The sequence below is a fragment of the Acetobacteroides hydrogenigenes genome (assembly GCF_004340205.1).
GTDB classification, from domain to species: domain Bacteria; phylum Bacteroidota; class Bacteroidia; order Bacteroidales; family ZOR0009; genus Acetobacteroides; species Acetobacteroides hydrogenigenes.
In genome coordinates, this window is the sequence record NZ_SLWB01000003.1 from 1 (window position 1) to 115343 (window position 115343).

91 protein-coding genes and 6 tRNA genes are annotated in these 115343 nt (G+C 48.2%); 32 read left to right on the forward strand and 65 right to left on the reverse strand.

Annotation, left to right across the window (positions count from 1 at the left end):
• Positions 1–139 precede the first annotated feature (139 nt).
• Positions 140–457, forward strand: coding sequence for a hypothetical protein (locus CLV25_RS04045; protein ID WP_131838363.1), 318 nt, complete (start codon positions 140–142; stop codon positions 455–457).
• A gap of 21 nt (positions 458–478) precedes the next feature.
• Here the strand turns inward: CLV25_RS04045 and CLV25_RS04050 are convergent, their stop codons facing one another.
• Positions 479–3439 (reverse strand): DEAD/DEAH box helicase, encoded by a 2961-nt coding sequence (locus CLV25_RS04050; protein ID WP_131838364.1) that lies wholly within the window; start codon positions 3437–3439, stop codon positions 479–481.
• Between the two features lie 168 nt (positions 3440–3607).
• On the opposite strand from CLV25_RS04050, the gene CLV25_RS04055 reads away from it, so the two are divergent.
• The 3 genes from CLV25_RS04055 to CLV25_RS04065 all read left to right on the forward strand — a co-directional run bounded on the left by CLV25_RS04055 (position 3608) and on the right by CLV25_RS04065 (position 7864).
• Entirely contained in the window at positions 3608–5419 is a 1812-nt protein-coding gene (locus tag CLV25_RS04055) for an amino acid ABC transporter substrate-binding protein (protein WP_131838365.1), read from the forward strand.
• Between the two features lie 541 nt (positions 5420–5960).
• A complete protein-coding gene (locus tag CLV25_RS04060; RefSeq protein WP_131838608.1) occupies positions 5961–7280 on the forward strand; it encodes an MATE family efflux transporter in 1320 nt (439 codons plus the stop codon).
• 74 nt (positions 7281–7354) lie between these two features.
• Complete coding sequence (locus CLV25_RS04065) at positions 7355–7864, forward strand: nitroreductase family protein (RefSeq protein WP_131838366.1); 510 nt, start codon at positions 7355–7357, stop codon at positions 7862–7864.
• Between the two features lie 356 nt (positions 7865–8220).
• On the opposite strand, the gene CLV25_RS04070 is transcribed toward CLV25_RS04065, so the two are convergent.
• A complete protein-coding gene (locus CLV25_RS04070; protein ID WP_131838367.1) occupies positions 8221–8967 on the reverse strand; it encodes a Mut7-C RNAse domain-containing protein in 747 nt (248 codons plus the stop codon).
• Positions 8968–9194: 227 nt separating this feature from the next.
• Here CLV25_RS04070 and CLV25_RS04075 point away from each other — a divergent pair, with 227 nt between their 5' ends.
• Positions 9195–10337 carry a DUF6600 domain-containing protein gene (locus CLV25_RS04075; protein ID WP_131838368.1) on the forward strand — a complete coding sequence of 381 codons (1143 nt, stop codon included), beginning with the start codon at positions 9195–9197 and terminating at the stop codon, positions 10335–10337.
• Positions 10338–10644: 307 nt separating this feature from the next.
• Here CLV25_RS04075 and dinB read toward each other — a convergent pair whose 3' ends face one another.
• Both dinB and CLV25_RS04085 read right to left on the reverse strand, forming a co-directional pair.
• Complete coding sequence (dinB, locus tag CLV25_RS04080) at positions 10645–11715, reverse strand: DNA polymerase IV (protein WP_131838369.1); 1071 nt, start codon at positions 11713–11715, stop codon at positions 10645–10647.
• 119 nt (positions 11716–11834) lie between these two features.
• Positions 11835–12560, reverse strand: a complete 726-nt coding sequence (locus CLV25_RS04085) for a phosphorylase family protein (RefSeq protein ID WP_131838370.1) — start codon at positions 12558–12560, stop codon at positions 11835–11837.
• Positions 12561–12675: 115 nt separating this feature from the next.
• Here CLV25_RS04085 and CLV25_RS04090 point away from each other — a divergent pair, with 115 nt between their 5' ends.
• Positions 12676–13851 (forward strand): hypothetical protein, encoded by a 1176-nt coding sequence (locus tag CLV25_RS04090; protein ID WP_131838371.1) that lies wholly within the window; start codon positions 12676–12678, stop codon positions 13849–13851.
• Positions 13852–14076: 225 nt separating this feature from the next.
• On the opposite strand, the gene prmA is transcribed toward CLV25_RS04090, so the two are convergent.
• The 3 genes from prmA to CLV25_RS04105 form a co-directional block, all read right to left on the reverse strand.
• Positions 14077–15015 (reverse strand): 50S ribosomal protein L11 methyltransferase, encoded by a 939-nt coding sequence (prmA, locus tag CLV25_RS04095; protein WP_207895584.1) that lies wholly within the window; start codon positions 15013–15015, stop codon positions 14077–14079.
• Between the two features lie 330 nt (positions 15016–15345).
• A complete protein-coding gene (tpiA, locus tag CLV25_RS04100; protein WP_131838372.1) occupies positions 15346–16098 on the reverse strand; it encodes a triose-phosphate isomerase in 753 nt (250 codons plus the stop codon).
• Positions 16099–16133: 35 nt separating this feature from the next.
• A complete protein-coding gene (locus CLV25_RS04105) occupies positions 16134–17210 on the reverse strand; it encodes an ABC transporter permease (protein WP_131838373.1) in 1077 nt (358 codons plus the stop codon).
• A gap of 221 nt (positions 17211–17431) precedes the next feature.
• Here CLV25_RS04105 and CLV25_RS04110 point away from each other — a divergent pair.
• Positions 17432–17505, forward strand: a tRNA-Arg gene (locus tag CLV25_RS04110).
• Positions 17506–17625: 120 nt separating this feature from the next.
• Here the strand turns inward: CLV25_RS04110 and CLV25_RS04115 are convergent.
• The 12 genes from CLV25_RS04115 to CLV25_RS04170 form a co-directional block, all read right to left on the reverse strand.
• Positions 17626–18666: a beta-ketoacyl synthase chain length factor gene (locus CLV25_RS04115; protein WP_131838374.1), complete on the reverse strand. Its 1041-nt coding sequence runs from the start codon at positions 18664–18666 to the stop codon at positions 17626–17628.
• A gap of 3 nt (positions 18667–18669) precedes the next feature.
• Positions 18670–19869 carry a beta-ketoacyl-[acyl-carrier-protein] synthase family protein gene (locus CLV25_RS04120; protein WP_131838375.1) on the reverse strand — a complete coding sequence of 400 codons (1200 nt, stop codon included), beginning with the start codon at positions 19867–19869 and terminating at the stop codon, positions 18670–18672.
• A gap of 4 nt (positions 19870–19873) precedes the next feature.
• Positions 19874–20137 carry a phosphopantetheine-binding protein gene (locus tag CLV25_RS04125; RefSeq protein ID WP_131838376.1) on the reverse strand — a complete coding sequence of 88 codons (264 nt, stop codon included), beginning with the start codon at positions 20135–20137 and terminating at the stop codon, positions 19874–19876.
• A 10-nt stretch (positions 20138–20147) separates the two neighbouring features.
• Complete coding sequence (locus CLV25_RS04130) at positions 20148–21425, reverse strand: ABC transporter permease (protein WP_131838377.1); 1278 nt, start codon at positions 21423–21425, stop codon at positions 20148–20150.
• The gene (locus tag CLV25_RS04135) at positions 21418–22170 is read right to left on the reverse strand and encodes an ABC transporter ATP-binding protein (RefSeq protein WP_131838378.1); all 753 of its coding nucleotides are present in this window, start codon (positions 22168–22170) and stop codon (positions 21418–21420) included. The genes CLV25_RS04130 and CLV25_RS04135 overlap by 8 nt, the downstream gene beginning before the upstream one ends.
• Positions 22171–22172: 2 nt before the next feature.
• Positions 22173–23183 (reverse strand): BtrH N-terminal domain-containing protein, encoded by a 1011-nt coding sequence (locus tag CLV25_RS04140; protein ID WP_131838379.1) that lies wholly within the window; start codon positions 23181–23183, stop codon positions 22173–22175.
• Positions 23184–23582 carry a hypothetical protein gene (locus CLV25_RS04145; RefSeq protein WP_131838380.1) on the reverse strand — a complete coding sequence of 133 codons (399 nt, stop codon included), beginning with the start codon at positions 23580–23582 and terminating at the stop codon, positions 23184–23186.
• Positions 23582–24724 carry a beta-ketoacyl-ACP synthase III gene (locus CLV25_RS04150; protein ID WP_131838381.1) on the reverse strand — a complete coding sequence of 381 codons (1143 nt, stop codon included), beginning with the start codon at positions 24722–24724 and terminating at the stop codon, positions 23582–23584. Before CLV25_RS04150 ends, CLV25_RS04145 begins: the two co-directional genes overlap by 1 nt.
• On the reverse strand, positions 24693–25640 hold the full coding sequence (locus CLV25_RS04155; RefSeq protein WP_131838382.1) for an NADPH-dependent FMN reductase family protein: 948 nt from the start codon (positions 25638–25640) through the stop codon (positions 24693–24695). Before CLV25_RS04155 ends, CLV25_RS04150 begins: the two co-directional genes overlap by 32 nt.
• A gap of 29 nt (positions 25641–25669) precedes the next feature.
• On the reverse strand, positions 25670–26167 hold the full coding sequence (locus CLV25_RS04160; RefSeq protein WP_131838383.1) for a hypothetical protein: 498 nt from the start codon (positions 26165–26167) through the stop codon (positions 25670–25672).
• 203 nt (positions 26168–26370) lie between these two features.
• Positions 26371–27192 (reverse strand): phosphate ABC transporter substrate-binding protein, encoded by an 822-nt coding sequence (locus CLV25_RS04165; protein ID WP_131838384.1) that lies wholly within the window; start codon positions 27190–27192, stop codon positions 26371–26373.
• 37 nt (positions 27193–27229) lie between these two features.
• Positions 27230–28501 carry a porin family protein gene (locus CLV25_RS04170; protein WP_131838385.1) on the reverse strand — a complete coding sequence of 424 codons (1272 nt, stop codon included), beginning with the start codon at positions 28499–28501 and terminating at the stop codon, positions 27230–27232.
• A gap of 665 nt (positions 28502–29166) precedes the next feature.
• On the opposite strand from CLV25_RS04170, the gene CLV25_RS04175 reads away from it, so the two are divergent.
• The gene (locus tag CLV25_RS04175; RefSeq protein ID WP_131838386.1) at positions 29167–31086 is read left to right on the forward strand and encodes a DUF4914 family protein; all 1920 of its coding nucleotides are present in this window, start codon (positions 29167–29169) and stop codon (positions 31084–31086) included.
• A gap of 392 nt (positions 31087–31478) precedes the next feature.
• Here the strand turns inward: CLV25_RS04175 and CLV25_RS04180 are convergent, their stop codons facing one another.
• A complete protein-coding gene (locus tag CLV25_RS04180) occupies positions 31479–33416 on the reverse strand; it encodes an LTA synthase family protein (RefSeq protein ID WP_131838387.1) in 1938 nt (645 codons plus the stop codon).
• 950 nt (positions 33417–34366) lie between these two features.
• On the opposite strand from CLV25_RS04180, the gene CLV25_RS04185 reads away from it, so the two are divergent.
• Complete coding sequence (locus tag CLV25_RS04185) at positions 34367–35122, forward strand: DUF6261 family protein (protein WP_131838388.1); 756 nt, start codon at positions 34367–34369, stop codon at positions 35120–35122.
• Positions 35123–35267: 145 nt separating this feature from the next.
• Here the strand turns inward: CLV25_RS04185 and surE are convergent, their stop codons facing one another.
• The 12 genes from surE to CLV25_RS04245 all read right to left on the reverse strand — a co-directional run bounded on the left by surE (position 35268) and on the right by CLV25_RS04245 (position 49025).
• A complete protein-coding gene (gene surE / locus CLV25_RS04190; protein ID WP_207895585.1) occupies positions 35268–36071 on the reverse strand; it encodes a 5'/3'-nucleotidase SurE in 804 nt (267 codons plus the stop codon).
• Between the two features lie 86 nt (positions 36072–36157).
• Positions 36158–38005 carry an LTA synthase family protein gene (locus tag CLV25_RS04195; RefSeq protein WP_131838389.1) on the reverse strand — a complete coding sequence of 616 codons (1848 nt, stop codon included), beginning with the start codon at positions 38003–38005 and terminating at the stop codon, positions 36158–36160.
• 141 nt (positions 38006–38146) lie between these two features.
• The gene (locus CLV25_RS04200; RefSeq protein ID WP_131838390.1) at positions 38147–39322 is read right to left on the reverse strand and encodes a glycosyltransferase family 4 protein; all 1176 of its coding nucleotides are present in this window, start codon (positions 39320–39322) and stop codon (positions 38147–38149) included.
• A 145-nt stretch (positions 39323–39467) separates the two neighbouring features.
• On the reverse strand, positions 39468–39989 hold the full coding sequence (gene rfbC / locus CLV25_RS04205) for a dTDP-4-dehydrorhamnose 3,5-epimerase (RefSeq protein WP_131838391.1): 522 nt from the start codon (positions 39987–39989) through the stop codon (positions 39468–39470).
• Positions 39990–40012: 23 nt separating this feature from the next.
• Positions 40013–40891, reverse strand: coding sequence for a glucose-1-phosphate thymidylyltransferase RfbA (gene rfbA, locus CLV25_RS04210; RefSeq protein ID WP_131838392.1), 879 nt, complete (start codon positions 40889–40891; stop codon positions 40013–40015).
• 197 nt (positions 40892–41088) lie between these two features.
• Positions 41089–41745, reverse strand: a complete 657-nt coding sequence (fsa, locus tag CLV25_RS04215; RefSeq protein WP_131838393.1) for a fructose-6-phosphate aldolase — start codon at positions 41743–41745, stop codon at positions 41089–41091.
• 170 nt (positions 41746–41915) lie between these two features.
• The gene (locus CLV25_RS04220) at positions 41916–42734 is read right to left on the reverse strand and encodes a nitroreductase family protein (RefSeq protein WP_131838394.1); all 819 of its coding nucleotides are present in this window, start codon (positions 42732–42734) and stop codon (positions 41916–41918) included.
• Between the two features lie 539 nt (positions 42735–43273).
• Positions 43274–44098 (reverse strand): 1,4-dihydroxy-2-naphthoyl-CoA synthase, encoded by an 825-nt coding sequence (gene menB, locus CLV25_RS04225; RefSeq protein ID WP_131838395.1) that lies wholly within the window; start codon positions 44096–44098, stop codon positions 43274–43276.
• 11 nt (positions 44099–44109) lie between these two features.
• Positions 44110–45774 (reverse strand): 2-succinyl-5-enolpyruvyl-6-hydroxy-3-cyclohexene-1-carboxylic-acid synthase, encoded by a 1665-nt coding sequence (menD, locus tag CLV25_RS04230; RefSeq protein ID WP_131838396.1) that lies wholly within the window; start codon positions 45772–45774, stop codon positions 44110–44112.
• Positions 45775–46869: an isochorismate synthase gene (locus CLV25_RS04235; protein WP_131838397.1), complete on the reverse strand. Its 1095-nt coding sequence runs from the start codon at positions 46867–46869 to the stop codon at positions 45775–45777.
• Positions 46870–46871: 2 nt separating this feature from the next.
• Positions 46872–47294 carry a PaaI family thioesterase gene (locus tag CLV25_RS04240; RefSeq protein ID WP_165876980.1) on the reverse strand — a complete coding sequence of 141 codons (423 nt, stop codon included), beginning with the start codon at positions 47292–47294 and terminating at the stop codon, positions 46872–46874.
• 444 nt (positions 47295–47738) lie between these two features.
• On the reverse strand, positions 47739–49025 hold the full coding sequence (locus CLV25_RS04245; protein WP_131838399.1) for a M64 family metallopeptidase: 1287 nt from the start codon (positions 49023–49025) through the stop codon (positions 47739–47741).
• A gap of 127 nt (positions 49026–49152) precedes the next feature.
• Here CLV25_RS04245 and CLV25_RS04250 point away from each other — a divergent pair, with 127 nt between their 5' ends.
• From CLV25_RS04250 to CLV25_RS04260, 3 genes are all read left to right on the forward strand, one after another.
• The gene (locus CLV25_RS04250; protein WP_165876981.1) at positions 49153–50457 is read left to right on the forward strand and encodes a mechanosensitive ion channel family protein; all 1305 of its coding nucleotides are present in this window, start codon (positions 49153–49155) and stop codon (positions 50455–50457) included.
• A 516-nt stretch (positions 50458–50973) separates the two neighbouring features.
• A complete protein-coding gene (lpxB, locus tag CLV25_RS04255; RefSeq protein ID WP_131838401.1) occupies positions 50974–52095 on the forward strand; it encodes a lipid-A-disaccharide synthase in 1122 nt (373 codons plus the stop codon).
• A 41-nt stretch (positions 52096–52136) separates the two neighbouring features.
• Positions 52137–53402, forward strand: a complete 1266-nt coding sequence (locus CLV25_RS04260) for a SpoIID/LytB domain-containing protein (protein ID WP_131838402.1) — start codon at positions 52137–52139, stop codon at positions 53400–53402.
• A gap of 77 nt (positions 53403–53479) precedes the next feature.
• On the opposite strand, the gene lysA is transcribed toward CLV25_RS04260, so the two are convergent.
• Both lysA and CLV25_RS04270 read right to left on the reverse strand, forming a co-directional pair.
• The gene (gene lysA, locus CLV25_RS04265; protein ID WP_131838403.1) at positions 53480–54694 is read right to left on the reverse strand and encodes a diaminopimelate decarboxylase; all 1215 of its coding nucleotides are present in this window, start codon (positions 54692–54694) and stop codon (positions 53480–53482) included.
• Complete coding sequence (locus tag CLV25_RS04270) at positions 54695–56014, reverse strand: aspartate kinase (protein WP_131838611.1); 1320 nt, start codon at positions 56012–56014, stop codon at positions 54695–54697.
• A 498-nt stretch (positions 56015–56512) separates the two neighbouring features.
• On the opposite strand from CLV25_RS04270, the gene CLV25_RS04275 reads away from it, so the two are divergent.
• The 6 genes from CLV25_RS04275 to CLV25_RS04300 all read left to right on the forward strand — a co-directional run bounded on the left by CLV25_RS04275 (position 56513) and on the right by CLV25_RS04300 (position 65703).
• Complete coding sequence (locus CLV25_RS04275) at positions 56513–58105, forward strand: S41 family peptidase (RefSeq protein WP_243649595.1); 1593 nt, start codon at positions 56513–56515, stop codon at positions 58103–58105.
• 377 nt (positions 58106–58482) lie between these two features.
• The gene (locus CLV25_RS04280; protein ID WP_131838404.1) at positions 58483–60261 is read left to right on the forward strand and encodes a DEAD/DEAH box helicase; all 1779 of its coding nucleotides are present in this window, start codon (positions 58483–58485) and stop codon (positions 60259–60261) included.
• 81 nt (positions 60262–60342) lie between these two features.
• Complete coding sequence (locus tag CLV25_RS04285) at positions 60343–61209, forward strand: metalloprotease family protein (RefSeq protein ID WP_131838405.1); 867 nt, start codon at positions 60343–60345, stop codon at positions 61207–61209.
• 188 nt (positions 61210–61397) lie between these two features.
• Positions 61398–61763, forward strand: a complete 366-nt coding sequence (locus CLV25_RS04290; protein ID WP_131838406.1) for a DUF1987 domain-containing protein — start codon at positions 61398–61400, stop codon at positions 61761–61763.
• Positions 61764–61995: 232 nt separating this feature from the next.
• Positions 61996–64119, forward strand: coding sequence for a S9 family peptidase (locus CLV25_RS04295; RefSeq protein ID WP_131838407.1), 2124 nt, complete (start codon positions 61996–61998; stop codon positions 64117–64119).
• A 414-nt stretch (positions 64120–64533) separates the two neighbouring features.
• Complete coding sequence (locus CLV25_RS04300; RefSeq protein ID WP_131838408.1) at positions 64534–65703, forward strand: adenylate kinase; 1170 nt, start codon at positions 64534–64536, stop codon at positions 65701–65703.
• A gap of 95 nt (positions 65704–65798) precedes the next feature.
• Here the strand turns inward: CLV25_RS04300 and CLV25_RS04305 are convergent, their stop codons facing one another.
• On the reverse strand, positions 65799–66383 hold the full coding sequence (locus CLV25_RS04305; protein WP_131838409.1) for a hypothetical protein: 585 nt from the start codon (positions 66381–66383) through the stop codon (positions 65799–65801).
• Between the two features lie 1012 nt (positions 66384–67395).
• Between CLV25_RS04305 and CLV25_RS04310 the strand changes: the two genes are divergently transcribed.
• Complete coding sequence (locus CLV25_RS04310; RefSeq protein ID WP_131838410.1) at positions 67396–68148, forward strand: DUF6261 family protein; 753 nt, start codon at positions 67396–67398, stop codon at positions 68146–68148.
• A 51-nt stretch (positions 68149–68199) separates the two neighbouring features.
• On the opposite strand, the gene CLV25_RS04315 is transcribed toward CLV25_RS04310, so the two are convergent.
• The 11 genes from CLV25_RS04315 to corA form a co-directional block, all read right to left on the reverse strand.
• Positions 68200–68613 (reverse strand): hypothetical protein, encoded by a 414-nt coding sequence (locus CLV25_RS04315; protein WP_131838411.1) that lies wholly within the window; start codon positions 68611–68613, stop codon positions 68200–68202.
• Positions 68614–68863: 250 nt separating this feature from the next.
• Positions 68864–70048, reverse strand: coding sequence for a hypothetical protein (locus tag CLV25_RS04320; protein WP_131838412.1), 1185 nt, complete (start codon positions 70046–70048; stop codon positions 68864–68866).
• Positions 70049–70075: 27 nt separating this feature from the next.
• Positions 70076–71407, reverse strand: a complete 1332-nt coding sequence (locus CLV25_RS04325) for an MATE family efflux transporter (RefSeq protein WP_131838413.1) — start codon at positions 71405–71407, stop codon at positions 70076–70078.
• A gap of 195 nt (positions 71408–71602) precedes the next feature.
• On the reverse strand, positions 71603–73582 hold the full coding sequence (locus tag CLV25_RS04330) for a tetratricopeptide repeat protein (protein ID WP_131838414.1): 1980 nt from the start codon (positions 73580–73582) through the stop codon (positions 71603–71605).
• A 41-nt stretch (positions 73583–73623) separates the two neighbouring features.
• Positions 73624–74322 (reverse strand): monofunctional biosynthetic peptidoglycan transglycosylase, encoded by a 699-nt coding sequence (mtgA, locus tag CLV25_RS04335; RefSeq protein WP_131838415.1) that lies wholly within the window; start codon positions 74320–74322, stop codon positions 73624–73626.
• Positions 74323–74648: 326 nt separating this feature from the next.
• Complete coding sequence (locus tag CLV25_RS04340; protein WP_131838416.1) at positions 74649–76466, reverse strand: (Fe-S)-binding protein; 1818 nt, start codon at positions 76464–76466, stop codon at positions 74649–74651.
• Complete coding sequence (locus tag CLV25_RS04345) at positions 76459–76794, reverse strand: 4Fe-4S dicluster domain-containing protein (RefSeq protein ID WP_131838417.1); 336 nt, start codon at positions 76792–76794, stop codon at positions 76459–76461. Before CLV25_RS04345 ends, CLV25_RS04340 begins: the two co-directional genes overlap by 8 nt.
• 2 nt (positions 76795–76796) lie before the next feature.
• Positions 76797–77840, reverse strand: a complete 1044-nt coding sequence (locus CLV25_RS04350) for an FAD-dependent oxidoreductase (RefSeq protein ID WP_131838418.1) — start codon at positions 77838–77840, stop codon at positions 76797–76799.
• A 29-nt stretch (positions 77841–77869) separates the two neighbouring features.
• On the reverse strand, positions 77870–78937 hold the full coding sequence (locus CLV25_RS04355) for a heterodisulfide reductase-related iron-sulfur binding cluster (RefSeq protein WP_131838419.1): 1068 nt from the start codon (positions 78935–78937) through the stop codon (positions 77870–77872).
• 12 nt (positions 78938–78949) lie between these two features.
• Positions 78950–79657: a 4Fe-4S dicluster domain-containing protein gene (locus tag CLV25_RS04360; RefSeq protein WP_131838420.1), complete on the reverse strand. Its 708-nt coding sequence runs from the start codon at positions 79655–79657 to the stop codon at positions 78950–78952.
• Positions 79658–79879: 222 nt separating this feature from the next.
• Positions 79880–80830: a magnesium/cobalt transporter CorA gene (gene corA, locus CLV25_RS04365; protein ID WP_131838421.1), complete on the reverse strand. Its 951-nt coding sequence runs from the start codon at positions 80828–80830 to the stop codon at positions 79880–79882.
• A 502-nt stretch (positions 80831–81332) separates the two neighbouring features.
• On the opposite strand from corA, the gene purB reads away from it, so the two are divergent.
• The 5 genes from purB (at position 81333) to CLV25_RS04390 (ending at position 87268) form a co-directional block, all read left to right on the forward strand.
• Positions 81333–82679 carry an adenylosuccinate lyase gene (purB, locus tag CLV25_RS04370; RefSeq protein ID WP_131838422.1) on the forward strand — a complete coding sequence of 449 codons (1347 nt, stop codon included), beginning with the start codon at positions 81333–81335 and terminating at the stop codon, positions 82677–82679.
• Between the two features lie 144 nt (positions 82680–82823).
• The gene (locus CLV25_RS04375) at positions 82824–84638 is read left to right on the forward strand and encodes an ABC transporter ATP-binding protein (protein ID WP_131838423.1); all 1815 of its coding nucleotides are present in this window, start codon (positions 82824–82826) and stop codon (positions 84636–84638) included.
• A 211-nt stretch (positions 84639–84849) separates the two neighbouring features.
• The gene (locus tag CLV25_RS04380; RefSeq protein ID WP_131838424.1) at positions 84850–85242 is read left to right on the forward strand and encodes a hypothetical protein; all 393 of its coding nucleotides are present in this window, start codon (positions 84850–84852) and stop codon (positions 85240–85242) included.
• 573 nt (positions 85243–85815) lie between these two features.
• A complete protein-coding gene (locus CLV25_RS04385; RefSeq protein WP_131838425.1) occupies positions 85816–86733 on the forward strand; it encodes an alpha/beta hydrolase in 918 nt (305 codons plus the stop codon).
• 28 nt (positions 86734–86761) lie between these two features.
• On the forward strand, positions 86762–87268 hold the full coding sequence (locus tag CLV25_RS04390) for a methyltransferase family protein (protein ID WP_131838426.1): 507 nt from the start codon (positions 86762–86764) through the stop codon (positions 87266–87268).
• A 65-nt stretch (positions 87269–87333) separates the two neighbouring features.
• On the opposite strand, the gene CLV25_RS04395 is transcribed toward CLV25_RS04390, so the two are convergent.
• The 3 genes from CLV25_RS04395 to CLV25_RS04405 form a co-directional block, all read right to left on the reverse strand.
• The gene (locus tag CLV25_RS04395) at positions 87334–87738 is read right to left on the reverse strand and encodes a VOC family protein (RefSeq protein ID WP_131838427.1); all 405 of its coding nucleotides are present in this window, start codon (positions 87736–87738) and stop codon (positions 87334–87336) included.
• Positions 87739–87882: 144 nt separating this feature from the next.
• A complete protein-coding gene (locus CLV25_RS04400) occupies positions 87883–90018 on the reverse strand; it encodes a Tex family protein (protein ID WP_131838428.1) in 2136 nt (711 codons plus the stop codon).
• Positions 90019–90128: 110 nt separating this feature from the next.
• Entirely contained in the window at positions 90129–91451 is a 1323-nt protein-coding gene (locus tag CLV25_RS04405) for an anaerobic C4-dicarboxylate transporter family protein (protein ID WP_131838429.1), read from the reverse strand.
• A 154-nt stretch (positions 91452–91605) separates the two neighbouring features.
• Between CLV25_RS04405 and CLV25_RS04410 the strand changes: the two genes are divergently transcribed.
• Positions 91606–91695, forward strand: a tRNA-Ser gene (locus tag CLV25_RS04410).
• A gap of 136 nt (positions 91696–91831) precedes the next feature.
• On the opposite strand, the gene CLV25_RS04415 is transcribed toward CLV25_RS04410, so the two are convergent.
• The 4 genes from CLV25_RS04415 to CLV25_RS04430 all read right to left on the reverse strand — a co-directional run bounded on the left by CLV25_RS04415 (position 91832) and on the right by CLV25_RS04430 (position 96855).
• Positions 91832–92596, reverse strand: a complete 765-nt coding sequence (locus CLV25_RS04415; RefSeq protein ID WP_131838430.1) for a LytR/AlgR family response regulator transcription factor — start codon at positions 92594–92596, stop codon at positions 91832–91834.
• A 226-nt stretch (positions 92597–92822) separates the two neighbouring features.
• The gene (locus tag CLV25_RS04420) at positions 92823–93860 is read right to left on the reverse strand and encodes a sensor histidine kinase (RefSeq protein WP_207895586.1); all 1038 of its coding nucleotides are present in this window, start codon (positions 93858–93860) and stop codon (positions 92823–92825) included.
• Between the two features lie 119 nt (positions 93861–93979).
• Entirely contained in the window at positions 93980–94618 is a 639-nt protein-coding gene (locus CLV25_RS04425) for a hypothetical protein (protein WP_131838432.1), read from the reverse strand.
• Positions 94619–94719: 101 nt separating this feature from the next.
• Positions 94720–96855 (reverse strand): TonB-dependent receptor, encoded by a 2136-nt coding sequence (locus tag CLV25_RS04430; RefSeq protein WP_131838433.1) that lies wholly within the window; start codon positions 96853–96855, stop codon positions 94720–94722.
• Between the two features lie 807 nt (positions 96856–97662).
• On the opposite strand from CLV25_RS04430, the gene CLV25_RS15900 reads away from it, so the two are divergent.
• Positions 97663–98073, forward strand: a complete 411-nt coding sequence (locus tag CLV25_RS15900; RefSeq protein ID WP_165876978.1) for a hypothetical protein — start codon at positions 97663–97665, stop codon at positions 98071–98073.
• 183 nt (positions 98074–98256) lie between these two features.
• The gene (locus CLV25_RS04440; protein WP_131838434.1) at positions 98257–100656 is read left to right on the forward strand and encodes a TIM-barrel domain-containing protein; all 2400 of its coding nucleotides are present in this window, start codon (positions 98257–98259) and stop codon (positions 100654–100656) included.
• Positions 100657–100793: 137 nt separating this feature from the next.
• Here the strand turns inward: CLV25_RS04440 and CLV25_RS04445 are convergent, their stop codons facing one another.
• On the reverse strand, positions 100794–101543 hold the full coding sequence (locus CLV25_RS04445) for a dihydrodipicolinate reductase C-terminal domain-containing protein (protein WP_131838435.1): 750 nt from the start codon (positions 101541–101543) through the stop codon (positions 100794–100796).
• An 82-nt stretch (positions 101544–101625) separates the two neighbouring features.
• Positions 101626–102024 carry an HsmA family protein gene (locus tag CLV25_RS04450; RefSeq protein WP_131838436.1) on the reverse strand — a complete coding sequence of 133 codons (399 nt, stop codon included), beginning with the start codon at positions 102022–102024 and terminating at the stop codon, positions 101626–101628.
• A 193-nt stretch (positions 102025–102217) separates the two neighbouring features.
• On the opposite strand from CLV25_RS04450, the gene CLV25_RS04455 reads away from it, so the two are divergent.
• The 4 genes from CLV25_RS04455 to CLV25_RS04470 all read left to right on the forward strand — a co-directional run bounded on the left by CLV25_RS04455 (position 102218) and on the right by CLV25_RS04470 (position 108500).
• Positions 102218–103384, forward strand: coding sequence for a DUF418 domain-containing protein (locus CLV25_RS04455; protein ID WP_131838437.1), 1167 nt, complete (start codon positions 102218–102220; stop codon positions 103382–103384).
• 524 nt (positions 103385–103908) lie between these two features.
• On the forward strand, positions 103909–104556 hold the full coding sequence (locus CLV25_RS04460) for a hypothetical protein (protein WP_131838438.1): 648 nt from the start codon (positions 103909–103911) through the stop codon (positions 104554–104556).
• Between the two features lie 420 nt (positions 104557–104976).
• The gene (locus tag CLV25_RS04465) at positions 104977–106455 is read left to right on the forward strand and encodes an alpha-L-fucosidase (protein ID WP_131838439.1); all 1479 of its coding nucleotides are present in this window, start codon (positions 104977–104979) and stop codon (positions 106453–106455) included.
• 164 nt (positions 106456–106619) lie between these two features.
• Entirely contained in the window at positions 106620–108500 is a 1881-nt protein-coding gene (locus tag CLV25_RS04470; RefSeq protein ID WP_131838440.1) for an ABC transporter ATP-binding protein, read from the forward strand.
• A gap of 10 nt (positions 108501–108510) precedes the next feature.
• Here CLV25_RS04470 and CLV25_RS04475 read toward each other — a convergent pair whose 3' ends face one another.
• From CLV25_RS04475 to CLV25_RS04515, 9 genes are all read right to left on the reverse strand, one after another.
• Positions 108511–109518, reverse strand: a complete 1008-nt coding sequence (locus CLV25_RS04475) for a lipid A-modifier LpxR family protein (RefSeq protein ID WP_131838441.1) — start codon at positions 109516–109518, stop codon at positions 108511–108513.
• 91 nt (positions 109519–109609) lie between these two features.
• The gene (gene rluF, locus CLV25_RS04480; protein WP_131838442.1) at positions 109610–110509 is read right to left on the reverse strand and encodes a 23S rRNA pseudouridine(2604) synthase RluF; all 900 of its coding nucleotides are present in this window, start codon (positions 110507–110509) and stop codon (positions 109610–109612) included.
• Positions 110510–110717: 208 nt separating this feature from the next.
• Positions 110718–110791, reverse strand: a tRNA-Asp gene (locus CLV25_RS04485).
• A gap of 42 nt (positions 110792–110833) precedes the next feature.
• A tRNA-Asp gene (locus CLV25_RS04490) sits at positions 110834–110907 on the reverse strand.
• Positions 110908–110945: 38 nt separating this feature from the next.
• Positions 110946–111019 (reverse strand) — tRNA-Asp (locus tag CLV25_RS04495).
• 41 nt (positions 111020–111060) lie between these two features.
• A tRNA-Asp gene (locus CLV25_RS04500) sits at positions 111061–111134 on the reverse strand.
• A 98-nt stretch (positions 111135–111232) separates the two neighbouring features.
• Positions 111233–111772, reverse strand: coding sequence for an RsmD family RNA methyltransferase (locus CLV25_RS04505; RefSeq protein WP_131838443.1), 540 nt, complete (start codon positions 111770–111772; stop codon positions 111233–111235).
• Positions 111763–112617 (reverse strand): DUF3822 family protein, encoded by an 855-nt coding sequence (locus tag CLV25_RS04510; RefSeq protein WP_165876983.1) that lies wholly within the window; start codon positions 112615–112617, stop codon positions 111763–111765. The genes CLV25_RS04505 and CLV25_RS04510 overlap by 10 nt, the downstream gene beginning before the upstream one ends.
• A 4-nt stretch (positions 112618–112621) precedes the next feature.
• Positions 112622–113245 carry a hypothetical protein gene (locus tag CLV25_RS04515; RefSeq protein ID WP_131838445.1) on the reverse strand — a complete coding sequence of 208 codons (624 nt, stop codon included), beginning with the start codon at positions 113243–113245 and terminating at the stop codon, positions 112622–112624.
• Between the two features lie 72 nt (positions 113246–113317).
• On the opposite strand from CLV25_RS04515, the gene CLV25_RS04520 reads away from it, so the two are divergent.
• Entirely contained in the window at positions 113318–114730 is a 1413-nt protein-coding gene (locus tag CLV25_RS04520; RefSeq protein ID WP_131838446.1) for an ATP-dependent DNA helicase, read from the forward strand.
• A 2-nt stretch (positions 114731–114732) separates the two neighbouring features.
• Here the strand turns inward: CLV25_RS04520 and CLV25_RS04525 are convergent, their stop codons facing one another.
• Positions 114733–115194, reverse strand: a complete 462-nt coding sequence (locus CLV25_RS04525) for a secondary thiamine-phosphate synthase enzyme YjbQ (protein ID WP_243649596.1) — start codon at positions 115192–115194, stop codon at positions 114733–114735.
• Positions 115195–115343: the final 149 nt, after the last annotated feature.

Here is a 115343-nt window from a genome sequence, read left to right on the forward strand (position 1 = left end):
CAAAGGAAGGCTAGGCCTCTTATCGGAGCAAGGGTATACAAGTGGCTCCGTTCCCTCGCCACCCTTGCTCCGATAAGAGGCCTAACCTAAAAGGCAGGTGTAATTCCTGCTTCCGAGAAAATATGGTAGACACAGTTCCGTGAATACTCCCCCCTCTGTACGATTCAACATCACCGATGTTTGTCTCAACATCGGCGTTGTTCGATTCAACATCACCGATGTTCGCCTCAACATCGGCGTTGTACGATTCAACATTACCGATGTTTGTCTCAACATCGGCGTTGTTCGATTCAACATCACCGATGTTCGCCTCAACATCGGCGTTGTACGATTCAACATTACCGATGTTCGCCTCAACATCGGCGTTGTACGATTCAACATTACCGATGTTCGCCTCAACATCGGCGATGTACGATTCAACATTACCGATGTTCGTCTCAACATCGGGCAGCCGTAGCGTTCTGTTGCCTTGTTAATTCTAGAAGAGCTGCAGCAGGATATCCTCCGAAATCTTGCTGAGCGGGTTGTTGGAGTTGACAAAGATATCGGCCAGCTCCGACTTCTGCCGCTGCAGGTCCATGATGCGCTCCTCGATGGAGTCGGTGGTGATGAAGCGGTAGGCGAATACCCTATTCGCCTGCCCAATGCGGTGCGAGCGGCTGATGGCCTGGTTTTCGGCTGCCGGATTCCACCACGGATCGATGATAAAGACGTAGTCGGCCTCGGTGAGGTTGAGCCCCACACCTCCAGCTTTAAGCGATATGAGGAACACCTTTACCTCCTCCTTCTTCTTAAACTCTTCTACCACCTGCTGACGGTTGGTAGTACCTCCGGTAAGGATATTGTACTGGATGCCGGAATCGTCGAGGTAGGCGGCCACCAGGTTTAGGTGCTGCACGAACGACGAGAAGACGAGCACCTTGTGCCCCTCGTTGATCACGCTCTCGATGTTGCGGGTGATCTCCTCGAACTTGCCCGACTCGTTGTACCCCTCAAATCCGGCTAGCGAAGGATGGTTGGCCAGCTGGCGCAGCTTGGTGAGCAGCTGCAGGAAAACGAAGCGCGAGCGCTTGTTGTTGCCTTCCTTTAGCTCGGCGAGCATCCTTTCGCGGGCAAGGCGCTTTTCTTCCTCGTAGAGGTCGCGCTGCTTGTCGGTCATCTCGCAGAAAATCTCTAGTTCGGTTACTTCGGGAAGCTCCGAGGCCACCTTCTCCTTCGTTCGGCGAAGGATGAAGGGCTCAATTAGGTTTTTCAGCTTCTCCTGGCGTCCCTGATGGTTGTACTTCTCGATGGGGATAACGTACTGCTCCTTGAAGAGCGATAGGTTGCCCAGCAGCCCCTTGTTCAGGAAGTTCATCTGCGCCCAGAGGTCGGTTAGACCGTTTTCAATCGGCGTGCCCGATAGCGAGAGCCTGTACATGGTTTTTACCTGCATGCAGGCCTTGTAGGTGGCCGAGTCGGGGTTTTTTATAGTTTGGCTTTCGTCGAGGATCAGGTAGAAGAACTTAAACTTGCTCATCATATCTATGTCGTTACGCACCGTTCCGTAGGTGGTGATAATGACATCGTATGGCGCAAAGGTCGATGGGCTTTTAGCCCTCGATGCCCCCGTATGCTCGTGTATTTTGATGGATGGGGCAAACTTTCGTAGCTCGTTTCGCCAGTTGTGCACCAGCGAGGTGGGCAGCACAATAAGGCTTACCGGATGGCTGGTGGTGGTAGGTTCTGTATTGTTCGCCTCGGCAGCGCTAAACAGGTCGAGCGGCACTGTAGGCTTTACCGATGCCTCGCGCTCGTAGGTGAAGCTATCCTTGCAGTACTGGAGCAGCGATATGGTTTGAAGCGTCTTACCCAAACCCATGTCGTCGGCAAGGCAGCCGCCAAAGCTGTTCATGTGAAGGTACTTTAGCCACGCAACCCCCAGCTTCTGGTAGTCGCGTAGGGTAGCGTTTACCCCCTTAACAGTATTGGCCGATTGCACTAGGTTCGACTCGGAGTACTGCTTTAGCGATTCGATCTCCGATGGATCGATACCCTCAAGCCCTTCAACCAACGAGAAGTGCTGCTTTTGAAGATGCAGCGTACCATCGGTTTCTCTACCGAAGACCAGCAGCTGGCGGTGCTCCTTAAACCAGTGCTGGGGGATGATGGCCTGTCGGCCGCTATCGAGATCGACCAGCTTTTGTCCCTTGATAACGCACTTCCTAATCTGGTGAAGCGACACAAAATCGTTCCCAAAACGAATACCGCCCTTTACGATGAATCCCGAAGGATCGCTCTGCGCCATAAGCATCGACTGGCAGCTGCCGATATGCAGCTGTGGCCCATCTATCTTTTGTCCAACTTGTATTCCTAGGTTGGATAGCACCTGTGCGTTTTCGTTGAGCCACTCAACCGTTCTGTACATCGAGTGCTCGGGCTCGAACTCCTCATTTTTAGGAATGATGTAGGTTGCACCGGTATGGTGTATCAATCCTATGGAGCAAAGCTTCTTTTCGATGCGCTCCTCAGTCTTAGTATCCCTCTCGTACTTGGTAAAAACAAATCGCTTTTGGTCGGCACGGAAGGTTACCAGCGGCTCGGTTTTCGATCCCGAGTAGAAGTCGCGGTTCTCGTAGCTGAACTTGAGCGAAAGGGTTGCCCGTCCGTCCAATCCCTTCTCGAACGTAAGTACCGGTTTGGCAGTAACCTTTGGTTCTACGATATCGAACCCGCTGGCCTTTACCACTTGACTCTTGATGGTGTTAAGCACGAACGACTCCATGTACTTGCGTACGGTGGCCGTACCGATGGTGATAAACGGCTTGGTGAAAAACGGCGTTAGCTTCTTGCTGTCTATGCCCTCGAAGCGGTAAAGGGTGCTATTTACCATGATTAGCGCGGGTATGTTGGCAATTGCCTCCACGTGCTGGCTGGTTAGCGATATGCTCTTCTGGCCAACTTCCGCATCGATGTGGTACTTGAGCCCATCTACCGAAAGCGCAAAGTTGAAGATAGGGGTTGCCACGTGTGGCTCTACCGCTATCCTGTTATCCTCGTAAACGTTGTTGTACTTCTTATCCTTAAAGTACAACTTAATATCCTGGTTGGCGGCCAAAAGGTTGGCCACCTTCGCCATTCGTAGCTCTATGTAGGGGCGAATATGCTCTTCGAACTTTACAACCTCCATCTTTTCAATAAACTCCTTGGTATTTTGCGTCTTGGCAAACTTGCTGGCCAAAACCTTTTCGGAGTACTCGTTGCAAAGCTTAAGGATTTCCTGCTCTGTGCTGGTTAGATCGAAGCTCTCAGGCTTCTTCCCATGGAGGTTCTCGGCAATGGTGTATATCTTTTCGGCAATGGTGTTGATGAAAATTGGTATAAAGATGTTTCCCAAAACCCTATGCTGGGTAAGGGCTACAACGAAGCTAGTTTTTGAATTGCTATTTAGCGGCGACATTTACTGATACTCCTTTAAGCAGGCAAACATACGGAAAAAACCAAATGCGAGTGCTTACCTTTTAGCCCCGAAATTGTTTTTAGCATTTATTTAAGGTAACCTGCTGTAATGCTTCGATTATCGGTTTTACTTTTATAATTTTGTTGCTATCTAATATTTGCGTGTAATATGAGATACTTGTTTACATTTCTATTGGTTAATGCTTTATTTATCAACACCCCTGTTGTTGGGCAAAGCGACTCTGTGCAGGTAAAGGTGTCGAAGGATAAGGTTAAGATATCGGGCAAACTCTACTATATTCATACCGTTAGATCGGGTGAAACGCTCTACAATATTGCTAGAGCCTATCAAGTTGCACAAGCCGCTATCATCGAAAACAACCCAGAGCTATATCAGGGCGTAAAAGCTGGTAATACAATAAAGATCCCGGTTGTACAGGAGCTTAAAAATTCGAATAAGAACAAAGGGGTTTTCCATATCGTAAAGAAGGGCGAAACGCTGTACGGTATTTCAAAGCAGTACAACATTCCTACCGAAACTTTGGCAAAGATCAACCTTCTTACCGATTACAACGTTAAAGAGAATCAAAGCTTGTTCATCTCCAACGATGAAACTATTCGGAAGAACCATAAGGCCGCCGATGCACTTGCGGCTAGTAACGAAACCCGACTAACGTCATCTGACGCTGGCCATGAGGTTTTGCCAAAGGAAACGCTAACGTCTATCTCGAAAAAATATGCAATTACCATAGATGAGCTGGTTGATGCCAACCCATTCTTAAAGGATGAAGGATTAAAGATTGGGCAAAAGCTTACGATTCCTGCACCTTCAGCACAAAACCGGGGGGGCGAGGCTGCTCAAATAGGCGAAAAGCATAGTAAGGATTGTCCATCGTATACCTACAAGGCATCTACCGCTTTCAATGTGGTGATGATGCTCCCTTTTGGAGGCGAGGCTAGCGTGGATACCTCTGCTAAAAGCGCTGCATCAGGTCGCTTTGAGGATATCCTTCAGTACTACGAGGGAGCTCTAATTGCCATAGACTCGCTCAAGAACAAAGGGGTTTCGGTGAATCTAACGGTGATTGACACTAAATCGGACAAGGAGCCAAATGCTATTGCTCAGGCTCTAAAGAATCCAGCGCTAAAAGAGGCTAACCTTATTATTGGTCCGGTTTACCCTGAGGCCATTCCGATGGTGGCCAAGTATGCCGATAGCCATAAAATTCCGATGGTATCACCGCTCGCTACAACCGAATCGTTGGTTAGAAACAACGATTACCTGATACAGATTGCAACCGAAGCCGATGTGCTTACAAAGCTATCGGTAGAGTATGCAAAAAAGGACGAGGGTAAAACGATCCTAGTCGTTCCTTCGGATGGCTCGGATGCCAAACTGGTAAAGGAGTTTAAGGCTATGTTTAAGGAGAAGCTTCCAGAGCTAAGCTACCGTCAGGGGAATAACGCAGCTTCGCAGCGTGAGGCGTTGAGGGGGAAACTGGCCGAGGGCAAGAAGAATCGCTTTGTGGTGCTTTCGAACAACGAGGTGTTCGTGCTCGATTTTCTGCAAAACCTAACGACCGCTTCCAAAGGGTACGATGTAGAGGTGCTCGGAACGCAAAGATGGCTAAAGTTTAACAGCATAGATATGGCGTACCTTCATGGATCGAATGTGCAGATGTACGTTCATAACTACGTTGACTACAACGTAGAAAGTACCAAGTCTTTTGTTCGTAGCTTTAGGCGCTACTACAAGGCGGACCCGAACAACTATGCTTTTCGTGGTTTCGACGTGGCCTACTTCTTTATAGAGGCGTTACGTAAGCACGGTCCCGATTTCATTGGCTGTTTGCCTAAGCTTAGCGGTAAGAACATTCACACTCCGTTCCGATTCGCTAAGGAAGGCGATGGCGGGTATCTGAATACCGATGCGGCTCTAATAAAGCATATCGAAGGGTACAAGGTGGTAAGGTTGAAGTAGCAAAATAGTAACTCTAGAATAGAAGCCCGAGCCAACAAATCGCTGCTCGGGCTTTTTGTCTTATAGCGTTTGCTGTTAGGATAGTTTTTCCCCGTCGATGGTGCAAGTTTACTGCAACGATGATGTCTAACGCTAACCCTATACCTAGGAGCGCAGCTGCAGAGGCATAGGCGTCAAGCTAAGGCTTCAACCGACAGATGGGAGTGGATTAAAGCGCTACAAAGTAGCGCCACTTGAGTAACCGTGGGTGTAAGCCCACGGTCATTTGACAGAAAACAATCAGCCCCGAAGGGGTTGCCCTCAATGCTGCTCGTTCGTCAAAAGGGCCAGCCCCATTCGGGGCTGATAAAAAGGGAAGGGCTTGCATCCACGGATTTCATCCGCGGTTATTAAGGGGTCGCTACTTTGTAGCATGCCCCCGTTTAGCTTGACGGATATGGCTGCCGAGGCTAGGGAAGCTATGGATGAGAATTTTTAATGTTAATACTAAATAGAACGTATCGTTTTGAATCGAATTAAAGATTTTACGAAAGGTCCGATTATGTCTCCATTGGTAAAGCTGGCGCTCCCTATTATGGGAACCTCCTTTATCCAGATGACATATACCATGGTGGATATTGCCTGGCTAGGGCGCTTAGGTAGCGCTGCTGTGGCAGCAGCTGGTGCAGCCAGCTTTTTTGTGTGGCTTGGGAATGCCCTTGCACTAAACACTAAGATTGGTGCAGAGGTAGGGGTGTCGCAGTCAATTGGTGCGGGGTTAATCGATAAGGCACGCACGTTTGCATCTACAAGCCTTACGGTTGCGCTTGCGCTTGCGCTGGTTTACGGGGTGTTCCTTTTTGCCGCTGCTCCTTTGCTTATAGGCTTCTTTGGGCTAAACGCAGCCATTACGCACGAGGGGGTTACCTTCCTTCGCATCATCGCCTTTAGCGCGCCGTTTATTCTGCTCAACGCAACCTTTACGAGCATCTACAACGCTACGGGGCAGAGCAAGATTCCGTTTTTCATAAACCTTACCGGGCTAGCGGTTAACATGGTGCTCGATCCCTTTCTGATTTTCGGAATTGGTTTTCCCAAGATGGGGGTTGCCGGGGCTGCACTGGCAACAACGCTTTCGCAGGGGGTGGTAACCTCGCTGTTTATCTACGAAATTACGGGGCCTAGAAAGCTTTTTAAGCACTTTCAGCTATTCGTAAAACCCCAGTGGTACTACGTAAAGATGATTCTGAAGAGGGGCTTCCCGGCCAGCTTGCAGAACTCCCTTTTTGCCTTCTTCTCGATGAACTTGGCCCGAATTGCCGCCGAGTGGGGCTATCTTGGGGTTACGGCCCAAAGCGTGGGCGCGCAGATTGAGGCTATCTCGTGGAATACCGCACAGGGATTTTCGACGGCGCTGAGCGCCTTTGTTGGCCAGAACTACGGGGCTAGGATGTATGGGCGTATACGGAATGCCTACTTCAACACCATGGGGGTAATGGCTATCTGGGGAACGCTGATTGGGGGGCTCTTCATCGTTTTTGGTGGCGAGATCTTTGGGCTGTTTGTTCCAGAGCCGGAGGCCATCAAGGAGGGTGCCATTTACCTACGAATCTTGGGCTTTTCGCAGCTGTTTATGGTATTCGAGATAACCTCTACGGGTGCTTTTACCGGCATCGGGCGGACGCTACCTCCTTCTATCCTGGGTATAACGCTGACGGGATCGCGTATCCCGCTGGCAATAGCGCTTACGGCAACCTCGCTGCAGCTGTCGGGGGTGTGGTGGTCCATCACCATTTCGAGCATTCTTAAGGGAATAATTCTTCCGCTGATGTTTATCTACGTGCTGCATCGAATAGTACAGCTGCACCGTAAATGCGAGTAGCGGACTTGGTGATGCGCGATCTTCAATCGTAAATTGTGCCTTAAATTCGGATGAACCATTTAAACCCTTACAAGATGAACTTTTTGGAATTGGTTAAGCACCGAGCTTCGGTGCGCTCCTTCTCGGAGAGGGCGGTGGAGGCCAAAACGCTGGAGTATATCTTAGAGTGCGCCCGCCTGGCGCCATCGGCGGTAAACTACCAGCCTTGGCGATTCTTTGTTGTCAGCAGCGCCGAGGCAAAGAAGGCGCTGCAGCGGTGCTACAACCGCGAGTGGTTTACCTCGGCGCCGCTCTACATCCTGGCCTGTGGCGATAGCGGTAAGTCGTGGAAGCGGGGCAGCGACGGTAAGGATCACCTCGATATCGATGTGGCCATTGCCGTGGAGCACATCTGCCTTGCCGCTGCCGAGCAGGGGTTGGGCACCTGCTGGGTGTGCAACTTCGATGCTGCGCTATGCAGCCAAGAGCTACGCCTGCCCGAGAACCTTATCCCGGTTGCCATAATTCCGCTGGGGTATCCCGCAGGTGAGGTTGAGAGAAGGGGAAGCCGAAAAGACATCGAAGAAATTGTTGCGGAGCTGTAGGCTTTTGCGAAAAGCATGTCCACATAAGCTATTTGAAGGCGTTATTTTACTGAAAACATACTCTCGCAAATTACGAGTGGCAATTTTTTTCCAAAAACATGCTCCCGTAAATTACGGGAGGCAATTTTCCCCGATAAACATGTTCTCGCAAATTACGAGTGGCGATTTTTTTCCAAAAACGTGCTCCCGTAAATTGCAGGAGGTGATTTCTCCCGAAAAATGTGCTCTCGTAAATTACGGGAGGCGATTCTTCTCGAAAAACGTGCTCTCGTAAATTACGAGCGGCGATTTCTCCCCAAAAATAAGCTCCAGCAAATTGCGCGAGGCGATTTTGGGTGCAAGAGCTCGTTTGCGCTTTACCTTTCCTCTAAAGTCTTAATAAGATGTAGCATGCGCTCGTAGTGCGATCCCTCCCAGTAGATGTTGCCACAGCCTTGGCACCGGTAAAATTTGTTGAAGCACTTTATGGTTAGCGGTTCGAGCCGATCGAGGATGCTCGCTTTGGGAACCTCCATCAGCATGCCGTTGCAGCGGATGCATCGGTTAAAGGGGTCGATCTGGCGGTAGAGCTCGAAGCGGGCCATAACCTCCCTAACCTGCTCGCGCGGCTTTTGGCTGCGCACCCAGTAGCCGTGCGTTACCGTCTTTACCATTAGCAGCCCCACGTCGTGGGTTAGGATGATGCGGTGCTGGGCGAGCGCGATGCGGATAATCTCCTCATCGCCGTAGTCGTTGCGGTAAAGGGTATCGAAGCCGAGCATCCGCAGGTACTTGGCCAGCTTGCCTAGGTGTACATCTAGGATGAACCGGGTATGGCGCAGCGGCCTTTCGCGCAGGAGCGTTATGCCCGATATGTCCAGCGTTTCGAACGTTGGGTACACCGACACGTAGTCGCCGTGCTGAAGCCGGTAGGCAAAATCGACCGATTGCCCGTTTACCAGAATCAGATCCACCTCCACATGCGGCACGCCAAGGGCCTCTACGGCATCCTTTACCGAAGGGCTGCCGTTAAACGGGTAGGCAAAAGCCACCTTCACCTTTGCGTGCGGAAGGAAGTCGTTCAGCTCCTCGTAGAATCGGAATGTGGCCTGCTTGCGGTACATGGGTGATGATATTGAATCTTAAAGGTACGTCAGTTCTGGCTAAGCCTCAAATTTGGGAGAAGGTTCACACTTGTCGAAGGCTACTGCCTAATGTCGTCAGCTTAAGCAAATCGTGAATAGCGGTTGCTACTCTTAGCTAGTGCTTAGAACTGTTATAATCTAATTCTACCTCTTTACACCTCCACTACATCGGTGTAATTTGTACTGATTTACTAAAATGCCTAGGTATGAAAGCAGGAGCGTTGTTCATTTTGCTACTAGTAGGAATTACGGGCTCTTCGTGTGCTACAATGACGGTTGCTTCTCAGCCGCAACCCTACGAGAGCATCTCGCAAAGCCAGTTCTACGACGATTTAGCGCCCTACGGACGATGGGTTCAGCTAAACCACTATGGGCTGGTATGGCAGCCTTGGGATTTACCCTACGGTTGGCGCCCTTACTCCGATGGCTACTGGGTGTACACCGACTACGGATGGACCTTCGAGTCGGATGTTCCCTATGGCTGGGCGGTTTACCACTATGGTCGGTGGGCGTTCGATAGCCGCTTTGGATGGGTTTGGGTGCCCGGCTACGAGTGGGGCCCTGCCTGGGTTGCCTGGAGGTATGGCGATGGCTATGTTGGCTGGGCTCCGCTGGCGCCAGAGGTTGTATGGTCGGCACATGGCGGCTTCGGTAGGGGAGGTGTCGATATCGAAATTGGTATAGGAGGCTTTGCCTGGTGCTTTGTTAACGAGCTGCACTTCTGCAATAGGCACATTCGAGATTACCTCGAAGTGCCAGCCCGTAACGTTACCATCATCCGAAGATCCCGAAATGTTACCCATTACCATGTGGTTGATAACCGGATAATGAACAGCAGCATTTCGCGCGAGGATGCCGAACGGTTTACCCGTCAACGGGTGGAGCGGTACCGGGTTTCGGAGGCTCGCTCGCGTAGCGAGGCAGGCCTCTCGCCTAAGAATGATGAGCTGCGTATCTACCAGCCCCGAGTTCAGCCGCTACCTTCGAGGGGTGATGTTCGGAGGTCGATTCCTAACGGAAGGGTGGTAAACTCATCTCAGTCGCGCGTTGCTAGGGAAACTCCCGAACAAACGCAGCAGCGGCACAACGAGGAGGCAAAGCAGTTTAACTCTCAGGTGGAGAATCAGCGAAGGAGGCTCGACAATGTCCATCAGGAGCAGCTAAATCAGCCGAAGGCGAAGGAGGAACGGCAGCCCATTGTTCGCCAGCAACGAACCGAGGTGAAAACGTTTAACCAAAATCGTTCTAGGGAAACAAGGGTTCTAGACCAGCGGCAAAAGATGGAAAACCGCGAGGTTCGCCAGCAGCCACGCCAGGAGAAATCACAACCCGAAAGGAAGGGGAGGTAAACCTGCTGTTATGCCAAGGTCCAGCCCATAGCCGTCAAGCTAAGGATTTTGTTCAACGCTCAAATGCATAATCAAGGCAGTTTATCCTCCCGCCCAAGCGGGAGGCAGGGGTGGGTTAAGGACGCTAAATGAAGCGAAAATGTTGGTATAAACGAACCAACCCACCCCCCTCCCGCCTAAGCGGGAGGATAACGTGCGGCTATTGGGCGCTTATTCTTTAGATTTAGGCTTAGCTTGACGGCTGTGGGGCTAGCCTCATCCGAACGAGGATTCTTTAACTTCTTTGACTTCTCTATTCTTGCTGCTCCTAGAACTTCAGCGTCAGCTGTATGCCATCCTTGCCCTCCTCCTCGGCGTTGGAGATGGAGAGGCCCAGCAGGCGTACCTTGGTATCGTCGAGGTAGGTTTGCAGCAGCAGCTCCTTGGCGTACTTATGTATGGTGTCGAAGCTGGTAAACCACCCGTTGATGGTTTTGCTGCGGGTAATCTGCTCAAAGTTGTGGAACTTTACCTTTAGGGTGATGGTCTTCCCCTTAAAGTTGGCCTCCTTAACGCGCTCGAACACCTCCTGCTCAATCTTGTAGAGCTCGGCAATGCGCTCGAACTTGGTGGTGAGGTCCTTCTCGAAGGTGATTTCGGCGCCCACCGACTTGCGGATGTGCGAGCTCTTCACCTCGCGCTCGTCGATGGCACGGGCCATGCTGTAGAAGAAGAGCCCGCTCTTGCCGAATAGGCGGGTTAGCTCGTGCAGCTCGCGCAGCTTAAGGTCCTTGCCCGTATGGATGCCGTAGCGGTGCATCTTCTCGGCCGTTACCTTGCCGATACCGTAGAACTTCTCGATGGGCAGCTTCTCTACGAATGCCTCCGCCTCCTCGGGGCGCACCACGGTTATGCCGTTGGGCTTTTGCATGTCGGAGGCAATCTTTGCCAGAAACTTGTTGAACGACACCCCTGCCGAAGCCGTTAGTCCTGTCTCGTCTAAAATTCGCTTTTTGATGAGCTTGGCAATCTCGGTGGCCGATGTCTGCTGCACCAGATTTTCGGTAACATCCAAAAAGGCCTCATCTATGGATAGGGGCTCAATTTTATCGGTAAACTCGCGGAAGATACTCATGATTTGGTGCGAAACCGCCTCATAAACGTCGAAGTGGGGACGAACAAAGATGAGATCGGGGCAAAGGCGCTTGGCCACCACGCTGCTCATGGCTGAGTGAACACCAAACTTACGCGCCTCGTAGCTGCACGTGGCCACCACCCCGCGCTCCGACGAGCTGCCAACGGCAATAGCCTTGCCCTGCAGCTCGGGGTTGTCGCGCTGCTCGATGGAGGCAAAAAAGGCATCCATATCGATGTGGATTATCTTACGCTGGGTGGTCATTCTTTTGCAGTATCACGTATCACGACTTAATTTTCAAAACGGAGGCTCAGAGATACAGAGTTCACGGAGTTCTTCCTTTAACTTCGTCTAACTTCTGAAATAACTTCTTCTAACTCCTCTTAGATGTCGTTCCCTTCTGCAATATAGTCGATAATGGTAAAACAGGCATCCTTTAGGGCTTCGGAGGCTGCATGAAGGTTCTCGAGGAACTCCTCCTGCGTGGTCTTCTCGGAATCCATCAGGTCGGTTATCGACTTAACGCTGAAGAAAGGTACTTCGTGTAGCGAGGCTACCCAGGCAAGCGCTGCGGCCTCCATATCCTTTACCTGTCCACCTATCTGGTTAATGGTTTGCTCATCGATAGCGGGCATGTCCAGCGAGTTTCCGGTGGTTATGATTCCCTGCTTGTAGCCAAGGGCATTGGCTAGTGCGGTTGTATCGTACGATGGGTAGCGGCCAATGCCGTAGGTATCCCATCCGGGGATAGGAATGCGGCGGTCGTGGAATACGAAGTGCTGGTGGCTGAGGTACACATCGCCAATGCGCGAGCCGTTACGGGCAAAGGCCCCTGCCGTTCCGGCGTTGATAATCAAATCGGGGTTAAACCGCTCGATGGCTACCTGCGCGGCGAGCGTTGCGGGTTGGGTTCCCACCAAATCGACATGATGCTGTGGGTCTTGACCGTTTACCACCACCAATATCTCGATATTCCTATAATGTCCTGTGTAGGCAAGGGGAGGTAGCTTTCCGAAGTAGCCATCCTGCTGTACTAGGTTGAAATGCTGGATTAAAGGTTTTGCCTCGGCTGGCATGGCAACCAGCAGGCAGAGCTTTGATACGTTCATCTCTTCTTTTTCCTCAAAGTAACATCAAAAAAATTGATGAAAAATGAGTGGCAAGTGTTGCAAATGTGAATTAAGGTAAACATCTTTAAAACTTTCAAAGAAAGTTAAGGGAATAATGAGAAAGGTTGTTGTTTATTTAATCGTGGGGTTTACTGTAACCTCATGTGTCACTACGACTAAAGTCTACAGGAATCCAAACTACAAGATGAGTAAGAAGGATACTGTATACATCGAAAAGTCGGCCAATTCGTACATCTATTCGGATGCCCAACTTCAGAATGAGGGCAATATTGTAACGGCGGTCCCCGACAAGCAGGTGGCCTCGCTATACCGGGTGGATAGCTCTCTTTATAATGAGCTAAAGGCATTACGGTATAAGCCGGTAATCGTCGAAAAAGGGTGGAGAAATCCGAAGAAAGGGCTGGTGATCTCCTACAAGGATTACTGGGTGAACGAGAAGGATCCGGCTTTCTTCCGCTTTTGGTTAAAGGGGATGTCGTTGAAGGACTCATCGGTATCGATGGTGTACGAGGGCGCTCCAATCCCATCTACCGATGTTAAGCCCTCGCCCGAGAAGGAGATTAAGCGCTCGATCTTAGAACTGATAACTCCAGGAATTGAGCAGGAACCCGACGAAAACGATTTCTACATAAAGGAGGATGAAACGCTGCTTCCGAAATCGAAGTACTATGCTTCGGTTAACTTTGGCATGGGTAAAACCTTTGGGAATAGCTACAACAACATCCTTCCTTCCGAGAAGGACTATAAGGAGAGCTTGCGCAAGGGAACCATTGTCTCGGGCGATTTGGGCTACTTCTTTGCACCTTACTATGGGGTGGGGCTGTCGGTATCAAGCTTTACATCGGCAAAGAAGTCGGCAACCTTAACCAGCGAGAATCCCGATATTGCACCTCGCTACCTATCAGATCAAATCCGTATTCTTTATGTTGGTCCTACATTCTATGCTCGAACGCTAATGTTTAAGGGCCGTTTTGCATCCATCATGTCAGTTTCTGGAGGCTACCTAAAGTATACCGACGACCAGAAGGCGTTTACTTCTGGAACCTTTGAAACTGGTGTGTCGAACACAATCTCGGCAAGCGGATTGGGAGCAAGACTCGGTTTAAGTGTCGAATACAAGATTATTAAAAACCTTGGAGTTGGCCTTAGTGGAGGGTTAAACATGGGGCGCTTAGAGGTGACCGATAAGATGGCTCCTACCGACGAGCAAACCCAAAAGCTGTGGATGAACCACTTTACGCTGGGCGCAGGGGTGAGGTTCTACTACTAGTGGGTAGAAGTTAAACGGGAGTTAGTTGGAAATTATACTGAAGCTAAACGGAAGTGGAGCGTAGCGACATCCCGCCTAAGCGGGAGCTGGTAGAGCCGCAATGCTTGCGGCTCGGCATCGAATAAATAAGTAAACCTGACAGGTCTTTAAGACCTGTCAGGTTTATATGCAAAGCAAAAGGAGTAGCCGCAGCTACTCCTTTTGCTTTATTAGGTATGGCATCTTTTATTTTTCGAAGGCTAGAAACGCCCATTTGTTCCTTCGGTTCTCGCCAACTTTCTTAAGGCGAAGGGCTGCCGCCGATACCTCGATGGCGGGGATATCCTCCAAAAGAATACCGCTAAAGAAGATGGTGGCCCCCGGCTTCATGCTGCGGTAGTAGGTGGGCATATCGTTGATTAGGATGTTGCGGTTGATGTTGGCCAGCACCAGATCGTACTTCTCGGGGGTGGTGAGCAGCGCGGCATTGCCGCAGAAGACGTTGGTGCGGTCGGCGACCCCGTTAAAGGCGGCGTTCTCCAGCGCGCTCTCGTACGACCAGGTATCGATATCTATGGCATCAACCTCCTTGGCCCCTTTCATGGCGGCAAGAATACCCAGCACGCCGGTGCCGGTTCCCATGTCGAGCACGGTTTTACCCGCGCAGTTGTGCTTAAGGATGCCCGATGCCATCAGGTAGGTGGTCTCGTGGTGGCCGGTGCCGAAGGCCATCTTAGGCTCCATTACGATGCGGTACTTGTAGGGCTTGTCCACGTTGTGGAAGTGGGCCAGCAGGATGCACTCGTCGTCCACCACAATAGGCTCGAAGTTCGACTCCCAAACGGCGTTCCAGTTCTGCGAAACGATCTTGCTGTGCGCTACCGCTGCCGTTGCGCCAAAGTCTTGGGCAACCTGCCTTACGGTGTTGGCAATATCATCCTTAAAAAGATTCTCTTGAATGTAGCCGTTAAAGCCATTCTCGATGTCGTCGAAGCTCTCGAATCCGGCATCGGCCAGCTCGGCAACAAGAACGTCTGCCAGCTCCTGGCTGTAGGGGGTAAGGCTTACCTTTAGTTCGATGTAATCCATGGTATAGTGCTGTAAATAGATGGCAAAGGTAGGATTTGGATGGCGAACGGCAAAACCGATTGCGCCTGTTCGCCCATATTTGGATGAATAGGCCATTTTTGCCGGTGGCTATGTCCACCTCCGCCGCTGGCACAGCCCACCTCCGGCGCTGGGTATATCCACCGTCGATGCAGGCTATGGCCACCTCCGATGCAGGGTATGTCCACCGTTGTCGCTGGCATGATCCACCGTCGTCGCTGGCATAGTCCACCGTCGTTGCTGGCTATACCCACCCCCGACAGTGGCTATATCCACCGTCGTCGATAGGTTGGTCTATCGTCGTCGATAGGTTTACCTATCATCTTTAATATCCTCCGAAGGGGTATGAATAAGAAAAGGCGTGAGAGAACCCACGCCTTTCGGTATTTTGGTGTAATCCAATCCGGATTAGAACGATTTTGCGATGGCAATAAAGTCTGCAGCCACCAGCGATGCGCCACCGATCAAACCGCCGTCAACATCAGGTTGAGCGAAGATTTCGTTGGCGTTCGAAGGCTTGCAGCTACCACCGTAAAGGATGGCAACCTCTTCAGCCTGCTTTCCGAACTTAGCGGCAAGTACGCTGCGGATGAAGGCGTGCATCTCCTGAGCCTGTGCGCTGGTAGCGGTCTTTCCGGTACCGATAGCCCAAACGGGCTCGTAGGCAAGCACCACCTTGGCTAGCTCTTCGCTGCTTAGCTGGCAAACAACGGCCTCGATTTGGGTTTTAACCACGTCGAAGTGGATGTTCGACTCGCGCTCTTCCAGCTTCTCGCCGATGCAGAAGATAGGAGCAAGGTTATGCTTAAGTGCAAGCTTAGTCTTTTCGAGAAGAAGCGCATCGGTTTCGCCGTAGTACTCTCTACGCTCCGAGTGGCCAAGAATTACGTAAGTAGCGCCAGTAGCTGCAACCATCGCAGGAGCAACCTCGCCGGTGTAGGCGCCGCTCTCGTGGTTTGCGCAGTTTTGGGCAGCTAGGGCAACGCCGCTGTTAGCAAGCTGCTCGGCTGCTGGAATAAGGTGGGTAAATGGAGTCGATACGATTAGCTCAACGCCTGCTGGCACCTCGCCAACCTTTGCAAGTACGTCTGCAATTAGCGCCTTTCCCTCTGCTGGTGTGGTATTCATCTTCCAGTTACCAGCAACGATTTTTCTTCTCATGCTCTATGTAATTATGTTGATTCTCTAATAATGCTTTATCCGTTTAGACGAACGCGCGGATCGAGTAATCCGTAGCAGATGTCCGTTAGCAGATTAACGACCACAAAGATAATAGAAAAGGTAACGACACACCCCATAACAATGGGTAAATCGTACCCCGATAGCGCCTGAACCATTACAAAGCCAAGCCCTTTCCACCCAAAGATGTACTCTACGAACACCACGCCGGCCATCATGGAGGCAAACCAGCCCGATATGGCGCCCACCACCGGGTTCAGCGAGTTCTTTAGCGCGTGGCGCATAATTACCTTTCGGGTTGATAGCCCCTTGGCCTTGGCCGTGCGGATGTAGTCCTGCGTGAACACCTCCAGCAGCGAGTTGCGGGTAAGCTGCACCACCACCGACAGCGGGCGGAGGGCCAGCGTTATCACTGGGAGTATCATATTTTTAAGCATTAGCGTAATGCCGTTGCCGTAAGGGTCTACCTCGAAGAGATTACCTGTAAGGTTTAGTCCAGTGATATCACCCAACACGTAAGCGAAGAGCCATCCAATAAGCACCGCAGCAAAGAACGATGGTAGCGACATCCCCATGGAGCACAGCGCAAGGCTTGCTTTGTCAATCCACGTTCCTTTCTTTAGGGCGATAAAAATTCCAATGCCGATGCCCAGCACCGATGCCAGCGCCATCGACAGTACCGCAAGTATGAAGGTGTTTGGAAGGGTTTCCCTGATGGTTTCGCCCACCGGCTTCTGGGTAAGGTACGAGCGGCGAAGGTAGGGAACCTTTACGGCCAGCACCTTCTTGCCGATGGTTACCCCAGCAGCCGAGGTGTACTTCTCCCTATCGAAGTAGAAGAAAGAGGAGGTGTCGGTAGAGTGTACGGATACGGGCGATAGGTCGTTGAGGTAGCTCAGGTACTGAACCGAGAGCGGTTTGTTGAGGCCCAAATCCTTTCTTATAATTTGCAGAGACTTCTCGTCCGATCGCTGGCCCATCATCATTTGGGCTGGGTCGCCGGGAAGGGCGTTAAATATCATAAATATTAGCGTTATCACGCCAAATACGATGAGGATGCTGTAGCCGATTCGCTTGAGTAGGTAGCTGACCAACGGAGTGTGCTTGTTTGATTTCCTACAAAAATAGCTATCCGAAAGGTTTAGGCAACCCTATTTCTCTAAAAGAATTTACTACAAAGAGCACGGAAGATGACGCTAAGGGCGCAAAGATTCATCGTTGTTGTGCGTCTTGAATCTTAAATCTTGCGTCTTTTTGAAGGACGGGCTTGCATTGTCTCGAAATATTTCTACCTTTGCAGCCGTTAAAACAGAACGGTCCGGTAGCTCAGTTGGATAGAGCAACAGCCTTCTAAGCTGTGGGTCATTGGTTCGAATCCAATCCGGATCACTTAGTTAACAACAAAGCGCTAATCATTTTTGATTGGCGCTTTTCTTTTATAGGTTTTTATCTTCCTCTAAAAGAGGTAAAAAAGAAAACCCATCAAGTTGCTCGATGGGGTCTATTCCTTTATATCTTTCTAACCAGTATAAATCCATGCTCAAGTCCTATGTAGTGGTTGTAGATGAGCGCTGTCTTGATTTCCCTGCTTCCCTTTTGCATTAGAACTTGTGCCGGGATCTGTTTCCCCGATATTGCTTCGGTGGCCATCCATAGCGCAAATGCCGATGCCGTCGGGTATTCTCCACATAGATTTTTGTAGGAGTAAACCGATACATCGTCAAACAACTCCTTGAAGTGGTCATAGTAGTGGTCGGTACGGCAATCTCCGTTGAAGCCAAGGAGTAGGGTGTCTATATCAGAATGCAGCAGGTTGTTCCTCCTGAGGAATTGCTCTAGCTTTTGGCTGATATCGCCATTTTCGGGATGGTGTAGCTGATCGGTATCGATGATTTCAGCAAGGGCATTCTCCTTTGCTGCCTGAACTATAAACATAGTTGCACTCTCGCCACAAACCGTTCCTGGAGTATTGCTGCCAATAAGTTGGGCAGAGTTGGTTTCTTCGGTCTTAAAGAAGCCCGCCTTTTCGTCGATGTTATAGTTAAAGCTCGATATCTCTTCGATGTTGCCAACGAGTACAGATTTAGCCTGATCTTGTTCCATTAGCAGGGATGCATCGAGTAGGGCATTCTCGAAGGCAAGACCCCGTTGTACGTGGGTGTTGCTGTAGCAGTGGTTCTTGGTGGTTATGGCCAGATAGCCGGTTACTGCGTTTGGCGTGCTTTGCACGAAGTTGGTGGGGGTAAGCGTTCCCTCTTCGTAGTCTATAATTTGGTTTAGGAAGCTGATGCAATCCTCCAGTCCACCATTGGCAGAACCAATAATCATCCCATCAACCTTAGGGTTATTCTTGAGCAAGGGCAATCCTGCTCCAATCCCCATGCGCACAGCTTTACCGATACGGCGTAGCTGTCCTGCAGGTATTAGCTCGTTGTACTTGGGCTCTATGGCAAAGTATTTTGTGCCGCTATGCTCAACGATACCTTCACTTTCGATGCCGTTGGTATAGGTTGGCTGAGGTGAAATACACTTGCTATCTCTGATATACATTGCTTAAACTTTTGAGATGACTAACGAGGTGCAGCTTCCGCTAAATCCGTACGAGTTGGAGAGCACGTTGCGGATCTCAACATCATTTTGGTAGCACCTAATGGGGGCTAGACCGTATGGCTCTTCGATCGGGGTTTCAAAGTTGAGCGATGGATACAGTTCTCCGTACTTAATGCTGAAGATGCTATAGATTGCTTCCAGCCCACCAGATGCACCAAGCGTATGTCCTGTGTACGATTTGGTAGAGTTGAACGGAGGAATCTTCGAACCAAATATTGTGGAGAAGCCAACCACTTCTGCCTTATCGTTATTCCCAGTTCCTGTACCGTGTGCGTTGATGTAGTGGATATCGTTGGGCGATAGACCTGAGCTATTCAATGCTTGCCTGATTGCATACACAACACCGTCGGCATCGTCGGAGATGGAGGAGGTGTGGTAGGCGTCACTGGCATTGCCGTATCCTTTTATCTCTGCATATACCTGTTTTCCATCAACCTCATCAAGTGCTTCTAGAACAAGGTATGCTGCACCTTCGCCAAGCGAGAGTCCGATTCTGTTTAAGTCGAACGGTTTTGTAGCGGCAGGCGATAGGATGCCTAATGAATTAAAGCCATTTACGGTGTACTTGGCAAGACTATCCACCCCGCCAACAATCACCCGTTTTGCTCTTCCAGACTTAATAAGCCTCGATCCAATCATAATGGCATTGGCCGAGGATGAGCATGCCGTATTCAGCGTGTCGACAATGCCCTTAATGCCGTAGCGTTTGGCTAAGTAAGAGGTGTGCGCGCTTGCCGAATATGATCGGATAAACTCTGAAGCCTTCGATGCGGTGTTCGCATCCTGGTAGAGCTGATCGGTAAGGCACATTCCCCCAACGGTGCTGGCCGAGATTAGCGCAGTATCAAAAGATGAAAGCGCATCCTCGTCTAAACCAGCATCGGTTATAGCCTCCCGAAAGGCTTTAAAGGCAAGAAGGTCGCTTCGTGTTAGGCCCTTCTCGTCTTTAACTTCGAGCATCAGGCGCAGCTCATCGTCGCTGGCTTTAACCTCGCCAAGAGCATGAGTCTGGGCATATTTCGAAACAAAAAACTTGCTTTGCCCAATTCCTCCGATTCCGTTTCTTAGGCTGTTCAGGTTTCCCTGTACATCTAGTCCAATGCTCGAAATTGCACCAATCCCTGTTACTACAACACGTTTCAAATGCCTAGTTTTTTCTGTTTTCAAGAATGTATTGAGCCATAGTGTTGATGTTTACCAGCACCTTACGAGCTTCAGTTGGGTTGTTCAACTTCAAGCCGTACTCGCGTTCAATCATAACGGTCATCTCTAGCGAGTCGATAGAGTCAAGGTCTAGACTACCAGCAAAAAAAGGCTCATCATCCTTAATCATTTCGGGCTCGATCTCTTGAAGATTTAGATAGTTGATTAGGTGTACTTTTAACTCCTGTTTTAATGCTTCTAGTTCCATTGTTCTTTATTTAAATGATTTTACTTCGTTTTAAGCTGCCGAATACTACGAGCAGGCATGCTCCAGTAAACGATAGAAGAAATAGCGCCACCTTAAGTAGCTCGTTCCAACTGCCGCCTTTTAGGAATACCGTGTAGAATCCTTCGAGGCACCAATATAGTGGTGAAAATTGGCTTATTGTTTTAAGGTAGCCGGGCATAACGAACACCGGAACCCAAATGCCGCCAAGCGCTGCAAAAATTATGATGGAAACAGCTCCAAAACCGTTGGCTTGCTCCTGTGTTTTTGCTAGCGATCCAACTAGCAGTGCATACGACACTGCTGCTAATCCACTAAGTAAAACAACCGTAGAAAGTCCCATCAAATCATTAGGAAGGGTCAGCGGAGTTAGTTTGATTAGTGGAAAAAGCCATTTGCCAACCGAAAAAATAAGCACTACCTGAAGGATAGCAGCAAAGAGATATACCCCCATTTTGCTGCTAAGCACCATCCAGAAGTTGGTGGGCATAGTTTTTAGCCGTATAAAGCTGCCGTTGTTTCGTTCAGCAACAATGTTGCTTCCCAACGAAACTACCATAAAGAACATGGCGAATACGGTCCACGCTGGTACGTTATGCTGGGTTGCATTGGGCATTATATCGAAGTTGGCATTGGTGGCGGCTGTTTTGGTTATGGCAACCTGATTTTGGGAGAGCACATTCTTTAGGCTTGCAGGTGTTTTTCCATCTCCCATTTCGGTGTACATATTCTCCACCATCAGGTTGTTTTCGATTAGCTGCAGGTACGACTGAACCACCCCAATAATTGAGTAGCAGTAGTTATCCTGAAGTACAGGGTCGTGGAAAAAATCAATGGCGGTTAGCTTCACCGGTTTGCTCTTGCTAGCCGAATCCTTAACTCCTAAATCGGTTAAAAATAGGGTCCCTATTTCAGAGGCCTTTTGGCGTAGGTTGTCGCTGAAGTTTTCTGGAATGTAAAGCGCCACGTTTCTATTCTGCTTAAGCAACTCCGATTTAATGGAGGCCTTTGCAATGGTGCTATCTGTGGTGATGGTAAACATGCCAGAGTGGGCCAGCATCTCGGTAAGCTTTTTACCTTGAGCACCAGCATCTCGGTTTACAACTAACATCGAGATCTTATTTTCCTTAACCAGCTTAAATGTGCTATCCTGGATTAGCGTAATAATAACCACGAGCAAAAGCGGCATAGCAAACATGATGAGCAAACCAACCTTGTCGTTGATTAGCTGCAAGACCTCTTTCTTTATGGATATATATAACTTATACATTCGAATCGCGGTATTCTTCGCCTGTAAGTTCGAGGAAAACCTCTTTAAGGCTGTTTGTTTGATGCTCTTTTAGGAGCGATGCCATTGTTTGGGAGAGGATGATCTTGCCCATGTCTATTAGTGCAATTTCGTTGCAGAACTCCTGCGCCTCCGCAAGGTGGTGCGATGTGTAGATGATGGTTGTGCCATTGGCATTCAGTTCGTCGAGCAGCTTCATAATAGCGTTTTTGCTTTGCACATCTACGCCAACGGTTGGCTCATCAAGAATTAGAATTTGTGGTTGATGTATTATACCAATGGCAAGGTTAACCCTTCGCTTCATGCCGCCTGAAAAGGTGCAAACCTGCTTGTCGGCTACGGCTGCAAGCCCTAACTTATTGAGTAAATAGTCAGTTTGGCTGGCAATTTGCTTCCGGTTAAGGTTGTAAAGCGCTCCAAAGTATTCGAGATTTTGCTTTGAGGTGAGTTCTTGGAATAGGGCGTAATCTTGCGGAACAAACCCCAGTTTTTTCCTGAATTCTTTATATTCAATTTCTCCTTTATCGCTATGGCAAAAGATATTGCCTTCCGTTTTTTCAATTATTCCACAGATAATTGATATAAGGGTTGTTTTTCCGGCACCGTTAGGTCCGAGAATGCCAAACTTGCTTCCCGGATTTATGGTGAGGCTAACCCCATCTAAACTATTCTTGGTAGCCGATGGATATCGTTTGGTGATATGCTGTATGTCTATGCCTATTCCCATAATCAAAATTTAATTTTTGACAGCTTGGTGAATGCCATTTTCTCGGTTTCTGATATTTCTACAAGCATATCGGCGATTTTATCATATGCTTCCTGTCCTACAAGACGATTTTTGTAAACCCCAGCCATTTCTACAGCTGCCGCGCGCCAGAGGTCGCCTGCTCGGGTGAAGTCGTCAGACGAATGCATTAGCTTATCCATTTGAAGATGCTGGGCGGCCTGCTCTAAAAAAGCTGCATATATAAAGCGGAAACCGCCTCCACCTGTACCAATCTCTTCCTGCATTCGAATAATTTGTCCCATGTAAAGGGCTGCTCTACGGTCGCCAAGTTTAGTGGGCCACTTCCTGATCTGGTTTGCTGTGAACTTAATTCCCTTTACCCCAGCAATTCCTCCAGGTACGTAAAGCATGTCGCGGGTGTTGCGCTTAATTCCCTTTACAATTCCTTTGCGCAGCAGTTCTATGTTGGGCTTTGGGATATTTACGGGATAGTATACATGTCCTTTAGGTGCAAAGGCTCCTTTGGCAAACCTTACCCGCTGCAGTTCCTCTTCGGTAAGCGATGTTACCGTTTCCATTACAGGATCGCTGATGGAGTAGCTATCGCCATCCTTCCCGTAAACAATAAGGTTATGAGCGTTGAAGTGAAATCGGTATTCAACCGGGAAGTAGGTTAAGTTGAATACTCCAACTTGGCATCCTACAGGATTCCCAATCTCTATCTGGTTGTCAAGATATTGCTTTGCTTTCGCTGCATCGCTAAATTTTTTATGCTCAACCGGAATTCCCAGCGATTTGCAGGTTCTCTTAAAAATAGCGCCTGGCATGGTTCTAAAAGAAACAGCCGGACCGTTACTGATGCTGATAAACGGAATATGAATATAGAATAGTCCCGATCCTAAGCCGAAGGCCAACGGTTCGGTAATAAAGTCGTAGCCATGGAATCGGAGAAGGTTGGTTGTAACCCCATTCTCGCAATGTGCCGACTGTATATGCTTAAAGTCTATATTCATCTATCCTCTGAAATTTTTTAGTTCTTGCACGCTGATTTCAAATACATCAGCATAAATGGCCAGCTTCTTTTCGCTTAGTTTTTCGAATACGCTTGGCTTAAAGTGCCTGCGCACGGTAATCTTCCAAAAGCCGGTGTAGGCCGCAAGCAGCGCAATGTCCATTAACTTGCGTTGCATGAAGTAGTATACTGGGCTTTTAGTTCCTGCAACGACCTCCTTTCGGGCTTCCTCGGTAAGGCGATCAATCTCGGTCCATGCATTTTCGAGGGCTTCGGCTTTTATGCTCCACCCAGTACTAAGAGCCGTGTTGTAGCAGCCTTCGTCTTCTTTGGCATAACATACCTCTCGGGTAACGTTTGCGAGCGAACTCTTATCCTGTGGAACTTCCGACTTTTTCATTAAGCAACTGTAAGTAGACAGAAAACGTATGAGAATCGTGAACTTTCAGGTACGGCAAATAGTATCGTCTCTCCCTTTTTCAGTTTCCCACTATTGAATAGCTCTTCGCACATGATGTAAATAGAACCCGAACCAATATTCCCTTTTGTCCTTAGGTTGGTAAACCACTTTTCCTTAGGAATGGATATCCCATTTTCATCAAGTATTCTTGCAATTTTATCCTCAAAGAAGTAGCTCGAGATGTGAGGCAAGAAGTGGTTGATGTCATTTACATCAAAGTTTCTTTTGGCAAGTATATCCTTAAGCTTAGAAAATCCAAGCTTAACAATATATTCGCTGAGTAACTTTACATCTTGCTTAATGCTTAGCAGCGATTTGTCAAGTATATCGGAGGGATAGTGATCCATGTAGCTTTTAAGTGTGCCGTCTTCGTTTTTTTCGGCAGCCATGTACATGCACGATTCCATCGTATTTGCGTACGAGATGGCCTCAATCCACTCCACCTTTAGCGATATGCCGTTTTCGCTTTTTTTGTTTTCGAGGAGAAAAGCTCCGGCACCATCAGAGAGCATCCAACGAAGAAAATCTTTTTCGAAGGCAATGTATGGATCGTTGTTGAGCTGCTCAATTTTTTCAGCCTCAGCATCAAAGGTGTCGGCTTTAAGGAGACGTGATACGCGTTCCGATCCTGTACATACAGCCTTACTTTTGTCGCCAGAGAGCACCGATAGATATGCATACTTAAAGGCGTGCATACCCGAGCAGCAAACGCCCGATGGAGAAACAACTTCGATGCTGTTAGATTCGGGAAGGTACCCATGCACCATTACTGCATGCGAGGGCATCATCTGATCGGGAGTAGAAGTCCCACAGCAGAGCAGCTCTACCGATTTTATATTTTCAGGGCATTCTGTAAAAAGTTCCTTAACGGCCAATGCTACCATTTGAGCGTTGGTGTGGGTTGTTTGCCCTTCTTTGGTGAGGGCGTAGTAGCGTCCTTGTATTCCGTTATTCCTTAGTACGATTCTTCTTGATTTTGATGGCTTGCCGTTTATTAACCCTAGGTAGAGCTCCATCTCGTCGTTCTGAACCAGTTCGTTGGGAAGGAATTTAGCAACTTTGGTAATGTAAACTTCTTGCATTGTATACCTTTATTATTCCCTTTAAGTAAAATTGTCTCTTTTTATTTGCGGCTTTCATGCTAAGCGGATACAATAGCGTAAAGTAGAAAAATAGCACAATAGGGGCAACCATAAAAAGTGCCACTATCAAATAGTACTTAAACAGATTTACGTATAACTTCCGCTTTCGAGGAGTTGTTCCTCGTTTTGCAATTATATTAGCCCATATCCTGAAGAGCATTTTAGCTCTTTCTTCGATGAATATGATCGAAATAGGCAGCTTGATATTTTTAGTAGCGAGCGCTTTGTTTTGAAAATCATTGATTTGGTTCTTTTGTATGCATTCCAAAAGAATCTCTCCGTATTTTGATGCGCCTTGTATGTCTTCGTCGCTAATGCCGGGTTCTGGAAGGATTCCCAGGAACTTATCCTTTCGCCCGTTTAGCATCCAGTGCAGGATGGTTAGCGCGCTGATTAGGTTGCTTGTTCTATCGCCTAGAGGGATGTTTCCTACGAGTGTCCCGTTTGCTTTTTCGATATAGCCAATTACCGATTTCTGCGAGTTGATCCACATGTTACGCGCCCCTATGATGGTAACAACAGGCTTTCCTTTTACTATTGACTTAAATTCCTCGGAGTAAAAAAGGCTCGTAATAGGTAACGAAGGAGACAAGAACCACGGTTGGTAGCCAATAACTATTAGATCGTAATCTTTTTGAGGTAGATTTAACGGTTGCAGCGGTATGGGGTTTTCCAAAACGCAGTCGGGCATAACATCGAAAAATTCCTGTCCTGTCCAAGGGAAAGGATAGGGTTGTAGAGGCTCTAGTTTTACTCTGTCAACACGGCAATGGCTTGCCAGTGGACTCGTAAAATTGTCGATTATCGCATCGAGTTGCCCTGTTTGAGAGTAATTTATTGCTAATACGTTAAGCATTTTTAGTCTGTTATTTGTATTTAGCAAATCTAGTTTAAATCGGTGCTTTTTAGAAGGCGAGATTTTTGGACATAGCCTAAAATTGCCTTTTGAGTCTCTTGGTTTAGATCTTTAAACCCTTTAGCGAGCACCTTCTTATCCTGCTCTAAATTTTTGTTGTAGCCAAGTATTTTTGGAGCCTGCTCCTGAATTGTTATCCGAAGGAAACGGAACTCCGCGTTGTTGGGAGATGTCTCTATTTCCTTTTCGAGTAGCATTCTCCCCTTCTTGAAGAGATTTAGCTGCTCCTTTTTGTTGTTGAGAAGTCCCGACTTACGCATCAGTAAGGCTCCTAAAAAGGCCTTGCTTTCGGATGAACTCCCATTTTCTAGCTTAGATATGAAATTGTTAATGCCATCGATCGATGCTGAAGTGTATGCTGCATAGAAACCGGATCGGTCTATGCTAGAGTAACCAGCAGACGCTGATATTGCCCAAAGCAATACCGCTAGAAACAGTGCGTACGAGCGAAGATTAGGTAATTTCATTGATTGCTACTATGATGTAATCGCTTCTATTTTTTTCAAAAAAAGTGTTCAAAAGTATAAAAATTAATGAATAGTTTAGAGAATACTCTGCAAAAAGCAGCTGCATTGAATTTAAATTTTTCGCTCTTGGTAGATTGTCCGAAAATAAAATTCCCCACAAATGTCTCATCTGTGGGGAATTTGGGAATGTTGGAATGTTGGTATTACTTCTTAACAGGGATATAACCAACCTGTTTTACGATGGCTTGTCCCTTTGCTGAAAGGATAAACTTGACGAAAGGCCCAATTTGCTTATCCGAACTCTTTAGTGTGTAGAAGTAGAGTGGGCGAACAATTGGGTATGTTCCGTTGTGCGCATTGGCAAAGCTTGGCTGAACGTATTTCCCTTCTTCGAAGGCTACCGAAACGGCCTTCACCTTTTTTTCGAGATAAGCTAATCCTACATACCCGATAGCACCCTTTGTTTGGCTTACCGATTGAATAATAGCACCGGTAGCTGGCATACTAAGAACGTTGTTGGCAAAGTTCCTCTTTTGCATTACGTGATCTTTGAAAAATTCGTAGGTTCCCGAACTCGACTCGCGAGAGTAAACCACAATCTTAAGATCTGCGCCTCCAACTTGTTTCCAGTTGGTTATCTTTCCGGTAAAAATGTCCTCAAGTTGCTGGCGGGTTAGCTTCCCAACTTTGTTCGATGGGTTAACAATTACCGCAAGTGCATCCCACCCAATGGTTGTTTCGTTGTATGCCTTCTTAGTGGCATTTAACTTCATCTTTTCGTCCATTTTTAGCGAACGAGAGGCCATTGCGATATCGGTAGAACCACTAAGTAGTGCGGCAATTCCTACACCAGATCCGCCACCGGTTACCGATATGCTGGTTCCCTTATTGGTTTTCATAAAAGTTTCTGCTTCTTTTTGAACTAGTGGAAGACATGTGTCGCTGCCTTTTACCACTACCTTTTGGCTAAAGCCAACCTGCGAAATCAGAAGGATTCCTGCTAAAACTGAAAGTGTCTTCTTCATATTTTTGTGTTTTAAAAAGTTTTACTCTTTTATTTCGTTAGAACTTGTACTGTATGCGAAGCGTAAATAGATTGTTGTTGAGACCTGCTGCCGAGAATTTGCCGTTGCTGGTTTTCTCGTAGCGGTTAAAGTCGTACTGCGCAGTAAAGCGTAGGTTCTTGTTTGGCTCGTAGAAGGTGCCCAAACTTGTTGTGGTAAGCTTTAGATCGGTAGCGTTGGTGGCGGTTAGACCTGTTGCTGAAAGTCCAACTTCGTTACCCTTTACCTTGGTATTGGGGTCGTACCAGTCGTAGCGGCCGTATACCGAGAACTTGTGGATTTGCTGGATTAGCGTTACGTAGCTTCCGGCAAACTCGCGGAGAAACGACGCTGTGGTGGGTAATGCTCCATAGTCGGGGCTCTTGCTACTTTTTGACGTTCCTGGCTGCTTGCCAAAGATGTACTCCGATACCAGCTGGGTTTTGCCTATTGGGGTTTTTACCGAAAGTTGCGCATCGAACCCTACGTACTGGCGCTTAAGGCTTGCGCCTACCTCGTCGATAGTTCCCGTATAGGCGCTGATACCGCTTGCGTTGTCCATTTTGTAGACCGTTGTGGTTGGGTTGTAAACGCGTCCGGAGTACAGCGATGCTCCTAGGTTGATGTAAACGTTGCTGCTCGAAAGCCCGCTGTAGGAAATTTTCCCAATAAAGTCTTTAAACTTATCGACATCGGCATATATGCCGTTTCCGTTAAAGAAGCTACCCTTTACGGTAAGCCCTTTTAGAGCCGATTGCCCATCGGCCTTGTAGGTAAGCATTGCGCCTACTTCCTGCTCGCCGGGGAATAGGGTTTGGAACATCATTGGGCGTTCTACAACCTCCATCGACGACGAGGAGTACTCTATGGCGTATCCAAAGGGGCGCTCGAAAATACCACCCGTGAGCGAAAGCGATTGGGCGAATGGAGCAGTCAGGTTGAGGTAGGCATTCCTTACGCTAATGCCTTTTTCGGTGGCATCGAGAAGTAACACGGCCGAGCCAAAGCTCATGTCGTAGCCAAACTTTATGCGGGCGCGGCGTACCGATATACGGTTGTCTACCTCGTTGGCAAAATTTCCTCCGTTAAAGGTCTTGGCTCCTAAGGTGTCGGCATACTGGTACTGAGCCTGAATGTAGCCGCTTACCTTAAGGTTGGAGAGCGCGCTGGTTTGCTTCTTGAGCAGGGCAACCTCTTTGGACAGAGAATCTAGCTTGCTGGTTTGTGCGAGTGCGGATTCGCCAATCGCTGCAATTCCAAGTATAAGTACTAGTGACTTCAATCGTAACATCGTCTTGTTCGGTTTGAGTTATTTTTCTAAGTGCAAATAAAGGGTAATCCTATTAACTTGAATTGAATGCTGGATTAAGTATTAGCTAAGTATTCCATCGTCTAAAGGAACTGTATATTATTGTTGGTAACATTAAGTTAACAGATGGTATAGTATAATGTTTTGATGTTGCATTTTGAAGTCGGCTTGTCTTTATGTATCGGGACGCGCGCATTGGACTTGGTATAGCGGAAGCATACCGTTGGTTGCTGGAGGTGCTTATTCTTAATGTCAAAAAACGAACGGTAAATGTTGTTAAGGTGCTTTTTTGTTGCTCACAGCTGTACGGTTCGTTTAACGATCAAAACAGATGTTGTTGAGCATCGTCTATTTCAACTTGTTTGTAGGCTGCCCTTTTTGATGATTTCTTGTGTCAAGTAATTAGCTGTTGGTCGGTGTCCTGTGTGGACTAGTATTGTTGGTAATTCCTTATTTTGATACTTTCGGAATCACAAATTTGGAGTATTAGGCCTGTCCCTAAATTAGGCTTTAAGTAGACATGAGGAGAGCAAAATGTTGTGTCGTAGCAAGCTAATTACAGAAATGCTAGTGGAGATCACGAAGGGGAATGTTGCCGGTACTGTATAGAGTTTTCTACAACAGTGTTTGAATTAAATCAAGATAGGATGAATAATCTTTTAGAAACTTTAGCAGCAAAGGGAGTAAAGCTTTCGGCGAGCCTCATCGATGTTCTAAGTGGCTGTAAAAAGGTAACGGTGTTCAACTCCATCGAGGAATTGGCCGCCGCTTCTACCTGTGGTCTCGAGAACGATCTCTTTGAGGTGAAGTATGACATTCCTGGAAAGGGATTGTACACCGAGGCGGTAGTAAACCGTGTTACCAACGGTATCTCCGTCAACTATACCGAAGCTTACATGCGTCGTCGAGATCCTAATACCATGGTTATTGCCGACGATAAGCCAACCGATAAAGTTCGTTTTAAGGATAAGTATGGCTACGATTTCTCGGTACTTCGCAAGGAAACCGAAGATTGGCTAAAGGAGCAGGAGCTTGCCGTATTCTTCTATTTTGCAGGAAGCCACGACTTGGGTGCAGGCGGTATGGCCGTTTGCCCTGCCAATGCGGCATTCTTTGCAATGGGCTTAGGAATGCTTCAGCAGCTAATCCCTATCGAAAAGGTTGATGCCTCGTTTAGCTTCGACTCCGTTATATACGTAGCGCCACCTTTCCGTCACACCCATTTCGAAGGTAAGCAGGTGGTGGTGCATAACCGTACCGAAGATCTTCACGAATTATTCTCGTTTAATCTTTATCCTGGGCCAAGCGCCAAAAAGGGGCTGTATAGCGTTCTTCTCGACAAGGGCGAAAAGGAGAGCTGGATTACCAACCACTGCTCCACGGTACAGGCCATTAGCCCTTACGATAACGTTACCATTTTTATGCACGAAGGTGCCAGCGGTGGCGGTAAGAGCGAAATGCACCAGCACATCTTACGCGAGCCCGACGGCCAAATCCTAATAGGTGAAAACCTGATTACCGGCGAAAAGCGTAGAATTACCATTCCGATGTTCTGCGAATTCCGCCCCGTAACCGACGATATGGCCATTTGCCACCCATCGCTCGACAAGGGAAATGGAAAGCTTACCTTGATTGATGCCGAAAATGCGTGGTTCATCCGTGTGGATAGCATTAAGGAGTATGGCGACGATCCATTCCTCGAAAAGCTGACCATTAAGCCTAAGAGCCCGCTTCTTTTCTTTAATGTTGAAACCAAGCCGGGGTGTACCGCTCTAGTTTGGGATCATATAGAGGATGAGCCCGGCAAGCGCTGCCCCAATCCACGTGTGGTAGTTCCTCGCGAGCTGGTTCCTAACACCGTTGATAAGCCGGTGAGCATCGACGTACGTAGCTTTGGCGTTCGCACTCCTCCATGTACGGCCGAGGCGCCCTCGTACGGTATCATTGGTATGTTCCATATCCTTCCTCCTGCGCTGGCATGGATTTGGCGCTTGGTGGCCCCACGCGGCTTTGCCAACCCAAGCATCTCGAGCGCGAGCACAACGGCAATGGAGGCCGAGGGTGTTGGCTCGTACTGGCCATTTGCTACCGGAACCATGGTGCATCACGCCAACATGCTGCTCGACCAGATCGTAAAAACGCCAAACGTAGAGTACACGTTGGCGCCAAACCAGCACATTGGTGCTTGGAAGGTGGGCTTTAAGCCACAGCTCTTCATGCGCGAGTACCTTACCCGCAGGGGTAACGTTAGCTTGCGTAGCGACCAGTACCAGCCAGCCCGTTGTTCGTTGCTTGGCTACGAGCTTAACTACCTTACCATCGAAGGCTCTAAGATTCCTTCTCGCTTCTTGAAGGTGTACAAGCAGCCCGAAATTGGCTTCGAAGGATACGATGAGGGCAGCCAAATTCTTCAGGAGTTCTTTGCAAGGGAGCTCAAGAGGTATTTGACGCCTGAGCTGGCTCCTCTTGGACGCCGAATTATTGAGGCATTCCTTGCTGGGGCTAGCGTTGACGATTACAACGCCCTTCTTCCAATGATCAACAATAATCCGATTACTCAGCCCTAGAGGTGGCGATTGGGTATAGTCGTAAATAGTATAGGGTGGATGTCCATTTGTTGGATATCCACCTTTTTTATTCCTGTAGCTTTACGTTAGAAGAGAATATACCAGAGCTAGCGTAGGGGTCTGCCTCATAGCCGTCAGGCTAAGAGTTGTAAGCACTATGTTTTAGAAAGGAAAGGACAGATGTTAAGCGCCGTCGCATGATTGAAGCTGCTTATTCCCTCCCAAGGAGGGGATAACGTGCTGCTTTTGGGCGTTTATTCTTTAGATTTTGGCTTAGCCTGACGGCTATGCGCGAGTACGCTCCGCTTAGCTGGAGGTATCCCCCGCATCATAAAAAAAGCGCAGCCCCTTCGGACTACGCTTTCCGTTCTCTTCTGCCTAACCGCGATTGCCTACTTCGCCACCAGGTCGTTTGCAATCATTCGGTTGTTGTACTGCTGCAGTACGGCCTTCATCTTGGTTTCGTACTTGGCGATATCGGCCTTGCCCAGGAGGTTGTTCTTGAGCGCAGGGTCTTTCTTGTAGTCGAACACCTGCGTTATCTTTTTTCCATCGAAGTAGATCACCATATTGTCCATCATAAACTGGTAGGCGTCGCCGATGTAGTTGATCACGAAGGTGTCGTTCTTCTTCTCCAGGAGGTTGGTGCCGAACGATACGAAGGGCTTGCTGTAGCCCAGGTGGCTCAGCAGCGTTGGCATGATGTCTACCTGCTGGGCTAGGCGGTTGTCGACGCCCTTTAGCGAGCCATCGGGGGTGTAGAATATCAGCGGAACCGCAAAGGCGTTGATGTTGGTCTTGTACTCGGCGTGCACGGGCGATACGCTGTGGTCGGCCGTAATCACGAATACCGTATTCTTAAACCAGGGCTGATTCTTTATGCTGTTGAAGAATAGGCGCAGCGCGTTGTCGGTGTAGCCCACGCACTGGTGCAGCGGAAGCGTTCCCTTGGGGAATGCCCCCTCGTACTTGGCGGGTACCTTAAAGGGGTGGTGCGACGAGGCCGAGAAGAGCGCCGTAAAGAAGGGCTTCTTCATCTGCCCCATTTGGGCGCCCCAGTACTTCATAAAGGGCTCGTCCCAGATGGCCCACATGCCGTCGAACTCGGCGTCGTTGTTGAACTCGGTCTTGCCGTAGTACTTCTGGAACCCGGCCAGCTTGCTGAAGGCCAAAAAGCCCATCGAGCCGTTGGGCGCTCCGTGGAAGAACGAGGTCTCGTAGCCCTCGCCGTCCAGCAGGCTGGCAATGGAGTTAACGCGGTTGGTGGAGTACTCCGATATCACGTAGGGCTGCACCAGCGCGGGCAGCGAGGCCAGCACCGAGGGCATGGCGTCAATCGACTTGCGCCCGTTGGCGTAGGCGTTGGGGAACACCAGGCTCTGCTGGGCCAGCGAGTCGAGGAAGGGAGTGTAGCCCTTGTACGTTCCTCCATCCAGCGTTTTGTTGAAGGCGCCGAAGTGCTCGCGGGCAAAGCTCTCGAGGATGATCACCACCACGTTCTTCTTCTGGGCAGGGGCGGGCAGGTCGTACTTCATCACCGGGTTAAAGCCCTCGGCCAGCTCCTTTTCCGAGGCAAAGAAGTCCATCTTGGTGAACGACTTGTTGCCGAAGGTGCGGATAAAGCAGAAAGGGGTGTTCACCACCAGGTACACCTGCTCGGCCGACTTCACGTACTCGCCCGCGTTGCTGATGGTGATGGGCCGCGTGCTGTGCTTAAAGTCGCCGCGGATGCCGGCAACGGTAAAGGCGCTAAACACGAGCAGCATCACCAGGGCAAAGGGGTAGGCGTAGTACCACTTGCCGATGGGCGTTGGCTGCGGTTTGGGCTTGCGGGTGAGGTACACCAGCGCCGCCACCAGGGCCGCAAAGATCAGGTACACGTACCAGTAGTCCACCATAAAGCGCAGCGATAGCGACACCATGTTGTCCTCGTTCTTGAGGATGTCGTACACGCTGGCGGTGGTGCGCTTCAGTATAAAGGGGTAGTACTTAAAGTCGAGGGCGTTGAGGGCCAGCCCCAGCGAGTTGACGATGATAAACCACCAGCGCAGGAACTTCTGGTAGCCGCTGCGGTACTTCCAGGGGTGCGGAAGGATGTACAGCAGCATGTAAACCGCGTTGAGGTAGAGCAGCCCCGCAATGTCGAACTTAACGCCGCCGCGCATGATGGTCATCAGGTCGGCGAAGCTTACGTTGGGGAACAGCGACAGGTTAAAGCCGTAGAATAGCAGCCTGCAAATGGCGTACAGGACTAGCAGAACGCCAAACTGGTAGAGGAGCACCACGTACTCGTTCTCCAGCCAGCTCTTATTGAACCAGTTCTTCTTCATCAATTTTGAATATCGTTACTGGGGGGCAAATTTATAATTAATTCGTTGGAATGAAGTGCTAAACAATGCTTGCAACAGCTTCCGAAGCCAAATCGGCTACACGAATGGGCGGAAGGAGGGAACCGGTGATCGCTTTTTTAAAAAGCATCGATCATAATGGAGGTAGACGTAAAGGAATCAGCAAGCCGTAGCACAAAGTGTATCCCCCTTTGGAGGGGGGAAGGGGGGAGGAAAATAGACATCAGAGGTAAATGCTTGATGCCAATAAGGGCTATACACTTCTATAAAATCCACCCCCTAACCCCCGCCAGCGGGGGATATCCTTCGGAATAGAGTAGTGTAAATCTTAAAGGTAAAATCTCTGGCTGTGGAAGCACAAAACGGGGCTCAAACATCCACCCACAGGCTGTGGGAGCACAAAACGGGTCTCGAACGTTTACCCACAGACTGTGGGAGCACAATACGGGTCTCGAACGTTTACCCACAAGCTGTGGGAGCGCAAAATGGGTTTCAAACGTCCATCCACACGCTGTGGGAGCACAAAATGGGTTTCAAACGTCCATCCACAGGCTGTGGGAGCACAAAATGGGTTTCAAACGTCCATCCACAAGCTGTGGGAGCGCAAAATGTTTTTCAAACGTCCATCCACAGGCTGTGGGTTCACAAAATGGGTTTCAAGCATCCATCCACAGGCGGTGGGTTCACAAAATGGATCGTAAACGTACATTTGGCAGGGCTTATTTCCTTTTACCTTAAAAGATTGGGATAGGTGAAGCCGATGGCGTGCATCTAGCTGGTCCAATAGCGCTGCCAAAAGGGTGGCAGCGCTTAGCAGGTATGCCAAAAGGCGAAAAATTATAGCAAAAATTTAAAAAATTAACAGAATATAGCGATGGATTAACAGAACTTTTATAAGTTTATGGGCGAAACGCTCAAAAGTATTCTTTTAGATGAAAACAAAATCGATTCATTTAAGTAACCTTAGGGTTGTAGAGCTGCTAACCTTTCTGGAGCGCATTCTTCCGGTGCTCAACCAAAATGCTGCACTCAACGCCAAGCTAAAGCAAAAGGTCGACGAGCTGGTAAGGGCAACCCAGGAGCTCGCTGCGGCGCAGAGCCAGGGCTCGTTCGAGAACGAAACCAAGGCGGTAAAGCAGGCAGCCAAGAGGCTTAACGAAAGCATCAAGCTTTTCGTCAAGTTTGTAGATGCCTTTACCCACAGCGATAGTGCGGCAACCAAGGAGCAGGCCACCCTTATTCTCTCGGCCGTTAGGCGCGAGATGCCAACCCTTACCGGTGGAGTGCAAAAGGCGCAGCCGGGTGTTGTTGATGGGCTAAACCAGCTCTTTACCACCAACAGCCGCTATGCCGACTCGCTCGTAGCGCTTGGCGCCAAGCCGTTTTGGACCAAGGTGATGGACGAAAAGAGCAGCTTCGAAGGGGTGTACAGCAACCGTACCGCCGTTAAGGCCAGCGAAGAGGATGCCGAGTCGGCCTACGAGATCAGCAAAACGGTTCGACCTCAGGTAAAGGCCCTTCTCGAATTCCTCGACGATCTTTACAGCGTAGAGGAGAAGCCCGAATACGCCGATATGATTGGTAAGATTAACGTGGAGATCGATGCCGTAATGGCCGTAATCCACACCCGCGAAACGCTTGCCGAAAAGGCCAAAAAGGAAAAAGAGCAGAACCGTTCACAAGAATAGTTCAATCATTTGTTATTATTAGTTTGTTAATTTCAAAGCCCCTCTTCCGCGACGGAACGGGGGTTTTTTTGTGGCCCGAGGGTCGTGGGCGGTAGCCCCTTCACCGCAGGCGTTGGTTCTGCCCTTTTGCCTTATGGTATAGCGTTTACTCCTTTTTAGCAAGCTCCTCGTCGAACCGCCATTCCTGCTTCATCTGGTTGAGGAATGCGTGGTTGGTCCAGTCTACGTAAACCGGAACCACCGCCACGTAGCCGTTGGCAAGAGCCCATTCGTCGGTATCGGTAGCGCCCGGCTCGTCGTTCTGGAAGAATCCGGTAAGCCAGTAGTAGCTTTTTCCCTGCGGATCGGTGCGCTTCTCGTACTCCTCGCTCCACTTTCCGTGGGTAACGCGGCAGTGGGCGTACCCCTTAATCTTCTCGGATGGTATATTGGGGATGTTTACGTTGAGCAGGGTGAAGTGGGGCAGCCCTTTCGCGAGCACCTTTTTGATGATGGGGGCAAACCAGCGCTTGGCGGCGGTAAAATCGGCGTTGGCCGAGTGGTCGAGCAGCGAGAAGCCAATGGATGGAATCCCGTAGAGCGTCCCCTCCACGGCAGCGCCTATGGTTCCCGAGTAGATTACGGCCACCGACGAGTTGGAGCCATGGTTAATTCCCGAAATCACCAGGTCGGGCTTTCGGTTGAGCACCTCGTACATCGCTATTTTGATGCAATCGGCAGGGGTGCCGCTTACGGCGTACCACGATACGTTTTCCTCCTCCCTAACATGGCGAAGGCGAACGGGGATGGCCGATGTTATGGCGTGCGACATTCCCGATTGTCCCTGCTCGGGCGCCACTACCACCACGCGACCAAGCTGCTTGGCCACCTCAACCAGTGCGGCAATCCCTTTGGCGTTAATGCCATCGTCGTTCGATACTAAAATAAGCGGACGTTGTATTTCTGTCATAGCTGTTCGTTTCCTTTAAATTTTCAAACATCCATCAGGGGGCATTGTTGCTGCCTAATGGCTAAAAGATGTAAACCAAGTGCGGCCTAAAGGCCTACAAAATGGTGGTTGTATACCTGAAAAAGCGCCTTTCCCTTCTTTTTTACCTCGTCGGTAGGGTTAATCTCCTGCGAGTAAACGTTTCCAACGTTGTCGTAAACCACCACCGAGCTTCCCTCGGCATAGCCAAACCCGTTGTTGAAGGTAAACATGCTCCAATCCTTAAAATTCTTATCCAGCAGGTTGCGCGAGAAGGTGTAGCGCTTGCTATCCATCTTCAGCTGCGCAAGAAGCGTTGCGGCAAGGTCGTGCTGAACGCCAAGCTTGTCGATTTTAGCGCCCTTAACCTTTAGCGCGCCACCAATCCATAGCATCGGAATTCGGTTGCGCTTCTCGTCGAACATCTTTAAGCTGCTGGGGCAGCTTCTGCCGTGGTCGGCAACAATAACGATAAGCGTGTTGTTCCACCAGCTGCTCTTCTTTGCCTTACGGATGAACTCTCCCAGGCATTTGTCGGTGTAGTGGGCCGAATTCTTGAACTTCGAGTCGTCATCGTTCCCGGGTATTACCGTCTTCATGGGCACATCGAAGGGCTCGTGGCTGCTCGAGGTAAAGAAGGTGTAGAAGAAGGGGCCTTGCTCGCGCTTTAGGTCGTTAAAAAGCCTGTCGAACACGTATCCATCCTGTGCTCCCCACTTCGACTGCAGCTGATCGGCCGAAAAGTCGTCCTGGGTAACGTAGCGGTCGTACGCCGACGATATGAGGTAGGTGCGCATGTTGGCAAACCCGATGTCTCCGCCGTAGTAGTAGGCCGTGCTGTAGCCGTTAGCCTTAAAGTCTTTTGCCAGAACCGGTAGCTTAAGCACCTTGGCGTTATGCTTTATGATGGAGGTGGTGGTTTGCGCGGGATAGCCGCTCAGAACCGATACCAGCCCTTTTTCCGAGCGCTGCCCATCGTTGTAGATACGCGTAAACAGCACGCCTTCGCGCATTAGGCTATCCAAGTTGGGCGTAACCCCTTTTTCCTCGCCAAGCGTTTCGGTGATGTTGCTTACAAAGCTTTCCATTATTAGCACAATAACGTTAGGCTTAGGCGTGTTAAGGATGTAGCTGGTTTCTCCCGATTGCTTGTACATCTCTGCAACAATTGCTTCAGCCTCCTTGGAGTCCATAAAGCGGTACTCTTTGTCGGTATCCTTTAGCTTATTAAGCGAGTAGAAAACATTCCAAGCCACGTTAACGGTTGCCTGATTGGTGTAGGCATCCTTCGAGAAGTATGCCTTACCCGGATTCATGGGCGATATGCCAAAACCTCCACGGATAGGTATTATGTTTAGGGATATCAGAAGTATGCTCCACCAAGGAAGGCGAGCGTCAACGGTTGTCCTTTTATTAACGAACTTTCGGTAGATAAACCACCACGCTAGTCCGTAACCAACCATGAGCAGCGGAATCAGAATAAGCTGAGCTAGGTTTAGCGATGCAGCTGCTTCGCCGGGCGTTTTGAGGTAGAGGAGCGGGGTGGCATCCATTCTGAAACCCCAGTAGCCAAAAAGAACGGCATCCGAGATTACCACTACCGAAAGCAGAACTATAAATATCAGGTTAACCCCAGCTACAACACCCTTTGCTAGCTGGGGGCGTATCCAGCTGATGACTACGAAAAACAGCCCGCATAGTAGCGCGAGGTACCCAATCATGGAAAGGTCCATGTGCAAGCCATGAATAAGCATGCCAGGGTAGTCGGCGGCAGCAATACTTTTGGTATCCCTAAAGTTTACCGCCATAAACAAAAGACGAGAAGTGAAAAAGAATGCTGCCCAAAAAAGTAGGTAGCCAAAATATTCGCGAAATAGGTACTTCAGCGCAGCCAGATGACCTCCCTTATAGCTCATTGTCGGAATTTAGGATGGTGATATTTCTTCAAAATGCCTTGTAAGACGTGCAAAACTATTAATTTAAAGCAACAGTCCAAGCAAAAAGAGCAGTCGTTAAACCTTTTTATACCACCTTAGGATCGCACGAGGGGGTAATGGCTAAACCCTTTCGTTGATCTTCTCTACGCTTACCCTTTTAAATGGAGTAAGAGGCGTATGTTCTGCCTCATCCTCGTCAATCTTCGACTGAATACGGTGGAGTACAAGCATCATGAATACGCCTAAAACAATGTTTGCAAAGAACATCAGGGTAATATCCAGATACTGGCTTAGAATAATATCAACCATTATAACAGCACCTTCAATCAGTATTATGGCAACCATTGTTTGACGATGCGAAAAACCTAAAGCCAAAAATTTATGGTGAATATGCGTTTTGTCAGGATAAAAAGGCGATTTGCCTGCACGCATCCTCTCTATAAACACACGTGCCGCATCGAAAAGTGGTATAAAAAGTATGGCAAAGATAAAAATAGGAGCTCCTTTAAAATCAAAAACAGGCCCCGATACTGAAACCATACAGAGTTTGGCGCTTAAAAATGCAATAAGGTAACCTATCAGAAGGGAGCCGGTATCGCCCATAAATATTTTGTACTTACGGCCAAAAACATTGTAGATAAAGAAGGGTATAATAACGCCAAGCATGGCAAGCGCCAGCATAGAATAAACAAAAAGCCCTTGCCCCAAAAACCAAAATCCTAGCGAGGCTAGCGCTATGCTACTTAAGCCCGATGCCAGACCGTCAATTCCATCAATTAGGTTAATGGCGTTTATTACAAAGCATACAAGAATGATGGTTAGCAGGTAACCAGCCCAACTAGGAATAGCATGTATTCCTAAAAAGCCGTGCATATCGTTAACATAAACGCCGGATAGAATCATTAAAAGTGCTACCATAATTTGGCTTAGCAGCTTATACCTAAAGCTAACTGAAATTAGGTCGTCCGCTAAGCCTATAAAAAACAGCACAACCATTCCGCACAGTAGAAATAGCGTTTCGATTAAAACGCTGTTCGAAATGCTATCGGGAACTTCTAGTCCAATTAGGTATCGAATACCCATTACAAACGATACGGAAAAAAGAAGTGCGGGAAGAAAGGAAACCCCACCCAGTCGGGGAACCTGCGTTGTATGCACCTTGCGTTCGTTTACGAAATCGTAAAGGCCTTTACGCCTTGATATCATTACAATTCGGGGGACAATAATAAAACCGATTGCTGCAGAAATCGAAAAAGTTAAACAAATAAGTAAGTTGATAGTAACCAATTTATCCATAAAATAGCAAAAGATTAAAATAACATTCCAACAGATCAACTGACATCAAGTAGATTCAAAATCAAAAAGTCCATCAGGCTTTTCTTAAAGATCTACAACAAAACAGGGAAATACCCTAACAACATTTATACCAAACTAACGGTTGTTAAGCCAATTTTAGAATAGCGTCCTTCTCAGAAATAATGAACCCTTTATCTATTGTTGGCCACTCTATTCCAAACGATTCGTAGTGAAAGCCATCCTCGCTTTCCTTGCAGTAGATATTATCGACCTTGTACTGAAAGATACAGGTGTCGCTTAAAACAAGGAAGCCATGGGCAAATCCTCGAGGAATAAAAAGCTGACGATGGTTTTCGTCGCTAAGCTCAACGCCAACATACTGACCGTAGGTTGGTGATCCCTTACGAACATCAACAGCAACATCGAAAACCTTTCCAACAACAACCCTAACCAGCTTTGCTTGGGCAAAATCTCCTGTTTGGAGGTGTAATCCACGAAGAACCCCTTTGCTAGATTTCGACTCGTTATCTTGAATCCAATTGATACTTCCTATAGCCTTCCTAAACTCTTCTTCTTTGAACGATTCCATAAAGTATCCTCGGTTGTCAAGAAAGACTTTAGGTTCTATAATTGTTAACCCAGGAATTTTAGTTTCAATAAACTGCATAATCTCTTTTCGGCGTATTTTTATTAACCCTCCTTTACTAAGCGAAGGAGGTACTGACCATACTGATTTTTGGCCATGGGGGCAGCAAGCTTCTTAACCTGTTCGGCGGTAATATACCCCCTGTTATAGGCAATCTCTTCTAGGCAGGCAACTTTTAAGCCTTGTCTCTCCTCTATCGTTTCGATGAATTGGCTTGCATCTAGCATGCTCTTATGCGTTCCGGTATCGAGCCAAGCAAAACCTCGTCCCATAAGTTCGACGTTAAGTTTGCCCCTGTTCAAGTATTCTTGATTTACAGATGTTATTTCTAGTTCGCCACGAGCGGAGGGTTTTACGTTTTTGGCAACTTGGATGACATCGTTGGTATAAAAGTATAAGCCAACTACTGCATAGCTGCTTTTTGGTGCTTGTGGCTTTTCCTCAATGCTAAGCACTTTACCTTCGTTGTCGAATTCTACTACGCCGTAGCGTTCTGGATCGTTTACATAGTAGCCAAAAACAACGCTTCTACGTTCGTTTTCAACTGTCTTAACGCTTCTGTGGAGCATTCCTGTAAGCCCATATCCATAGAAAATGTTATCGCCAAGAACAAGGCAAACGTCATCGTTCCCAATGAACTCTTCGCCAAGTATAAAGGCCTGTGCCAAACCATCGGGAGATGGCTGTACCTTATACTGAAAATTAACGCCAAACTGGCTTCCATCCCCAAGCAATTCCTGGAAGTGGGGGGTGTCGTGGGGCGTGGATATTATTAGGATATCGCGAATTCCTGCTAGCATCAGCACCGATATCGGATAGTAGACCATAGGCTTATCGTAAATCGGAAGAAGCTGTTTAGATATGGTTTGGGTGATAGGGTAGAGACGGGTTCCACTTCCACCTGCAAGTACGATTCCTTTCATAATTAGGCGATTTAGTAAGGGTTACAACATTCTTACACCACTATAAAAATCTATTTATCAAATTGATAAATGCAGTGCAAAAGTAAGCATTCCATCCGAAAGTTTACTTACGACAAGCTGCATTATTTATCAATAATATGAAAACAAAAGCCTGACCGGTTGACTGTCAGGCTTCTTTCTAGAAAGATATTTTTATCCTATTCTTGGACCTTCTTGTAGTCTAAGAGGAACTGTGCTAAGCCGCTATCGGTAAGCGGATGCTTCAGTAATCCTAGAATTGCGCTCAGCGGACAGGTTGCCACATCGGCGCCTACTGCAACGCAGTCGATAATGTGCTGGCTGCTGCGAATGGAGGCTGCAAGAACTTCGGTAGGGTAGCCATAGATGTTGAACATCTCGACAATTTGACCAACCAGCTCAACGCCATCCGAGCAAATGTCGTCCAATCGGCCAACAAATGGAGAAACGTAGGTGGCGCCCGCTTTGGCTGCAAGAAGCGCTTGTCCTACCGAGAAGATAAGGGTGCAGTTGGTTCTAATCCCGTTTGAGGAAAAGTACTTTACCGCCTTGATGCCATCCTTGGTACAGGGTACTTTAACAACAATGTTTGGATGAAGGTTGGCTAGCTCTTTCCCCTCGCGTATCATACCTTCGTAATCGGTAGAAATAACCTCTGCGCTAACAGGGCCATCAACTATATTGCAGATTTTAACGTAGTGGGCCTTTACGTTTTCTTCGCCTTTAATTCCTTCTTTGGCCATTAGTGAAGGGTTGGTAGTTACCCCATCCAGTACGCCTAAATCGTTTGCTTCTTGTATTTGAGCTAGATTTGCTGTGTCAATAAAGAACTTCATTTCCTTGAAAATTTAGTAGGTTTAAACACCATTTAGTTTGCTCGCAAGTTAGAAATTGTTTATGCATCTCAAAAAAGAATATGCATAATTACCGTAATCCCTCCGCTTTTCTTTTCGGTTTGGTTGGGGTAAGGTCTTTGCTTTTAGCCTTTTTTGCCTATCGAAAAGGTCTATATGAATTTTACGTCGAGGCTATTTCTGCCTACTAACCGCTTAAAGTAGTACTTCGGATAGCCCACCATCAGCGCGCCAACCACCATTTGCTCTTCGGTTAATCCGAGCAGGTCGTACACCTCCTTGTGGTAGGCCGACGAGCACATCTCGAAGAAGCCAGCCCAGCAGGAACCCAGCCCAAGCGTTGGGGCAAAGAGCTCGGCATAGGCAAGGCTAAACCGGGCGTTGTCGCGTACAATGGGCATCTTGCGAGGACCTACGGCGACCACCAGCGCAGGTGCTCCTCTAAATATGACATCGGCCCCCGATTCGCGGCTAATGCTTACCAGGTTGCTGTACGAGCGCATCGAGGCGTTTACCTTCGACATCTCCGCGATCCAATCGAGCGTTAGCGCCGACAGCTTATCAAGTATTTCGCGCTTGTTGACTACCACGTACGATACGCTCTGGGTATTCCCTCCCGATGGGGCGTAGTGGGCAACCTCCAGCAGGCGCGTTAGGTCGTCGTTGGCAACCTCCTTCTTTCGGTAGTTGCGAATGGATCGGCGCGAACGAAGGAACTGTTCTGCTTTCTCCGAATCTATAGTGAGGGCGCCATCTATTCTTTTCTGATTGGCAAGCGGGGTAAGGCTGAAGTCGAGCGCATCGACTGGGCAAACCGCCACGCAGTGCCCGCAACGGATGCAGATCTTGGCATTGGGCAGGGTGGGGCCATCGGCGGTCATTACAATAATCCCCGAAGGGCATACATGCGAGCAGGCGCTGCACTTGGTGCAATTTGGTGCTACTTTAAAGGTGTACTCCGATGATGACATAGCTACATATTTACGATTAATGGAAGCAAAGATAGCTCAAATACGGCTGAGTAGCGTACCCTAGCGGTGAGGCCCGAAGGGTACAAAACTCAGTAGTGTACCCCAACGGCGAGACCCGGAGGGTACAAAACTCAGTAGCGTACCCCAGCGGTGAGACCCGGAGGGTACAAAACTCAGTAGCGTACCCCAGCGGTGAGACCTGGAGGGTACAAAACTCAGTAGCGTACCCTAGCGGTGAGACCTGGAGGGTACAAAACTCAGTAGCGTACCCCAACGGCGAGACCCGGAGGGTACAAAACTCAGTAGCGTACCCCAGCGGTGAGACCTGGAGGGTACAAAACTCGGTAGCGTACCCTAGCGGTGAGACCTGGAGGGTACAAAACTCAGTAGCGTACCCCAACGGCGAGACCTGGAGAGTACAAAACTCGGTAGCGTACCCGAACTTAGCATCCCAGTTCCATTATTCCGGTGGGCTGCATAAAAACGAACCGCCCGAAGATTGCTTCGGGCGGTTCGCATATCAAAAAGGGAAAAATCTTCTATGGATACTTTGGGTACTTGTGGAAGTCGGGCTTGCGCTTCTCGAGGAAGGCGTGCTTTCCTTCCTGAGCCTCTTCGGTGAGGTAGTATAGAAGGGTTGCGTTGCCGGCAAACTCCTGTAGGCCTACCTGCCCGTCAAGATCGGCGTTCATACCCAGCTTAAGCATGCGAAGCGCCATTGGGCTGTGCTGCATCATTATTTGGCACCACTCTACAACCTCGTCTTCGAGCTTATCGAAGGGAACGACCTTATTTACCAAGCCCATTTCCAGAGCCTCTTGTGCGCTGTACTGGCGGCATAGCAGCCAAATTTCGCGAGCCTTCTTCTGGCCTACGATCGAAGCGAGGTACGACGAGCCCAATCCGGCATCGAAGCTGCCCACCTTAGGACCTGTTTGCCCGAAGATGGCATTCTCCGAAGCGATGCTTAGGTCGCACACAACGTGTAGCACGTGTCCGCCGCCAATTGCGTACCCGTTTACCATTGCCACAACTGGCTTTGGCATCGAGCGGATTTGGCGCTGAACCTCGAGCACGTTCAGACGAGGTACCCCGTCCTTACCCACGTAACCTCCAACACCCTTAACGTTTTGGTCGCCACCCGAGCAGAACGCCTTATCGCCGGCGCCGGTAAGCACGATAACGTTTATCTGCTGATCTTCGCGGCAGATGCGTAGCGCATCGCTAATCTCGCTAACCGTTGTTGGGGTAAACGCATTGTAGTAGCGCGGACGGTTGATGGTAATTTTTGCGATACCTTCGAAGTAGTCGAAAAGAATCTCTTCGTACTCCTTAATGGTTGACCATTCTCTTTTCTCAGCCATAGTCGTAGCCTTTATTTAGTTTTTAAATATTCGAAATAACCTTTGTAAACCTCCGAGTTCAGCTCCGAAGGTGTAAATACTTCCAGTAGCATCGGCATGTTGATGCTCTCATCCATCAGCCTTTCGAGCGAGCATTCCAGCTCCTTCTCGTTAGATGCAGATAGGTACTCTACGCCAAATGCAGTTGCTATATTTTCGACCGATTGCCCGTGGCGATACTCGATGTGCTGCTCTAATGCTTCTGATTTTGATGGACCATCGATCAGCCTAAAGATGCCACCGCCGCCATTGTTGATGACGATGATGCGAGCCTTGGGCGAAAGGTATCGGTTCCAAAGCCCGTTGGAGTCGTACAGGAACGAGAGTTCGCCAACTAAAAGCAACGACAGCCTATCGTTTTGCGAGGCAAACCCTGTAAAGGTAGATACAACGCCATCTATGCCGCTGGTTCCCCTGTTGCTGTACACATCGACATTGCTTGGAAGCGAGAAGAGCTGCGCGTAGCGCACTGGGGTGCTATTCCCCAAATGAAGGGAGATCCCCGAAGGCATTTGCTCGAATACGGTCCTGTAGACGAGCATATCCGAGTAAGGAACGCCCTTTAGGTACTCTTTTCCTGCTGATATAGCTTGTTCACTCCGATTAGCCCAGAGATTATGGTATTCTTTAGCCCCAACCTCGGTTTTCGCAATCCCCTCAACAAACGAAGGAGCATCAACGTCAAGCAAATCGGTAAGCGCCTGGTAGGTGTCAACCACATCGCAGCCAATACGCCAGTGCCTCGAAGGCTGATGCCTACGAATAAGCTGCTTAAAGCGCTTCGACACGATGTGCCCACCAAGGGTTAACAGGATATCGGGGGCAAACTGAGCCTTCTCGCTATCGGTAAGCGACACCAGCACCTGCTCGAGCTGCTGCACGCTAGCTGCCGAGGGCAGATTTGCCGTATGCTCGGCGATGATTACGGTATCGCCACGCAGCGCCAGCTTCTCGACAGCGCTCGTTAGCTCCTTACTTGGGAGATGCTGCCCTACAACCACCATTTTCTTGGTGAAGGAGCTCCATTCCTCAACGTAGGATGAAGGAACACTAGGGTTACCCTCTACTAGTTGAATTTTCCTTACCGCAGGAATGGAATCCTTGGTAAACTCGTAAAGCGGCTCGGAAAGGGGGATGTTTACATGAACAGGACCAGCATCGGTGCGGGTAAGGGCAATTAGCGCTTCGTTTACCAATCGGTTGCAGAGCCACAGATCGTCTGCATTGTTAATCTCGGGAAGTGTAACGCTACGCCTCACAAAGTTGGCGAGCACGTTCTTTTGGTTGATGGTTTGCCCGTCAGCCTGCCCTACCCAATGGGTGGGACGATCGGCGGAGATAACCATTAGCGGAAGCTTCTGGTAGTAGGCTTCGGCGGTTGCCGAACTATAGTTGAGCAGCGCAGTTCCCGACGTGCAGCAAACTGCTACTGGCTTTTGGGTCTTAAGGATTAATCCAAGGGCAAAGTAGGCAGCGCTTCGCTCGTCCACAATGGTGTAGCACGTAAGCTGCGGGTGCTGGCTGAAGGTGTGTATCAGCGGTGCATTGCGCGACCCCGGAGAGAGAACCACATTGGTTACGCCATGCTCGAGCATGAGCGACAAAAGTTGCTGAATACTTTTCTTGTTGGAGTACATCTAATAGTCTGCTTCAATTATAGATTGAAGGGTTCGAAGCTTATGGTTGGTTTCCTTCCATTCTCTTTCTCCTTCGGATTTGGCGGTGATACCACCACCCGCAAAAAGCGAGAGCTGCTGCGCCTCCACCTTCATGCAGCGCAAATTTACGTATAATTCGGTTTCCTTGTTCGAGCTAACAATTCCTGCAAAACCGGTGTAGTACTCCCTATTGTGCTGCTCCGTTTCGATAATGTACTGCCGAGCTTCCTCTTTGGGTAATCCACATACAGCAGGAGTTGGATGGAGCGTATCAACAAGCCTTCCTACACCAATATTGCCATCAGTAGCAAACTTAAAGGTTGTTTTTAGATGAACTATATTACCTGCTTTAATGGTAATTGGCCCATTCTTCTCAACGTTTGCTACCCCACAAAGGGCCAGTCGGTCCGAAATATAGTCGGCCACGAGCTGCTGCTCCTCGCAGTCCTTTTCGCTCCAGCTATAATCGGTACTATCTCCCGAAACGGGCATAGTTCCTGCAAGTGCAACGGTTTGAAAGGAATCGCCATCTCCTTTTAGAAGGAGTTCGGGCGTTGCACCAAGCCATAAACCCGATTTTGGTGCATTCACCAAGTAGGTAAATGCTGACGGATAGGCCTTGTTTGCGTTCAGAAAAACCTTTCCGATGCTCTTTATATGCCGATCGATAACCAGCTTGCGGGAAAGCACTAGCTTGGCGAACCGACCACTTTTTAGCAGATCCATAAAGCAGCGAAAAGTGCTATCGTACAGTTCCTGTGTTGTAGAATAGGCTGAATTATTTCCGTTCACGGCAACGCCACTAATCGGCATCGAAATATCATCTACAAAACCGCTATAGATGTTTTTCGATCTAAAAAGAAGAAGAGGTTTTTCGTTGCTTATCGTAAATGGGGCAAACACAAAGCCATTCTCACCATCAAGATCGCCATATGAAAGCAGCTCTGCAGGCTCGTTATTTTCCACAATAAGCGTAGGCTTAGCGTTGAATGGCAAAAAGTAGCAGGCAAATGCTATTCCTCGAGCAATGAGTTCATCTAGTAAACGGGCATATTGAGTAGGTACTATAGACATTACTATCGGCGTTCAATAATCATATTGGTAACACGTATTGATGAGATGAGGCGTTCGCCCTGAAACACATCAACATTCCACAGATGGGTAGAACTACCTTGGTGAATTATGGTTCCAACTCCTTTCACCTCGCCATCGCGAGCTCCTGAGATGTGGCTGGTGCTTAGCTGCATCCCGCGAACATCATGAGTAGCCGTATCTATTAAAAGAAAGGATCCATGCCCGGCAATTGTTTCGGCAAGTGCAATGGTTGCCCCTCCGTGAAGTATTCCAACTGGCTGTACAGTTCGATGATCTACTGGCATGGTGGCTTCAACCCGTCCCTTCCCAATCTTTGTAATTACGATTCCAAGATTCTCCATAAGAGTTCCCTTGAACGACTCATTGATCTCCTCCAACGAAGAATCAATGCTTATGCTCTTCATATCCATCTATTCGTTTCTTTTCGTTAACAAGGGGAATTTGTAAACAACCCTTACGAGATTGCAAACTGAAGGGTTTTCACCTTGTGAATTTAAGCGGACCAAAAATAGCTCCTTGTTTTGAATAATTCTTTGCAAAAAAGCAGATAATTGACATAAGGCTCTAAGTAACCCGCTCTATTTTGGAGCAATAACAGATAAAAAGGATGCAAAAAAGCAGCAGCATATAGCGTATTAACGTGAGGAATTGAAAACCTAAATATGACTAACAAAAGGTAAAATCAGCGGATTCCCCTCCTTAAAAGGAGGGGAATCCGCCTTTATAACAGCCTTTACTGTTTACATTGACTTGCTACATCGAACTGACATCGTATTAACGCAAAAGAGACGCGCTTCTAGCACGTCTCTTTAATCGATTTAAGGCACTGTAAAATCTACAAAACGATGCTACTTAACGAAGTAGTCAATCATACGCGATATAGCCTGTTGGCAAACAGGGCAGAAGCCATCCTTGGTATTTACGCGCATTTGGCACTTGTCAATTGGGCGATAAATGCCTTTAGCCATATATCCGCCACCCTCGTAAACACCCAGATCACGGGGCTTGTTAGGGTCGGAAATGGTTGGGATTGGCGTGCCAGCAGGGAGCATCGACTTCCACTTGGCATCGAAGTTCACCAGCGTGGTGATGTTGGGCTCCCAAGGCTCCAACTTAAGGTTGTAGAAATCTTCGTAGGCGGTTTCGGAGTTGAAGTATTCGTCGGCTAGTCCTGCGAATGAATGGCCAAACTCGTGGATCATCACCTCCCCCTTATACTTGTTATCCGACGAAGCCATTGCATAGTAGTTGTAAATACCACCACCTCCGTAAACGTTGGTATTGGTTAAAATAAAAATGGCATCGGTAGGAACATCCCAAATGGCGTCGCGTACGGCTTTATAGTCGGAAGTAGTCAGGTAGCGATCAGTCCCAAAGGTATAGAAGGTGGATGCAAGTGGCGTACGGCTCCAATAGCCTTTTCCCGGGTTATCGGGCCCTGCATTCTCCGATGGAGCCATTACCGCATAGATGTTGAAATCGCTCTTGCGCGACTTGTAGGGCTCGCGTTGGAACATATAATCGACCATTTCGCGAACATCCTTTTCGAACTTGCCCATTTGATCTTTGGTGTATCCTTCTGCTATAAAAACCATATCAACCTTACCTGCAGGAGAACCATTATCCAAGATTTTCTTTCTTGGGTAGCTTGGTTTAGCCTCACGGCTGATGAACATGCTCGTAGGATCGATCGACGTCTTCAGCAGCGAGTTCCACCCTCCAGTAGTACGGTTACGCTCGAAAAATTCAACATCTACTGATGCCTTTGGGAAAGGCATGGTTACCACTTGCGGATAGGCTCGTGGCAGCATCTTGGCTTCGGCAGTAGTGCGCCACTCAAAAAATAGAGTGCTAAAGCCAACTTTAAATATTTCCTTTCCGGTAGCTTTATCGAAGGCCTTAAAAAGGTATTCGCCATACTCGAAAGGCGCCACCAGATTGGAGCGTGTTCCTGCCCAAATAGGCTCTTCCGAGTACTTGTCGATATACACATGCTGCGCAGAGGCATCGCCTGCCAGTAGAAAATCAATTCGTAACGACTTATCCGTAAAGTAGCTACTGTATGCATCCTGCGCCTTGACTACTGGCGTTAAAAAGATGCAAAAGAACAAGAGTATAGCTTGGATTCTTTTCATTTTAATAATTTTGTGATGAGGATAAAAGTAGGAAAAAAAAGAACCCCGCATAGCGTGTTGAATATTTCGGATGATGAAAAATGCTACGCGGATTTTATTTGAAATTGCTAAAAACAAATCACTTCGTATGAATTCGATTGAACAGCAGGCAAAAATTGCCACTCACCATGGGGAACAGCTTATCCATGAATTCCAGAATCTTCTATTGAACTGGGGTGTTCCCGAGAACATCATCGTCTTTACGCGCGTAGCCATAAGCGTTGTTGTTATTATGCTGTTGGCATATGTTGCTAAAAAGATCATAGATGCCATTATTCTAAAAGTAATCCATCAAATTGCTAAGCGAACGAAATCGCTTTGGGACGACTTTTTGGTTGATCGCCATGTGTTTAAGCGATTAAGCAACCTTATTCCTGCTCTTATTGCTTACCATCTTTTTGAGATAGCCCTTTCGGATTTCAGTAGCACCTACTACGAGGTTATTCAAGTCTTGCTCAAGGGATACTCCGTATTCGTGGTTGTTTGGACGCTCGATGCCTTTTTGAGCGCGGCTAACGACATGTACAATACCACCGAAATGGCCAAAGATCGTTCCATAAAGGGGTATATTCAAGTTGCCAAGATTATTGCCTACTTCTTTGGAACCATTGTAATAATTGGCATTTTGGCCGATAAAGATCCAGCAAAGATCCTTTTTGGTTTAGGAACCTTTGCTGCTGTTCTGATGTTGGTGTTCAAGGATACCATTCTTGGGCTGGTAGCATCGGTTCAGTTATCAGCCAACGATTTGGTGAAAATTGGTGATTGGATTGAAATGCCTAACCGAAATATCGATGGTAAGGTGATGGATATTAGTCTAACCTCGGTTAAGGTACAAAATTGGGACTTTACGATTAACTCTATTCCAACCTACTCGCTGGTAACCGAATCGTTTCAAAATTGGCGAGGTATGGAGTTGGCTCAAGGACGTCGTTTGAAGAATAGCATCTACATCGATGTGAATTCGGTCCGCCTTTGCTCCGACGATTTGCTTGAGAAACTAGAAAAGTTTCCAATCCTTAAGGATTATCTTAGCGATATTAGGACAAGCTTGAAGAATGAGGGCTTGGTAGGCAACGGGGAGCACGATATTGCCATGGGCGTTCGTCCTTCAAACCTAAACCTATTTAGGAACTACGTAGAACTGTCGCTTCGTAGCAATGAGGACATCAATCAAGATCTTAGCTTAATAGTTCGCTACTTACCTGCAATTGACAAGGGGGTTCCTGTAGAGTACATCTGCTTTTCTCGAAAGAAGGATGCCAACGAGTTTGAAAATGTGAAGGCCAGTCTTCTAGAACATTTTTGGTCGGTACTTCCCGAGTTTAACCTAACGCCATTCCAAAATCCATCGGGGAGCGATTTTAGGATGATATTGAATGAAAGACAATAGTCGATAGTCGATAGATATTGGATAAGTACCTGTTAGTTTGGCTGGCAGGTACTTTTTATTATACCCTAAATTACGAGCCGAGTTTGCTGTAAACTTGGTGGATAACAGGCGATATGTGCCATCTGTTATCTCAAATCCTTACCATTATTTCTTCAATAGCGAATTAAATCATAGTTTTGTAGTACTTACAAAAGATTCTCTCGAAATGCTGGAGTTTATTAAACGCGATACCAATAGGACTGGGATTGTTGCAGCAATTGTTGTGCCTTCTATTATTTTCATTACTGCGCTATTGCTTATGTCGGGGACTATAAAGTTGGTCAACTATGTGCAAACTATGCTGATTTTTGGAACGTTCTCGAAGATTCTGAGCTTATGCGTTTATCCCAATCTTATTATTTTTTACCTGTATCTACACTTCGATCGCAATCGTAGTGCTAAAGGTGTTGTTTGGGGAACTATGATTATGGCGAGTATTGTTCTAGTCATTTATTTGATACAAAAGATTTACTAAAAATGAAATACTACTTGGTTGCAGGCGAGGCTTCTGGCGATTTGCACGGTTCGAATCTTATGAAAGGGCTTAAAATACATGATTCCAATGCCGAATTCCGCTTCTTTGGTGGCGATTTAATGGCTGCCGTAGGAGGAACGCTTGCAAAGCACTATCGTGATATGGCCTTTATGGGATTTTTGGAGGTTGTTAAGAATTTAAGAACCATATCGCACAACTTTAAAGATTGCCAGAACGATATTGAACAATACCAGCCCGATGTCATTATCTTAATCGATTATCCGGGTTTCAACTTTAGAATTGCCAAGTGGGCCAAAGAACGAGGAATTAAGGTTTTCTACTATATCGCGCCAAAGGTTTGGGCGTGGAAGGAAGGTCGTGTAAAACGGTTGCAACAAAACGTAGATAAACTGTTCACTATATTCCCTTTTGAAACAGAATACTTCCGCAGATTTGGAATAGAGGTCTGCTACGAGGGCAATCCTCTTATTGACGCACTTGATCAGAAGAGAGATAGGCTGCCTTCGTTTGATGAGTTTGTGGCTAAAAATCAGCTGGCGAATAAACGTATTGTAGCAGTGCTTGCTGGCAGCCGAAAGCAGGAGGTGGAGAAGTGTCTTCCGCTAATGAAACAGGTGGCTGCTCATTTTCCAAACTATCAGTTTGTAGTTGCAGGAGCACCCTCGCTTTCGCGTGAATTTTATGCGCCATTTTTAATTGATGGAGTGGTGAAAATGGTTTACAATCAAACCTACGAACTCTTTAATGTTTCAGAAGTTGCGCTGGTGACCTCGGGAACAGCGACACTGGAGGCTGCTCTATATAACATTCCGCAAGCAGTATGCTACCGTACAAGCCATATATCGGCAACTATTGCGAAGGCATTTATTAAAGTAAAGTGGGTGTCGTTGGTGAATATAATTATGAACCGAGAGGTGGTTCGTGAGCTACTGCAGTACGACATGACGGTTGAAAAGATGGTTCAGGAGCTAGTGTCATTGCTTCCGGGTGGTGCAAGGCGCGATCAGGTGTTGCACGATTATGCCGAATTGAAGGGCATGCTAGGAGAGGTAGGCTCTTCGGCGCGTACTGCAAAAAAAATGGTTGAACTTTTATCTGAGTAGAGTAGGTGAGGCAGGTTGAGCTTTCATTATTTCTGATTTGGATGCTGGTGTTAGGAGTAGGATCTTCTAACCTTTTTGCTCAACCCTATGCTCCAAGCGGATCGACAAAGATCCTTATCTCGGTTTATGCGCAGCAGCACCCTCAAAGCCTCATCTTAAAGCCTCATAAGGAAAGTTTTAGGGTTTTTGGAGGGGGAATAATGTTGGCAGAACTCAAGAAAAATGATTTGTTGTACATTACTTCTTCGAAAGGTAAAATTCGTATTCGTACAATTGATCGGGCATTGGGAACGTTTAGCCGCGTGCTGGTTAAACCGTCGACTGATTCGAATATGTTTAGCCTTAATCCTGCTAATCCGTCCTTAAAAAATCTTCGAAAGTACTCAGGAAATATTGCATTTACGGCCAAGGGTGGCGGCATTGAATCTATTCTGGAAACAGACTTTGAGCAGTACATTGCGGGAGTTGTTGAGGCTGAAATAGGAGGAAAACAGCCATTAGAAATGTATAAGGTTCAGGCAATTATTGCACGTACATATGCAATTGGGCATATGAATAAGCATAAAGGGGAAAAGTTTAACCTCTGCGACGATGTTCATTGCCAAGCTTACAAGGGAGTTGCCTGCTCAAATTCTGAGATAGTGAAGGGATGTGAGCAAACCCGAGATTTAGTAGTTGTAAATCGTAACAATGAGCTTATAACGGCTGTTTTTCATGCCAACTGTGGGGGACAAACTGTAAACTCGGAGGATGTATGGCCAAAGTATAAAAGCTACCTTCGTTCGTGCTCTTGTCCCTATTGCTCAAATTCTAAGAGCTACAAGTGGCGAATGTCTGTTGCCGTATCTAAATGGGATAAATATCTAGAAGGTAATGGTGTGACCGTGTCTCCTGATCAGCTACCTAAAGGTTTTGAGCAGCCGCGCCGGCAGTCTATCTTGGAAGTGGGCAATGTAACTTTCCCTCTGTACAAAGTGCGTAAGGATTTAGGTTTGCGTTCTACCTTTTTCAGCTATTCTCAGTTTGGTGATAGCATAGTTTTTTCGGGAAAGGGTTTTGGACATGGGGTAGGCCTTTGTCAGGATGGCGCATCGAGTATGGCTCAGCTGCATATGTCGTACCAGCACATCATTAGCTACTACTATAGGGGCTGCAAAATTATTCATAGGCAAAATGCAATTCCCGAAAAGAATGAGGATGCTGAAATGGTAGACGAAAATGCTAATACTAATACGCTTGCTACATCAAAATCTTCTTTTACTGGAGGTGATTATTTTGTTCCCGATTCGACATTGATTTCTCCTTAAGAGGATATTCTATTAATAGAAAAGGCCCCTACGAACTTTGTTTTAGGGGCCTTTTTCATCTAGGATCTAGACTACTATTATTCTTTTTCAGCATTTATAGCATGCACGTAATCCTTCTCTGTGTAAAGAATTCCATTTGCAACGTAGTATGCTTTAGCTTTATCTCGCATGTTGTACTTCGAACTCATAACCTGTCCGTAGGCACCGGTGGTGTAGATGGCAACAAGGTCGCCACGGTAGCTGGTTGATAGCACAAGGTTTTCTCCAAAGCAATCTGTCGATTCGCAAATCGGTCCAACCACATCGTAGGTTTCAGAAACTTCTTCACGGCTGATGTTTTCGGTAAGGTGAAAAGCTTGGTAAAGTGCTGGACGTATGAGATCGGTCATCCCTCCATCGAGGATGAGGAATTTCTTTGTGAGCCCTTTTTTTACAAAAACAACCTTTGTAATTAGAATTCCACTTTGGGCAACGAGTGCTCTTCCCAGTTCAAAGTGAACCTTCATGCCTTGGGGGAGGCTTAGGTTCTCTTCGAATACCTTAAAGAATGCCTCGAAATCAACGATAGATTCATTGCTTGGATTCTTGTACGAAACACCTAGCCCGCCCCCCATGTTAATGTGTTTGAACTTGAATCCTTGGTTATAGAAGTAGTGGTTAAGCTGCGAGGCCTTTTGTGCGAGTTCCTTAAACACGTTGAGATCTAGTATCTGCGATCCTACGTGGAAGTGCAACCCTTTTAATTCTACATTTTTGAATGCATGTAGCCTGTCAACAAGTTTAGGGAGCATTGTTAGGTCGAGCCCAAACTTATTCTCGCTTAATCCGGTGGTGATGTTTTTATGGGTGTGCGCATCGATGTTGGGATTGATGCGGAGCGATACGTTGGCTATCTTGCCTATCTTTCCTGCAATTTCATCGATTACTTCCAGCTCCTCAATCGACTCCACATTAAGGCTGAAGATCTCGGCATTAAGTGCCGTTTCAATTTCTTCGTCTGTTTTACCAATACCTGCAAAGTCTATTGTATCGGGGGAAAACCCCATTTCCAGCGCCTTGCTTACCTCGTTGCCGCTCACACAATCTACCCCAAAACCGCGCTCGCGTATGGCTATTAGCAGCGGGTTATTGTTATTTGCTTTTAGCGCGTAGTGGATAAAGTAGCCGCGCTTGTCGGCTGCTTCCTTAGCCTTGTTGAGGGTGCGGTTGAGCAGATTCATGTCATATAGATAGAAAGGTGTCTCGATTGCATTAAGCTCCTCGAAAAGGCTGATATGTGGAAAGTTCTTCATTTAGTTGTTCAGAAATAGATGTTGGTGTAGTAGCTGCAATGCCTCGCTCTTATATTCGCTGCGGATTAGTACCGAAATGTTGTACTCGCTTCCACCGTACGAGATCATTCGAAGAGGGATGGACGAAAGCGCTTCGGTAACTTGTGCAGCCATACCGTGCTTATCGGCTACAAGATTTCCAACAATGCAAATAATAGTTTGTTCGGAATCAACCTCTACCGTAGCGAAAGACTCAATTTCCTTGATGATACCCTCGAGTTCGCTGTCGTTGTCGATGGTGAGCGATACGGCTACTTCCGAGGTGGTTATCATATCGATAGGGGTTCTATGGCGGTCGAATATCTCGAATACCTTTTTTAGGAAACCGTAGGCCATCAGCATTCTGCTGCTCTTAATCTTTATCGCTGTAATGTTGTCTTTTGCGGCAACCGCTTTAAACCCTCTCGAAATAATAGTTTTGCTAATGTATGTTCCTTCAGCAGCTGGCTCCATTGTGTTTTTTAGGAGAACAGGTATGTTGAATTCCTGTGCAGGGAAGATGCAGAATGGATGAAGAATCTTTGCTCCAAAGTATGCAAGTTCGGCTGCTTCGTCAAACGATAGCTGACGAATTGGAGTTGTATTCTCAACATATCGAGGGTCGTTGTTGTGCATTCCGTCGATATCGGTCCAAATTTCGATGCAGTCGGCATTGGCTGCGGCTCCAATAAGCGATGCGCTGTAATCGCTTCCGCCACGCTTTAGGTTTGCAATCTTTTCTTCGTGATTGCGGCAGATAAAGCCTTGTGTAATAAGAATGTTTTTGTCCTTGTTTTGTTCAAGGAATGGTTTTAGCCTTTCTTTGATTACCTCTATTTGAGGATCGCCTTCTTCATTGATGTACATGAACTCGAGGGCAGGAATTAGCGCTGTGCTTAGGCCTTCCTGTAACTGGTAGAAGTACACCAAATGGGTAGAAAGCAGCTCGCCTTTCGAAAGCAGCTCGTATTCTACATCGGTGCTGTAGTCTGTATTTATTGCAGTATCGATCTCTTCAAATATTTGAGTAATGTAGGCATTGGCTTTTGTCCTATACTCTTCGTTAGCAAACAGCTCGCTAGCAACCTCCTTGTACTTCTCGTGGAGCTTTAGGCTTTTTTCTTTTGCGGCTTTAAGGTTATTATCTTTAAGCAATTCGCTGATTTCGACTAGTGCATTGGTGGTGCCCGACATTGCCGAAAGTACTACAATCTTACTGTTGCCATCATTTACAAGGGATGTTACATGCTGCATGTTGCTCGGACTGCCTACAGATGTGCCTCCAAACTTTTGAACGATCATTGGGATTACGATGATAAAATTTGACAGAATTGTTCTAGTAAACACACAAAGGGGGGACCTTTAGAAAAGTTGCTCGGGGTATGGTCATTGGCTATCTAGGAGAGGCCCAAGAATCGTAGACAGCCTTAGAGCTTAGCAGAGCGTTTTATTCCCTTAGTGGAATGCATAGAGCGCATGCCCGCAAGAGTTGCGAGGTGCATCCGTTTTATGCTGTAAGAGAATCCGCTCATTTCTTTTGAAGTTCGATGGTGACAAATCTATCTATTTTTTGATGCCACGAAATTTAAGAAGGCTTTGGTATTGTTAAACTTTAACAACGGGTGCTCGAATAGAGGTGCAAAAAGAGATTCTTTTGCACGAATTGCGAAACTAAGGAGCAAAGTTGATGTACGAGTTTGCTTGCTGGTCCAACTTTTTGTGTAGCTTGTGGCATTCTTAATTGGTTATATTTGCAAGCTAACATCCCATTTGGTTGTTTAGTAAAGAAAACACACGTACATGAAAAATAAGTTGAAAAAACTCTATCTGGCAGCAATGATGCTTATGCTTTCGGTGCCATTTGCTTCGGCGCAAGACCAGCAGCTGAATGAGCAGCTTTTTAAGCTGAACAAGTTCCTTTTCATGCTGAAAACGGAATATGTGGACACCATTGATACTCCCGATATAGTAGAGAAGTCGATAGTAAACATTCTGAGTAAGCTCGATCCTCACTCGGTTTACATCTCAAAGGAAGAGGTAAAGAAGATGAGCGAACCGCTCGAGGGTAACTTTGAAGGGATCGGAATCGAATTCAACATTCTCGAGGATACGCTAATTGTGGTTAACACCATTCCAGGAGGTCCTTCGCAAAAGGTTGGGCTTTTCCCCGGCGATCGTATTCTTAAAATCGATGGGAAAATGGTTGCCAATATTGGCCTAAAGAATTCGGATGTTTTCTCCTACTTGCGCGGAGCAAAGGGTACTAAAGTTGAGCTTCAGATTAGGCGTAGGGGCGTTGAAGAGCTGCTAGACTTTATGATCATTCGCGATAAAATCCCAATTTACAGCGTTGATGCTGCTTATAACCTTACTCCTACAGTAGGCTACATTAAAGTTTCTCGTTTTGCTCAAAACACATACGATGAATTTCAGAAGGCTTTCGCGAAGCTGAAAACGGGAACAGAGGCGCTAATCTTGGACCTTCGAGGTAATTCGGGTGGGTATCTCGGTACTGCAATTGGGCTTTCGGATCAGTTTTTAGGTATCGGAAAGAAAATTGTTTATACCGAAGGAACAAATCAGCCTCGACGTGATTTTACGGCCACAGAGAAGGGCTTATTCGAAAAAGGGAAGCTGGTGGTGCTTGTCGACGAAGGCTCTGCCTCTGCTTCGGAGATTGTTGCTGGTGCTATTCAGGATTGGGATAGAGGGTTAATCGTTGGACGCAGAACGTTTGGTAAAGGGTTGGTACAAAGCCAGCAAATGCTTCCTGATGGCTCAATGGTAAGGCTTACTGTTGCTCGTTATCACACCCCAACAGGTCGTGTTATCCAGCGCCCGTTTAAAAACGGCGATGCTGAAGGCTACTATATGGATCTGTATAAGCGCGAGGCCAAAGGTGAGCTAACCAACAAGGATAGCATCCACTTTAGCGATTCGCTAAAGTTTAGCACCCTCGCCAAAAAGCGAGTGGTGTACGGTGGAGGAGGCATTATGCCCGATATTTTTATCCCTCTTGATACAACATGGTACACCAAGTACTACGGAAACCTATCGCGCAAGGGCGTCTTTCAGCAGTTTGTGGTAAACTACGTCGATCAGCATAGAAAGAAGCTTGAGGCAAAGTATCCAACATTCGAGAGCTACAGCAAGTCGTTCGTGGTTAGCGACGAAATTCAGAACGATTTTATGCAGTACGGCAAGAAGATGGGGGTAGAGCCAAATATGGAAGAGTATGGCAAATCGGCTAAGGAAATCAACATGATACTGAAAGGACTCATTGCGCAAAAGCTCTGGGATACCTCCGAGTACTTTCAGATAATCAACAACGAAGACGAGACCGTCAGAAAGGCGCTCAATGCCCTTTCCGATTGGCGTAAGTACGGCTTATAGCGAGAATCTATTTTTTACTAATAGATAGGAGAGATGCTTCTTTTGAGGCATCTCTCTTTCTTTTTTTGCTAAGCAGCGAAATGCGTAGCAGCTACACCATGATTGAAAGGCTACCACTTCTTCCGACGAGGCAAAAAGTATGCAGGAAGGCTTCCCAACACTTTGGGCAATACTAAACGTTCGCCGGATGGCGTTCTCTTATCGGCACGCCGCAGAGGCTATCGTTCCATTTCTTAGGTGCCCGAAGCTTTAAGGATATTTAAGAGGCTTAAAGGGGGCGCGTTCCTATTTGCCTATAAATCTTTCATTTATTTACGTACCTTTGCCAACCGTGGGATAACTCGTTTACTCCCATATTAGACTAATAAAATTTTTTAATGGACAAATTGGATGAATTCAGAGTTTTAGGGCTCTCGGAGAGCACCCTTAAGGCTCTTGATGAAAAGGGGTTTGAAACCCCAACACCAATCCAAGCACTGGCGATTCCGGCCTTACTTAATGGCGAACGCGATGTCATCGGACAGGCGCAGACAGGAACCGGGAAAACGGCAGCATTTGGATTACCGATCCTCGAGAGGGTACAACCTGGGAAAGGAGTTCAAGCGTTGGTTTTGGTTCCTACGCGCGAATTGGCGATACAGGTGACAGAAGAAATGGCTTCGTTTAAAGGCGACAAGAAGCTTTTTATCATCTCCATTTATGGAGGACAATCTATAAGCGAGCAGCTTCGTAGGTTGAAAAAGGGCGTAGAGGTGGTAGTTGGAACTCCAGGTAGAGTGCTCGATCACCTAGGTCGTGGCAGCTTGGTTCTCGACAACCTGCAGTACGTTATCCTTGATGAGGCCGACGAAATGCTCAACATGGGTTTTGTTGACGATATCGAAGAGATTCTTCAGCATGCACCCGAGGAGCGCAGAATGCTCCTATTCTCTGCAACAATGCCTCAGCGCATTGCTAAGCTGGCTAAGCACTACATGAAGGAGCCAGAGCTACTAAAGGTGGAGTCGAAGCAGGTTACTGCAGATCTAACCGATCAGATCTACTTCGAGCTTCGCGATTCCGACCGCTTTGATGCGCTAACCCGCATCATCGATGTGGAACCCGAGTTCTACGGACTGGTATTCTGCCGCACCAAAAATGGGGTAGATGAGGTTACCTCTAAGCTTATCGAGCGTGGTTACGATGCAGATGGGCTTCACGGAGATATTTCTCAGGCGCTGCGTGAGAAGATCCTTCGCAAGTTCCGCAACAAGCACATCAACATTTTGGTGGCTACCGATGTGGCCGCTCGTGGTATCGACATTAACGACCTTACCCACGTAATTAACTACTCGTTACCTCAAGATCCCGAATCGTACGTACACCGTATCGGACGTACCGGTCGTGCAGGGAAGCAGGGCACGGCGATTACTTTCATTACTCCTTCGGAGTACCGTCAGTTTGTTGCCATGCAGCGCAACGTAAACGTTAAGATCCGCAAGGAGAAGTTGCCTACTGCCAACGACGTAATCAGCATAAAGAAGAATAAGATTAAGACAGACCTTGAGGAGATTGTAGGAAACGAAAGCTACATGGAATACTTGGGTATGGCCGAAGATCTTATTGCAGTGAATGGGCCTGATATTGCCCTTGCTTCTCTTCTTAAATTGGCATTTAAGGATGAGCTGGATGAGAACAGCTACTCTGAGATCCGTACCGTATCTGTAGACACCAAGGGTAAGGCTCGCCTTTTCATCGCTCTTGGAAAGTTTGACGGCTACAATTCGAAAATGATTGTTGATCTGCTTAAGGATAAGGCTCACCTACCTGATGCAGTTATCGACGATGTAAAGGTAATGGATGCCTTCTCGTTTGTAACCATTCCGTTTAAGGAGGCAGAGCATACGCTCGAAGTTCTTAACACCATGCGTCGTGGCGGTGGTCGTCCTCTTGCCGAGATTGCTGGCGACAGCAAGGGCGGTAATGGCGGTGGTCGTGGCGATCGTCGTGGAGGCGGTGGCGGCTTTGGCGGCGGTTACCGTGGAGAACGTGGTGATAGAGGAGAGCGCCGAGGTGATCGTAGAAGCGGTGGAGATCGTGATCGTGGTGATCGTGGTTTCCGCGACCGTGGAGACAGACCTCGTCGTGATAGAGATTCGCGTTCACGCAGATCGTAAATCATCAAACGCAATAAAACAAGTAGGGTGTCCATTCGGATACCCTCTTTTTTTGCTAGTTTTGGAACATAAATATTTGTTATGGGATCGATTAAAGCAGTGGTGTTTAATACCCTTTACCAGTTCTGGTGGTTTGTTGGCGTAATGGCCGTAATGGGGCTGGTGCTGTACCTTTTGGCTCGTACAGCCCGTCGAAACTACTCGCAGTCGGTAGGCCCAAAGTTCGACACCTACTTTACGGGGTGGATAGGAACTCCGGTTCACGAGTTTGGCCATTGGATATTCTGCCTTATTTTTATGCATAAGGTAAAAGAGGTGCGCTTCTTTAAGTCCGACCCAAAATCGGGAACGCTGGGCTATGTTTCGCATTCATACAATAAGAAAAGCATCTACCAAAAGATCGGGAACTTTTTTATCGGGATTGGGCCCATTTTAGTTGGAGGAGGAATCCTAATGGCTTTAGCCTACTTTATGCTCCCAAGCCATATCCGAATGGTTAACCTGTTTCAGGATTTTACAGAAAGCTGGCCTATTGAGGTGTCGTACGGGTGGAAATCGGGCTTAGCTGCCATTGCCGATAGCTTTTGGGTATTTGTGAAGCTGTTGGTTACTAAGGCTAACTTGTATTCGCCGCTCTTTTGGGTGTTTATTTACATATCGCTATGCATTTCGTCTCATATGATGCTTAGCATGTCTGATATTAAAACTGCGCTGCTTGGTGCACTAATGGTTTTGGCCGTTCTACTGCTTGCCAATGTGCTGTCTGAGCTGATTGCTGCATTTGGCAAGAATACCTTTCAGGCAACAGTATCGAACCGAATAAATCTTATTAGCATGCGATTTGGTGCTGCCTCTATTTTCCTTCTTACCTTTTCTGTGGTTTTGTCGTTTTTTAATATGCTTATTTCGCTTATGGTTAATAATCTCGGAGGTTTAATGAAAAAGTAGGGATAGGCGAATCGGAGAGGATTAATCCATCGGTAAAAAATGTCAAATTTTGTTTGGTAAGGATGTCGATTTTTGGGATAAAAAAAATATATTGCGAGAGTTAAAGACTCTAAGAAGCGTTGTCGGTGAAAAGCGCAAAAGGGAATGAAATCATCGATTGACGTGCGACTTACTTAAAAAATTGGCTGATGGAAATGTTTAAATTGGAGAGGACTTCCAGAACACCGTTTGTGTTGATGGATCCCGCAAATGGGCTTATTGAAATCAAAGGGATATCAATCCCCAACAACTCGTACGAATTCTTTATGCCGCTTTTCGAAAGAATCGAGCGCTATGTTCAGACTCCAACATCTAAGACTGTTGTAAACTTGGAGCTGGAATACTTCAACACTAGCACCTCGAAGGCTTTACTGGAGTTGTTTAAGAAGTTGTCGGTTCTTTCGAATGTTCAGTTTAACTGGCACTACGATAACGACGACGAGGAGATGCTCGAATTTGGGAAGAACTACGAAACCCTTTTAGGGCGCCAGTTTAACTTCTACCAGCTTGTTTAAAGGTTCTTCTGAAAAGTATACAATACGGGGCGTAGCAATTCATTTGTTACGCCTTTTTTATTTCTTTGCGCACAATTTACCACCGCTGCCGGTGTCAAATTACCATTGCTAATAATAAAAACTAAAGCATAAATCCGAATGAAACGCCCACGTTTCTCGAAAACAACTACCGCTGAAAAGCGCTTTCAACATGGGCGTTCCATCTGGTCGTTTTAAATAAAAATTTATTCTGATGAAACGAGCTATTTTACCGTTGCTGCTGCTGTTGGGTATTGGGGCTTTTGCACAGCCTAAAGATTTTAGCATCGAGCAGGCTACAATGGGACAGGGGCGCGAGTTTGCCCCTAAAACGCTTCGAGGTCTTGCATGGCACGGATCGTGTGCCACCTACGTTGAGGATGGGAAAATTAAGGAGATCGATCCCAAGACCGGTACGGTTACCGAGCTTGCTGCTTTTGATGCTCTTGGCAAGGCCATCGACAAGGATTTTAAGGTTTCGCGCACCGAATGGCTTGATGCCAGCACTCTTCTGCTTTTAGGTAACAATAGCGCTGCTAGCTACGATTTGGTGTCGAAGCAGGTTAAAAGTAGCGTTATTGCTCCGAAGGATGCGGAGAACTTTACGCTTGCACCATATAACGCTATGGCTGCCTATACCATTGGCGATAACCTCTACTTTACGAATGGTTCTACTCCCGTGCAGGTTACTGCCGACGGTGGCAAGGGTATTGTGAACGGTAAATCGGTTCACCGTAACGAGTTTGGCATTAAGGGGGGCATCTTCTGGTCGCCAAAGAGCAATGCCATTGCCTTCTACCGAATGGACGAAAGCATGGTAACCGAGTATCCTGTTGTGGATATCACCAAGCGCGTTGCAGAGCTGCGCCCCGAGCGCTACCCTATGGCCGGAATGACGAGCCATCAGGTGAAGGTGGGCATCTACAATATCAAAACAGGGAAGACGGTATTCCTCGAAACTGGTGCTCCATACGATCGCTTCTTCACCAACATCAGCTGGTCGCCCGACGAGCGCTACCTTTTAGTTGCCGAGATTAACCGCGGACAGAACGAGATGAAGCTGAACAAGTACGATGCCCGTAACGGTATGTTCGTTGCTACCCTCTTCGAGGAAAAGAGCAATAGCTGGACCGAGCCTGAGCATTCTGCCCAGTTCCTTACCAAAAATCCAAACCATTTTATTTGGCAAAGTCCACGCGATGGCTGGAACCATCTATACCTTTACGATATCAACGGAAAGCTGATTAAACAGCTTACCAAGGGCAATTGGGAGGTTTCCGACATCAAGGCTGCCACCCCAGACGATCGCTACATCTACTACACATCAACGGCTGTTAGCCCGCTTGAGCGTCATCTGTACCGCTTGGATGTTAAGAGCGGCAAGACCGTTCAGCTAACCAGCGAGAAGGGTACGCATAACGTTATCGTTAACCATGCGGCAGGGCTGTTCATCGATCAGTACAGCAGCCTCGATGTGCCCAATGTGATAAGTATAAAATCAATCGACAAGCCAGCGGGTATCCGAAATTTGATTACCGCAAAGAACCCCTACGAGGGCTTTCGCATGGGGCAGGAGCGCTTTGTAAAGACCAAAACGTCGGACGGCAAGTTCGACCTTTACGGTCGCATCATCCTTCCTGCCGATTTCGATTCTACCAAGAAGTACCCCGTTATCGTGTACGTGTACGGCGGTCCTCATGCGCAGCTGGTAACCGATAGCTGGCTGGGCGGTGCTCGCCTGTGGGAGTTCTACATGGCCCAAAAAGGGTACATCATGTTTACGATGGATAACCGCGGTACGCCTGCCCGTGGAAACGAGTTCTACCAGGCTATTCACCGTAAGCTGGGAAATGTTGATGTTGACGACCAGATGCAGGGCATTGCCTACCTTAAGTCGCTACCCTACGTGGATGCCGACCGTATTGGCGTGCACGGCTGGAGCTACGGCGGCTTTATGACAACCTCGCTGATGTGCAAGCACCCCGAGACCTTTAAGGTGGGCGTGGCCGGTGCGCCGGTTATTGACTGGAAGTACTACGAGGTGATGTACGGCGAGCGCTACATGGATACCCCACAGGAGAACCCCGAGGGCTACGCCAGCGCCAGCTTGCTAAACAACGTAAAGGGTTTGAAGGGCGATCTGCTCATCATCCACAGCGACTACGACGTAACCGTGCTTTGGCAGAACACGCTTACCTTTATCCGCGAGTGCGTGAGCAACAACATTCCGGTTGACTACTTTGTGTATCCTCAGCACGAGCACAACGTGCGCGGCAAGGACCGCATACACCTGATGACCAAGATCACCAAGTACTTTGACGACAATCTGAAGAAGTAGTTTTTCTTCTAACTTTATCTACTCCTGACAGAGTTTTAAACCCTGTCAAGGGTAGATGTTAAGCGAAGAGTCTTTAGAACTGTGAATTTGGAAGAGAAGGATAAGGACTAAATACCAGTGCATGAATGAAACTGGTTATCCCCTCCTTGGGAGGGGTTGGGGTGGGTGATAACGACTTTACCCACCCCTGCCCCTCCCAAGGAGGGGATAACCTACTACGATTATGCATTTCTGCTTTTGAAATTATCCTTAGTTTGACGGCTATGCTTATCACTAAGGCACAAAAAAGCTGCAGCAATTCCGCTGCGGCTTTTCTTTTTTTGATGACGTATGGCGGTTTGGCAAAACAATGGCTCTTTTTGGGGCTATCGTACCCTATTTAACCTATATTTGTAGGCACTAAAACTTTTCTCTATGATAAACATAGCTCTATTTGGTGCTCCAGGTGCGGGTAAGGGAACCCAGTCGGAGCATCTTATAAAGAAGTATAAGCTGCACTACATCTCTACCGGCGACCTGCTGCGCCAGGAGCTGAAGGCGGGAACGAAGATTGGCCTCGAGGCAAAGAATATTATTGCCGAGGGCGGCTTGGTGTCCGACGAGATCATCGTTCAGATCATCGAAAAAACCATCAAGCAGAACCCTGATGCCAACGGATTCCTATTCGACGGGTTTCCGCGTACCTACGTGCAGGGCTACATCCTAGAAGGGCTGATGATTAACCTAAATACGAGCCTCAACTGCCTCATCAACATCGAGGTTTCGGAGGAGGTGAGTACCCAACGACTTTTGGGTCGTGCCAAGGAGCAGAGCCGTAGCGACGATAACGAGGTGGTAATCCGTAAGCGCTTGCGCGAGTACCAGGAGAAAACGCTACCGGTGCTCGACTTCTTTAGGGAGCGGGGCATCTGCAAGTCGGTGAACGGCGAGCAGCCCATCGACACGATTACCCACGATATAGAGCTTATCGTAAACGAGGAGATGAGCAAGCAGATGCTCAATGTTCTAATAATGGGCTATCCGGGAGCAGGACGCGGATCGTTGGGCCTTGCGCTCGCTAAAAAGTACGGGCTGGAGCATTTGTCTACCGGAAAGATGCTCGAGGAGGAGATCAAGAATGGTACCGAGGTGGGCGTTAAGGTGAAGGAGCTGTTCGAGAATGGGCAGATGGCGCCCGACGACATCGTGGTTCCGCTGATCGAAAAGAAGATTAAGGCCTGCAAGAACTCGAAGGGCTTCGTGTTTACGGGATTCCCCCGTACGCTGGTGCAGTCGTACATCCTGGAGGGTGTCCTAAAGAAGCATGGCATGAAGATCTCCCACTTTATAGAGCTGGAGGTGCCTACCCTCGAGCTGGTGAGGCGCCTTGATGCCCGCAGCAAAACCGACCGATGCATGCCCTACGATACCACTACGCAAAAGATTATCCAGCGCCTAATCGACCACGAAACCAAAACCATCCCCGTGCTGGAGCGCTATAGGCAGCGCCACGAGGTATCGGTGATTGATGGAACCGGCACCCGCGAGGAGGTGGCCGATCGTGCCTATAACGATATTGAGAACCGGTTTAAGCACCTGAGGTAGCCTCTGTGCGCTTACTGGTGTAGAATAAATAGGCAAGCCGAAGCATTCACGCTGCGGCTTGCTCGTTATTGAAGTTGCTGATTAGGCGCTACTAGCTAGTTTGTAAGCTTTGTCATAAACGAAACGTCGCCTTCTTTGGTAACCTTAACCACAATGCGACTGCTGCCCTTGTTTAGCTCTACAAAGTAGTGGTCGAGGTGCTCGAAGGGTGTTCCGTATAGCTCCATCTCTTCGGTGTTTTCGTAGGCCTCATTTTCGTTAAAGAAGAAAACCTTACCAATTGAATAGTCCTTATACTTTGCTTTAAGCCTTTTTTGGCCGGTCATTGGCAGGTAGTCGAAGGTGGTGGGGGTAGTTGTTCCTAGAAGTTTCGACTCGGAATCGTAGTAGGCCTTCGTCGTTTCTCCATCTTTGGTAAAGGTTGCTACGTCAAACGTCTTAGATTTTGACCACTGAACATCCGGCATTTCGCCGAAGTCTGCGGCAAATTGGGTCTTGGATGCATTTCGGACTTCGCTTGCTTTAAGCGTTCGTAGGGTTTTCTTCTCCGTTTTTAGATCGGACTTGAGCTCCTTCTTTCTCATTTGGCTTTCGCGTATTGCCGCTTGTCCTTGTGCACCAACCTGAACTGTTGCCAGTGCAAAAAGTGCTGTTGCTGATAGAATCGCTAACTTTTTCATGGCCTCCTGTTTTTGGGGTTATTAATTAGTAGCGGGAGAAACAGGCGCCTCGCGGGGATGTTTAGGAGCAAGCGGGCCGTTTACCATAAATAGGTACTCTTTAGCTGCTATTACAAGCGGGGGTGCGGCGAAGGTGTCTGCCCATAGCCGTAGCGGTAAAAAGCTACGAAGTAGCTACCCCTTAGTAACCGCGGATGAAATCCGTGGACGCAGAACGCCCCCCTCTTTAGCAGCCCCGAATGGGGCTGACCCTTTGGGCAAACGAGCTGCATTGGGGTCGCCCCTTCGGGGCTGATTTTTCTCCACCCAATGGCCGTGGGCTTACGCCCACGGTTACTAAGGTGGCGCTACGTTGTAGCGCGTTAATGCAACCTTGGCCTACGCTTTTGCAGCTTGCGGCCTCCGGCCGCTTCAAAAACAGGCCAGAGGCCTTGTTGATCCGAGTGTAGCGAGGACGCTACACATAGCGGGGGCGATAGCTTCAGCCGAACATAGCCGCTATGCTCAGCAGGGGATTTTCCACTTTTTTCGGTGAAAAAATTAACAAAAAAGCTTGCGAAATAGAAAAATCGTTAATTTAGGGGTGCTGTTCTTTGAAGGTTGAACCATCTAAGCTTAAGGCTGCTGCCCATCGGAGCTCCAAAACGGCGTTTCCTCCCGGAATTTTTCACACCGTTGCGCCCGGACGCAAATTTCCTCCCGGAATTTTCACTCCGGCACGGCGGCACGCAAATTTCCGCTCGGAATTTTCCACGGCGGCGCAGCGGGACGCAAAATTCCTCCCTGAATTTTCCACGCCAGCGCAGCGGAATGCAAATTTCCGCACGGAATTTTTCACGCCGGTGTAGCGGGATGCAAAATTCCGATCGGAATCGATCGTGCCGGAGCAGCGGCGTACAATTTTCCTCTCGGAAATTCCCTTAAAGGTGGATGGGCGCAATTTTCGAAGCGCAGCTTTTGAATCATACGAAGAGAGTTTTTGGAAGTAGTTAGTAACGAAAAAAATTTTTGTATGAGTTTGTATTTTTCAACGAGCAAGATGCTCTTAAAAGACGTGGTTGACTACGGCAAAAAGCTGGACAGCCAAGTTATTGGATCGGGTATTGAGGGGCTAACCACCTCTAAGCCTTACTTACGCTTTAAGGAGGCTAATGCTAATTTAGGACAAGGCTACATGCTGTCGCGTAAAAGTGAGTTTACGGAGAAGCTTTTTGAGCTGGACCAGAAGAGAGGGAACTCGTACCGAGGACTCTACCACGGGGTTCAGAGCTTCCTCTACTCCGATGTTCCTGCCGAGGTGTTGGCCGCCAAGCGGCTCAACGTGCTCTTCGAGCACTATGGTTTCGACTTCCTCGAAGGCTCCTACTCGGGCGAATCGAGCACCCTCGCCAGCTTTATTGACGACCTGAAGAAGCCCGAGAATGCGGCAGCCATTGTAACGCTGAAGTTCGAGCCTAAGCAGGCGCAGCTGGTTAACGATGTTACCACCTTCGACACCACCTACAACCAAAAGGTTGACGACAAGGACAGCAAGGCTGATTTTGTGGCTGCAACAAGGGTTCGTAGGGAGTTTGAACAGGCCACCAAGAACTTCTTGGCCTACGTGCAGGGCAAGCTGCTGGAGGATTCCGATCCGAAGTGGGAAACGCTTTGCTCAAAGATTCTCCTCCTTAATCAGGATGTGATGAAGACCGAGGCGCTGCACCAGGCCGCCTTAAAGAACAAGCGCGAAGAGGAGCAGAAGAAGAGCGAAGGGCAGAAGTAGCCCCTTCGAGAGCAGAATAGCATAACGGGAGTCGATCGTCGGCTCCCTTTTTTATTCCTCTCCGCCGAGCTGCCTACGGATGTACTGCTGCTTGGCCATATGGTCGAGCGATACCGAGCGGCGAATGCCCGAGATGTGCTCGATAAGCGTGTTTACCGTGGTAAGGCGTCGGCGCTGCACCTCGGGTTCGGGGGCCACCACGCCGGCCTCAAAGAGCAGCATGGCCACCATCTCCACCTTTTCGGTGGGGTAGGGGTCGTCCTTAAAAAAGGCGACGATCTCTTCGGGCGTCATGGCCTCGAAGAAGGCGAGGTTGCGCTCGAAGAAGGCCATAAAGGTGACCTCCAGCTCGGAGTACACCTGCTCGTACTCCTGGTTACGGCGGGCGTTTACGATGCGGTCGAGCGCCAGAAAGAAGTTCTGCATTAGCCGCATCAGGTAGTCTTTCTCGTAGCGAATAGCCATAGCTTCGTGTTTCTTGTGTCAAACATCTCCCAAATAACAAGAAGTTAAACGGAAATAAACGGAAGTTAGTCTGAAGTTAAACGGAAAAAAGATTAATAATGAAGTCAAAGGAGTTGAAGAATCTGGAGAGCTCACCATCAACGCTCCTTATCCTCCCGTTTGGATGGGAGGTAAGGGGTGGATTTTTACGTAATTTCTAATTGGTAGTCGTTATCGAATGGTTCGCGACTAACGACTAACATCTCCCTCCCTAGAACTTCACCCCAAACTCTACCCGTACCCCTACGTTGTAGGGCTGCACCTTCGACGAGGTTAGCTGCTCGAAGAAGCCAACGGCGAGCGAGATGCCGCTGTACTGGTTCGACATTACCCGGATGCTCTGCGTTAGGCATATCCCGGCAATGAAGGTCTCGGATTCGTTGCCGTCGAGGTCGGCCAGCCGTTCGGTGCCAAGGGGGATTTGCACCCCACCGTTAAGCCAAAAGTACTTGTTGATGGGGTAGAACGCCTCGGCTCCAATTTTGGAGTAGTAAATGGAGGAGGTTTGGTACTTCTTGGCGTCGCTGCTGCTAAGGTTATCGATGTACTCTACCCCTGCGGTAAGCGGTATGCTGATGCGTCCGTCGGCAAAAATGCTGTTGAGGTAGTAGGTGGCTGTCCATCCGCTGCCGTTCGTACCTACCAGCAGCGATAGGGTAGACATCTCCTCGAGCCTGAGGTAGCTCTCCTCCTCTTCCATTTTCCGTTTCTTATCCATCGGCATGGTTGGGGCTTCGGATTCGGGGTTCTTTGTCGCTTCCGTTTTGTTGCCGCCGATGTTTAGCAGCTGGTCTACGTTGATGGAGTCGGGGAGTACCCGTGCTCTTGCCTCCTCCTTTTTCAGCTTCTTTATGGCCGAAGCATCGGCCGTAAGCTTGTCGATATCCTTGCTGTTGAGCTGCTCGAGGCACTCCTCTACGGCACGACGGATCAGCCGTTCGTAGATGGAGGTGGCATCGTTGCCGCTCTCGCTAACGGTTGCCGATGTTCGGTAGATCTCAACGCTGCCGCCATCGCCCGACTTGGCCTCGAAGCTGGTCACTACCGTTACGGTGGCCTTTTCGTAGCCGTTGTTGGGCTGCTCGTTGGCCGATAGCACCATGATGCGCATGGTAACGGGTTTCCTCCCCGCGCTTGGCGGAAGGATGTAGTCGGTGTGGCGCTTAATGGCTGTGGCTACACCTCCGGCCAAATTGAGCTTGCTCTGCTTCCGGTTGCCGGTTTTGGTGGTTACAATCCACTCCTTAAAGTCGCGGTTGTCCACCACGCTATCCACGTAAATTTTGGGGTTGATGAACTTTACCGGCTGGCTCTTAAGCTCAATGTCGAGGGTTTGGGCCAATCCTGCCGTTGCCAGAAGGAAAAGAAGAATCAAAAGGGTAAGCGTTCTATTCATCGTTGCTAGATGTTATTTCGTTCAGGATTAGATTACCTTGTTCCGCCACTTCCCAAAGCGAAGGTAGAGCGAGCACACCAGCAGCATGTACCCGGCGTAGAACGTTTCTACAAACCAGATGTTGGTAACGTTGATGTTGGTATACTCGGTAAGGATAAAGGTGATGGCGATGTAAAGGGCGATGTCCGAGAGCTCGAGTCCAAACGCGGTGAGGGTGTTTCCCGTTCCCGAAACGGCCATAAAGGTGATAAAGCCCAGCGACATGGTGGTGGCGCCAATCATCACCACCTTGGCAACGGGGATGGTGTCGGCCACCAGCGAGGCATCGGGGCTGTAGAAGCCGATAACCTGGGGCAGCATTAGGTAGAAGCACGCAACCACCAGCACCACGCTGCAGAAGCTCAGCAGCATCGAGCGCGTTACCACCGTGGCAATACGGTCGAAGTGGCGCTCGCCCATCAGGTAGCTCACCAAGCTGTTGGTGGCCTCGGCAAATCCCCAAATGGGCATCATCATGGCAATGTAGAGGCTGCGCACGATGTTCGAGATGGCCAGCGAGCGCTCGCCCATCCGCTCAATTATCAGAAAGATTACGAACCAGGCGCTAAACGAGATGAGGTGCTGCAGCATCACCGGCGATGCCAGCTTGAGCGTTTCGCCCGCCACCCGCATGTCGAAGCTGCGGATGTTGAACAGCCCAAACGCCTTTGGGTATTTCCGGTAGATGGTGTACCCAAGGATGATGGCAAAGCCAGCCATCTCCGAGATTACCGAGGCTATAGCCGCCCCGTTGAACCCCAATGCCGGAAACCCGAACTTGCCAAAGATCAGGAGGTAGTTTAGGACGATGTTTAGCCCAACGGTAGTAGTGGTTACCGATATCAGCACCTTGGTGTTGGCGGTTGCAACGTAGAACGAGCGGAACAGCAGCGTAAATGCCGCCGCATATACGCCCCAAATGCGGTACTGAACAAAGTCGCCCACCTGAAGGGCAATCATCTCGTTGCTCACCAGGGTTGGAATTAGGTTGCTGGCAAATAGCTTTACGGCAGCAAATACGGTAATGGTGATGGCCAGCAGCAGCAGCGTAGAGCTGGCAAAGGTTTTCCCGATATCGGCAGGGCGCTCCTCGCCAAAGCGGCGGGCCATAATGATTTGGTTTCCGATGGTGAATCCGGTAATCACCATCATAATGGTGAGGTAGAAGAGCGTGCCAAGTGCCCCGGCTGCCAGCTCCTGTTCGCCTAGATGCCCTAGAAAGATGGTGTCGGTGATGTTAAGCACGTTTTGGCTGATGCTCCCAACGATAATTGGGTAGGCAATTCTCCAAATATTCCGGTACGAGGTCTCCTCTCTCATACAGCAAAGGTAGCAAGATCTGTGGTTTGAGATACTTGAATTTAATGTGAGTTCGATTTGAGGCTATAATATCAAAAGTAAAAGGTAGCCAAAGGTGTAATTCCCTCCTTGAAAAGGAGGGCGACGAAGCCAGAGATGTGCGCACTAGCATATAAATGAAAAGACGAGTGCTCTACTCGTCTTTTCATTTTGTTTCTATTTCTCCTTAATGCAGTACTTCTTTAGGGTGGCGTAGGCATCTCGGATGCCAAGTTCTCCAGCCTTGCTGATGTCTAGGCAACCCTTGTTGGTATCCTTCAGGTAGATTTGGATAAGACCTCGGTTGTAGTAGGCATCGGCGAGGTTGGGGTACTCCTCTATAGCCTTGGTGTAGCTCTGGATGGCCTCAGGCATACGGTTCGAGAGCGCGTAGATGTTGCCTAAGTTGTAGTCTATGTAGGCGTAGTTGGGCAGCAGCTTGGCCGCCTTATTTAGGTCGTCAATTGCCTGATCGTAGTTGTACACGGTAACGTCAATTTTTTGCTTGGCCATAGTTGGTCCCTTTTCGTCGAGAAGGGTAGGCTGCATGCTATTCTCTATCGACTTGGTGAAGTCGATCATCTCGGCCTGTACGGTAGCTCGGTTGATGAAGGTAAATCCATTTTTAGGATCAGCATCTATTGCCTTTCCGTAGGTGCCAATCGATTTGGTGTACTGATTCTGGCTGCTCTCTGCAATAGCCATTATCATGCTCGCTAGTGCAGGCTTGCCGTTTACAAGCAGCTGGGCAATTGCCTTTAAGCTGTCTATTGCCGCAGGTGTTTGCTTTTGTGGCTGGTTGGTGAGCGTAAGCTGCTGCTTGTTGTTAAGGCTGTTCCTGAATCTATCGTATGCTGGGTAGTAGTAGGCATTTTGCAGCTGAGGTAGCGTATCGGCAGCAGTAACCTCAATGCGGTAGAGCGGACGTAGCTTAATATCCACCTGGCTGTTGATGAGCATGTCGTTTTCGTCGAAGTTGGCATCGAACGACATCATGGCGTTGAACTTCTTGCTGGTATCGGCATACACCGAGAAAGTGCTATCGTTAAGCTTCGAACGGTATTCCTTGATTTTTTTTGTAGCAATGTCGAAGTCGGCTTTTGCGCTCTTCATATCGTTGAGCCTACGCTTGATGTACGAGCGATTCATGTAGGCGTTGGCGAAGTCGGGGTAAAGAGCAATGGCGCGAGTGTAGTCCTTCAGCGCTTCGCGGAGCATTCCAAGCTCAACAAGTACAGCGGCACGATTGTAGTACACCAGCACGTTCTTAGGCGTAAGCTTTGCTACTTGGTCGTAGTCCTTTACGGCATTGTTTAGGTCTCTAACCTGAGCTCGGAGTATGGCTCGGTTGTATAGGATTACAGGGTTGTTTGGTTCTAAGCGTATCGACTTGTTAAAGTCGGCCATGGTGTTGTTGTACTTCTTCATTTCGTAGTACACAAGTCCACGGTTAAAGTAGGCCATAAAATTTGTAGAATCAAGCTCTATCGCTTTGTTGAAATCGGTCAGAGCCTCTTTCAGCTTCTTTTGGACCATCTGCAAATGGCCACGTTTTAAGTAGGCATCTACATTGGAAAAGTCTAGCGAGATGGCCTTATTGTAGTCGTTTAGAGCAGCTGTAGTATCCTTCATAAAGAGGTAGGTAATACCTCTGTTTACGTATACATCGCTAACCTTAGGTTCCTTCTGTATAAACTTGTTGTAGTCATCTAGGGCCTTTTCGAACTGTTTAGACATGAAGTGGGTTACACCTCGGCTATAGTAGATTCCTGGATATTCGGGTCGTAGAAGGGAGGCGTTGTTAAGGTCGGCTATTGCGGCATCGGTGTTGCCCATTCGTGCCGATGTAATTGCCCTGTAGTGGTAGGCCTGAGTGTAAACAGGGTTTAACTTTATGGCCTCCGAAAAATCATGATTGGCACCAATCAGGTCGTCGAGATTGTACTTGGCGATACCCCTCAGGAAGAAGGCCTCGTGGAGCGTATGGTCGGTTTTTATGAGTACGTTGAAGTAGTCCAACGATTCGGCATACTTCTTGTCAATTAGGCATTGCCTACCGTTGTTAAAGAAGTATTCTTTATCGATTTGGGCAAACGTAGAGAATGGGTTAACGAGTAAAACCAGAATTACTATGGCTATTCTACGGAGTGTATTCACAGAGGTTCTTGTTAAGGTTTTGGTTTGATACTCTTGCAAGGTTACAGGTTTACCTCGCGAAGCTTTCTCATAATTCGGAGTATTAACTCCTGCTTATGCCTCATTGCTGCGTTGGGATTGCCCGGATTACGCTTTAGTGGGCTCGGAAGCGTAGCGGCAAGCAGTGCCGATTGGCGCTTGGTAAGGTTCTTTGCATCCTTCTCGAAGTAGAATTCCGATGCAGCTTGTACGCCATAAATGCCATTTCCGAGCTCTACTATATTTAGGTACGTTTCCATTATTCTCTTTTTCGACCATGTTGCTTCGATTAAAATGGTAAAATAGGTTTCAAACCCTTTTCGAATCCAGTTACGAGCAGGTACAAGAAAGACATTTTTGCCGGTTTGTTGCGATATGGTGCTTCCACCTCGAATTTTTTTCTTCTTCGTATTGTGCTTTAGTGCACGCTCTATAGCAACAAAGTCAAATCCGTAGTGTTCTGGAAACTTATTATCCTCCGATGATACCACCGCCAGCACCATATTCTTGCTGATATTACCGTAGGAGGTCCAGCTTCTTTTAGCCTTAGGAAAATCTCCATCGATAGCCTGCTCTACGCTTCGAATCAGCATAAGAGGGGTGAAGGTAATGGGAACAAGCCTCATTATAAGAACCGAGAAAATGGATGATGTGAAAAAGAGTAGGGTAAAGAACTTTACGCCACGCTTAAACTTAATCATCGGTCTTATCTTTTGGCTCATTTTATTCTAGTTTTTGTATTCGTTCACAAAAATATAAAATCGATATTTTAGTGAAAACGTTTAGCCGCTTATCCTACAAAATAAGTGCCCTTTTTGTTTCTTTGTTCCTAAAAAGCCCTAGAATAAAGCCCCACTCTCTGCATCTTTGCCGATATCGAGCGCTTCTCAATCTAAACGTACCATAGGTGTTGTTTATTGCCTTTGGTAGAGTTGGCCTTTCTAGAATGCAATATGCTATTGTATTCTAGATGCTGTATTGCACATGCAGATCTTGTGAGCATTCTTTTATCAAGTGATCTTCATCTAATTTCAAGATGATCTTTTGATCATCTTGTTGCTGTTTCGGATACTTTATAATGCTGCTTTTCTAGAATAGGAGTAGGCTTGTATGCATGTCTTGCCGTAAAAACGGCAATGTCCTCTACTGTTACCTTGTCAGCCACCTTAAATGCTTTGCTGCATGCAGGACAGCTGGTTATTAGATGGCTAACGTTCGAAGGAATGCTGTTTAGGGTTAAACTGGCAATATCTGCTTTTTGATTGTAGCTTAGAGAACTGTGGGCCATTGAATTTCCACAGCACATACCTCTTGCTTCTTTGGGAAGTTCTGTGAATGTCGAAGATTTCTTTAGAATATAGCGAGGTTCTTTTGTTATACCACATCCTCGTGCAAGTTCGCAAGGATCGTGATATACCGTAATGGCGTCCGATTTATTTAGGGCTATTCTCTCATTTTTGATCAGACGATTAATGTATTCGGTATGGTGGATAACAGGAATACTTAGTTGGTAATCATCCCTAAATGTTTTGAGGCATATAGGGCACGATGTAACGATCATTTCAACTCCGCTTTCACGGAATAGGGCAGTGTTCTTTGCCATTAACTCTTGCGAAGCGGCCAGCTGTCCTGCCAACTTCTGAGGACGACCACAGCAAATACCTCCATCCTTGTCCAGGTGAACTAGTTTTTCGCCTGCGGTTTCGGCAATTTTTTCAAGACTCTTTGTAGTTGCTGGTGTTAGCTTACCCATGCATCCCGAGAAGTAACCAACCTTTGCTTTAGGATATTCTGCCAACGAGGTATAGCCGAAGTCTGTTTCATGCTCTATTTGCTTCTTCAGCGACATCCTTAGCGGTTCTATGGTGATGCCAACTGGACAGCTTTCTTCGCAGCGTCGGCAGTTAAGGCAACTTTCAACCATTTCTGGTGATAAGCTTCCACGCTTTAATGCATCGAGTAGGTATATGGGTTGAGGCTTGCCGCTGATGCTGGCTTTAGTTAATGGACATGAGGAAAGGCATACTCCACACTTCGAGCAGCTTTTGGCTTGTATCTGATTAAATATTGGTTGGAATTTGCTCGCGTCCACTTTTGCTTTTCGCAAAAAGATGAAGAATGGCTCGGTAAGGATGTGCATGTAGCGGGTAAATGGCACTGCTACAAAGAAAATTCCTAACGATATTGAGTATGCCCACCATGCGGCATAGGCGCTGCTCTCGCCAACGCCAAGGCTAAAAAGTAGCTCTCCTGTTGGTTCGGTAATAAAACTTCCTGTTTGGTGGATGCCAGAGTTGATGCTTTCGGCTAAGAAACGAAGGGGAAATATCAGCCAAAGTGAGTAAAGTCCAATCTTGTCAATGGCGGTTAGCTTTGGCTTTTTGATGATGCTGAATCTTCTAGAAACAAATCGTTTGGTAAACGCAAGGAACGTCCCCGTTAGTACCATTAGTAGAAAGAAGTCCATAAGGAACGAGAACTCCTGATGATACTTAAAACTTCCCATGTCGGGAATAAAATACTCTAAAAATATGGGAAAGTAGGGGGGATTTATATGTGTGGACGTGTAGACCTTCGATTCTAGGTTGCCTATAACGATTAGCATAAACCAGCCAAACGCAAGGCTCATGTGCATGAATCCTAGCAGCAGGTTGGTTCTAAAAAGGTTTATGTGAAGAAGACTCTCCTTGACGATCTCGATGCAGCACTTAGCAAGTCGGATTGGCGATACTAAAAGCCCCTTTAGCTTTCCTTTTTCATCTTTAGGCATTTGGCGAAGCCAATAAATGAGCTGCGCTATGTATGCAAAAACAACAAATACAAGTCCAACTGTAAATGGGAGTACAAATATGTCAAATCTATCCATGCTGTTCTTGAAGGTGTTTGTTGATTAAAAGAACGATTTTACGATTGCTCACGTTTTTAGGGCAAATCATTTCGCATTTTCCGCAGATCATGCATTTGGCAATCTCATTCTTAAGACTAACTGTTTGGCCTCTGTCTATGTTCAACTTTACTTCTCGAATGTTGAACGATGTTAGCTGTGCGGCTGTGCATACAGCAGAACAGGCTCCGCAGTTAATGCAGAGCTGGTATTCCGGATATTCTGATATAAGGGTGCGGCGAAGGCTTAAATCGGCTTTGTCGAGCATAATCATGCTATCCTTTCGTGTCGTAAATCCAAATTTCACCATGGCTAAAGGTTCGTTTGGTTTAAGTAGAAGTGAACATTCAAGGCTACCGATTTTGCATCTGCGAGTGTTTCTTTAACGGTTAAGGGGCTTTTTGCTGTTCCTGCTGCAAAAATACCTTTGCTTATTCCGGTATTCTGCTCTACAAGGATTTGGTTGTTGTCAATAATAAAGCGGTCTTCTTCCGATTTTGTGCTAAGTTGGCTGGCAAATCGTTGTGTGTCTTCCGATGGAACCATGCCAACCATTAGCACCAACAAGTCGAGCGAAAGCTTCATGGGACGACGCGAAAGGGTGTCTTCAATGCGAACAATAAGTTTTCCTTTGATGTCTTCGTTTACCTCCGACATTCTTCCTCTAATAAACAGAATGCCCCATTTTTCTTGCGCTTCGCGGTAGATGCTTTCAAAGTGGCGATCGAATAGGCGTAGATCCATGTAAAAGCAGTAAACGTCGAGGTTGGGATGCTGTTTTTTTACCTCAATGGCTTGCTTTATTGCAGTAATACAGCAAACCTTAGAGCAGTAACCGTTGCACACCTTTTCATCGCGCGAGCCTACGCAGTGTACAAAGCCAACCTTGCCCGATTTACCATGGACATATCGGCTTAGCTGATTCTGCTTTTCAACCTTTTCGAGTTCGACTGATGTGATTACATGGTTGTAAATTCCGTAACCATACTCTTCCTTTTTAGTGGCATCGAAGGGGGTGAAGCCAGATGCTATGATGGCCGCATCAAAAGAGTACTCCCTTTCAGGAGTTGTTATTGATACGCTATTCTGTTTGTTAGCTATATTTAAGACGGTTGTGCTTGGTGCAATGCTTATGTTTGACTGTGATTCGAGCGTGGTGTTAAGCGCACTAATCATATCTGTAGCATTCTCATTGTGGGGGAATAAATGATTCCAATTAGCTACGTTTCCTCCGAGTCGCTCCGATTTTTCGAAAATAGTAACCTGATAGCCTAAGCGACCAAGGACGCTGGCAGACTGCATTCCTGCGATGCCGCCACCTATAACTGCTATTTTTTTGCTTTCTTCGTTAATCATAACTATGTGCACAAGCTAATTTTAAAATTCTAGTATTTGAGGACTTCCGGTTTTTCGGGTTTCCCTAAATCTTTACCGTCCTTTGAACTAAATTTTGCATCGGGATCGTATTCTACCCCAATTTTTTTTAGAAGAGGCTCCACGTTTACCTGGTGTAGCTGAAGCCCCAAATCCCAAGGATCGTAGCCTAGTACTAAGCCTGCTAGCTCCTCGTAGGTTAGCGATGGAATTCCGTACCCTTTATCGTCGTAGGTGGTTCCTTCCATATCGGCTATAACATATTGCCATCTATCAAGAAAGTAGGCACAGCCAGGGCAGTTGCTTAGGATAAAGTCGGGCTTGTAGGGGGCCATCGATTCGAACTTCTTTTTTGATGCCGATACCGAGTAGCCTCTATTGGCTTTTACCAAGTACTGGCGGAATCCAAATCCACAGCAGTGCCTGCGTTCGGGGTAGTCCACAACATCTCCACCCCACGATTCGATCATTCCTACGAGCACGTGAGGGTATTCTGCCCCACCGACACCCTTGTGTGGAAACATTTTGGCATAGTGGCATCCGATGTGCTCTACCACTTTTAGCGGTTCACCGGTTTCTTTGTTTATTAGCCTATACTTAGACTTTTGGGCTATTTCTTCCCGAAACTTATAGATGATGTCGCTGGTGTGAACCAGATTTTTAGGCTTGATAAACTCTCTCTTTGTAGCCTTGTATAGTAGCTCGTGAGCTTTTTCTTCCATCTCTGGATTGTGATGCCATAGATCCAGAATCTCTGTATAGATTCCAAACGAAGTTACACAGCTGGCAACGTAGTTTTCGAGCCCGGCTTCGTGCATTAGCGCAAACTGGCGGGCCACAACCGTCATCGTTGTCTCTATAGGGACTAAGTCGGTGTGGTAGGCAATTCCAGTACAGGTTGTATGGCGGGGATCATCAAGTATCGATTTCCCCAATTCGCCTTTCAAAATGCGAAGAAATGTTGATTCTGAGCCGGGAAAGAAGTTTTGACGGATGCAGCTACGTGCGTAGTAGTAGTAGTCCTCCGCAATTTCCTTCTGATATTTGGCCCAAAGCTTTTTCTTTCCTTCTGGTATCATTTCGTTTCTGATTTATATCGAGTGGTCTTCTTCGTTACTAAAATTGTATATGTGCTGAACGTAGTCCGATTCAATTCCCGATTCATCTAATTCAAGATTCATCTCTTTAGCCTTGACTGCGGAGACTTTCTCTATATGCTGAAATTGGCGGTGCGCTCCGGTAACTTCGAAGATGCTGCTAATCTCATCGAGGGCTTCTTGGGGAATTTTACGGAGCGCACCTGGCTTATCCTGATGGTAGCTAGCGCCAACACGTTCCATAAACGCATCTATATGCTTTTTCTCAAAATCGAAAATCGGACCTAATTCTGGAAACATCTCTGTATTAAGATGGTCTACATGAACGCAGTAGCCGTATTTATATGACCATTCGCCAATGGTTCGCTTGAGTACGAGTTGTTGCCTTCCCTTCTCTGATTCAACGAAAAGGCCTTTTTTTATAGAAAGGGCACGAAGCGCCATAATGATTAATCCCGGGGCATTGCCTCGCGGACAACGGGTTTTGCATGACATACATTCTCCGCAGTACCAAATAGTTTCGCTCTTTAGCAGCTCTTCTATGAGCTTGTCGTCTTTTGTTGAAACTGTTTCTGCTATTGCGCGTGGTTGGTAAGGATACACCTGAGCGGCAGGACATATTGCGGTACATGTACCACAGCTAATGCACGAGTTAATGCCTTCTTCAAATCTGATGTCCTTGTTTAACTCTTCGTACAACATTAATTATATAATTGATGTGAAGTAAGTTTGCAAATTCTGTCATTTAACACATGTTACGGTAAAAGTAAAGATTTAATTGGAGAAATCGAAGAAAAAAGGTCGTGTAATAGTACGTTTTTGTGGCTTTTAAGGTAAGATGCAGCAAGGAATAGTGTACTTTTTTAAACGATAAAGGCGATTATTCTCTTAATAATCGCCTTTATCGTTTTTATTGTTAATGTGTTATAACCATTTTTTTCGTTTGAAGATAAATAGGGTGATTCCAGATGCGAAAAGCATAAAGAATATTGCGAAAAGGTAACCATACTTCCAGTGAAGCTCGGGTATAAAGTCGAAGTTCATACCGTACATGCTGGCAATAAGGGTAGGAGGCATGAAGATTACCGAAACCACGGTAAAGATCTTGATGATCTTATTTTGCTCGATGTTGATAAGACCAAGGAAGGTATTCTGTAGGTACTCCAAACGCTCGAAGCTAAAGTCGGTGTGGTTGATAAGTGAACCAACGTCCTTTAGCATGATGGTAACCTTTGGGTAGAGGTCGTTGGGGAATCGCTCGCTTTTGAGGATTCCGGAGAGTACGCGCTGTTTGTCGATGATGTTTTCACGGAGCAGCATCGAGTTTTCCTGAAGCTGGTTGATGTCCAACAGTACCTCTTCGTCAACGCTGCCCGATAGGGTGATCTCCTTGCTAACTTTGGCAATGTCTCGTGCAATTTGCTCAACCATGTCGGCATCGAGGTCGATCCGGGTTTCCAAAATTGCCACCATTAGGTGAAACGACGTTGGAAAGGCGCGGTTATTGAGCAAAAAGCGGCGAATCGTATCGGAAAACACCTTAAGATCTATATTGCGAACCGTTACGAGGATTCCCTCCTTAAGTATAAAGGATACGGCTTCGTAGGTAAACTCTTCGTCTTCCTGGATAAGGAAGTTCGAGTTGGCCATTATGGTCGTTTCGGATTCTGAGTAGCGCGATGAGCTCTCGATCTCTTCTGCCTGCTGTCGGGTAGTAAGGTTTACGTGTAGAAAGTTCTCAATTGCCTTTTTCTCCTTAAGGCTTGGATTGTTCATGTCAATCCAAATGATATCGTCAAAGCTGAACTCTTCGAGCAGCTCTATCTCTGTTTCCTGAATGATTTTGTTGTCGCCACGAACGAATAAGGTTACCATCGACCCTTGGTTTTTACCGGTTATACAATGGGTTGTTTAGCTCTGGAGAAGTGAGTTGGCTAGTGTTAGCCCTCTTCAGCGCAAAGGGATGTCGGCAAGTCGCACAATCGAAAGCCCGATTGCGTCGACCATCGTCGTCGTTTGTGGTTGGAAATTTGTTGGAGAAACTTGGAGTAATTCAGAAAGGAACGTTGTGCCGATAATCGGTAAAGACTTGTACGGCCGATCGCTGATGTTGCTACCGACAATTTCGCGCGTTTAAACCCTTTTACGATGGGGGTAGTGCTTTTTAGAAGCACCGCCGAAACTTTTATACAAATCATTCAACTATCAAATTTATCCCGAGGGCATTTGTTCGAATTACTTTGATTATCGGGGCAAAGGTACTATTTTATTTACAAACCAAAACAAAAATGTCTTTAATTGGCCTTTGAGGGGGTGGACTGGCTGTCGAAACCATCATTTTTTTGGTAAATTTGTCCGTCAAAATAAACCCTTAAAGATGGAATTACAGAAGCTAACAGCCATTTCTCCTATCGATGGAAGGTACAGAGGCCAAGTTGATGAGCTTGGAGATTACTTCTCGGAATTTGCCCTAATCCGTTATCGTGTAAAAGTTGAAGTTGAGTATTTTATCGCGCTATGCGAGATTCCTCTTCCTCAGCTTGCCGATGTTGACAAAGCCGTTTACTCGAAGCTTCGCGACATCTATACGAACTTTACCTTGGAGGATGCTCAAAAGATTAAGGATATTGAGAAGGTAACCAACCATGATGTAAAAGCTGTAGAGTACTTCCTTAAGGAAAAGATGGAGGCGCTTGGGCTTACAAAGTATCTCGAGTTTATTCATTTTGGGTTAACCTCGCAGGATGTAAACAATACTGCAACGCCACTCTTACTTCGCGATGCAATCAGCGAAATCTACTACCCTCTTTTGGACGAGGTTGTAGATCAGCTCGAGCAGCTTACACGTGAGTGGGCCGAGGTCCCTCTTTTAGCGCGTACCCACGGTCAGCCTGCATCGCCAACCAAGCTGGGTAAGGAGATCATGGTGTTTGTGGAGCGTATCCAAAAGCAGGTTGACTTGCTACAGGAAATTCCTGTAAGCGCAAAGTTTGGTGGAGCAACCGGTAACTTTAACGCCCACCATGTTGCTTATCCTGAAATTAACTGGGTTGATTTTGGTAACGACTTTGTAAATAACGTGCTTGGCCTTACCCGTTCGCAGTACACCACCCAAATTGAGCACTACGATAATCTTGCCGCTATCTTCGATACGCTTAAGCGCATAAATACCATCCTTATCGACCTTTCGCGCGATTTCTGGACCTATATTTCGATGGACTACTTCAAGCAAAAGGTAAAAGAGGGAGAGGTTGGCTCGTCGGCTATGCCGCATAAGGTGAATCCTATCGACTACGAGAACGCCGAAGGTAACCTTGGTATTGCCAATGCGCTTTACGAGCATCTTGCTGCTAAGCTTCCAATTTCGCGCCTACAACGCGACCTGACCGACTCTACAGTGCTTCGTAATATTGGGGTGCCAATGGGGCATACCGTTATTGCATTTAAGTCTATCCTAAAGGGGTTGGGCAAGGTTTACATTAACCACGAGGCTATCAACAACGACCTTGAGGAGAACTGGGCTGTGGTTGCCGAGGCAATTCAAACCATTCTTCGTCGTGAGGGCTATCCTAAGCCTTACGAGGCGCTAAAGGAGCTAACTCGTGGTAAGTCGGGGATAACCAAAGAGGCTATTTGCGAGTTTGTGGGTACGCTTAAGGTTAGCGATTCGGTTAAGGCGGAGATTCTTACGATTACGCCTCAGAATTACACAGGAATATTCTAATAGTTACACATATAAAATGCAAAAGAGCAGGGTTTAACCCTGCTTTTTGCTATTTTTGGCCGGACTTCCCTTTGGGTAAGTGTTCCTTACAATTCTCGTGCTGGGATGTTGTGGGGCCGTTGAAATAAAAACAACCGTCTTTTAATGAAGAATATCTTTAAGATTTTTAGGTTCATGATACCCTACAAGGGGAGAATCATTGCCTTTGTTATTTTATCCATCCTGTTAGCTATTTTCTCGGTGGCCTCCATTACGGCCGTGCTACCGTTCTTACAAATCCTTTTTAAGCAGTCGCCCGTTGTAGCCAGCGCTGTACCTTGGGAGATGAACGCTACTGCTATCGTGCATAATATCTCGTACCTCATTAGCCAGTACATCGTAACCCATGGGCAAATTGCCACGCTTGGATTGCTAAGCATCATGGTTGCGCTGCTCTTCCTATTCAAAAATCTTTTCGAGTATCTTACCAGCTTTGTGATGATTCCGCTTCGCAACGGCGTGGTGATGGATATTCGTATGACGCTTTACCGCAAGGTGCTCGATCTGCCTTTGGGCTACTACAGCAACGAGCGTAAGGGCGATATCCTATCGAAGATGACCAACGACGTTAACGAGATTGAGGTGTCGGTGGTGCGCTCGTTGGAGCTGCTCTTTAAGGATCCGCTACTGCTTATTGCCTACCTGACAACGCTGATTATAATTAGCCCACAGCTTTCGCTTTTTGTGCTGGGGATGATCTTTGTTGCCGTATTCGTACTAGGCCGTATTGGCCGTTCGCTTCGTAAATCATCGTACCGTGCGCAAAACAGCTTGGGCGATATCCTCTCGGCAATTGAGGAAACCCTTAGCGGGCTAAGGGTGGTTAAGGGCTTTACGGCTGAAAAGCACATGACCAATAAGTTTAAGGGGCTTAACGATAAGTACCGCAAGCTTTGCAACCACGCCTCGTGGCGCCGCGATTTGGCCTCGCCGCTGAGCGAGTTCCTTGGCGTGGGCGTTGTTGTTGCCGTGCTCATGTATGGTGGTCGTTTGGTGCTAATGGATAACCCAACCCTGTCGGCAGCAGCGCTGATAACCTACCTGGCCGCATTCTCGCAGCTGCTAAATCCGGCCAAGCGATTCTCGCAATCATACTATAATATTGTAAAAGGGATGGCCTCTGCCGACCGTATCGACGCCATTCTTTCGGCCGAAAATCCTATTAAGGATGGGCCAAACGCACAGCCAATAGCCGAGTTCAAGAGCAAGATCGAGTTCCGCAACGTCAGCTTTAAGTATATCGACGATTGGGTGCTGCGCAACGTGAGCTTTACCGTGGAGAAGGGGAAAACCATCGCGCTGGTTGGCCAATCGGGATCGGGTAAATCGACCATTGTTGACCTGTTGCCCCGCTTCTGGGACGTGCAGGAGGGCGAGATTCTGGTTGACGGCGTAAACGTGAAGAGCTACAAGCTTCGCGAGCTTCGATCGCTGATGGGCATCGTAAACCAGGAGCCTATCCTGTTTAACGATACCTACTTCAACAATATCGCTTTTAGCGTAGAAGGAGCAACCGCCGATGACGTGGAGGCTGCGGCAAAGGTGGCCAACGCCCACGAGTTTATCTCTACATCGCCCGAAGGCTACCAAACGGTGGTGGGCGATAGGGGAAGCAAGATGTCGGGCGGACAGCGTCAGCGCGTATCCATTGCGCGTGCGGTGCTGGCCAACCCTCCAATCCTTATCCTCGACGAGGCAACCTCGGCGCTCGATACCGAGAGCGAGAAGATCGTTCAATCGGCCTTGGATAACCTGATGCAGAACCGAACCTCCATCGTTATTGCCCACCGCCTGTCGACAATTAAGAATGCCGACGAGATTCTCGTTATAAACGAGGGCGAGATTGCCGAGCGCGGAACGCACGATGAGCTTCTTGCCAAGAAGGGCATCTACCATAAGCTTCACACCATGCAGCAGTAGCCTTTAATAGCATACCCGCAAAGCCCCGCTAGCTAAGCCAGCGGGGCTTTTTTGTTGGCCGATTTTCTGTGCTAAAGTTGCTAAAGAATATTTTTTTGCTTGGATACTATTGCTTCCTTTGGCGTGCTGATGCTCATTGGGCGAAAGACGCCTTTGGCTCAACGCTGGTTGGGCATTTGGGCACCATTGGCTAATTCTAAATTCTTGAATAATGAAGAGATTACTGCTGCTAACCCTATTTTTTGTTGGGGCTATTTTTGCTCAGGCCGGCAAGGTGGAGCTTGCCGATATGGCCAAGAACACCTCGAAGTTTACAGGTAAGAGCGTGGAGTTTACGGGTATGGTTTACTCGGTTTGCCCTAAGAGCGATAGCCGAATTTTTGTTTCGCCCGAGAACGACAAAACCGTGCGCATGGCCGTTGTGCTAAAGAGCGGTTCGGCTGCCAGCTTTAGGGGGAAAAAGGTAACCGTTAAGGGGATTCTCAAAAAGGTGGCCTACGTCGATCAAAAGCCCTGCGGTCGCTGCGATGGCAAGGATTGCGCCAAGAGCGTATCCGAAGCTAGCGCTGCTTCGTACTACGTAGAGGCTACTTCGGTGAAGTAGGTGTGCTAAAAGGGGCTATGCTAGAATTGTAGGTTCTTCTGGAAGATAGCGCGCTCTTGGTGCTATTCCCCTAGAGGCACTTCCGTTTGGATGCATAGCCTTTGCCTACGCCAGATGGCCTTCCTGTAGCTTGTAAGGTTCTCGAGAGCTCTTCTTCGCCATGAAGAGGCTGAACGGTGGAATTTGTAGCTCTCCGCAGCTGTGAAGAGGCTGAAATGTGAAATTTGTAGCTCTCCGCAGCTGTGAAGAGGCTAAAATGTGAAATTTGTAGCCCTCCGCAGCTGTAAAGAGGCTGAAATGCCAAATTCGTTGGCCTCCGCAGCTGTGAAGAGGTTGAAATGCCAAATTCGTTGGCCTCCGCAGCTGTGAAGAGGTTGAAATGCCAAATTCGTTGGCTTCCGTACCGTAAAATAGCCGAAAATGCTAAATATATTAGCCTTTTTGCTGTAAAATAGCCGCAAATGCCAAAAAACATGCCCTAAAAAGGGCGAAAGCGAGCTCCCTTATAAATTTCCAAAAAATACTGGTAAATATCAGATCAAATGCCCAACTTCAGGTTGAAATTCAACCCCAATGAGCTACTCAATTCAACCGCTAGAGCTAACGCCCGACTACGAGGGTAGGGTAGTGGCAACCATCATATCGAAAAGGGCCAGCCAGCCCTCTAAAAGCGCCGTGCTGTACGTCCACGGCTTCATCGACTACTTTTTTCAGGATCACCTCGCAGATCGGTTTGCCGATGCGGGCTACAGCTTCTACGCGCTAGAGCTCCGCAAGTACGGGCGCTCGCTGCTGCCGCATCAGCACCCGAACTACTGTAGGAACATTCGCGAATACTTCGAGGAGATCGACCAGGCCATCGAGAGGATATGCGAGGATGGCAATACGAAGCTGCTGCTGATGGGCCACTCCACCGGCGGGCTTATCACCTCGCTCTACGCCTCGAATGGAAAGTATGCCGACAAGGTTAGCGCCCTTTTGCTCAACAGCCCGTTCCTCGAGTTCAACGTTAGCCGCAGCACCCGCTTGGCAACGCTGGTGGTTTCGACGATTTGCCGACCATTCCCGTACGCCAACATCTGCGGGGTGCTCTCGCCCCTCTACGCGCAAAGCGTTCATAGCAGCCACAAGGGCGAGTGGGATTTCGACCTTGCCTGGAAGCCCATCGAGGGATTTCCATCGTACTACCGATGGATCTTGGCCATTCGCGATGGGCATAAGGAGGTGAAAAAAGGGTTGGGCATCAAATGCCCCATCCTGCTGATGCACTCCGCCCGATCGTTCGTCCCCAAAAGCTGGTCGGATGACATCCAGCGGGCCGACGTGGTGCTCAACATCGAGCACATGAAGCGCTACGGCAGGCTGCTGGGCCGTAACATCACCTTCCACGAGGTGCCCGATGGCATGCACGACCTGACGCTATCGCGAAAGGATGTCCGCGACCGCGTACTCGATACGATGGTGGCCTGGGCCGATGAGGTAATGGGGTAAACGTTATTTAGAATAGGGAGGATGCCTTATGGAGACGAGCAGGAAAAGAAAAATACCGCCTATCTGGCTGCTGATTTTGATTTTCTTTACCACCTATCTGCTGATCTCAATCGGCATAACCCACTTCCTACACCTTCCGGGTCATATACGCTTACCCGATTATTGGAGTATAGCCATTGGCTCCATTCTTTTGCTGGTTGGATTCTGCGTTTTGGGTAGCGCCATCAAAACGCTAACCATTCGGCGGGCTTCCGGAAAGGATGTCTACAAGCCAAAATCGGAAAGCAAGCTGGTAACAACCGGCATTTACGCGCACGTACGCAATCCGGTGTACCTAGGGAACACCCTGATGCTTTGGGGCTGGTTCTTCGTCCTTCAGCTCACCGTTGTCCTTTTTCTGACCATCCTGTTTATGATCCACTTCTACCTTGTGGCCAAGTGGGAGGAACGGGAACTCACCGAACGATTTGGAGAGGAATACTTGGAGTATAAAAGGCGAGTGCCCTTCATTATTCCTTCGCTTAAAAAGCGATAGGAAGATTACGGTGTGGAGTAAGCTTAGAATGTAAAGGAAACCGGAACCTTCCCTGTCGTCCCTCTTTACTGCGGCATTGCACTCTCATCCATAAAGAATACCTCCCACAGGTGTCCGTCACCATCCTGAAAGCTGCGGCCGTACATAAAGTCGTACACCTGAGGTTCGCGGGGCTCAATGCCACCTGCGCTCAGTACCTTTGCCATGAACTCATCCACCTCCTGCTTGCTGCTTAGCTGGATTGAGAGAATCACCTCCGAGTGCGTTGCCGTATTGCAAACCTCCTTAACCGTAAAGCCCTTGTAGAATTTTTCAACAAGCAGCATCACGAAAATATTCTCACTGACAATCATGCATGTGGCATTCTCGTCGGTGAACTTAGGATTAAAGGAGAATCCAAGGCTGGTGAAAAACGCTATCGAGGCTTCCAAGCTCTTTACAGGAAGGTTCACAAAGATTTTCTTTTCCATAACCTGATGTTTTAGTTTGCTAGTAAACATCGCGGGTTTAGGGTATGTTCATTCATCGAAACACTTGAACAAAAGAAAAAGGGGATGGTTGTTATACCATCCCCTTTTTATATCTAATATCTAACGTCTAAAATCTTGTATCTATTACAGCCCCTTCATCGAGAGCTGGATGCGCTTGCGAGTCTTATCCACCTCTACCACCTTTACCTTTACGTGCTGATGCAGCTTAACCACATCGAGCGGATTGGAAACGTAGCGGTCGGCCAGCTGCGAGATGTGTACCAGGCCATCCTGCTTTACGCCCACATCGACAAACGCACCGAAGTTGGTGATGTTGGTTACGATGCCCGGCAGCACCATCCCCTCGCGGAGGTCGTCGATGGTGTGGATGTCGGGAGCAAACTCGAACACCTTGGCGGCCGAGCGTGGGTCGCGCCCCGGCTTGGCGAGCTCCTGCATGATGTCGTTTAGGGTTGGAAGCCCCACCTTATCGTCGACGTACTTGCTTAGCTGGATAGACTTGCGCAGCTGCTCGTTTTCGAGCAGGTCCTTTACCTTGCAGCCCAAATCCTTGGCGATCTTCTCCACCACGTAGTAGGCCTCGGGGTGTACGGCCGAGTTATCAAGAGGATTCTTGGCGTTGTCGATGCGGAGAAAGCCGGCGCACTGCTCGAACGCCTTTGGCCCCAGCTTGGGCACCTTCTTTAGCTCGGCACGACTGGCGAATGGGCCATTCTCGGTGCGGTAGTCCACGATACCTTGCGCCAGCTTAGGTCCAAGCCCCGACACGTAGGTAAGCAGGTGCTTGCTGGCAGTATTCACGTTTACGCCCACGCTGTTCACGCAGCTCTCCACCACCATATCTAGCCCGTTCTTGAGCTTGGTCTGGTCTACATCGTGCTGGTACTGCCCAACGCCGATAGACTTAGGATCGATCTTTACCAGTTCGGCCAGCGGATCCATCAGGCGACGACCTATAGATACAGCACCACGTACGGTAACATCGTACTCAGGGAACTCCTCGCGGGCAACGGGCGATGCCGAGTAGATGGATGCCCCATCCTCGCTCACCACAAACACCTGAATATCGCGGGGGAAGCGGATGCGCTTCACGAAAGCCTCCGTTTCGCGGCTGGCGGTGCCGTTACCAATGGCGATGGCCTCTATCTTGTACATCTCAACGAGCGTCTCCACCTTCTTCATGGCAGCCACGGTCTCGTTTTGGGGTTGATGCGGGTAGATGGTTTCGTTGTGAACCAGGTTGCCCTGCCTATCGAGGCAAACCAGCTTGCAGCCCGTTCTAAAACCTGGATCGAGCGCCAGCACGCTCTTCTGCCCAAGCGGCGACGAGAGCAGCAACTGACGAAGGTTCTCGGCAAATACGCGGATGGCCTCCTCGTCGGCCTTCTCCTTCGAGATGCCCATAAATTCGGTTTCGATGGATGGCCCTAGGAGCCTTTTGTAGCTGTCGGCAACCGCATCGCGCACGATTTCGGCAGCGGGGGTGCGGTTTACCACAAATATTCGTTCCAGATCGGCAATGGCCACATCATCATCCGGTCCAATGCTGATCTTAAGGATGCCCTCCTCCTGCCCGCGGCGCATGGCCATCAGGCGGTGCGAGGCGCAGCGCTTAAGCGGTTCCGAGAAGGCAAAGTAGTCGGAGTACTTTGCGCCCTCCTCCTCCTTGCCCTTGGCCACCTTCGACGAGATGATGGCATCGCGGCCGTACACGCGGCGCATGGCGTTGCGGGCACGGGTATCCTCGTTCACCCACTCGGCAATGATATCCTTAGCCCCTTCGATGGCCTCGTCGGACGATTCGACCTTATCGTTGATGTATTTTAGCGCCAGCGACTCTACATCGCCGGGGAATTGCTTTATCAGTGTTGATGCGAGCGGCTCCAGCCCCTTTTCCTTGGCGATGGTGGCACGCGTGCGGCGCTTCTGCTTGTATGGTAGGTAAAGGTCTTCGAGCTCCGACAGGACGTAGGAACCTTCGATCTTCTTCTTGAGTTCATCGGTAAGCTTGCCCTGCTCCTCAATCGACTTAAGGATGGTTTCGCGACGCTTCTCCACCTCATCGAGCTTGCCCTTTTGCTCGGCAATGCTGCCGATAGCTACCTCATCGAGGGTGCCGGTGCGCTCCTTACGGTATCGGCTTATAAAGGGAATGGTTGCCCCTTCGGCCAAAAGCGCGAGGGTATTCTCCACCTGCCACTTCTGCAATCCTAGGGCAGCGGTAATCAGGCTGACGTGCTTTTCGTTAGTATCAGACATTCGTTTTTCGTATTTGAACCCAAGTTTACCAAGATTTATTGAGATGGACAAAAAGTAGACACAAGATGAAAGATGAAAGATTCTATTCCCTATTCACTACTTACTACTCCCTACTTCAAGATAATGCTCGATAACAGCAACCCAACAGCAACAGCCACAACCGTAGCCACCAGTCCGGGGATCATGAAGCTGTGGTTAAGCACCCATCGGCCAATGCGGGTTGTACCCGTTCGGTCGAAGTTGATGGCGGCCACAACGGTTGGGTAGTTGGGGATAAAGAAGTACCCGTTTACCGATGGAAACATCCCGATGATAGATGTTGCAGGAATACCAAGTCCCAAGCCAAAAGGAATCAACGCTCTTACGGTTGCCGCTTGGCTGTATAGTAGAATAGATAGAACAAAAAGCGCCACAGCGAACAGCCATGGATAGGCAATAACCATACTCTTTAGCCCTCCTTCGAGGAATTCCATATTACCTTTAAAGAAAGTATCGCCCATCCAGGCAATACCGAATATGGCAATCACCGCCTGAATCCCTGCCGTAAAAACTGAGCCCTTCACGGTCTTATCAACCGAAGTCTTACAGAAGAGCAGCATCAATCCCGCCATGGTGAGCATCACAATCTCAATAGTCTCTGGCATCCCTAGTTTGGTTGATAAGCCATTTACAGTCCACGAAGGACGAAGGACATCAATCGAGCCAAAGAGTACAATAAGTACGGTTCCTGCAAGAAATAGGTATACAGATAGTTTTGCTGTTAAAGGGACTACTGTTGCTTCTTTTGACTTTTTATCCAAGAAGGAGAATTCCCCCCGTCGTAACTTATTTAGAAATTCTTCATCATCCTTCAACTCCTTACCCATGCCTGATGCTACCAGCGCTCCAATAAATACCCCGATAAGTGTAGCTGGTACGGCAACCATAAGAATATCCAGTAACGTATATCCAAAGGGCGTAAGCATACCAAGGAGGGCAACCGTAGCGGCAGATATAGGACTAGCTGTTATGGCCTGCTGCGAGGCAATTACGGCAATCGACAGCGGACGCTCTGGTCGAACGCGGCTATCGGCAGCTACCTCGGCAATCACCGGAAGCAGCGAATATGAAACGTGTCCTGTGCCGGCAACAAAGGTAAATAAGTAGGTAACCAAAGGCCCAAAGAAGGTTATCCGTTTAGGATTCTTGCGGAGCATCTTTTCGGCCAGGTGCACCATATAGTCGAGCCCACCGGCCGCTTGTAGCGCGCCTGCCGCCGTAATAACAGCAAGGATCATTAGCATGACATCGATAGGTGCTTGCATAGGCTGCAAGCCAAAGCCAAAGACGAGAACAGCCAATCCCATTGTGCCCATAATACCAAGACCTATTCCTCCTAAACGAGCACCTACAAAAATTGCAGTAAGAACAATCGCTAATTCAACCCAAAACATAACGGTACCTTTCTTGGATAATTTGCAACAAAGATAAAATAACCACCCAATTAAGCCGCTCGATATCCTTTCTGTAGAACAATTATTTGATTTGTTCCCCATTTTTTTTCGCTATCCGTTACAAGGGTAGCCTCTTTTTACTACTTTTGTCGCCGGAGAGATGCCAGAGTGGTCGAATGGGCCTGACTCGAAATCAGGTGTACTGCTTGCAGTACCGGGGGTTCGAATCCCTTTCTCTCCGCCAAATGAAAAGCGGTTGTCCAATGTGGGCAACCGCTTTTCATTTATCTTATGTAAGATAAAGTCTCTATATCTGCATAGTTGCTATCACATTTCTACAAGCAACAGTTCACATTCTCGTCTTCTCCAAGATTATATATTTAGCGGTCGAGCCACTCCTTAAACATGCCGCACTTCTCGCGGCTGACGATTACCTCATCGTCCTTAACCCCTTTTACGTTGAGCCTTAAGCGCGAGGAGGAGTATACCACCACATCGGTGATGCCCGAGAGCGCCACGATGTGCTTACGGCTGATGCGGAAAAACTTCGAGGGGTCTACCAGGCTCTCAATCTGGTCGAGCGTATGGTCTACGCTCACCATTTTTCCTTCTAGGGTATAGGCGTAGGTCGACTTCTCCATGCTGGTAAACGCCGCGATGCTGCTAACCGGGAGCATGTGGAGCTTGTCGCCAATGCGGGTGATAAAGCGCTCCTTGTAGGTGCCGGTAAGCATGCGCATGGCTTGGGCAATGGCCTCTGCCGAAACCACCGTTGCCGGGATGCTGCTGGCTAGGTGTCCATTCAGCTTCTTCAGGGCAGCCTCCAGCTCGTCCTTGTCGATGGGCTTAAGCAGGTAGTCGATACTGTTTACCTTGAAGGCCTTAATGGCGTACTCGTTGAATGCCGTGGTGAATATGATGGGGCAGCTTATGGCTACCTGTTCCAGGATCTCGAAGCTGATGCCGTCGCCCAGCTGGATGTCCATTAGCATAAAATCGGGATGGGGATGGCTGCTGAGGTAGGCCACCGTCGAGGATATGGAGTCGGTTAGGGCTGCAACCTCGATGGTTGGATCGTACTGCTCCACCATCTTCTTTAGCCTTTCGGCTGCCGGACGCTCGTCTTCAACAATTATACAGGTCATAGGGTAGATTTTAGATGATAGACATTAGATGTTAGACTTTAGATATTAGACGTTAGATGTTGGTTGTCCTTCCATGTTTTGCTTAATGCTATTTCGAAGAATATTCTCCGCCACTTCGGCTACGCTCAGCGGTCAAGCGGGGGATATAGCACTGAATAGGCGTCGGAGGTTAATCTTTGCGTTCGCATGTCTAATATCTAAAATCTAATGTCTAATATCTTCAGATTTAAACCAACGGTAGCTTAACCACAAACTTGCCGTCCTTTTCGCCAAACTCCATGGGGGTGTGCGTCAGAAATACGTACCGTTCCCTGATGTTGTTTAGGCCGATGGTGTTGGAGTCGGGGAGGGTCGATTTCTTTTGAAGGTTGTTCTCGCATACCAGGTAGCCTCCATTCTCGTATATATCGATGGTTAGCGGTTTATCGGATGATACAACGTTGTGCTTAACGGCATTCTCAATAAGCATTTGGAGTGCTAGAGGAACAATTTGCTTGCTGTCGGGGTTAACGCTGTTGTTTACAATCAGGTTATCGCCGAAGCGGTTCTTCTGCATGTACACGTAGGCCTCAGCTAGCCTCAGCTCTTCGCTTAGCGGCACCAGCTCCTTGTCCTTGATGTCTAAAACGTAGCGGTACACCTCGGCCAGCTTGCGGATAAACTTGGTTGCAGCATCGGGGTCGGTCTCCACCAGCGAGGTGAGCACGTTAAGGCTGTTGAAGAGGAAGTGGGGGTTTACCTGATTCTTCAGCATCTCGTACTGGTAAACGGCGATATCGCGCTTGTACTGCTCCTCTTTTATGACCTGCTCCTTAAACCCTTTGAAGAACTTGCGAAGGAACATGATCGTCCAAACGAAGAAGCTGATAAAGGAGATTATGGTAGAATTTATGATGATATTTTCTGCTTGCTTACCGAAATCGAATTCTCCTTGTGAATAGTAGATGCTGAAAAGCGTATAGATAATAAAGACGGCTATAGTGTTGTAGATGCTGGAAATGGATATGTTCCATCTAAACGCTTTGGCCGGATTCACATCCCAAGGGAACTTACGGTTTATTAAAACCTGTATGCTTTGGTTTCCTTTCCACATCAAAATGCCGATAATTGTGGAGATTAGCGTGGTAGTTCTTAAGCGGTACCAGCTAATGTTGAATATGCTAAATCCATCGAATATGAACGTGATAAAAAATCCGATAGCAACGCTGATAAGTAGCATTACCCCCCAATCGGACGCATTTTTTATTAGGCAATTCTTATTCATCATTAAAAGAGTTTGAAGGGAGTGAATGTAGCAAAAAAGTAGGTTTTGGCTTATCGTTTTCTTAAGATAATACCCGCTAGAGTTAGGGTTAACCCAGCGGGTATTGCTAGGGTGCCAGACTACTTATTGCAGTACGCCAGCATGCCCTCGTTCATTTCGTAGCCCCAAGTTGGATAGATGCTGCTTGGTGCCTTAAAGGAGGTGAATTTCTGTTTAGCCAGCTCGAAGAGAGGCTTTGCCTTGTCTTTCCCGCCTCCAAATACGGCTGGGGTATGAGCTATGCCCATTGCCTTGAGCATGTACGCTCTTGGATTTTCTGGGTTCATCGCAATGGCTTTTTCAAGAAGTTCGGTGGCTATTTGCGTGTACTTCATACCGCGGCTCATTGGCGATACGCTGATGCGAGCCTGGCTAGACATTGCTGCCAACACTAGTATCTCCGATTCGTTCGGATTTGCCTTTTGCAGCTGCGCTAGTACGGGGTCTACCTCGTCTAAAAGGGCATCAATTTGTTCGCCTTTTAGGCTAAACGCTTGCATTATCTTGCAGTAGGCCATATAGTAGCTGGCCTCCCAGCGGTTCGGTTCCGTTTGCGCTAAGCTTTTAAACTGGCTTGCATACAGCGAGTAGTTAACATTTTTCTGATCCTTATTCATTCTTTGAACTAGGGTGTCCACATCGGCCGAGTAATCCTGAGCGTAAGCTCCAACCATAGCCACTAGGGCAATAATCACTGAGAAAAATCTTTTTGCGTTCATTGTTTTTTGTTTTTAAGACGTTAGATATTAGACTTTAAATGTTGGACACAAGACGTTTCCTTGAATTTGGTCTTGATACTTGTGTCTTGATACTTTATTCTTTAGAAGTTCAGAAACACCCCGAAAAAGAACGACTGCTTGGTCGATGCGGTGATCTTAGCGGCTTGGTACTGTCCGTTTGCATCGCGGTAGTAGTTGTAGCCGTAGATGTTCTCGCGGTTGAGCAGGTTGCCCATTTGGGTGTACAGCACCGATGTCTTCCCGAAGAGCTTAAAGATGTAGCTGGCGTTGATGCTCACATCCATGTATTCCTTCGTGAGCTTATCCATGAACAGCGGTGTAGATGGATCGTCGTACGGGCGGCCGGTTGCGTAGCTAAACGTAGCGCCAAGCTGGGTGCTTAGTTTGCTGATCCACCATTTGCCAACTGCCGATACGTTGTGCTTTGGCGCAAATGTTGGGGTAACCTTTTCGGTAAAGTCGCGGTAGAGCCTCTTGCTGTCGATGTAGGAGTACGATACCCAGTAGTCTAGGTTGCGTACGGTTTTTTGGTCGCGCCAAAATACTTCGAGGCCCTTGGCAAACCCGTTGCCGCCGTTGTTGTAGAGGGTTGGATCGTAAAACTTCACCCCATCGAAGCGCACCATGTTGTCGTATTCCTTGTAGTAAACTTCGGTTCTGAAAATTCTGTCGTTCTTGGTTACCTGAAAGTTGGCGATGTAGTGCGTAGCCTTTTCGAACTTCAGATCGTGGGTAAAGCGTAGCAGCTGGTCTTCGGGTGTTTGGTAGAAGATGCCGCTGGCTACCGAAATCTGGCAGCAGGGGGCCAGCAGCCATGCCAACGATGCACGTGGCGCAAGTTTAAAGTCGCCCAGCAGATCGGAGTACTCGCTCCGTACTCCACCTCGTACGGCCAGCTTGTTGAAGAGCATTGCCTCGCCCTCTACGAATGCTGCGGTGTTGTTGTCGGTATAGCTGGTATTGCTCACGGTGCTGCTGTTTACGCTGTAGCTCTGCCTAAAACGGTTGGGGGCTAGCTCGGCACCTCCGGTTATGTTGAAGATGCTGCTGAACTCCTTCTTCACCGAAACCTTAGATTGGAAGTAGGTATTCGTTTCATCTACCTTGCTCATGCCCGGCTTCACGTTGTTCTTATCCAACGATAGGGCCACTCCGGTTTTGATGCTCCAGCCTTTCCCCCACGAATCGGAGTAGGTAAGGTTGGTGTATAGGTTGCTATTCTTTAGGTCGATGGCCATAGCGCGTGCCTGGTTGTTGTAATCGGGATAGTCGAGGTTGAAGTGGCTGCTTTGGAAGGTTGCCATCAGCTTAAGCAGCCCATCGTTGCCAATTTTTTGGCGGCCAGCCACGGTTGTCCCAAAGGTTTCGGGGTACTTGTTCCATTTGTGCTGCTGCTTTACGGCGCTTAAGTAGGGCTTCAGGTTGTAGTAGTCTACCTGAACGGAAATGGACGAGCGCTCGTTTGCGAATGTTTCGGATCCGTTTACGCCAACGCTCATGATTCCTAAGCCCCATTGCGATTTTGGAGCGATGCCCGTGGTTTGGAGGATGAGCGCCGACGAGAGCGCCTGTCCGTACTGGGCCGAGTATCCGCCAGAGCTAAAGGTTGTACCCGTAAACATCTGAGGGGAGTACCTTCCGCGCGAGGGCAGGTCGGGGGTAGTCGACGAGTAGGGCTTCTTTACGCGCAGCCCGTCGATGTAGGTAAGCGACTCGTAGGCATCGCCACCGCGTACGAAGAGCCGTCCATCGTCGGCAATGGTGGCCGTACCCGGCAGGGTGTTAATTGCACCGTAGATATCGCCTGTTGCGCTGGCCGTTGTTAGGATATCAAGCGGCTTTAGGGTAACGCCCTTCTTCTTGTCGCCAGCTTCGAAGGCACCTGCGGTAATCACCACATCCTGTATGGCAGTAGCCTTTTCCTTGAGCACGATGTTGAGCTCTATGGTGCCAGTACTTAAGCTGATCGTTTTCTCGAAGGGCTCGTAGCCAATAAACGAGGCGGCGATGGTTTGCAAGCCCTTTCTGCGCGTTTTTAGGATGTAGCTTCCCGAGGTGTCGGCCGAGGTGCCGTCGATGCTGCCCTTAACTACCACGCTTGTTCCGATGAGCGGGTTGCCCGACTTGTCGGTTATCCTCCCCTTAATGGTTACCTGGGCAAGCGCTGCTGCTGTAAATGCTAAAAATGATGCTGTAAGAAAGAGCTTGTTTATCATAGTCGTATCCGTTTATTTTGGCGGCAAACCTACGTTACCTTATGGTTTTACTGTTTATTGTCCTTGCGATCTGCTTGACGAATCTTGCTATTGTCGCTTGACTACAGTACAAATATCTATAGGTAGCAGCCCCTTATCAATTAAAAGGGGACGAGTGGTAGAACTTGTAGGATGAGGCGTTATTTTCCGCAACCGAGCTGTAGCTTTTACTGGGGCTGTCTTAAAAGGGGAATCACCTATCACGATATGCGTATCGCAACAGGTTAAACCACGTTGCAGTAGGCTTTGGTTGCATTTCGTGATACGTGTGCCGTGATACTTTTTGGATAGCCCCGTTTTAACCAGCCACCAGGCTACACGACACAGAAAATGCATGGTTTTTTTGTTAAAGGGGGCTATCGGTAGAGTAGAATCGCTATATTCGCCTCCTACTAAAGCACAGGCTATTGTAGATGGTATTTCTACAACGCTTTCATAAGCTCCCTTGCAGGGCAACCTCAGGTAGCATTTCAAATCACCAAGAGCATTTAGAAGAGCAGCTAAGTATGCAGTATCGGCAGAAGCATTTTATTGCTTTTGTTGGATTTGTACACGATGGTAAACGGTATGACGGAATCTGTAGCCAACAGCCTACAGGCATAGGGCCTAGCGCTTTTTGGGTTACGGACTATCGCGCATCACAAAATAAAGAACGATGGCCGGCTTACGCCTTTTCTGAAAGGTTGTGGGTGTTGGGGCTGTCGTTTCGGTGTTAATTTTACGTTTTAGAAAGGGATTGCTGAGAAGTATTCCCTTCTTTTTTTGCAGATGGCGATTCTCCTGCTGTCGCTGGTAAATTATCAGCTGTCGCTACCGACTCTTCAGCTGTCGCTGGTCAATTATCAGCTGTCGCTACCGACTCTTCAGCTGTCGCTGGTCAATTATCAGCTGTCGCTACCGGCTCTTCAGCTGTCGCTGGTCAATTATCAGCTGTCGCTACCGACTCTTCAGCTGTTGCTGGTCAATTATCAGCTGTCGCTACCGATTCTTCAGCTGTCGCTGGTCAATTATCAGCTGTCGCTGCCCACTCTTCAGCTGTCGCTAGTCAATTATCAGCTGTCGCTACCGGCTCTTCAGCAGTCGCTAGTCAATTATCAGCGAAGGCCGGTCGTACTAGCCCATCCGTTGGCGTATACGCAGCCGTATCCGGAATCTTGTTCGTTATCTCCTAACCTTTAAATTGAAATGATGATCGTTTAAATCGGTTGCTTTTACCTCTGTTTCGCCATCAAAAAAAGTACTTTGCTGTTTTCCTATAAAAGCATAACTTCAACCTGCTGATAGCCAATTTTTCGCAAACGTTTGCGACAGTATTGGAGTAACAGAAGTGTAGAATAAACCTAAAGCGATAAACACACGCATATGCAGCTAAAACGTCTGATGGGCATTTTAGGGTTTGTTGCCCTTAGCGGGGTGGCCGTAGCTCAGCTGAGTGAAGCAACCTTTTCTAATGCAACTGCCCTTACTTGCCAAAAACAGGAGGGTAAATGGACCTTCCAGAGTATGGGTAACGGAATAGTAAAGGCTACCTATCTGCCAACCGGCTACACCCGTACCCAGCAAATTTCCGATGCCGTAACCACCAAGCCTCAAAAGGTAGCGGTAGTTTCGAAGGGGGATAGGCAAAAAGGTTTTGGCACCATAATGGTTGCCGATAACGGCTCGTCCTTCGCCATTAACGATGGCAGTACGGCCCTTCTAAGCGGCCTTACCGCACTAAAGGAGGGGTTGAACAACGGCTTCAGCTTCGAGCTGATGCCGGGTGAGCAAATCTTTGGAGGCGGCGAGCGTGCCATCCCGATGAACCGTCGCGGGCATCGCCTAAACCTCTACAACCGTCCCAACTACGCTTACGGGATGGGAGAGGAGAACCTCAACTACAGCCTGCCCTTCTTTATGTCGAGCCGCGGCTACGGCATCTTCTTCGACAATCCATCGAAAGGCTTTGCCGACATCGCCAAGGGCGACGCCAAACGCATGAGCGTGGGCTTCGAGAGCGGCGAGCTAACCTTCTACCTCATCCCGGGTAAAAATCCCGAGGAGATTCTGAAGCGCTATACCTCGATGATTGGCACTCAGCCAATCCCCGCACGTTGGGTGTTCGGGAACTTTATGAGCCGCTTTGGCTACCGCAGCGAGGCGCAAATCCGCGACATCAAGGCAAAGATGAAGGCCGATCGCATACCGATGGATGCCATTATCATCGACCTATTCTGGTTTGGCGATAGCATCCAGAACTACGTGGGCAACCTCGAGTGGGTAAACCGCAAGGCATGGCCCAACCCCAAGAAAATGATCGCCGACTTTACCGCCGACAGCATCAACACGGTGCTCATTACCGAACCATACATCGTAAAGGGTACGCTCAACTACGACGAGTCGGTTCCTTACTTGGCTACCGATAGTCTTGGTAAAACCTACACCCTGCAGAATTTCTACTTTGGCAAGGGTGGTATTATTGATATGTTCCGAAATGATGCCAAGGACTGGTTCTGGAGCAAGTATAAGCGACAGATGGATATTGGCGTCTCTGGCTGGTGGGGCGATTTGGGCGAACCCGAGAACCATCCCGAAGATGTTTACCACAACCTAAAGGATTTAGGCTACTCCAACCGTCTTTACGCGGCCAACGAGGTGCACAACATCTTTGGTCATTACTGGAATAAGATGCTTTACACCAAGTTTGAGAAAGAGTATCCCGATGTACGCCTATTCAACCTTAACCGTGCAGGATACGCAAACAGCGCCCGCTACATCATCTTCCCTTGGAGCGGCGATGTGGGGCGTCACTGGCCGGGATTCCGCGCGCAGCTGCCCATCATGCTTACCATGAGCATCAGCAACATCCCCTACATCCACAGCGATGCCGGTGGATTTACCTTTGCCAAGCAGGACAACGAGCTTTACGTGCGCTGGATGCAGATGTCGGCTTTCTCGCCAATTCTACGTCCTCATGGAACTGCCCTAAAGGACTACTTGCCAAATGCCGACAGCTACCCTAGCGAGGCGGCCCTGTTCGATGAGCCCTACAAGAGCATTGCCCGCAAGTACATCCAAATGCGCTACGATTTGCTGCCCTACAACTACACCTTGGGCTACGACCACATGGCCAACGCCGAACCGCTGGTAAAGCCGCTCTTCTTCCGCAGCTTTAAGGATGTTGATGCGCTCAAGGCCGAAGATCAGTATTTATGGGGTGATGCTCTTCTCATTGCCCCTGTGCTTGATAGCGGAGCCACTTCGCGCAAGTTATACCTCCCTACTGGAAGTGAGTGGTACAGCTACCACCATTCGCAGCAGCCGCTTGCCGGAGGCCAATGGATCACCGAAAAGGTAACGCTTGCCGATATGCCAATCTTCGTCAAGGGTGGTTCGTTTATCCCAACAGCGCCGGGGCTGATGAACACCAAGCAGTACAATCCCGCTAAGCTGGTGGTTACCTACTACCCATCGGCCAAACCATCAGCCTATACTTTGTTTGATGACGATGGAAAGACCAACAAGAGCTGGGAGCGCAAGCAGTACGAGCTCATCACCTTTAAGGCCGATGGCAAGCGCACCATCACCATTGCCAGCAACGGCGGGCGCTACCCCGGCAAGCCCATCAGCCGCACTATTACGCTAAGGGTGGTGAATGTTGATAGGGTATCTGCTACAGTTACCGTTAACGGAAAGAAGGCGCAGCCAACGTTCGATGCAGCTAGCCGCACGCTATCTGTAAAGGTTTCATTTAATGGTAGACCAACTACAGTAAAGTATTGATTAGACTCTAAATTACCCCAGACAGGATATAAAACCCTGTCTGGGATAATTTAGAGATAATTTATAGAAAACGCCTACCACTTTTAAGCGGTAGGCGCTTTTGTTTTTGGGAAAAGTCTTGATACCTGATCCTATATCTACATAACGAAGTAAGGACGAAGTATATCCTCGAATCGGTAGAATCCGGTAGTCTTGTCTGTAAGGTTGGTGGCTGCAAAAAGGGCTCCATTGCCAAAGGCTTCGCGCGAGATGGAGTCGTGAACGAGCCGAACCGTTTGGTAGGGGAACCCAAATACGATTTCGTGCCGGCCTACAATACCTCCTACTCGGGTTGTGTTAATATCCTGCTCGTTGATGTCCAGAACGGTTGCAATAATCTTGGCCGTCCCCGATATCCCTTTCTTCTCCTTAAAGTGCTCTTCCGATATCTTAATATCGGCCCAAGGAGCAATCTTCTTAAGGAATTTGGCCGCGTACATAATAAAGTTTACGCCTAGGGTGATGTTGGCCGACCAGAACACTACGGTTCGCTTAGAGAGCTCTTGGAGGTACTCTACTGTTGACTCGGGGTAGTGCGATGCTGCCGATACTATTTTTACGCCTCGCTTGGCTGCCTCTTCTCCGTAGGCTTCAATTCCTGTTTCCGACGAAAAATCGACAATGAAATCGACCGGGTGCTCGTCAAGAAGCGCTGCCACTGGCGTATGTGCTAGTGAATAGATGAGGGAGGGATCGCTTGATTCGATTCCTAAAAATTCTGCAGCCGAACGATTTTCCAGTACGGTACTCCTTCGAAGCACCCACTCTAAGCTGGCGCTCTTATTCTGCAAGATTACAGCCGCTGCTGCTCTGCCGGCCTTTCCAAATCCGATTAATCCTATTTTCATCGTCTACGTTGTTAATGGTTTGTTGAAAAGATAGTAAGTGGCGTAGAAAAGTGCAAACCGTTGGGCTATAGGCACACCCTTGCTACGGGTGTATAAGCGCACCAACGTACATCGAAATCAAAAAAAGTATCAGCCAAATAGCCCAAATTATGAAGCTGTAGGGGATTGCCGTTTTTTCATCCTTTTTCCCATTGTTTAGGAAGATGCGGTTGATCCAAACCGTGTGGAGCAGCATTATCAGGAAGGGTAGAAGCCCCAAGATTGGGTGAATGTAGTTGGGTATCGACGATATGTTTGGGATGGAATCCATAATGATGACCCCGACAAGCTGAAAGAGAAGCCCGAAGTATAGCGCCACTAGGTGCCACTTCTTTATTCGGCTACGGATTCGGATGTTCCAAACAACCGAAGTGTAGATGGCAAGCGATATGATGAGCAGTATCGTTGCCTCGAGCGTTGCGTATTGCCAGCTGCTATCCATTGTTTAGCTTTTTTTATCTACTAACCACAATCGGAAGAATTTGTTCTTTAGCCCTGTTCCTAATCGATATAGGCTGCCACGAGGTCGGGCCGTAGGCGATTGTTGCTAGGTTGAGGCGGTAATGGTGTTTGGAAAACACGGCCGTCCGATTACTTTTATCCGATAATCGTATTTAAACACCTAATCATAGCTTATGAGAGCAACTAACTCTACGCGTTTGCACGTTGTTGATGCCCTGCGCGGCTTCGCCATCGTAACCATCCTTTTGCTGCACAATCTCGAGCACTTCGATGTGTACCATCTGCCCGCCAACCTGCCAGATTGGATGGTGGCGCTGGATAAGGGCATTTGGGATACCCTGTTTTTTATGTTTGCCGGCAAGTCGTACGCAATGTTTGCGCTGCTTTTTGGCCTAACGTTTTTCCTTCAATCCGATAGCCAGGGAAAGAGGGGCAAGGACTTCAGGGGGCGATTTGCCTGGCGACTTCTGCTTTTGTTCGGCTTTGGGCTGCTTAACTCCTGCTTCTACCAGGGCGATATTCTTACCATTTACGCCATTTTGGGCTTTGCGCTGATTCCGGTTGCCCGTTGGAGCGATAGGGCCGTTCTTATTACAGCGGTAGTGCTTTTGCTTCAGCCCTTCGAGTGGGGGCGCTTCTTTGTTGGGCTTAGCGATCCTAGCGCTAAGCTGCCCAATCCGGCCTCGTGGCAGTACTTTGGCAAGATGGGCGAGTACATTACCGGATCATCGTTTATGGCTACGGTAGCCGGAAACCTTACCAACGGCAAGCTGGCGGTGTACAACTGGACCTGGGAGACCGGAAGGGTATTTCAGGCGCCTGCACTTTTCATGCTGGGCATGTTGGCCGGTAGAAATGGGCTTTTTGTAGCATCGGAAAAGAGCTTGCGCTTTTGGAAGAAGACGTTGCTGCTGGCGGTGCTCGGTTACGGAGCTCTTTGGGGCGCAAAGTACGGCATAGAGCATGGCATCGGCAGCGAGGCGCTTCGTAGTCCGTTGCTCTCGATATTCACAACTTGGGTAAGCTTTACCTTTATGCTGGTTTGGGTATCCCTGTTTGTGCTGCTATTCGAGAAGCGCCTCTTCCATCGCTTCCTAAACCTGTTTGCTCCGCTGGGCCGCATGAGCCTTTCGAACTACGTGATGCAGTCCATCATGGGCTCGTTTGTTTACTACGGCTTTGGGCTAGGGCTCTACTTCTACACCGGGGCCACCTACTCGCTGCTGATTGCCCTTGGGCTGGTAGCCATCCAATGGCTCTTCTGCCGCTGGTGGCTAGGGCGCCACAAGCAGGGCCCGCTCGAGTACCTGTGGCATAGGGCCACATGGATTAGGTCGTAGCGGCGAATCCCTTTGTAGAATTTAGTATGACATATCAGAAGCCCCGCAGAGTCTTGATGCTGCGGGGCTTCTTCGTTCAATTTAGCTGGATTGGTATTATTGATTAAAATATTTTATATCTTCAAGGCGTTGTAGCTCTTTTTTTACTGAAAGATTAACAGTGGAGGCTTAAGATTCGCTCGCCGAGCCGTAAGATTGCTCCACCGGGCTTAAGATTCGCTCGCCGAACCGTAAGATTGCTCCACCGGACGTAAGATTTGCTCGCCGAGCCGTAAGATTGCTTCGCCGGGCGTAAGATTTGCTCGCCGAACCTTAAGATTGCTCCGCCGAACCGCAAGGTTGCCCTATGCGCAGCTGGATTTGGGTTAACGGGCCGCAGGTTCAGATTTAGGGAAAGTAGATTCGGGAATTCGCATATACATACAAGGGGAACAGAAGTTTTTGGATGAAATGAGGCTGAAGGCAATGTTTTGTTTGAGAGTTCTTTACTCTATATAGATTTTGTTAATTTAAATGTAAGCATTATGAGTACAAACCGCACTCGAAGAGAATCGGAAGTTCTCGAAAAATGGAGAACATCGCTAGAAAACGTCACCGCTCAGCCCGAGGTTGCTGCAGCCATGGCCGAGCTGGGATACACGCCCGAAGTTGTTGCTACAGGTAAGGCTATATTTGTTAAGGCTCGTGCCGCTTACGATGTTAACCGTAAGGAGAGCGACGAGGCCATTGCGGCCAACCGGATTTTTGTTCAGGAGTCGGAAACGCTGGATACCATGTACTCCCTTCACCGGAAAAAGGCTAAGTACGTATTTCGCAACGATGCCAACGCTGCACGCGAGCTCGATGTGCACGTAGCCGAGCCCGATGCCTACCTTCCTTGGATCGAATCGGTAAAGAAGTTCTACTTTGGGCTATCGGCCAACGAGGCGCTTAGCACCGCCGTGTCGAAGCTAAAGGTGTCTGCGGCCGACATCACTGCCGCTCAGCTGCAGATTGCCAAGGTAGAAAAGGCCCGTACCGAGTACGTGCGCGAGCTCGGCGAATCGAGGGATGCGGTTGCCCTTAAGGATGCCGCATTTGCCGAGGCCGAAAAGTGGATGCGCGACTTCTACACGGTGGCCCGTATCGCCCTCGAAGACCGTCCTCGGCTATTCGCAACGCTGTTTAAGTAGCATGGCTACCCAGCACACTTCCGAAGCTGCGCCACGGGTGCGGCTTTTTTGTTTTGGCTGATGCCGGTTGTCTTAATCGGCATTGGCGTATTGCTGACCATTTTTTGACGAAAACGTAAAAAAAAAACATCACGATCGGGTAGGGTGTACGCCCCATTGGTTGTATACCCTACAAAAAGACAAAGTTCATAACACTGCTCAGTAAATTAATCAATTTTGAATCGTAGGCTGTGAAGCCATTATACCAGAGACGGATTATATATCCGTCTCTTTTTTTGTTGTCTAAGGAGATGCTTAGCGTACTTTTCTGCTCTAATTCGAAGCACAACCACTCGCTTGCTAGTTTTTGGTACATTTGCATTTGCCCGATAGGGTGCAACAACCAATTTTAGGATCAACTATTATTCAAATACTGACAACATGAAACGGAGTATACTACTAGTCGCGCTGGTTGCGATGCAGCTTTGCAGCTTTGCGCAGGCCATCTACGAGGACGAGCGCTACGTGCCCGAAACCGATCCGCTGGCATCGGCGAAGATTAAGCAGTGGCAGGGCCTTAAGTTTGGGCTTCTGATGCACTGGGGAACCTACAGCCAGTGGGGGATTGTGGAAAGCTGGCAGCTTTGCCCCGAGGACGAAGGCTGGTGCCAGCGTACCGCCGGAAAGAACACCCACAGCTACTTCGACTACAAGAAGGAGTACGAGGGGCTAAAGAACACCTTCAATCCATCGAAGTTCGATCCCAACCTTTGGGCAAAGGCCGCTAAGGATGCCGGCATGCGCTACGTGGTATTTACCACCAAGCACCACGACGGCTTCTGCATGTTCGACTCTAAGTACACGAACTACAAGGTAACCGATAAGGATTGCCCTTTCTCGGCTAACCCCAAGGCCAACATCGCTAAGGAGGTCTTCAGCGCCTTCCGTAACCAGGGCCTTTGGGCCGGAGCCTACTTCTCTAAGCCCGACTGGCACTGCGAGTCGTACTGGGATCCCTACTATCCTCCTTTTGATAGAAACGTAAACTACGATCCCGAGGCTTACCCCGAGAAGTGGAACAAGTACGTGGAGTTTACCCACAACCAAATCCTCGAGCTGCTATCGGACTACGGAAAGATCGACATCCTTTGGCTAGATGGCGGCTGGGTTGCCAAGAAGAAGTCGGAGGATATTGCTGCAGCCTACAAGGGAATGGCTGCCGAGGCTAAGAGCGGCTTCCTTAAGCATCGTATCGTAAATCAGGATATAAAGATGGACGAGCTGGTGGTAAAGGCTCGCCAGAAGCAGCCCGGCCTTATTGTGGTAGACCGCGCCGTGCATGGCAAGAACCAGAACTACCTAACCCCCGAGAATAGGGTGCCCGAAAAGTCGCTTCCCTACCCTTGGGAGTCGTGCATCATAGCCGGCGGTGGCTGGTCGTACGTACCTAACGCCAAGTTCATGAGCGGTCGCGAGGGTATTCAACTTTTGGTAGATATCGTAGCAAAGGGTGGTAACCTTCTTCTAAACATAGCACCAGGCCCCGATGGAACTTGGCCAGATGGCGCCTACAACCTTCTTAAGGAGTACGGCAGCTGGATGAAGGTAAACAGCCAGGCTATCTACAATACAAATGCCGTTGCCCCGTTTAAGGAGGGAAACATTTGCCTAACCCAAAAGCCCGATGGAAAAACCTACTTCATCTATATGGCCAAGGAGGGCGAGCGCGAGCTGCCAGCCGAGATTCATGTAACATCTCACCAACCAGCATCGGGAGCCAAGGTAATGCTGCTTGGCTACAAGGGCAACCTCAGTTGGAAGAAGGATGGTGCAGGATTCCGCATTTCAATCCCTGCTAAGCTTCGTAAGAATCCGCCTTGCAGCTACGCATGGTGTTTCGAGGTGTCGAAGCTGAAGTAAAAGAGAATACCGTAAAGTTAGATATTGGCGGCTGCTCCTGATAATCGGAGCAGCCGCTTTGCTTTTATCGCACATCTCAAATCGCAAATCGCAAATCTCACATCTCAAATCGCATCTCGCATATCTCATTAAATAGTTACCTTTGGCCAAAATTTAGTACGTCCATGTCAGCATTTCTACAAGTCGATAACCTATCCAAGTCGTTTGGCGATTTAGTCCTATTCGAAAACCTCTCCTTCGGCATCAACGAGGGCGATCGCGTGGCCCTTATTGCCCGAAATGGGGCAGGGAAGACCACCCTGCTCAGCATGATTGCCGGTAAGGAGGGTATTGATAAAGGATCGGTCATCTTCCGTAACGATATTCGGGTAGGATACCTCGAGCAGAGCCCCGAGTTTAAGGCCGGGATGTCGGTGCTCGATGCGGCTTTCACCTCATCCAGCGAGGCGGTGCACCTGATTGCCCGCTACGAGGAGATGGTAAAGCACAACCAAACCGATGGTCTCGACGAGGTGCTGCACCAGATGGACGTGCTCAAGGCTTGGGATTTGGAGGTAAAGGCTAAGATGATCCTCTCGCAGCTTAAGATCGACGATTTCGAGCAGAAGGTCGAAACCCTTTCGGGAGGGCAGCAGAAGCGCGTGGCGCTGGCCAACGTGCTGCTCAACGAGCCCGATTTCCTCATCCTCGACGAGCCCACCAACCACCTCGATCTCGAGATGGTGGAGTGGTTGGAGGATTACCTCGCCAAAACCCGCATTACCCTGCTAATGGTAACGCACGACCGCTACTTCCTCGATCGTGTCTGTAACACCATCCTCGAATTAGACCATGGCGTTATAATCCCCTACCGCGGCAACTACAGCTACTACCTCGAGAAGCGCGATGAGCGCATCGCCAGTTTCAACGCCGAGGTCGATAAGGCGCAGAACCTTTTCCGCCGCGAGTTGGAGTGGATGCGCCGCCAGCCATCGGCCCGCGGAACCAAGCAGAAGGCTCGTATCGACTCCTTCTATACGCTCAAGGATAAGGCCTCGCAGAAGCGCAACGATGGCTCAGTGCGTTTGGAGGTAGAGGCATCGCGTTTGGGTAGTAAGATTTTCGAGATGCACAACGTCAGCAAGCGCTTTGGCGATAAGGTGATTTTGGATGATCTTACCTATACCTTCTCGCGCTTCGAAAAGTTGGGCGTTATCGGCAAGAATGGAACGGGTAAATCCACCTTCCTTAATACGCTGGTGGGAACCATTAAGCCAGATTCTGGTAAGATTGATATCGGCGAAACCGTTGTGTTTGGCTACTACCGCCAGGAGGGCCTGCAGTTCGACGAGCAGATGAAGGTGATTGATGCCGCCCGTCAGATAGCCGAAGTGGTGAAGCTGGGCGATGGTACCAACCTCACCGTATCGCAGTTCCTAAACCACTTCCTGTTCCCGCCCGAGGTGCAGCACAACTACATCTACAAGCTAAGCGGTGGCGAGAAGCGTCGCCTATACCTCTGCACCATCCTGATGCAGAACCCCAACTTCCTCATCCTCGACGAGCCCACCAACGACCTCGACATTATGACGCTTCAGGTGCTCGAAGATTACCTCCAGAACTTTACCGGCTGTGTAATCGTCGTATCGCACGACCGCTACTTTATGGATAAGGTGGTAGACCACATCTTCGCCTTCGAGGGTGATGGCGAAATAAAGGACTTCCCCGGCAACTACAGCGACTACCGCGAGTGGGCAATCCAGCGCGAGCAGGAGCAGCGTGAAGCTCAAAAGGCCGTACAGCAAGCTGCTGTATCGAAGGATAAGCCTGCTGTTAAGGAAACCAGCCGTCCGCGTAAGATGACCTTCAACGAGAAGCGCGAGTACGAGCGCTTAGAGCAGGAAATTGCCGATTTGGAGACCGAAAAGGCGCTGATCGAGCAGCAGCTTAACTCTGGAGCGCTCAGCGCCGACGAACTTATCGAAAAGTCGAATCGTATAGGTGTGGTTATCGAACTTATCGACGAAAAATCGATGCGTTGGCTGGAACTTTCGGAGCTAGCATAAAAATAAACCATTACATCTTAATGCCAAGTTTCACGCTTGCGTACTCGTGTGCTGGTAACCCTTTTATTTCTGCCGATTGCAGGTGCTCCTGAAATGTTATCGAAAACCATTTATTGACGTAGTGTAACGCCCAACTATAGCCGTATACAAGGCGCTCCATTTGGTCGCGGTTAATATGGTAGTATTTTGATTCAGGTTGTCCCCATGCTCTTCCTGGAGAGTTCGTAGGTCCTCCCTCAAGTAGCGAGTTTCCTTGTACAAACTTTAGGAAAGGCTCTACAGTGAGGTATAGTTGCCTTTTGATGGTGCTCTTATCTCTTACAAATAGCCAGGTGCATGGGTCAAAGAAGGAATAGTGTCTTCCAAATCTGAAAATAGGGCCTAATCTAAAGGTGTTGTGAAGGGTGCCTAACTGTAGTTCTGTATTGCCTATAATTTCTACGCGCGAAGTGCTGTAAATAAGCTTGTCAAAAGCGAACGTATAGCAAATTGCGAGATCGTTCGGTAGCTGGTGTTTCCAGCCCTGAGGAATATTCGTCCCAAATACTTTTCGATGGAGGAACGATTGTATCTCATATCCTAAAGCAGCAGGTCCTTGTACCCCAAGGGTGAGGGTTGAGGTAAACGAGTAATCCTTTTCCAAAAAACGGTTGCCATAGTTTGCTACAAGAAGTGCAGCATAGGGGTAGTCGCCAACCTGTAAGTTCGGATTCCCTATATGGTGGGGTGTGTAAATTTGATGCTCTAGCGAAAACGAGCGAATGCGAAAGGCGTTATCGGATGAGGCAATTGCTATTCTATCAAATAGATTTTTTTTCTTTACCGGAGAGGTGAACCCTAGCAGCATACCTTCCGAGTAGTAACGGTCATTTCCCCTTATCTTGATGCTTATGTAGTCATTTTCGACGTTAAAGTTAAAGGTTGTGGTGTACTTCAGATCCTGACCTTGACCTAAAGAAAATGATAGGTCAAGTAATGTTGCTATAAATAGTTTCTTGAGAAATGGGTTGACTGCCATAAAATGCTGCTGTTATGCATAAAATAGCAAACAGCAAAATGCACCATGGTGTTGCATCCGCTATCGTAAATCACAGCGTAAGTGATACCCTTTAGTGTCGCTTATTGGTGTCCTTTGCCGATTTCTGAATTTGGTTGTTTAGGGCTATCATCTCATCTTTTCTTAAGTTACGCCATTGTCCCTCTTTAAGGTCATTCAGTTCGATATTCATGATGCGGATACGCTTTAGCTTAGTTACCTCGTAGCCGAAATATTCGCACATACGGCGTATCTGCCGATTTAAACCCTGCTTCAGGATGATAATAAACGTGTTTTCGGAGAGTTTTTCGATAACGCACTTGCGAGTATTTACCCCGAGGATAGGTACTCCGCTTGCCATGCGCTTAACGAAGCTTTCGGTGATGGGCTTATTCACCGTTACAATGTACTCCTTTTCGTGGTTGTTGCCGGCGCGTAGTATCTTATTTACAATATCGCCATCGTTAGTTAGCAGGATCAGCCCCTGCGAATCCTTGTCAAGGCGGCCAATGGGAAAGATGCGCTTCTCGTGCGAGATATAGTCTATGATGTTGCTTTTATCCTTTCTGTCGGTGGTGGAGGTGATGCCTACAGGCTTATTAAAGGCAATGTAAACCATCTCTTCATCGCCAGCAATAAGCTGGCCATTAACCTTTACTGCTTGTCCAGGTAGAACTCGGTCGCCCATTCCCGCCTTTACGCCGTTAATGGTAACGCGTCCCTGTTCTACTAGTTTGTCGGCCTCGCGTCGTGAGCAGAATCCTGTTTCACTAATATATTTATTGATGCGCGTATCTTCGCTCTTATCCGTATGAACGATTATTTTTTCTTTTTTTGGGGAATTAGCCTCGCTGCTGCGTTGTGCGGAGCTTTGTTTTTTTGTAGGGCAACTAGTACCCGAACGTTTCGTGATTTTAGACTTGCTATGTCGGTCTGCCGAAGGCTTACCGCTGGTTGTTGCCCTTTTTTTCATCGCGCAAAGGTGTGCTATTATTTGAATGTGGACAATAGCTTTGGGAGAATTTAAACCATTCAGTGAAGAATATTTAGAAGTGGTTTGTTATAGTTGGCAGAGATTAATATTATCTGGTTGGAAAGTTTTTATTGAAGGGTAATGTCACGTCAGACAATTGCATGGAACAACAAAAAGCCCTGCAAACTTAGTTTTTGCAGGGCTTTTGCGGTCCGGACGAGACTCGAACTCGCGACCTCCGCCGTGACAGGGCGGCATTCTAACCAACTGAACTACCGAACCAATAATTTTTAAGAACTTGCTTTTACTTCCGCTTTTCTAGAGCGGTCCGGACGAGACTCGAACTCGCGACCTCCGCCGTGACAGGGCGGCATTCTAACCAACTGAACTACCGAACCAATAATTTTAAGAACTTGCTTTCTTCCGCTTTCTAGAGCGGTCCGGACGAGACTCGAACTCGCGACCTCCGCCGTGACAGGGCGGCATTCTAACCAACTGAACTACCGAACCAAAATTTTTAAGAACTTGCTTTTACTTCCGCTTTTCTAGAGCGGTCCGGACGAGACTCGAACTCGCGACCTCCGCCGTGACAGGGCGGCATTCTAACCAACTGAACTACCGAACCAGGGTTGCTTTTGATTTTTGGCTTTTGCCTTTCCTCAATTGCGTTGCAAAGGTAGTAATTGATTTCTTATCCGCAATAGCTCGGTAAAAAAAATGGCGCTACTCTTTGCCGAAAATGCTAAAATTTACGCTGCCGTAGCTGCGTCTTTCGATGAAAAAGGGCTTGTTGCTGAACTCTCTGTCTTTCGAGTGTTCCAGTATAAACCATCCTTCGTCGGTAAGCAAATTTTTTTCAAAAATGATATCATGAAGCTGTTCAATTCCCTCCATGTCGTAGGGTGGATCGGCAAAAATGAGGTCGAACTTCTGGTTGCACCCCTTAAGAAAAATAAATGCATTTTGCTTTATGGCTCGGATCTGTTCCTTAAATCCTAGTTCCTCGATAGTCTTTTTAATAAACCCATGATGAACAGGGTTAAGCTCAACAGAAACAACGTCGGGGCATCCGCGCGAGGCTAGCTCGTAGCTTATTCCTCCTGTTCCCGAAAATAGGTCTAATGCCGAAATGTTTTCGAAGTTGTAGTTATTCGAAATAATGTTGAATAAGCTTTCTTTGGCAAAATCTGTAGTTGGTCGTGCCTTAAAATTCTTTGGAGGAACGATATGCTTTCCTCTGTACTTTCCGCTAACTATTCGCATTCAACTAGCTTAAAAAGATTGGCAAACTGATGTTCTGCTCTGTATTTAAAAAGGTAGGAGTACTCAAATCCCTTAGGAACCAAGTCTAGCGCTAGGTTTGGCAGGTATTGGCTTAGCTCTGCGAAGCGAGTACTCTGCTTTTCTATGGTTCCGCTTACGTACACCTCTATATCGGCAGGTTTAATATCGTGCTCTTTAAGCAGGAGTAGCGCATAGTATACTAAATCGCTAGTGCTTTCGATGGTGTATGCTGTGTATATTTTTAGCTTGCCTCCATCCATAAGGCTAAAGCCTACCAAATTGTCATGAATAAATACAGATAGCTGGTACTGGCTGGTTGTTTTCTCGGCTAGTTGTTTGGTGATTTGAGGTATGCTTTGGTTGTAGAACGAGACATTGGGATGAGCCTCTCTTGTTGCAGAGGTTATGGGGATGGGGAGTGCATAAACCGAAACTATGCTACTATTTTTTATTCGAGCATGGTGAACTTCTACCTCGCTAGCAGAAAAGGGTATTAGAGCTTTTAGGTATTCGTATGATTTTTCCTTAATGAAGAACTCAGATGGAATAAGCGTAAACATTTGGCTTACGAGCATACATCTAACCTCTTTGTAGGGACGTTTTAGCAGCTCATCTTCCTTAAGAATTCGTTCAATATGGAAGCACAACTCGTCAAATGTTCCCGACAAGTTGGCTATAGCATAGTCTTTTAATGCTACAAATCGTTTAGTTCTGTCATCCATACAGCAAAAAGAAAATCCATTCAGGCTAACCTGAATGGATAACTTATACTGTTCGGTTTGCTCTAGAACTAACTTTTGATCAAGAAGTTCTTGCTTCACCATAGTTTTACTCCCAGTTTCCAGCATTGTTGGTAGCTTCGGTAAGCGAACCTACTTTTAATCCTGGATATTTGTCTGCCTTTTTCTTCCCATAAGTTTTGTTTATAAGGATTTGCTTGAAATCCTCATCATCAATAACAAAGCTTCTGAAAATAATAGAATCTGGCGCTAATGCTTGGAAAACCTTAACAGGCACTTTTGAGGCTGTCATGATTTCTCCAGCACCCATTTCGAATTTAGCACCACCACCATAAGGAATGTATGGGAGAGAGTCTACTCTTGCTGTGTTGCCTTTGAAAAGCGAGTCAAGAACTCGAACCTGTACTTTAATACGCTTTAACAAGCCTTTTGCTACGGCAACAGAGTCGTCTGCCGAACCAATACGCTGCTCTACGTTAAAGTGACCAGTTTTCACAAAGTTAACAAGAGTGTCAAAGCTACCGGTGTACTTGCCAAACTCCGACTTGTATGCTACTTGAGCAGCGCGGATGTCTTTAAGTCTTTCGATAACTTTTCCATTACGTTTTGCTTGCTCATCCTCATATTGAATTGGTTTTGCAATACTCTTGTAAAGCAAATACCCCAATCCTACTATAGCGATCAGGAGGGCAATCTGAAGCACTTTTTTCATTTGACAGAATTAGTTTATGTTTGCAGACAAATATATAAAAAAACTCTAACAGGGGGGGAGTTTTCTTTTTTTATGGTAAAAAAATATATTGAAGAGCTGGTGCTGAAAGAATTCGCCTTTGAACCTACTGTGGGACAGCGCTCCGCTATTGATTCTTTGGCTTCGCTTATTGCTGACGAGCGGCCTTTTTACATCCTTAAAATGCATGGGTATGCTGGTACTGGTAAAACATCTCTGATTGCAGCATTTGTAAAGGTGCTGTTGCGCTTAGAGCAGAAGGTGGTGCTGTTGGGGCCTACCGGTAGAGCTGCAAAGGTGCTCTCTTCCTACTCTGGCGAGCAAGCGTTAACGATTCACAAAAAGATATACCGGCAGAAGACCGCTGACGATTTTGTTGCGAAGTTCTCCCTTGATAGAAACTTGACGGCGGATACCATATATATAGTGGATGAGGCCTCGATGATTGCCGACTCGAACCGTGAGTCTAATGCGTTTGGCAGCGGCAACCTGCTCGAGGATCTCATCTCGTACGTAAAGTCGGGGAGAGGCTGCAAGCTAATCCTGCTTGGCGATAGCGCCCAGCTGCCGCCCGTTGGCAAAGAGAATAGTCCGGCGCTCGACCGAAAGGAGCTTGGCTACTACGCCGATGTCGAGGAGGTGTGGCTTCGAGAGGTGGTTCGCCAGGATCAGGCTTCGGGTATTCTGGAGAATGCTACGGCCATCCGGTCGATGATCGAAGCCGAGGAGATCGTTCAGCCTAAGTTTTGCCTGAATGGGTTTGCCGACATCGAGCGGATTTCGGGTGGCGACCTCATCGAAAAGCTGTCGGACACCTACGATGCGGTTGGCATTGAGGATACCATTGTGGTGTGCCGCTCCAATAAGCTGGCTAATCGATATAATCAAGGAATAAGAAGCCGTATCCTGTACCGCGAGGAGGAGCTGGTGCGCGGCGACCTGCTGATGGTGGTTAAGAATAGCTACTTCTGGACCGAGGGCTTTAAGGAGCTGGAGTTTATCGCCAACGGCGACATCGTGGAGGTGGTGCGCATCCGACGCTACCACGAGCGCTACGACTTCCGCTTTGCCGAGGTGACGGTGCGCCTGGTGGACTACGGCGACCTGGAGGTGGACTGCTACATCATGCTCGATACGCTAACCTCCGATTCGGCTTCGCTGAGCTACGACCAGAGCCGAACCTTCTTCCAGAAGGTGTCGGAGGACTACATGCACATCGGTTCGAAGCAGAAGCGCTACAAGGAGATGCGCCGCGACCCGTTCTACAACGCCCTGCAGGTGAAGTACGCCAACGCGGTGACCTGCCACAAGGCGCAGGGCGGGCAGTGGAAGACGGTGTTCGTCGATCAGGGGTACTTCGTAGACGACATGGTGTCGAAGGAGTACCTGCGCTGGCTATACACCGCCCTTACCCGCGCCACCGAGAGGGTGTACCTGGTTAACTTCCCCGATAAGTTCTTCGAGTAGGCCTACTCCCCAATAATCTTTACCAGCACCCGCTTGCGGCGCATGCCGTCGAACTCGCCGTAGAAGATCTGCTCCCAGGGGCCGAAGTCGAGCTCGCCGTTGGTGATGGCGCACACCACCTCGCGGCCCATCACCTGGCGCTTCAGGTGGGCGTCGGCGTTGTCCTCGTAGCCGTTATGCTTGTACTGGGTGTGGGGCTTCTCGGGGGCCAGCTTCTCGAGCCACACCTCGAAGTCGTGGTGCAGGCCGCTCTCATCATCATTAATGAAAACCGACGAGGTGATGTGCATGGCGTTGCACAGCAGCAGCCCCTCGCGGATGCCGCTCTCGCGCAGGCACTCCTCTATGGTGGGGGTGATGTTGATGAGCTGGCGGCGGCTGTGGGTGTCGAACCAGAGCTCCTTGCGGTACGATTTCATGGTGCTGGATGTTTTTAGGATTATCTTTTGATGGTTTCTCGGCAAATGTACCAAGAAATGGCTTGCCCGCAAGGGGCGTGGGGCCATTATGGGGCTTGTGGGGGCAATCCCTATGGGTATTAGCCTGCCGCAGCGCTGCGGCGACCCAATCCCTATGGGTATTTGCCTGGCGCAGCGTTGCGGCAGCCCTATCC

What these genes read in the sequence shown, in the direction of transcription:
- CLV25_RS04050 (WP_131838364.1), bottom strand. Translation starts at nt 3,439, where the DNA reads ATGTCGCCGCTAAATAGCAATTCAAAAACTAGCTTCGTTGTAGCCCTT.
- CLV25_RS04055 (WP_131838365.1), top strand. Translation starts at nt 3,608, where the DNA reads ATGAGATACTTGTTTACATTTCTATTGGTTAATGCTTTATTTATCAAC.
- CLV25_RS04060 (WP_131838608.1), top strand. Translation starts at nt 5,961, where the DNA reads ATGTCTCCATTGGTAAAGCTGGCGCTCCCTATTATGGGAACCTCCTTT.
- CLV25_RS04065 (WP_131838366.1), top strand. Translation starts at nt 7,355, where the DNA reads ATGAACTTTTTGGAATTGGTTAAGCACCGAGCTTCGGTGCGCTCCTTC.
- CLV25_RS04070 (WP_131838367.1), bottom strand. Translation starts at nt 8,967, where the DNA reads ATGTACCGCAAGCAGGCCACATTCCGATTCTACGAGGAGCTGAACGAC.
- CLV25_RS04075 (WP_131838368.1), top strand. Translation starts at nt 9,195, where the DNA reads ATGAAAGCAGGAGCGTTGTTCATTTTGCTACTAGTAGGAATTACGGGC.
- dinB (WP_131838369.1), bottom strand. Translation starts at nt 11,715, where the DNA reads ATGACCACCCAGCGTAAGATAATCCACATCGATATGGATGCCTTTTTT.
- CLV25_RS04085 (WP_131838370.1), bottom strand. Translation starts at nt 12,560, where the DNA reads ATGAACGTATCAAAGCTCTGCCTGCTGGTTGCCATGCCAGCCGAGGCA.
- CLV25_RS04090 (WP_131838371.1), top strand. Translation starts at nt 12,676, where the DNA reads ATGAGAAAGGTTGTTGTTTATTTAATCGTGGGGTTTACTGTAACCTCA.
- prmA (WP_207895584.1), bottom strand. Translation starts at nt 15,015, where the DNA reads ATGGCCTATTCATCCAAATATGGGCGAACAGGCGCAATCGGTTTTGCC.
- tpiA (WP_131838372.1), bottom strand. Translation starts at nt 16,098, where the DNA reads ATGAGAAGAAAAATCGTTGCTGGTAACTGGAAGATGAATACCACACCA.
- CLV25_RS04115 (WP_131838374.1), bottom strand. Translation starts at nt 18,666, where the DNA reads ATGTATATCAGAGATAGCAAGTGTATTTCACCTCAGCCAACCTATACC.
- CLV25_RS04125 (WP_131838376.1), bottom strand. Translation starts at nt 20,137, where the DNA reads ATGGAACTAGAAGCATTAAAACAGGAGTTAAAAGTACACCTAATCAAC.
- CLV25_RS04130 (WP_131838377.1), bottom strand. Translation starts at nt 21,425, where the DNA reads ATGTATAAGTTATATATATCCATAAAGAAAGAGGTCTTGCAGCTAATC.
- CLV25_RS04135 (WP_131838378.1), bottom strand. Translation starts at nt 22,170, where the DNA reads ATGGGAATAGGCATAGACATACAGCATATCACCAAACGATATCCATCG.
- CLV25_RS04140 (WP_131838379.1), bottom strand. Translation starts at nt 23,183, where the DNA reads ATGAATATAGACTTTAAGCATATACAGTCGGCACATTGCGAGAATGGG.
- CLV25_RS04145 (WP_131838380.1), bottom strand. Translation starts at nt 23,582, where the DNA reads ATGAAAAAGTCGGAAGTTCCACAGGATAAGAGTTCGCTCGCAAACGTT.
- CLV25_RS04150 (WP_131838381.1), bottom strand. Translation starts at nt 24,724, where the DNA reads ATGCAAGAAGTTTACATTACCAAAGTTGCTAAATTCCTTCCCAACGAA.
- CLV25_RS04155 (WP_131838382.1), bottom strand. Translation starts at nt 25,640, where the DNA reads ATGCTTAACGTATTAGCAATAAATTACTCTCAAACAGGGCAACTCGAT.
- CLV25_RS04160 (WP_131838383.1), bottom strand. Translation starts at nt 26,167, where the DNA reads ATGAAATTACCTAATCTTCGCTCGTACGCACTGTTTCTAGCGGTATTG.
- CLV25_RS04165 (WP_131838384.1), bottom strand. Translation starts at nt 27,192, where the DNA reads ATGAAGAAGACACTTTCAGTTTTAGCAGGAATCCTTCTGATTTCGCAG.
- CLV25_RS04170 (WP_131838385.1), bottom strand. Translation starts at nt 28,501, where the DNA reads ATGTTACGATTGAAGTCACTAGTACTTATACTTGGAATTGCAGCGATT.
- CLV25_RS04175 (WP_131838386.1), top strand. Translation starts at nt 29,167, where the DNA reads ATGAATAATCTTTTAGAAACTTTAGCAGCAAAGGGAGTAAAGCTTTCG.
- CLV25_RS04180 (WP_131838387.1), bottom strand. Translation starts at nt 33,416, where the DNA reads ATGAAGAAGAACTGGTTCAATAAGAGCTGGCTGGAGAACGAGTACGTG.
- CLV25_RS04185 (WP_131838388.1), top strand. Translation starts at nt 34,367, where the DNA reads ATGAAAACAAAATCGATTCATTTAAGTAACCTTAGGGTTGTAGAGCTG.
- surE (WP_207895585.1), bottom strand. Translation starts at nt 36,071, where the DNA reads ATGACAGAAATACAACGTCCGCTTATTTTAGTATCGAACGACGATGGC.
- CLV25_RS04195 (WP_131838389.1), bottom strand. Translation starts at nt 38,005, where the DNA reads ATGAGCTATAAGGGAGGTCATCTGGCTGCGCTGAAGTACCTATTTCGC.
- CLV25_RS04200 (WP_131838390.1), bottom strand. Translation starts at nt 39,322, where the DNA reads ATGGATAAATTGGTTACTATCAACTTACTTATTTGTTTAACTTTTTCG.
- rfbC (WP_131838391.1), bottom strand. Translation starts at nt 39,989, where the DNA reads ATGCAGTTTATTGAAACTAAAATTCCTGGGTTAACAATTATAGAACCT.
- rfbA (WP_131838392.1), bottom strand. Translation starts at nt 40,891, where the DNA reads ATGAAAGGAATCGTACTTGCAGGTGGAAGTGGAACCCGTCTCTACCCT.
- fsa (WP_131838393.1), bottom strand. Translation starts at nt 41,745, where the DNA reads ATGAAGTTCTTTATTGACACAGCAAATCTAGCTCAAATACAAGAAGCA.
- CLV25_RS04220 (WP_131838394.1), bottom strand. Translation starts at nt 42,734, where the DNA reads ATGTCATCATCGGAGTACACCTTTAAAGTAGCACCAAATTGCACCAAG.
- menB (WP_131838395.1), bottom strand. Translation starts at nt 44,098, where the DNA reads ATGGCTGAGAAAAGAGAATGGTCAACCATTAAGGAGTACGAAGAGATT.
- menD (WP_131838396.1), bottom strand. Translation starts at nt 45,774, where the DNA reads ATGTACTCCAACAAGAAAAGTATTCAGCAACTTTTGTCGCTCATGCTC.
- CLV25_RS04235 (WP_131838397.1), bottom strand. Translation starts at nt 46,869, where the DNA reads ATGTCTATAGTACCTACTCAATATGCCCGTTTACTAGATGAACTCATT.
- CLV25_RS04240 (WP_165876980.1), bottom strand. Translation starts at nt 47,294, where the DNA reads ATGAAGAGCATAAGCATTGATTCTTCGTTGGAGGAGATCAATGAGTCG.
- CLV25_RS04245 (WP_131838399.1), bottom strand. Translation starts at nt 49,025, where the DNA reads ATGAAAAGAATCCAAGCTATACTCTTGTTCTTTTGCATCTTTTTAACG.
- CLV25_RS04250 (WP_165876981.1), top strand. Translation starts at nt 49,153, where the DNA reads ATGAATTCGATTGAACAGCAGGCAAAAATTGCCACTCACCATGGGGAA.
- lpxB (WP_131838401.1), top strand. Translation starts at nt 50,974, where the DNA reads ATGAAATACTACTTGGTTGCAGGCGAGGCTTCTGGCGATTTGCACGGT.
- CLV25_RS04260 (WP_131838402.1), top strand. Translation starts at nt 52,137, where the DNA reads ATGCTGGTGTTAGGAGTAGGATCTTCTAACCTTTTTGCTCAACCCTAT.
- lysA (WP_131838403.1), bottom strand. Translation starts at nt 54,694, where the DNA reads ATGAAGAACTTTCCACATATCAGCCTTTTCGAGGAGCTTAATGCAATC.
- CLV25_RS04270 (WP_131838611.1), bottom strand. Translation starts at nt 56,014, where the DNA reads ATGATCGTTCAAAAGTTTGGAGGCACATCTGTAGGCAGTCCGAGCAAC.
- CLV25_RS04275 (WP_243649595.1), top strand. Translation starts at nt 56,513, where the DNA reads ATGAAAAATAAGTTGAAAAAACTCTATCTGGCAGCAATGATGCTTATG.
- CLV25_RS04280 (WP_131838404.1), top strand. Translation starts at nt 58,483, where the DNA reads ATGGACAAATTGGATGAATTCAGAGTTTTAGGGCTCTCGGAGAGCACC.
- CLV25_RS04285 (WP_131838405.1), top strand. Translation starts at nt 60,343, where the DNA reads ATGGGATCGATTAAAGCAGTGGTGTTTAATACCCTTTACCAGTTCTGG.
- CLV25_RS04290 (WP_131838406.1), top strand. Translation starts at nt 61,398, where the DNA reads ATGGAAATGTTTAAATTGGAGAGGACTTCCAGAACACCGTTTGTGTTG.
- CLV25_RS04295 (WP_131838407.1), top strand. Translation starts at nt 61,996, where the DNA reads ATGAAACGAGCTATTTTACCGTTGCTGCTGCTGTTGGGTATTGGGGCT.
- CLV25_RS04300 (WP_131838408.1), top strand. Translation starts at nt 64,534, where the DNA reads ATGATAAACATAGCTCTATTTGGTGCTCCAGGTGCGGGTAAGGGAACC.
- CLV25_RS04305 (WP_131838409.1), bottom strand. Translation starts at nt 66,383, where the DNA reads ATGAAAAAGTTAGCGATTCTATCAGCAACAGCACTTTTTGCACTGGCA.
- CLV25_RS04310 (WP_131838410.1), top strand. Translation starts at nt 67,396, where the DNA reads ATGAGTTTGTATTTTTCAACGAGCAAGATGCTCTTAAAAGACGTGGTT.
- CLV25_RS04315 (WP_131838411.1), bottom strand. Translation starts at nt 68,613, where the DNA reads ATGGCTATTCGCTACGAGAAAGACTACCTGATGCGGCTAATGCAGAAC.
- CLV25_RS04320 (WP_131838412.1), bottom strand. Translation starts at nt 70,048, where the DNA reads ATGAATAGAACGCTTACCCTTTTGATTCTTCTTTTCCTTCTGGCAACG.
- CLV25_RS04325 (WP_131838413.1), bottom strand. Translation starts at nt 71,407, where the DNA reads ATGAGAGAGGAGACCTCGTACCGGAATATTTGGAGAATTGCCTACCCA.
- mtgA (WP_131838415.1), bottom strand. Translation starts at nt 74,322, where the DNA reads ATGAGCCAAAAGATAAGACCGATGATTAAGTTTAAGCGTGGCGTAAAG.
- CLV25_RS04340 (WP_131838416.1), bottom strand. Translation starts at nt 76,466, where the DNA reads ATGGATAGATTTGACATATTTGTACTCCCATTTACAGTTGGACTTGTA.
- CLV25_RS04345 (WP_131838417.1), bottom strand. Translation starts at nt 76,794, where the DNA reads ATGGTGAAATTTGGATTTACGACACGAAAGGATAGCATGATTATGCTC.
- CLV25_RS04350 (WP_131838418.1), bottom strand. Translation starts at nt 77,840, where the DNA reads ATGATTAACGAAGAAAGCAAAAAAATAGCAGTTATAGGTGGCGGCATC.
- CLV25_RS04355 (WP_131838419.1), bottom strand. Translation starts at nt 78,937, where the DNA reads ATGATACCAGAAGGAAAGAAAAAGCTTTGGGCCAAATATCAGAAGGAA.
- CLV25_RS04360 (WP_131838420.1), bottom strand. Translation starts at nt 79,657, where the DNA reads ATGTTGTACGAAGAGTTAAACAAGGACATCAGATTTGAAGAAGGCATT.
- corA (WP_131838421.1), bottom strand. Translation starts at nt 80,830, where the DNA reads ATGGTAACCTTATTCGTTCGTGGCGACAACAAAATCATTCAGGAAACA.
- purB (WP_131838422.1), top strand. Translation starts at nt 81,333, where the DNA reads ATGGAATTACAGAAGCTAACAGCCATTTCTCCTATCGATGGAAGGTAC.
- CLV25_RS04375 (WP_131838423.1), top strand. Translation starts at nt 82,824, where the DNA reads ATGAAGAATATCTTTAAGATTTTTAGGTTCATGATACCCTACAAGGGG.
- CLV25_RS04380 (WP_131838424.1), top strand. Translation starts at nt 84,850, where the DNA reads ATGAAGAGATTACTGCTGCTAACCCTATTTTTTGTTGGGGCTATTTTT.
- CLV25_RS04385 (WP_131838425.1), top strand. Translation starts at nt 85,816, where the DNA reads ATGAGCTACTCAATTCAACCGCTAGAGCTAACGCCCGACTACGAGGGT.
- CLV25_RS04390 (WP_131838426.1), top strand. Translation starts at nt 86,762, where the DNA reads ATGGAGACGAGCAGGAAAAGAAAAATACCGCCTATCTGGCTGCTGATT.
- CLV25_RS04395 (WP_131838427.1), bottom strand. Translation starts at nt 87,738, where the DNA reads ATGGAAAAGAAAATCTTTGTGAACCTTCCTGTAAAGAGCTTGGAAGCC.
- CLV25_RS04400 (WP_131838428.1), bottom strand. Translation starts at nt 90,018, where the DNA reads ATGTCTGATACTAACGAAAAGCACGTCAGCCTGATTACCGCTGCCCTA.
- CLV25_RS04405 (WP_131838429.1), bottom strand. Translation starts at nt 91,451, where the DNA reads ATGTTTTGGGTTGAATTAGCGATTGTTCTTACTGCAATTTTTGTAGGT.
- CLV25_RS04415 (WP_131838430.1), bottom strand. Translation starts at nt 92,596, where the DNA reads ATGACCTGTATAATTGTTGAAGACGAGCGTCCGGCAGCCGAAAGGCTA.
- CLV25_RS04420 (WP_207895586.1), bottom strand. Translation starts at nt 93,860, where the DNA reads ATGAATAAGAATTGCCTAATAAAAAATGCGTCCGATTGGGGGGTAATG.
- CLV25_RS04425 (WP_131838432.1), bottom strand. Translation starts at nt 94,618, where the DNA reads ATGAACGCAAAAAGATTTTTCTCAGTGATTATTGCCCTAGTGGCTATG.
- CLV25_RS04430 (WP_131838433.1), bottom strand. Translation starts at nt 96,855, where the DNA reads ATGATAAACAAGCTCTTTCTTACAGCATCATTTTTAGCATTTACAGCA.
- CLV25_RS15900 (WP_165876978.1), top strand. Translation starts at nt 97,663, where the DNA reads ATGGCGATTCTCCTGCTGTCGCTGGTAAATTATCAGCTGTCGCTACCG.
- CLV25_RS04440 (WP_131838434.1), top strand. Translation starts at nt 98,257, where the DNA reads ATGCAGCTAAAACGTCTGATGGGCATTTTAGGGTTTGTTGCCCTTAGC.
- CLV25_RS04445 (WP_131838435.1), bottom strand. Translation starts at nt 101,543, where the DNA reads ATGAAAATAGGATTAATCGGATTTGGAAAGGCCGGCAGAGCAGCAGCG.
- CLV25_RS04450 (WP_131838436.1), bottom strand. Translation starts at nt 102,024, where the DNA reads ATGGATAGCAGCTGGCAATACGCAACGCTCGAGGCAACGATACTGCTC.
- CLV25_RS04455 (WP_131838437.1), top strand. Translation starts at nt 102,218, where the DNA reads ATGAGAGCAACTAACTCTACGCGTTTGCACGTTGTTGATGCCCTGCGC.
- CLV25_RS04460 (WP_131838438.1), top strand. Translation starts at nt 103,909, where the DNA reads ATGAGTACAAACCGCACTCGAAGAGAATCGGAAGTTCTCGAAAAATGG.
- CLV25_RS04465 (WP_131838439.1), top strand. Translation starts at nt 104,977, where the DNA reads ATGAAACGGAGTATACTACTAGTCGCGCTGGTTGCGATGCAGCTTTGC.
- CLV25_RS04470 (WP_131838440.1), top strand. Translation starts at nt 106,620, where the DNA reads ATGTCAGCATTTCTACAAGTCGATAACCTATCCAAGTCGTTTGGCGAT.
- CLV25_RS04475 (WP_131838441.1), bottom strand. Translation starts at nt 109,518, where the DNA reads ATGGCAGTCAACCCATTTCTCAAGAAACTATTTATAGCAACATTACTT.
- rluF (WP_131838442.1), bottom strand. Translation starts at nt 110,509, where the DNA reads ATGAAAAAAAGGGCAACAACCAGCGGTAAGCCTTCGGCAGACCGACAT.
- CLV25_RS04505 (WP_131838443.1), bottom strand. Translation starts at nt 111,772, where the DNA reads ATGCGAATAGTTAGCGGAAAGTACAGAGGAAAGCATATCGTTCCTCCA.
- CLV25_RS04510 (WP_165876983.1), bottom strand. Translation starts at nt 112,617, where the DNA reads ATGGTGAAGCAAGAACTTCTTGATCAAAAGTTAGTTCTAGAGCAAACC.
- CLV25_RS04515 (WP_131838445.1), bottom strand. Translation starts at nt 113,245, where the DNA reads ATGAAAAAAGTGCTTCAGATTGCCCTCCTGATCGCTATAGTAGGATTG.
- CLV25_RS04520 (WP_131838446.1), top strand. Translation starts at nt 113,318, where the DNA reads ATGGTAAAAAAATATATTGAAGAGCTGGTGCTGAAAGAATTCGCCTTT.